The following is a 115343-nucleotide window of genomic DNA, read 5'->3' as shown; positions in this document are numbered from 1 at the left end:
GAAAGTTACCGCGATAGCCAGACGCAGCACGTCCGGTGGGACCCTGCGCCCGAACGCCTCTGTATCGCGATCGCCTCGCGCTTCGGCGATGATGGCCAGCACCAACACCGCCAACGTGGTGATCTTGATACCGCCGGCAGCAGATGCGGATCCACCGCCGATGAACATGAGGGCGTCCATGACGAACAACGAGGATTCGTCCATAGAACCGATGTTGATTGTGGCCAAACCAGAGGAGCGTGAACTGATCGATTGAGTAAGCGCGGCGTTGACCTTGTCAATCGTAGACAGCGATCCGAGAGTTGCGTTGTTCCCGAACTCAAAGACAAAGAGAACCACGGCGCCGACGACGAGGAGTACCAGATAGGTGACCAAGCTGATTTTCGTCGTGAGATTCCATTTGTCGGCGCGGTTCTTGTTGCGGGCGATGTCGAGGATCACGGGGAATCCGATGGCCCCCACAATGGTCCCCAGCATGATGGGCAGCGTCAGAGTCCAATCGCCCACATGGGGAGCAAGACCCTCAGGCATGATGACAAATCCGCCGTTGTTGAAGATGGAGGCAGACATGAAGAAGGAGTGCCACGCAGCCTTGAGGAGCGGTTCTCCCTCCTTCAAGAAGAAGGGAGTGAGCGCCACAAACAAGATGGATTGGACGGACAAGGAAACCACGAACACGGCGCGGACCAGAGAACCTACTTCTCCTAACCCTGAATGGGTTTCTCCCGCCGCAAGGAATCGGCGCGTCAGTCCGATATGCCGGGAGACTGCCATACCCAAGATCGATGCAAGAGTCATGACCCCGAGCCCGCCTACCATCATCGCGATAGCGATGAAGAATTGACCTATCGGTGACCAATACGTGGCGGTATCCACTGTTACGAGGCCAGTGACACATACGGCTGATGTGGCAGTGAAGAACGAATCGACTAGCGGTGCGCGGTCGCCGCTCGATGTTGCGATAGGCAATTGGAGGAGCGAGGTGAACACAATAATGATGATCGCGAACACCGCGAGGGCTAAGCGCGACGGCGAATCGCGGGCGATTCGATCGGTCCGATCGCGTGCTCGTTGCCAGAGGCCGATAGCCATCGGCGTGGTCGCCTCCACTTTGGCGATGGGATGTTCTTGCGCCACTCAACGCCTCCTGACATCTGGTGCTATGGGCACCACAATCCAGACTAGCGTGTTGCCACGGATAGTCTTGTGTCTAGCGAGGCAAAGTCATGTATCGTAACCTTGTTGCCATTCAATTGAATGGCTGTGGCTTTTTGGCTTAATCAGGACGGATAGATGGCACAGTCTCAGCGCTCAGCGCCGCAGTTCTACACCGTGGCCGAGGTAGCCGAGTTGACTCGCGTCTCCCGCATGACGGTATACCGCATGGTTCACTCTGGTGACCTGCCCGCTGTCCGCGTCGGAAACTCGTATCGTGTCCCGAAACCCGCTGTTGATGAGCTACTTGGATCCTTTGAGTATCCAGATGAGGCACAAGCTGCGGGCGAATAAGCCCACACATCGGCAGGTTCTCGCGGGACCCGCGAAGAATGTAGGATGTTCACTGTTCTATGCCAAGGTAACAAGACCTTGATTTTACGTCCGGAGGTTGCTCGTGGGTTCCGTTATTAAGAAGCGTCGCAAGCGCATGTCGAAGAAGAAGCATCGCAAGCTCCTTCGCAAGACTCGTCATCAGCGTCGCAACAAGAAGTGACGGCTAGGGCTCGGATTTCCGAGCCCTTCGTCATATTCAGCTGCGTCTGTTTGCGTGGCAGCGGGCCTCTAGTCCCGGGTAAGTTTGGGGCGCATAGTCTTGTATAGGATTGTGGGGGCTGAACTGTTCGGCTGGGTCTATTGGCGTGAATTTGACAATGACGTTACTCACATCGACCAGAGAGGTGAATGTTCGTGAGCACAGATACACCGTGGCTCGCTGCTGACGAGCAGATTGCTTGGCGCACGTATCTGCGCGGTGTCGCCGTGGTATTCGAGGCTCTGAACAAGGACATTCTGGATTCAGATAATCTTTCGCTTCACGAGTATGAGGTGTTGTCTAGGCTTTCTGAATCCCCTGAACGAAGCATGCGGATGTCCACTCTGGCGGACCATCTGGTTCATTCGCGCTCCCGATTAACACACACGGTGCGGCGCCTTGAGGAACGCGGCTTCGTCAGCCGTACAGTGTGTGAAAACGATAGACGCGGCGTCAACTGCAACCTCACGGAGACGGGCTGGCAGGCGCTAGTCAAGGCGGCTCCTTCGCACGTCCGGTCAGTGCGGGAACATCTGGTAGACAAGCTCGGGCACGATCAGATGATCGAACTTGGGTCATTGTGTGCGAAGCTCTTCGACGACGACGTCGCCCTCTAGTACGTTAGTTCTCTGGTTCCATACGATTCTCAAACCCAGCTGTTCCCTGATCACCCCACAACCGGAAGGCATTTCATGAGTGAGTTGACGACTATCCATATGTTGCGCCATGGAGAAGTGGACAATCCCAGCGGCGAACTCTATGGTCGTCAACGCGGGTTTCATCTGACTGAGCTGGGCCGCCTTATGGCTGAGAGCGTTTCTGATTCCCTTGAGGGACATGACATCCGTGCAATCATCGCTTCGCCTTTGGAACGGGCGCAGGAGACCGCTGCGCCAACCTCGCGAATGAGTGGAATGCCGATCATTACCGACTCTGGTCTCATCGAAGCAGGCAACAAGTTCGAGGGCATCAACGTCAACCGGAATCGCTTGATCCTAGCTAAGCCACAGTTCTGGCCGTGGTATATCAACCCGTTTGAGCCGTCGTGGGGCGAACCGTATACGCACATCGTTGAGCGGTTTTCAGGAGTTATCCGCAAGGCGCTGGACTTGGCGGAAGGTGGTGAGGCTGTCTTGGTCTCGCATCAGCTTCCCATCTGGACGATGAGGCGATTCCTCGAGCGTAAGCCCTTGGCACATAACCCGCTCAAACGTGAGTGCGCGCTGTGTTCGCTCACCTCATTGACGTTCGTTGGCCACCAACTCATCTCGGTAGGCTATTCGGAGCCCGCCCACCACCTGTTGGCTGCGGCAAAGGACGTTACGCCGGGTGTCTCTGCAGCGGCGGAAAACGAAGGAATCTGAACGGAACAGATGCACCGCTAAGACCAGTTGGTCTCATCGTTGCGCAGTCTCTCCGTCTTCTCCTTCACCGCGCTGCTGGCGTTCCCATTCCTCAAAGCGAAGCTGGGCTTCCAGCTTGGCGAGGAATTCGGGGTCATCATCTGGGGCAACTGGGCCAGACGACGGCTTGGGGGGATTGCCAGGGAACTTGATGAATGATTCACCAAGGCCTTCCGGGTGGCGATTCTGGAATGAGAAGTACAGCCAAACCAGTGAACCCACCACTGGGAACACGATAGTTAGGGCTAGCCAGACTGACTTGGCCAAGCGGCCGGGCATCATATCTTTGCTCGTCCGCGCGCAGTCAATGATCGCGTAGATCCAAAGGGCTACTGCGAGAACAATAATTGCGATTCTGGCCATGTCATTAGTCTAGTCGACTTCGCCCGCTACAGGGTTCCCGGTCAGCCCATCGCGTAGTACGCACTACCTCACGAAGGAATCGCGCTTCGCGATGGTGACGGAGCGAGCCTCAACTCACGAGGAAACTGAGAAGCAGTGCTGCACCAAAAGCAAGCTCCAAGAAGCCCGTATCGCGGAGCACGGGGATAAGTGCGCGCCCCTCGTGCCTGTCAAACGCCCCAAGGCCATGAATGCGCATAACGCACTGGATTGCGATACAGAATGCGGGCAAGAAGAACGCATATGACCAGGGCAGAAGAGTAGAGGCGTATGAGCCCAAGAGGGCGAACGGCACCAGAATCATGGCGTCGTACGTAGCTCGAGCAGCTTTGTCTCCCAACCGAACTGCAAGGGTGTGCTTTCCTGCGAGCACATCGGTGGGAATGTCGCGGATGTTGTTGACCATGAGCAGTGCGCACGCGATGAGCCCAATAGTTGTGGAAGCTACCCATGCCTGCCAAGGAACGGAAAGGCCTTGTGTGTAGGTTGTACCCGCTGTGGCCATGAGTCCAAAGAACACAAAGACGAACAGTTCGCCAAGACCCATGTAGCCATAAGGGTGTTTTCCGCCGGTGTAGTACCAAGCAGCAAGCACAGCTACGGCGCCAGCAATGATCAGCCACCAAGCACCGGACAAAGCAACTAGAACCAAGCCTGCCAAGCAACCGAGACCGAAACAGGCTAGTGCTGCGATCTTGACAGTGCGGGGTGCCGCTTTTCCACCTCCGGTTAGGCGTGGTGGTCCTGTCCGGACGTCGTCGGTACCCCGAATTCCGTCGGAGTAATCGTTGGAGAAGTTGACGCCGATCTGAAAAAGAAGTGCCACGCTGGCAGCCAGAAGTGTACGGGGGAGAGAACCGGTCCCCGCCCATGCAGCTATGCCAGCGCCCGCAAGTACGGGGGCCACGCTTGCCGGAAGGGTACGCATTCGCGCCCCTTCAATCCAGTCCTGTAGATGTGCCACGACTGCTGATCTTACGTTTCTTGGGACGTGGTCCCAAACCTGATGAGATGGCGGCGAAGTAGTGCGCGGTCGATCTTTCCCGTGACTCGCTGTGGGAACTCAGAAAAGCCCAGCGCAGGCAACGGCACGAACTTCCGAGGAACATATGAGCGGTCAAGCTTCGCAGAAAGGCTTGCTCGGATCTCGGATTCTCGGGTCGCGAGCCTGGCATCGCAGATAGCCACCACTGCTTCCCCCCACTCCGGATCGGGAATCCCCACCACCACGCACTGCCCGTAGCCAAGCCGCATGATCTCGGCTTCAATGATGGATGGCATGACCGTCATGCCACCGGTGGTGATCGCGTCGTCGGCCCGCCCGAGCACCACGAGGCGGCCATCTTCGATACGGCCGATGTCCTCTGTTGTGAATCGTCCCTCAAAAGGTTGGTCGCCTAGGTATCCCCAACTAACCACATCGCCTGCGATTGAGATGTTGCCGGAAGGCGAAAGGCTCACGTCGGTGTTTCCTATTGGTTTTCCGTTGTATACACAGCCGCCACACGTCTCCGTCATTCCATATGTGGTGAACACAGCGAGTCCGGCAGAACGGGCGCGTTCCAGGAGCTCGGGTGGTGTTGCTGCTCCTCCTACCAAGATGCCGTCGAAGCGGCGCGCCGCAGGCACATGCGGCGAGGAAAGGAGGCGGAAAAGTTGTGTGGGGACAAGCGAGAGATAGAGTCGTTCGCCATCATCAGCACAGAGCGCTGCGTGGGCGAGGTCCTCTGGCGAACCGTGGCCAGCCTCAATTGGCTCGAATCCGGCCACAACCGAGCGGAACACCGTATGGAAGCCCGCGATATGCGCGGGGGAGAGGCACGTGACCCAGCGGCCGGGGCCGCCGAGCGCTTGCTCGGTGGCCCCGGCCGAGGCCAACAGTGAGTTCAACGTGCACACCACAACTTTGCCCGTGCCAGAGGTGGTGCCAGATGTGCGCAGAAGCAGAGCAGCCTCCGCGGGAAGCAAACCGAGATCCTCAATCTCCTGCGCGATCCCCTCGCCGCCCGCACCTGCGTGCAGGAAGATGGGCGCGCCTCCCTTGAGAAGGTCACGGGTAGCCTGCGCCACCTCGGTCACACTCGCATCGCGCAGAATCCGAAGCCGCCGTGCGCCAACACCTCCACCAGCACCACTGGCTCTTCTTTCTGACCGGCCGCCGGAATCACTTCCGCGACGTTCGTCGTCGTGAACCGTCATCAGGCGTAGTACGGGAAGGCGGACCAGTCGGGACTGCGGTGTTCGAGGAAAGAGTCGCGGCCCTCGCGAGCCTCATCGGTCATGTAGGCGAGCCGAGTGGCTTCGCCGGCGAAAGCCTGCATTCCGCCAATGCCGTCATCTAGCGCATTGAAAGAGAACTTCAGCATTCGTATGGCCTGAGGGGACTTGGTAGCAATGGTCAGCGCGTATTCCAGCGCCTTCTCCTCCAACTCGTCGTGGGCGACGGCCTCGTTGATCGCACCCCACGCTTCCGCCTGTTCTGCTGAATACTCCCGGGCGAGCATGAAGATCTCACGGGCTCGGCGGTCTCCCACTTGGCGCGCCAAAAGCTGCGAACCGTAGCCAGCGTCGAAAGAGCCAACATTGGCGTCAACCTGCTTGAACCGAGCGTGTTCCCGCGAGGCCACTGCCAGATCGCACACTACTTCGAGTGAATGGCCACCGCCGGTAGCCCACCCTGGAATCGCAGCGATTACGATCTTTGGCATTGAGCGAATGAGCCGCTGAACTTCGAGAATGTGGAGCCGCCCGGCCCGCGCCGGATCCACATGCCCATCTTTGGAGTATTGGTAGCCGACTTTTCCACGAACTCGCTGGTCGCCGCCCGAACAGAAAGCCCATCCACCGTCCTTGGGTGACGGCCCGTTTCCGGTCAGGATCACACTTCCTACGCTGCCCGTCAGCCGGGCATGGTCCAACGCGCGGTACAGCTCATCAACTGTTTCGGGGCGGAAGGCGTTGCGCACTTCCGGCCGATCGAAGGCGATGCGCACAACGGGTAGATCCGTCAAGGTTTCTGTGCCTTGTGAATCCGTGGTGCGCTTGACGGCGCGGTGATAGGTGATGTCCGTAAAGTCGAATCCAGGGATCTCGCGCCAGCGCTGCGGATCGAACAGATCAGAGACCTTTTGTGGGAGGTTGGAAGTTGGGCTCGTCATGGAATCTACTCTAGGCGGTGATGCTGGCGTGTGGCTGGCCAGATGCGGCACACAGCGCAATGCGTGGTTGAATAGCCTCCATGAGTTCTCGTGCATCACTCTCCAAGAAGCCAGCTGAAGTCGCCACCATGTTTGACGAGGTCGCTGCCAAGTATGACCTCACCAATGACGTCACAACTCTCGGCCAGGTCCGGGTGTGGCGTGAAGCGGTGGCTGTTGCGATCGGCGCGCGGCCCGGCTTGAAGGTTCTTGACCTAGCTGCTGGCACCGGAACGTCTTCCGCCGCGTATGCGGCTCGCGGCGCCGAAGTGGTTGCCTGCGACTTCTCCGAGGGAATGATCGCGGAGGGCAAGAAGCGCTTCCCGGAACTCAACTTTGTTCAGGGAGATGCGATGGATCTCCCGTTTGAAGATGCGACCTTCGACGTTGCCACCATCTCCTACGGTTTGCGCAACGTCAACGATCCAGACTTGGCTCTTCGCGAGATGCTGCGCGTCACGAAACCCGGCGGGCGCCTCGTCGTCGCCGAATTCTCGCGTCCCACATGGAAGCCGTTTGGGAAGCTGTACAGCTTCTACTTGGATGTTGCGATGCCTGCATTCAGCCGTGTTTTTTCGTCCGACGACGCCGCCTACGGTTACCTCACTGAATCCATCCGTGCGTGGCCTGCACAGGAGGAACTTGCCGTCCGCATTCAGGAGGCGGGCTGGCGCGGTGTGGAGTACCGGAATCTTGACCTCGGAATTGTAGCTATTCATCGGGCGACTCGTCCCGAGTAGTGGACAAGATGGGCTGGCAGTGGCTCCTCAATCCGCGACCTTTCGACGAATCTAGTCCAAAAAGGATTTAGGTGAGAAAAGCGTTGCTTAAAGACGGCACCTTTTGGTTCATCTGGCGCAATTCCACCGAGTAAGATAGAGCGGGTGTGTGGGCTCGACGATGGTTCACAGGAAGCTGGATGGGAGGCCGCGTGGCGCAAACCGCAGACGTAATTGTTGTGGGTGGCGGACCCGCAGGTGCCTCCACTGCACACTATTTGGCTCAAGCCGGAGTTGACGTCCTTGTCCTTGAGAAGGCCGAATATCCTCGCGACAAGATTTGCGGCGACGGACTGACCCCGCGCGCAGTCGCTGAGGTCGTCAGGATGGGGATCAGTACGCAAGGTTGGGCCACAAACCACGGACTTCGAACCTACGGCGGTGGCCACTGCATCGAAGTCCCATGGCCCGAACTTGCATCTATGCCCAGCTACGGGCTGGCTTGCCCACGCACTCAGTTAGACGAAGTGTTGATACAGCGCGCTGTTGCGTCAGGCGCCCGCCTCGAACAGGGCATCACCGTTGCATCTGCCATTCGTGACGAACGGACAGGGCGCGTGGTGGGAGTTCTGGCTCATCCCACATCGGACAAGTCCACGGAACTCGAGTACTCGGCTCGTTTCGTGGTAGATGCTGGTGGCGTTTCAGCACGTTTAGCCACGTCAATCGGCAGGGAAAAGGACATGAAGCGGCCAATGGGGGTCGCTTACCGTACCTACTTCCGCTCTCCACGCGCGAATGACACGATGATGGAGTCCCACCTTGAACTGTGGGAAGGCGAACCAGGCAAGTCCGATCTCATGCCCGGTTACGGATGGATCTTCGACGTCGGCGGCGGGATCGTCAATGTTGGGCTGGGTTCGCTCTCATCAACGGCCAAACCCACAGGTCTGGACTATAGGAAGATGTTCAAGACTTGGATGAACAATGTTCCAGCCGAATGGGAGTTCACTCCCGAAAACCAAGTGGGCGCACTTCGCGGCGCAGCACTTCCGATGGCTTTCAACCGCAAACCACACTACAAGGATGGACTCCTTCTTGTTGGAGATGCGGGAGGCATGGTTTCCCCGTTCAACGGTGAGGGCATTGCGTACGCACTGCAATCCGGGCGTTTTGCTGCCGACGCTATGGGTCAGGCCTTGGCTCGCCCAACGGTTACCTCGCAAGAGGCTGCGTTGAAGCAATACCCGAAGGCCCTTAGCTCTGAGCTGGGCGGCTACTACTCGATGGGCAGGATCTTCGCGGCTCTCATCGAAAGGCCCGAAATCATGCACTTGTGTGTGAAGTACGGTCTGCCACGTCCAACACTCATGCGGCTCGTCATGAAGCTTTTATCTGATTGTTATGACCGCACGGATGGCGATTGGATGGACCGCCTGATCGCGGCTGTAGCCAGGGCGGTGCCCAAAGCATGAAGTGTGACAGTATGAGGAACGACGGCCCGGGCACCGCAGCCAAGGTGCCAAGCCGCCGAATGACTTTGACAATGAAGGTAAGTAAACAGGTGGAGATCCGATGAATGCATATGTTCCATTGCTGATCATGATCGTCGCCGCATTCTTTGTGGCGATCGCGGGTTTGGTGCTGAGTGCGATTCTGAGCCCGAATCGGTACAACCGGGTCAAGCTTCAGAACTACGAATGCGGCGTTGAGGCCACTCCAAATGCTGGCGGCGCTGGCCGCTTTCCGGTCAAGTATTACTTGACCGCCATGACCTTCATTATTTTCGATATCGAGGTGGTGTTCCTGTACCCCTGGGCGGTTACTTTCAAATCGCTGGGCATTGCAGGTCTGATCGCCATGCTCGTCTTCATTTTCCTCATCACGGTTCCATTCGTATATGAATGGCGTCGCGGTGGGCTCGAGTGGGACTGAGGAGGCTCCACATGGCACACGAAACGGATGGTTCGTCAGGAATCCTGATGACGACGATCGAAGACGTCGCCAATTGGTCAATGACGCGTTCGGAATGGCCTGTGACGATGGGTCTGGCATGCTGCGCTATCGAAATGATGGCCTTTGGAACGCCGCGCTTTGATTCTTCGCGCTTTGGTATGGAGGTCTTCCGCGCCTCGCCGCGCCAATCTGACCTCATGCTCATTTCTGGCCGCGTTAGCCAGAAGATGGCTCCAGTGGTTCGCGACATCTACGACCAGATGGCCGACCCCAAGTGGGTCATTTCGATGGGTGTGTGTGCATCATCAGGCGGTATGTTCAACAACTACGCCGTGGTGCAGGGTGCCGATCACATCGTGCCCGTAGACATCTATCTGCCTGGTTGCCCGCCGCGCCCGGAGATGCTCATCAACGCAGTTCTCGAACTGCGCAAGCAGGTCCAAAGCACGTACAAGATCACCAAGAAGCGCCGTGCTGCAGTTGCGCGCGCCGCCGAAGCCGCTGCCTTGGAAGCTACACCGATTCTCGAAATGAAGGGGTTGCTTGCGTGAGTGAGAACACCGAGGGCGCGTTGACGCCCAACACAGAAGGAGGCCTTCGCTCACCCGAATTCCTCCGCCACGTTCAAGGAATGTGGGGTGTGCGCGGATCGGGAGACACCACCGGTTTTTCCGGTCTGGAAGTCACGGAAGTCATGGCGCGTCCCGCAAACCGTCCATACGGAGGTTGGTTCGACGACGTCGTCGACGTTCTGAACGAACTCATCGAAGCCGATGGCCTTGCAGTTGATTCTGTGATCGAAAAAGTGGTTGTGGAGAACGGCCAGCTAGTCATCTTCATCGCTCGGGAACATCTGGTCCGCGTGGCAAAGTACTTGCGCGATGATCAGGACCTTCGATTCGAAATGTGCTTGGGCGTATCAGCTGTGAACTACCCCAACCACAAGGGACGCGAACTGCACGGGTACTTCCCGTTCTTCTCCATCACCCACAACCGAATGATCGCACTCGAGGTTACGTGCCCCGATTCGGATCCACACATCCCATCGATCGTTGGGGTTTATCCGGCTGACGATTGGCCGGAGCGTGAGGCGTGGGACCTCATGGGCATTGTGTTTGATGAGCATCCGGGTCTCACGCGCACAGCGATGCCAGACGATTGGGTAGGTCATCCACAGCGCAAGGACTACCCACTGGGTGGCATTCCGGTTGAATACAAGGGCGCCATCATTCCGCCGCCGGATACTCGGAGGGAGTACAACTGATGACTACTGCAGAGCACTTCCACGCCACAAACGGCGCGACTGAAGCAGACATGGAAGGCCTACCTTCGTTCACTGCTATGGGTGGCGACTGGTCCGATTTGGCATCCGAAGCTGAGAAGCTTGCCGAAGAACGCATTGTGGTCAACATTGGCCCGGTCCACCCGTCAACGCACGGCGTGTACCGCTTGCTCTTCGAACTCGACGGCGAATACGTCCGTGAAGTTCGGGGCGCCACAGGTTTCCTTCACACCGGTATCGAAAAGAACATGGAGTTCCGCACCTGGACTCAGGGCGTGGCTTTCGTGACTCGTATGGATTACGTGGCTCCGTTCTTCCAAGAAGTCGGATACTGCCTCGCGATTGAAAAGGCACTGGGCATCACGGATCAGATTCCGGCCCGAGCCAGCGAGATCCGTGTGCTCCTCATGGAGCTCAACCGGATCGCATCACACCTGGTAGCCGTTGGCTCTGCGCTCAACGAACTTGGTGCCACCACCATGATGACCTTGGCGTTCAAGGGCCGCGAGGATATTCTGCGTATCTTCGAGCGCATTACTGGCCTGCGCATGAACAACGAATTCGTGCGCCCGGGCGGCGTGGCCGAGGATCTGACCCCAGGAACCACTGACTATATTCGCGAACTCCTTCCAAATGTTCGTCAGGCGATCATCGACATGATTGATGTGGTGGGCGAAAATCCGATCTTCAAGGCTCGTTTTACTGACGTCGGCGTGCTGTCAATGACCTCTTTGATGGCTTTGGGCCAGACAGGGCCGGGTCTCAAGGCCGCAGGTCTGCCATGGGATTTGCGCAAGACCCAGCCGTACTGTGGATATGAGAACTACACGTTTGATGTTCCCGTGCGGGACAAGTCAGACGCCCTCAACCGCACAATGGTTCGCTTCGAAGAGTGCTTCCAGTCTCTACGTATCGTGTATCAGGTGCTCGATCGTTTGGATGTTTCCGAGGGTCAGCCGGTCATGGTTGCTGACAAGCGCATCGCATGGCCAGCAAGCCTTTCGATCTCTACGGATGGGCAGGGCACCAGCGCTGAACACGTGCAGGAGATCATGACGGAATCGATGGAGTCTCTGATTCATCACTTCAAGCTAGTGACAGAAGGCTTCCGTGTTCCGGCCGGTCAGGCGTACCAACTGGTCGAGCATGCCAAGGGTGTGCTTGGAGTCCACGTGGTTTCAGATGGAGGAACGCGGCCCTATCGTGTTCACGTCTCTGACCCAGGCTTCCGAAATCTTCAAGGTCTTTCAATGATGGCAGAAGGTGGCCTGCTCGCAGATGCCATCGTCTGCTTGGCATCTATCGATCCAGTCATGGGAGGTGTGGACCGCTGATGGCAGAGAAGTTTGCTCCTGAAGTCGAAGAAAGGCTTCGCGCGGATGCTGCGCAAATCATTACGCGTTATCCGAATTCTCGATCGGCAATCATGCCAATCTTGCACTTGGTTCAGTCTGAAGAGGCGTTCGTCTCTCCGCGCGGAATCGGGCTGGTGGCGGATATCTTGGGCTTGACCCGCGCTGAGGTATCGGCTGTTGCGACCTTCTATTCGCAGTATCGCCGCCATCCAAATGGTGAGTACAACGTGGGTGTGTGCACGAACGCTCTGTGCGCAGTTATGGGCGGTGACGTCATTTGGGAAACCTTGACCGAACACCTCGGAGTCGGCTCTGACGAAACCACCGCGGATGGCAAGGTCACCCTCGAAGCTGTTGAGTGTAATGCGGGTTGTGATTACGCGCCTGTGGTCATGGTGAACTGGGAGTTCTTTGACAACCAGACACCTGAGAGTGCCACGGCGTTGGTTGATGACCTGCGCGCCGGCAAGGATGTCCATCCCACGCGCGGTGCTCAGAAGGTGCACACCTTCAAGGAAACTGAGCGAGTTCTTGCTGGATTCGAAGACGGCCACGTTGATGAGGGCCCTAGCGCAGGAACCGCATCTCTGGCGGGTATCACGTTGGCCCGAGCTAACGAATGGACCGCTCCAGTGGCAAAGGGAGGGCAGTCTAAGTGACCGAGTTTTCAGCCCCCGGCGTTCTCGCGCCGGTCATCTCAGACATGTGGGACAAAGAGAAGTCCTGGACGCTTGAAACGTATCGCGCACATGGCGGGTACGAAGGTCTGGCCAAGGCGTGGACCTTTGGAGAAGGCGAGCTCACTCAGCTTGTCAAGGATTCCGGTTTGGTGGGGCGCGGCGGAGCTGGCTTCCCAACTGGTCTCAAGTGGTCATTCCTCCCTGCACCGGATGGTGGACCGCGCTACCTCGTAGTAAACGCCGATGAGTCCGAACCGGGTACCTGCAAGGACATCCCGGCGCTCATGGCCAACCCGCATGCGCTCATCGAGGGCATGGCAATCTGCTTGCTGGCCGTTGGCGGGCACCACGGTTTCGTTTACCTACGTGGTGAAGTTGTCCATGTATATCGCCGCTTGCTGGCCGCGGCCCGTGAGGCCCGCGAAGCAGGACTCATCGGAAAGGGCGTTGGCCCGAACGGTGATCAGGATATCGAGATCACCGTTCATGCTGGCGCTGGCGCATACATCTGCGGTGAAGAAACCGCGCTTCTTGACTCTCTCGAAGGTTGGCGAGGTCAGCCACGCTTGAAGCCGCCGTTCCCCGCGGCAGAGGGCTTGTACGCACGGCCAACCGTTATCAACAATGTTGAGACCATTTCTTCTGTGCCCGGCATTGTTCGCAATGGTGCTGATTGGTTCGGTGCCATGGGAACCCAATCAGCAAAGGGTCACGTCATCTACTCGATGTCAGGTCACGTGAAGCACCCGGGTCAGTACGAAGCTCCAATCGGAATCACGGGTGACCAGTTACTCAAGCTCGCTGGTGGAATTCGCACCGGTCACGAACTGAAGTTCTGGGCTGTGGGCGGCTCATCCGCACCGCTGTTCACGCCGGCTCACCTTGAAGTTCCGCTGGATTACAGTGGCGTCCGTGATGCAGGATCAATGCTCGCAACACGCGCACTCATGATGTTCGACGATACGGTTTCGGTTGTTCGGGTTATTTCCCGGTGGACCGATTTCTATCAGCACGAATCATGTGGCAAGTGCACACCGTGCCGTGAGGGTACTTTCTGGATGCGTCAGATCATGCATCGCCTTGAGGCAGGCAAAGGCAAGCCAGGCGACGTGGATCTACTGTACGAAATCGCTAACAACATCCAAGGGCGCTCATTCTGCGCTCTCGGAGACGCCGCCGCGACTCCGATCAAGTCCGGCATCGAACTGTTCCGTGAAGAGTTCGAAGCTGGCTACACGACTCCGGCTCGCGAGTTGTTCCCCTACGAAAAGACGACTGTATTTGGTGAGGTGGGTGTTCGATGAGTACAACCGAAACGGACGAGCTCGTTAACCTCAAGATCGATGGCAAGGATGTGGCAGTTCCCAAGGGAACGATGATCATCCGCGCTGCTGAACAAGTTGGCGTGCGCATTCCTCGCTTCTGTGATCACCCCCTGCTCAAGCCGGCCGGCGCTTGCCGCCAGTGCTTGGTAGAGGTGGCCCGTCCGGGCCGCGACGGCAACCTTGCGACGATGCCGAAGCCTGTGGCTTCGTGTGCAGAGGCTGTTTCTCCTGGCATGGAGGTCTACACGCAGCACACTTCCGAGGTTTCGAAGAAGGCTCAGCACGGAATCATGGAATTCCTGCTGATCAACCATCCGATGGACTGCCCGGTGTGCGATAAGGGCGGCGAATGCCCCTTGCAGAATCAGGCGATGACGGAAGGGCGCGCTACATCACGGTTCATCGACGTAAAGCGTACGTTCCCGAAGCCAATTCAGATTTCATCACAGATCCTTCTGGATCGCGACCGCTGCATCTTGTGCCAGCGTTGCACGCGTTTCCAGTCGCAGATCACCGGTGATCGCTTCATTCAGTTGCAGGGACGTGGCGGCGGCACCCCAGGTTACGCCGTCCATAGCCTGAACGGTTCGCAGGTCGGCAACTTCGATGCTCAGGTTCTGAACTTTTCCGACGACGAGGGCGCCACGCCTGAGTACGTTCCGGCTCAGTACGTTGGCCCATATGGCCAGAGCGGCCTAGCAGAGGGATTCTCCGCTGGTCCCATTGAAGCCTCCGAAGAGGATGCATCAGGGCGCCCCTTCGCTTCCTACTTCTCTGGCAACATTATTCAGATTTGCCCAGTTGGTGCGCTGACGAGTGCTTCGTACCGCTTCCGGGCCCGCCCATTTGATCTTGTTTCTGTTGCCGGTGTGGCCGAGCACGACGCCTCAGGTTCAGCTATTCGCATCGATCATCGCCGTGGCGAAATCGTTCGCAGGCTTTCCGGCGAGGATGCAGAGGTCAATGAAGAGTGGATCACCGACAAGGATCGATTCGCCTTCCGCTGGCAGAATGGCTCAGATCGGCTGACCACACCATTGGTCCGGGACGAATCAGGTGCGCTGGTACCGACCTCGTGGCCCGATGCACTCGATGTTGCCGCTCGTGGGCTTTCTGCTGCAGGTAAGAACGTTGGCGTCTTGACCGGTGGCCGCTTGGCAATGGAAGACGCATACGCCTATTCGAAGTTTGCTCGCACAGTTCTTGGTACGAACGACATCGATTTCCGCACTCGCGCAAGCTCTGAGGAGGAAGATTCCTTCCTGGCTTCAGTGGTTGCTGGCACGGGCGTGGGTGTAACCTACCAAGCGCTTGAGCATGCGGGGCACGTTCTCGCGGTCGGCTTTGAAGCCGAAGAAGAGTGCGGGACTGTCTTCTTGCGCCTACGCAAGGGCTTCTTGGCCGGAACGGTCACGGTTTCCGTCGTCGGCCCATACGCAACTGGCGGAACGGCAAAGATGGGCGCACGGCTCATCCCGGCAGCTCCGGGTAGCGAAGCAGTAGTGCTGAACAACCTTGCAGCAGGCGACCCAACCTACGATTCGCTCGCAGAAGCTGGCGTGATTCTGGTGGGTGAACGTGCCGCGTCGGTTCCAGGAGCGCTCAGTGCTGCTCTTGATCTCGCTCATCGTACTGGCGCTCAACTTGCGTGGATTCCACGGCGTGCGGGTGATCGCGGCGCATTGGAAGTTGGCGCTATTGGCACCTTGCTTCCCGGGGGCCGTCCAGTCGAGGATTCAGCAGCACGTATTGACGCTGCCGCTGTATGGGGAGTTGCTTCTCTACCAAGCACACCTGGGCGTCGCGCTCCGGAGATCCTCGAGGCTGCGGCTTCGGGCGAACTCGGCGCGTTGGTCTTGGGTGGCGTTGATGTGGCCGATCTTCCTGACGGTGCGCGCACGTCTATTGAGAGCACTGGATTCGTTGTACAACTTGAGGTTCGGGCATCTGCCACCTCGCAGTTGGCTGACGTGGTCCTCCCGGTGGCTCCGCCGAGCGAAAAGGGCGGATCGTTCGTCAATTGGGAAGGCCGCATCCGACCATTTGGTCAGGTACTGACTTCAGTTCAGCTTCCTGATCGCACAGTCCTCAACGATCTGGGCCGTGAAATGGGCGTGGATATGGGGTTGGCTCGGTTGGGCGACGTCGTCAACGAGATTTCTGAGTTCCATACATGGGACGGGGTGCGAGCAGCGCAACCGCAGTATCCGGCGCAACAGGTTGAAGTGCCCGAGGTCGGGGAAGCCATCTTGGCAAGCTGGAATCTCATGCTTGGTGCAGGCACTCTGCAAGACTTCGAACCTCACCTGGCGGGCACTGCTCGGAAGCCTGTGGCTGTCCTTTCGGCCAACACAGCTGCCGCGGCCGGAGTTGCCAACGGTTCTCTCATCAACGTTTCTGGCCCAGCCGGAACATTGAAGCTTGAAGCTGCGGTCACCTCAATGCCTGACGGTGTTGTGTGGGTGCCTCAGAACTCTGTGGGATGTCAGATCACAACGCTCGGCGTTCATGCCGGGCAGAAGGTTGCACTGGCTGCAGCCAATGCGGAGGTGACAAAGTGACGCCGACCATCTTGGCAAGTGTGCAGATCGCTGACTTCACTGAAGACACATGGTGGATTTGGGTCATCAAGGCCGTATTCATCATTCTTTATCTGATTCTTTCGGTCATTCTGGCCCTGTGGGTAGAACGCCGTGGTTTGGGCCGGATGCAGAGCCGACTTGGGCCGAACCGCGTTGGACCGTTAGGTTTCGGTCAGGCTTTCGCCGATGCTCTCAAGCTCATCATTAAGGAAGATATCTGGCTCGACGGCGCCGATAAAGTCATGTACTTCCTTGCACCTGTCGTTTCCGCAGCATGTGCATTCATGCTTATGGCTGTGCTGCCGATGGGACCGCAGGTCTCATTGTTCGGCCATAGCACTCCGTTGCAGCTGGCTGACTCTCCGGTGGCGATTCTCTTTGTGCTCGCCGTGGCGGCACTGGGCGAATACGGCCTAGTGTTCGGTGGTTGGTCCACCCGTTCCACTCTTCCGCTGTATGGTGCCGTTCGTTCTGCAACCCAGATGATTTCCTACGAACTTGCGATGGGTCTCTCGCTTGTGACGGTCTTCCTCACCGCGGGTTCTATGTCCACTTCGGCAATTGTTGATTCGCAAGCCGGTCTGTGGAACTGCATTACGCTCTTCCCGGCATTCTGCGTGTACATCATCTCGATGTTCGGCGAAACCAACCGCTTGCCCTTCGATCTTCCTGAGGCAGAAGGCGAACTAGTCGCCGGCCACACCACGGAATACTCTTCGATGAAGTTCGCGTGGTACTACCTGTCCGAGTACATCAACATGCTCAACGTCTCGATGATCGCCACCACGGTGTTCCTCGGCGGCTGGCGCGCAGGTCCGATCGTGACGTGGATCTACTCGCTGTGGGGCGGGGATCCGAACGTGGGCTGGGTCCCAATGCTTTGGTTCGTGCTGAAGACGTGGGTGTTCATGTTCTTCATGATCTGGACCCGTGCAACACTGCTGCGTATGCGCTACGACCACTTCATGAAGCTCGGGTGGAAGGTACTGATTCCTACCGCGCTTACATGGTTGGTCTGCGTGATGGTTATTCAGGGCGTTTCCGCCTTCACCGATCTATCGCGTCGGAGCTTGCTGCTCGCTATCGCCATCGTCTTCCTGATTGCACTTGTCGCGATCTGGTTCTTCGGCGGCAATGACGAAGAAGAGGACGATGCCTCCGGCCAGCCCGGGTTCGTCAGACCAGAAGAAGAATTCGATCCGATGGCTGGTGGCTTCCCAGTGCCGCCAATGCCGGGACAGTCGCTGCCCCCGTCGCCTCGCGCACAGCGCCGTGACGTATCCAGCTCTTCCCGCGCTGCTGTCAGCAACATCAAGGAGGCTGACCGTGACTGAGAACCAGTATGAAACAGGCCCGGCCGGGAATGACTTCCCGGATCCGGATCCGGCCCTGTGGGGCCCGGCCCAAAAGGGCCCGATTGGTGAGTTTTTTGCACCGGTGGCTGGCTATGGCGTAACTATTTCGGCCATGTTTAAGAAGTCAGTGACGGAACAATACCCCGAAGAGCGGGTACCTACTCAGCCGCGCTATCACGGCCGACACCAGCTCAACCGGTATGCCGATGGTTTGGAACGCTGCATCGGCTGCGAGCTTTGCGCATGGGCATGTCCCGCCGACGCGATTTTCGTTGAAGCTCACGCTAATAGCCCCGAGGCGCAGTTTTCGCCAGGGGAGCGTTTTGGTGCGGTTTACCAGATCAACTACTTGCGCTGTATCTTCTGTGGTTACTGCATTCAGGCATGTCCCACCAGAGCGCTGACTATGACGAACGAGTTCGAGTTGGCTGGCCCCACGCGCGAGTCACTCATCTACGAAAAGCAGGATCTGCTTGCTCCGATGGGAGCAAACATGCTGGCTGCACCTCATCCAATGGTGGAGGGAACGTCAGACGCCAACTACTACCGTGGTGAGATTTCAGGGCCAACGGAAGAACAGGTGGCGTGGGTGCGCGAGCATCGCCCGGATGATCCGACCTTGGCAACTGCCAAACCTGTAGATGGGAGCAAGTGATGTCAGCTACGACTACAGCGCTGACGATCTCAACCGGTGAAGCAATTCTCTTTTGGGTCATTGCTGTTGTGATGGTTGTTCTGGCCGTCTACGGCCTGTTGGTTACCCGCCGTGCGGTCTACTCCGCAGGTTGCATCATCGTCATCATGGTCTGCTTGGCTGTTCTGTACACGATGCTTGAAGCGCCGTTTATGGGTGTTGTGCAAGTGCTCGTCTACACAGGCGCGATTCTCATGATGTTCTTGTTTGTGCTCATGATGATTGGTGTTGATGCCGCCGATTCGACGCACGAAACGCTGCGGATGCAACGGCCAGTAGCGATCGTAGCGGGAATCGGATTCGTCGTGATCTTGGCAGGTGCTGTGCTAAGCGCGGTTACTCCAGATGCAGTAGGGATGGCGGATGCTAATTCGCCGACAAATCCGGAAGCTATCGCCCAATCGATCTTTGGCTCGCATGTTTTGACGATGGAGCTGACGGGCACGCTTCTCATCGTGGCGGCACTTGGTGCGATGACCTTGACTCATCGCGAATCCCCGCGCAAGAAGCTCTCGCAGGCGGAACTTGCTGATGCCAAGATGGAGGCGTTCGTGCAAACTGGGCGTCACATCGGTCAGAAGCCTCCTACGGGAGTCTTTGCTGAGTCCAACTCCGCAGCAAATCCAGCGCTCACCGTTGGTGGCGAAGAAGTGGCAGATTCGGTCCCTCGAGTGCTTCGCATTCGCGGCCAAGCTCGCTCCGTCGCAGAGATTTCGCCCGTCACCGCAGCTCGCGCGGCCAGCGGCGAACTTGACGGTTTCGCCGCTCGAGTACCTCAGACGGGACTGCCTGGTATGCCGGGTGAGGCTGCTCCGGCTTATCCCGCAGCACAGCAGGCAACGCGTATTAATCCGGGTAACGAGGCTTTGCCGGATGCGGCTGAATCCGAGCAGGAGGAATCAAAGTGAACCTCATGTACTACGTAGTGTTGGCGGTCATTCTGTTCGCCATTGGCGGTGCGGCCGTACTCACACGACGCAACGCAATCATCGCACTGCTCGGCGTGGAGTTGATGCTCAACTCATGCAATCTGGTTCTTGTGACGTTTTCCCGAATGTGGGGGAACATCGAAGGTCAGGTCTTCGCATTCTTTGTTATGGTCGTCGCCGCGGCCGAGGTCGTAGTTGGCCTCGCCATTGTGGTTGCGATCTTCCGTACCAATCGGTCCGCATCGCTTGACGGCGCGAACCAGCTGAAGCACTGACAGGAAGCAGGTGTGAATTGATTCTGGGAATCGTTCCAGCGAGCCTCAGCGTGTCATCCGCGGTGGAGGCCGTGCCCGCATCGGGTGCAGCCAGCATCGTGTGGCTATGCGTGGCAATACCGCTTCTTAGTGCGGGATTTCTTCTGGTTGCCGGGAAGGCGACAAACTCGTGGGGCCACTGGCTCTCGATCGCTGCATCAACAGCGTCTTTCGTGGTGGCGTTTGCTGCGTTCATACAGATGGTTGGCCTTCCCTCCGACCAGCGAGTAATGGACGCTGTGGTCTACCGTTGGATCCCTGCTGGGGATTTCTCGATTGATCTGGCAGTACGCTTGGATCCACTTTCAATGACGTTCTTGTTGCTCGTCACGTTTGTGGGAACACTCATCCATATCTACTCTGTGGGCTACATGAAGCACGACCCCGAACGGCGTCGCTTCTTCGCATACCTCAACTTCTTCGTTGCTTCGATGCTTTTGCTTGTACTGGGCAACTCCTACTTGGTTCTGTTTGTCGGTTGGGAAGGCGTCGGTCTGGCGTCGTATCTGCTGATTTCCTTCTGGAACCACATCCCGGAGAACGCCACCGCAGGCAAGAAGGCATTCATCATGAACCGCGTAGGCGACATGGGAATGCTCATCGCAATGATGATCATGTTCTCTGCTTTCGGCACTGTGACCTTCTCTGGGGTCAACGAAGGCATCGCGACGGCGTCGTCTGGTACCGCAACCGCAATTGGTATCTTCCTATTGCTGGCAGCGTGCGGTAAGTCTGCGCAGTTCCCCCTGCAAGCTTGGTTGGGTGACGCTATGGCTGGCCCCACACCAGTTTCCGCACTCATCCACGCAGCAACAATGGTTACTGCTGGTGTCTACCTTATGGTTCGATCTGGCGCGATCTACGCAGTCTCATCTTCGGCCCAATTGCTTGTGGCCATCATCGGCGCGATCACGTTGGTCTTCGGAGCAATTGTTGGTAGCGCGAAGGATGACATGAAGAAGGTCCTCGCGGCCTCCACAATGTCGCAGATCGGCTACATGATGCTTGCTGCTGGTCTTGGGCCGGTTGGCGCAGCGTTCGCAATCTTCCACCTTGTGACTCACGGTTTCTTCAAGGCCAACATGTTCCTTGGGGCCGGTTCGGTCATGCACGCGATGAACGACGAAGTCGATATGCGTGGCTTCGGCGGGTTGCGCAAGTACATGCCGATCACCTGGGCCACCTTCCTCTGTGGTTACTTGGCAATCATCGGTTTCCCGTTCCTATCTGGTTTCTATTCCAAGGACAAGATTATTGAGGCGGCATTCACCGGTGAAGGCTGGCAGCCGTGGGTGTTTGGCGGGCTCGCGATGCTCGTTGCGGGGCTGACTGCTTTCTACATGTCCCGTCTGTTCTTCATGATTTTCCACGGCAAGGAGCGTTTCGCCACCACCGGCCCGAATGCGCACCATCCTCATGAGGCTCCGGCTTCGATGTACGTGCCGCAAATTGTCCTTGCTATTGGTTCGCTGGGTCTTGGCTTTGCTCTCAACCAGATTGGCTTTGTATCGTGGCTGGAACCTGCCATCGGTGGAGTCGAGCACGGTGAGCCAGTGCTTCCCGTTCCCGTTATTACCGGGCTGACGCTTGTGCTCATCGCAGCGGGTGTGCTGCTGGCATGGAGGATGTACGTGGCTCAGGACGTCCCGCTGGCCGCTCCTGTTGGATCCGGTCTGACCCGTGCGGCACGCCGTGATCTTTACCAGGACGATTTCAACGAAGCCGTCTTTATGAAGCCGGGTATGGGCCTGGCCGCCTCGGTTGCTGTTGTCGATCACTACGGTGTGGATGGCGCAGTCGAAGGCGTTGGCAAGGGTTCGGTGGGTCTTGGCGGACTAGTCGGCCGCCTGCAGAACGGCTACGCGCGCTCCTACGCGGGGTATATGGCACTCGGTGTTGTTGTCGCTCTCATCGTCGCGTTGGCGTCGAGAATCTGACCGGGGAAGGAAAAGAAGTACATGCAATCCGCAAATGAGGCAGCCTTTCCCTGGCTGACAGTACTCATCCTTGTGGCAACTGTTGCGGCACTTGTGCTGTGGCTTGTCAAGCCACTGCACAAGGTAGCTCGCCCAGTGGGACTGGGAGTCTCCGTTCTCATCCTGCTTGGTTTCGTAGCAGCTGTTGTGTCAGGATTTGACGTTTCGCGCGCCGACGAGGTTCAGCTCACCGAGCTGTACAGCTGGATTCCACAGATCGGTGTTTCGATCGCGTGGGGTATCAACGGTATGGGTCTTGTCATGATCGCGCTATCGGTTGTACTCGTTCCTGTAGTACTCCTGGCAGCGTGGAACGAACTTGAGGAAGAAACCGATTCTCGCGCTGCAGGATACGTGGCATGGGTGCTCGCTCTCGAAGCGATCATCATCGGCATCTTCGCTGCGCGCGATGTCTTCGTGTTCTACATGCTCTTTGAGCTCATGCTCATACCAGTCTTCTTCATGATTGGGCGTTATGGCGGCGCTGGCCGCCGCCGCGCTGCCGTCAAGTTCTTGGTGTACTCGCTGGTCGGCGGCCTGATCATGCTGGTTGGCGTCATTGGAGTCTACGTTCAGGGCCCCGGGGGGCCTCAGGGCTTCCTCATCGACAACCTCGCGGGTGCAGTATCTGGCTCGTCCACAGTGACCATGCTGCTGTTCTTGTCGTTCTTCATTGGTTTCGCCATCAAGGCGCCGATGTTTCCCGTGCACACGTGGTTGCCGGATGCCACAGAACAGGCTCCAGCAGGAACCTCAACTCTGCTAGTGGGTATTCTGGACAAGATCGGCACCTTCGGAATGATCGCACTGTGCCTCCCGCTTTTCCCGGAGGCAGCAAGCGACGCCGCGATGGCAATCATGATTCTGGCTGTTGTCTCCATCTTGTGGGGTGGGTTCATGGCTATCACGTCAAAGAACCTGATGCGCTTGATCGCCTACACATCGGTTAGCCACTTTGGTTTCATGATTCTTGGCATCTTCTCCGGAAGCTCTGTGGCCATGACTGGAGCCATTCTCTACATGGTCGCCCACGGTGTAGCAACTGGCGCACTCTTCTTGGTGGTCGGCTTCCTTGGACGCCGCGGAGGGTCGTACGAGATCAGCGCTTACGGCGGGTGGCAGCGTGTAACGCCACTTATCGCAGGTACGTTCCTAGTGGCTGGTCTGGCATCAATCGCACTACCAGGGCTATCGGGCTTCATTCCCGAGTACCTCATCTTGGTGGGCACCTACCAGATCAATGCAAGCCTCGCGATCGTGGCCGTTTTCGGTGTTATTCTCGCAGCTCTTTACATCTTGGTTCCTTACCAGCGTGTATTTACGGGTCCGAAGCCGGATCTTTCTGTTCCAGACATGGACCTTCGCGAGAAGGTTGTTGCCGGTGTACTCATCGCCGGGATGCTCTTCCTCGGCTTTGCACCGGCTCCAGTCCTAGACGTTGTCCGGCCAGTGGCGGAGATTTCCGCACAAAACATCACCACGCAGTCCCAGGACGCGGCTGCATCAGCAGCTGACGCGACGGTTACCGCCGTAGAAGGGAGCACAAAGTGACTACGCCTGTCATCGATTGGGCAGCGCTGACACCCATCCTCATCATTATGGGGGCCGCGGTTATCGGTGTGCTTATTGAGTCCTTCGTGCCTCGCAGGGGCCGCCGAGCCACGCAGATCATCGTTTCGTTGGTCGCAGTCGCCTCGGCTCTGGTCGCTGTGATTTGGCGGTGGACTGTGGTCTCCTCCGACGGCGCAACTTCCATTGCACAGGGTGTTGACGGAACCTCCCTCACAGGTATTGGAACACTTACCGAGGATGGCCCGGGACTGACTTTCCAGCTCATCATCCTCGTGAGCGCCTTCTTTGCTTTCCTGGTGATCGCAGACCGTACAGAGACTGGCGAGGGTTCCTTTGCCGCTTCGGCGGCGAGCCAGCCGGGTTCGATGGACGAACGCGAAGTGACGGGCGCTGGCTACCAGCAGACTGAGATCTTCCCGCTGGCACTCTTTGCCACGGGTGGCATGCTCGCCTTCACCATGGCGGCGGATTTGCTAACTCTGTTCATCGCTCTTGAGGCACTTTCGCTTCCGTTGTACGTGCTCACTGCCACCGCGCGTCGTCGTCGGTCCCTTTCCCAAGAAGCCGCGATGAAGTACTTCCTGCTGGGGGCATTCTCATCAGCGTTCTTCCTCATGGGTGCTGCGTTCCTCTATGGCTTCTCAGGGGCATTGGATTACAAGAGCATCGCCGGCGCCATGATCACGACCAATGGCATGGACATGCTGCTCATCATCGGTGTGGCTCTGGTCCTGATCGGAATGCTGTTTAAGGTGGGTGCAGTTCCGTTCCATGCGTGGACGCCGGACGCCTACCAAGGCGCGCCAACTCCGATTACTGGTTTCATGGCTGCAGGTACCAAGATTGCGGCATTCGCTGCGATGCTCCGGTTCCTGTACACGGTTGGCCGCGGTGCACAGTGGGACATCACGCCCGTCATGTGGACCATCATCATCCTCACGATGCTTGTGGGCACCGTTGTTGGCTTGATTCAGACTGACATCAAGCGGCTGCTTGCCTACTCCTCGATCGCGCACGCAGGTTTCATTCTGATCGGTGTTAATGCGTTTTCGGCAGAAGGTATTTCTAGCGTCGCGTTCTACCTTGTGGCATATGCAATCGCGACCGTCGGCGCGTTCGGCATCGTGACGTTGGTTCACGAAACCGACGCCGAGGGCAACATCCTCGGAGAGGCGACCGCACTTTCCAAGTGGAAGGGTCTAGGCAAGACCAACCCCATGTTGGCCACGGCCATGACCATCTTCCTGCTGTCGTTTGCAGGAATCCCGCTGACTTCAGGGTTCATGGGCAAGTTTGCTGTGTTCAGCGCAGGCGTTGCCTCAGGCGAGACCGTGTTGGTTGTGATCGCAGTTCTAGCATCCGCGGCTACAGCATTCTTCTACTTCCGGCTCATCGTGTTGATGTTCTTCCGCGAGCCTGAAGGCGAGGGAACCGCAACTGTGGCTTCCGAAGGTATGTCCATCGTGGCGATCGTGGTATGCGCGATTCTCACTGTTCTCATCGGTGTGTTCCCTCAACCGCTCTTCGATTTCCTTGCGCAGGCCACGGTGTTCATGCTGTGAGTGCATTCTTCGGAGATAGCGCCCTCGGTGAGCGCATAAGCAGCCGTATGGAGAAGGTGGAAGCCTTGCTCCAGAAGGAAGTGACGGTTGGCGACACTCGCCTAGATCACGCGACATCTCATCTTGCTAAGGCGGGAGGCAAGCGGCTGCGCCCGGCGCTGGTGTTGTTGACGGCGGAGCTTGGCCCGCGCCCAGATTCTCAAGAAGTGTTTGATTCTGCCGTTTCGGTGGAGTTGACCCACTTGGCTTCGCTCTACCACGACGACGTCATGGATGAGGCTCCGATGCGCCGGGGCGTACCTTCGGCGCACCAAGCGTTTGGGAACTCGGTGGCGATTCTTTCTGGTGACGTGCTTTTCGCGCGGGCATCACGAATCGTGGCGGGGCTGGGGCCGAGGGCAGTGGCACTTCATGCCACTACCTTCGAACGGCTATGTACGGGGCAATTACACGAGACCATCGGCCGCTTGTCAGACCAGTCTCCAAAGGATCATTACATCTCTGTTCTGGCAGACAAGACGGGCTCTCTGATCGCAGCCTCAGCTCGCTACGGTGTCATTTCCTCGGGAGCGTCCGAGGATCTGGCAGAGCGGTTGGCGTTGTACGGCGAGAAGATCGGTGTTGGTTTCCAGTTAGCCGACGACGTCATCGACATCATGTCTGACGGCGAAACCACGGGAAAGACTCCTGGCACAGACATGCGCGAGGGCGTGGACACGATGCCTACGATCCTTCTGCGCGAGCAGAGAGCGGCGGGGACTCTTGATCCGCTTGGTCTGCATATCCTGGACATCTTGGAGAACTCGGATCTCGATTCGGACGAGGCACTCGCTGAACTCGTGGCTAATCTACGTCAGCATCCTGTAATGGATGAGACGCGCAGAATGGCTCAGGAGTGGGTGGCCGACGGCGTCGCGCTTTTGGATGTTGTGCCGTCTGGCGAGATTCGTGAAGGGCTCGAAGAGTTTGCGCGGCAGGCGGTCGATCGGACTGCCTGACGTATAGACGGGCACGTGGCGGGGAGCAGAGATCTGCTTCCCGCCATTGATGCATTAAGGAGATGCAAAGCGATGGCGCCATACCAAAGCTCTTGGCAGATTGTGTTTCCTCAGTGAGTTAAACCAGTAGATTGAAGCGATGGGCTCATCGGCGGATAGAATGATCCGTAGTTCGCCCGTGCACGAAAACTGTGCCGCACAAAAGGAGTACCAGTCCGTGGGAAAGATCCTCAACAAGATTCTCCGAGCAGGTGAGGGCCGCACCCTCAAGAAGCTGGAGGGCATCGCGAAGCAGGTCAATCTCCTAGAGGCCACGGTCTCGGACATGACCGATGAGGAACTGCGGGGCCAAACTTCGCTGTTCAAGGAGCGCCTTGCAGATGGCGAGACTCTGGATGATCTGCTTCCGGAAGCGTTTGCCACGGTACGTGAGGCTGCTCAACGCACCATCGGCCAGCGGCCGTACGATGTTCAGATCATGGGCGGTGCCGCGCTGCACCTAGGGAACATCGCTGAGATGAAGACCGGTGAAGGTAAGACTCTGGTCGCCACGCTACCGTCATATCTCAACGCATTGTCGGGTGAAGGCGTCCATGTTGTCACCGTCAACGACTACTTGGCCGAATACCAGTCTGAACTCATGGGCCGCGTTCATCGATTCTTGGGGCTGACCACTGGCTGTATTCTGACTGGCCAAACGCCTGAGCAGCGCCGCAAGGAGTACGCGGCTGACATCACCTACGGCACAAACAACGAATTTGGCTTCGATTACCTCCGCGACAATATGGCGTGGAAGGTTGAGGATCTGGTTCAGCGCGGCCACAACTTCGTCATTATCGACGAAGTTGATTCGATCCTTATCGACGAAGCGCGTACCCCACTCATTATCTCCGGCCCTGCTGAAGGTGACGCGAACAAGTGGTACAAGGAATTTGCCCGGGTTGCCCGCCAGATGCGTGTGGATACCGACTACGAAGTTGACGAAAAGAAGCGCACGGTTGGCATTCTCGAACCGGGTATCGACCGAGTTGAGGATCTTCTTGGGATCGACAACCTGTACGAGTCTCTTAACACTCCGTTGATCGGATACTTGAACAACGCGATCAAGGCTAAGGAGCTCTTCGAGCGGGACAAGGACTACATCGTTCAGAATGGCGAGGTGCTCATTGTTGATGAGCACACCGGCCGCGTGCTTGCTGGCCGGCGTTACAACGAAGGTATGCATCAGGCGATCGAAGCTAAAGAGGGTGTTGAGATCAAGGCAGAGAACCAAACTCTCGCCACGATCACTCTGCAGAACTACTTCCGCCTGTACAACAAGATGTCAGGTATGACCGGTACAGCTGAGACCGAAGCCGAGGAGTTCTCTGCAACCTACGGACTTGGCGTTGTACCTATTCCCACCAACAAGCCGATGATCCGCAACGATAATCTGGACATGGTGTACCCCACTGAGGCAGGCAAGCTTAATGCCATTGTGGAAGACATTCAGGAACGTTATGAGGCCGGGCAACCAGTACTTGTTGGTTCTACCAGCGTTGAGAAGTCAGAGGTTCTTTCCGATCTCCTTCGCAAGGCTGGTGTTCCTCATCAGGTCCTGAACGCTAAGCAGCATGCGCGCGAAGCGGCTGTAGTTGCTGAGGCGGGGCGTAAGGGTGCTGTCACTGTTGCCACCAACATGGCAGGCCGTGGTACAGACATCATGCTGGGCGGTAATCCGGAACATCGTGCTGTTGCGGCCCTCAGGGCTGCCGGCCTCGATCCAGTAGAGACGCCTGACGAGTATGAGAAGGCGTGGCCCGAAGCGCTGAAGCAGGCCAAAGACGACGTCGCCGCTGAACACGACGAAGTGGTTGAACTCGGCGGTTTGTACGTGCTTGGTTCGGAGCGCCATGAGTCCCGGCGTATTGACAATCAGCTGCGCGGACGTTCCGGACGTCAGGGAGACCCGGGTGAATCCCGCTTCTACTTGTCTCTGGAGGACGACCTCATGCGCCTCTTCGCGCATGGTGCTGCAGCTAGGGCACTTGATCCCTCGCGTTTCCCAGAGGATCAGGCCCTCGAGTTCAAAATGGTTGCAAAGTCCATCGAACGTGCGCAATCCTCGATCGAGTCCCGTAACGCGGAGATCCGAAAGAATGTGCTCAAGTACGACGACGTCATGAACGACCAACGAAACGTTGTATACAGCGAACGACGCAGCATTCTCGAAGGCCAAGATCTCGAGTCCATGATTAGTGGGTTCCTCGACTTCACGGTGAATGATGTGGTGGAAGCGCACACGCAGAACGATGCTCCAGATGATTGGGACCTTGAGGCTCTGTGGACTGATCTGAAGGGCTTCTACCGTCCAGGTTTTGAACCGGAAGAACTCATCGAAGAGGTGGGTGGGCTCGCTCGCCTCGACAAAGATGAGATCGTCTCTGAGGTGAAGACTGACATGGTCGCTCACTATGAGGAACGCGAGCAGGAGGTGGGCGAGGACAACATGCGTGAGCTTGAACGCCAGGTCCTGCTCAACGTGCTTGATCGCAAGTGGCGTGAGCACCTCTACGAGATGGACTATCTGAAGGAAGGCATCGGCTTGAGGGCCATGGCTCAGCGTGATCCGCTCGTTGAGTACAAGTCTGAAGGCTACGACATGTTCCAAGCCATGAACGATGGCATCAAAGAGGAAACCGTCCGTTACCTGTTCAACTTCGAGCTACCGAGCGAACGTTCGGCGCGCGAAGAAGCGCTTGTCAGTGAACAGCAAGAGGCGGCGGCCGCTGCTTCTTCGGCCGCAGTGGCTGCCGCTGAACGCCAGCAGAATGCTGCCAGACTTGCTGGTGCCGGATCTCGAGGGGCAAGCGCTTCACGAGTGGATGCAGAGAAGGTTCTTGGCATCAAGGCTCCTCAGCGCACTGCTCCTGTAGCCTACTCATCAGCGGCTAAGGACGGTACGGCCAGCGCTCAGACAACAAATGCTGCGGGCCGTGAGGTTCGGCAGGCGCCGAAGGCGGCACCTGCCGAAGACGGGCTCAATCGTGCACAGCGCCGCGCCGCCAAGAAGAAGGGGCGCTGAGCGGCGCGTTAAGCAATCTCGAGTGCCACCACGAGCCAGCGGTCGCGGTGGTACTCGAGCCGTACGGCTGCAGCGCGGGTGCGTTGCCCATCGTGTGCGATCACGATTGCCTCAGTTACCCGGTTGCGCGGGCGGGACGTGTGGATGCTCTTGACGCGTGGTGCTCGAGATCTGGGCGCTGGCCCCTCGATTCTCTGGGCGAGCCCCGCCCTTCGGCTCAAAACGCCATAGACTTCGGCGCTTAGCCAGTGGCGTAGCTGCGTGGTGGGACGGTGCCCCAGAAGTATCTCGATGGCTTGTAGTACCACTCGCCCCGCCATTCCTTCCGGATTGGTTACGTGTTCGGGCAGCGGACTGGCTAGATCTACGGAATCACTAGTAAACAGGGGAGCGGTTGGCTCGGTAGCTGTCAGCTTGAGCCGATCCCAGGGCCTAGTAGGACTGGTTACTGGTAGCGGATGGTTTGCCGCGCTTGGCATCTGGGTTGGCTCTTCTTGGACGGCAATGGTGCCGATAGGAAGGGCTGTGTTCGGACGCACCGTAATGGCACTCATGGTGGTTTCCTCCTTGCTGCGCTGTTACGAGCGAGAATTGGGCAAGGCAAAGCCCTGCATGCGTGAAATCTGGCGGGGTGAGACCGTCTGGAATGTGGCATCGTTGTCACAGCTCGGCGGTGCTGATGGACTGAGCCAAGCTTGTTGCTGTTGAACCTACCAAGGGGCAAGCGTGGCCTCTCTACCGGGTATACCCGGTCTCATTTTTTCTCAAACTGGCGTCATACCGCGTTTTTGAGTGTTTCACGCCCGCTGCCTGCCATGATCCAGATTTCTCGTGTTTGTGACTCCCTCAGGCAGTGTTTGGATACATCTGACTTTGCGTGGTCGGTTTTGGGATGCATTCAACATAGTGAGACGGCATAGGTTCCGCACGTCAGTTCTTGGTATGAGGAGCCCATTTCCGGATGCCTCACGCATCTTCTGTGGGCTGGGAGTATGCCTCACGTTATGCCGGTAGGATTGTTCCGTGAGGATCTACATACCAGCGGCGAATTCAGATCTTTCGGCGCCTTCTCTGACGCCGCGGATTGTGCACGGCGTGACCCGTGAGTTGGAACGTGAGTTCGGTGATGACGAACCGGAGGTGTTCGAAGCTGTTGCTATGAACGCGGCGGCGGATGATTCTGTGCGACTTCTTGCCGCAAAGATCAGTAAGGGCATCGCTTGTGCATCGCGCCGTTGCGTGGTGGTTGCCGTGGTACCAGATGCGGACCTAGCAGTGCCGTCCACTGATGAGCTTCCTACCGCTCGTTTGCTGAAGCAAGCCGTGGCGTGGGACCGGGTGGAGTCGATTCACGTAGATGACGAGGAACTTGAATCCGAGGTTCGGCGTGCCGCGATGGGCGACGACGAAGCCTTTGAGATCGTCGCTGATGAAGATCTCATGTGGTACGACGTCGCAGAACGCACTGCGTTGTCCGTTGCGCTCGCCGCTAGGGATATCTAGCTCCGGAGGAGGTATCCAAGGTCAGAAGAGACATCTAGTTCCAGAGAACATCTAGCTTCGAGCGCGCCATCCAACTTCGAGCGCGCTGTCCAACTTCAGAAGCGAGATCTAGCGACCAGCGCGCCATCTGGCCCGAAGTTGAAGGGCCCCTGAGCGTATGAAACAACGGATTTTACGCAATGACCCTCAACTGAGATGATCCATCTGGTTGGGGAATTACGCTGATCTGCTCGGCAATCATCTTCTTGAGTTCATCCACATGGCTTACGATCGCTACAGAGCGCCCACCATTCGCCAGCCCGGTCAGGACCGTCATGACTTGGTCGAGTGTGGCCGAGTCCAGCGAACCAAAGCCTTCGTCAATCATGAGGCTGTCAAGCTTGATTCCGCCGTTTTCGGACTGGACGACGTCGGCAAGTGCGAGCGCTAGTGACAAGGAGACGTAGAAGGTTTCTCCTCCTGACAGCGAACGGGTGGAGCGTGTGATATCTCCGGCGGCATCACCCAAGTGGTCAATGACCACCAATCCCAGGCCCGTCTTCTGCTGGTGGCTTCCCTTTTCTTTTTCGTCTGTTCTGGCAAGCTCATAGCGGCCGAGGGAGACATCGAGGAGATGCTCGTTTGCGCGGTCAACGACTTTCTCAAACCGCTGCTGGAGAACGTAAGTGCCCAGCGGAACTTTGGTGAGCGAGGGTCCTGTTCCTTGAGCTAGCTGTGCGAGCCGCACCACGGGCCCGGAGTCTTGGTAAGCCGCCTGCCACGCATGCCAAGCCACGCTAGCTTCTTCTTTGAGCATGTTGGCACGCGTGGAGGTGTTATTCAGCTCTGCGGCGAGTTCCACAGCCTTTTTGTGGGCTTGCGAGGCTTCCTGATAGGCGAGTTGAAGCTCCTGAACGTGTGGCTGCTCCCGTCCACTCAGGCCGGCAATATCTGGTTCGGCAAGTGACTGATCAACAGATCGCACGTGCTCGCGGTATTGTTCAGTGGTTAGCTTCAGTTGCGCAGCTTCATGATCTGGCAGGCTCGCACTGCGTACCTCGCTCTCATCCTCAAAGGGAGAGGAGGCCAGCGCCACGCTGAATGACTCAGCGGCCTCGGCTACTTGGCGGCGGTACGTGAGCACATCTCTGATGAGATCTGTGGCAGTACGCTGTGCAGCTACTGCCTCTTGGTGTGCCGTTAGGCGTTCAGAGATACTAGCGAATGGCCCCTGGCCTTCGATCAGTTTCAGTTGGCTAGAGGCTATTCGCGTGCTTCGCTCTGCCGTGGCAGCTTCGAGTGCAGCAATATCGCGCTCGGCTTTCTGAGCAATGGCTGTGCACTCTTCGAGTTCCTTGGTGTGCCTGTTGCTGGAGGCGGTGAGATCTTCGGCCGTAAGCCGGGCCTGTTCAGCTGCCTTGAGATCTGCTTGAGCTGCGCTGATCGCATCTTCGGATGCTTGTGGAGTCAGTGATCCCACCATCACCTCCAACTGCGCAACTTCGCGTTCCAACGTTTGAAGGACCGCATCTTGTTGGTCGAGGTTCTCCCTGGCTTGTTTGGACTGCGCATCTGCGGCTTCCACGGATGCCCGATCCGCGCGGATTCCTGAGCTCGGCGCGGGAGCAGGATGCTCTAAGGATCCACACACTGGGCACGGCCTGCCATCTTTCAAGTCTTGAGCGATGAGCGAGGACATGGACGCGATCCACGCCTCCGTCTCATCGTGAACCTTCTGGGCGCTCGCGAGGGCTTGGGCCGCTGCCTCCTTAGCTCGAACTTGCTGGTGGCGAAGGGACTCGCGCTGAGAGGTGAGTTCAGCGAGCTTGGCCGCACGTTCCTTTGCCTCGGTCAACTTAGTTCTACACATCGGCGCTGTTGCCGCGAGGAGGTTAGCCTGTTGAAGCTGCGTAGTGGCGGTGGCGATCAGTTGCGGCAGTTCACTCTGTGATAGCTTCGCAGCTTCGAGCTCAGCACGAATCGCTTTTATCTGGGCCTGGTCTTCGCGTTGACGCTCCTGGTCCATGACAACGGCATTCTGGACCTCTAAGAGCTGTGTGAGTGCCCCTGAGGCCGTGTTGAGATCTGCTAAGAGTGCTTCGGCTGTTCGTAGATCGGCTTCAGTTGCGCCGGCGGGATTCCGTGTAGCGGTTCGAGCCGCCATTTCTGCTGCGCGAAGGCGATTGCGGGACGTTTCAAGTCCTGCCACATAAGCCATGAGCGCCTGCGACTGGTTATGGCGGGCCAGACGACGTTCGCTTTCAACAATAGACGTTTCCTGAGAGGTCAGTTCTGCACGCTGAGCCGTAAGGGCCGTCCACCGGGTGAGGCGTGCTTCGAGTTCAACGGCCGCCTGTAGTTGATCGGAGGCAGCCAGTGCCTGGGATTGCTTCTGAGCGGATTCGGCATCAGCTAAGGCCGCGTGTGACGCTGCCTGGTCCACCATCTCCTCGAGCTTCAGGCGAAGGTGGGTGGCCTGGGAAGGAAGCTCCACAGTGCGCGCCTGTGCCACCATCTCATCACGTGTTGCAGCTTCCACGCCCAACGCGCTGGCCAGATTAGATATGCGATCACCGAAGTGATCTTGTGCCTCCCTCATGTGCTGGCCAGCTTCACCCGACCGCGCAACAAGCGTTTCCGTGAGTGTTCGGTAGAGCGAGGTATCGAAGATCTGCTCAAGTAGCGCAGTGCGGTCCTTACTGGAGAGCTTGAGGAACTCCGCGAACTTGCCTTGTGGCAAGACGATGGTTTGAACGAACTGTTCGCGGTTCAGGCCTATCAGTTCAGTAATCGCAACACCTACGCCTTGCGCTTTGTATTCGAGCACCTCGCCGAGTTCGAAATCACCACTTTCCAGTGCTCCCTCGCTGAGCTTCCACAGTTTTGCGGAGACTGCAGTGGGGTTCTTGTTGCCCTGCTTGGTCCATTCAGGCGTGCGCCGCACACGGTAGACTCCCGCGTCCACAGAAAACACCAAGTCAACGAATGACTCTAGGCTAGGATCTGCGTGGGTGGACCGCATTCGGGTGTCAGTTGAATCGCCACCGCCTGCTACTTTGCCGTAGAGCGCCCACGTAATCGAATCGATGATCGTAGACTTTCCGGACCCCGTTGGGCCGTCAAGGAGGTACAGGCCGTTCACAGATAGCTTGTCGAAATCAATCACCGAACGACCCGCAAATGGTCCAATACCGCGGATCTCCACATGGTGTAGGCGCATCACTTACCTCCCGCTTCATAATGTTGGGCCCGGGCGGATTCCCACGCATCCCGAAGCACGGCCTGCTCGATCGGTGTTATTTCCTTGTTTCCGGCAACTTCCATGAACTGGCCGACCACCTCAAAAGGGTCGCGTGAGGCAATAGGAATGCTCGAGGCGGGAGGTACCGATGCTTCGGGCCGATGCTGAATCTCCAGCGCATCGGGGAACACGCTGCGAATCTGCGCCGCCATATCGCGTGGACGTGCTGGATTTGTGACGATGCATCGTACAAAACTGGTGGCATACCGGCGATTAGGTTCTGACAGGATGAGTTCAAGAGGGCCTTCAAGCGTCACAACCTGCTTCCAGACAGGTGCAGGTATGAGTTCCGTTGTGACTGTGGAACCTTCGATGTGCAGAAGCACTGAGCTTTTTGGCCGGCTCTCCGAGAAAGAGAATGCCACTGGAGAGCCCGAATATCGCATGGGTGGGTCCCATTCGAGGCCAACAGACTGTGGTGAGTGAAGATGGCCCAGCGCAACGTATGTGAGGGGTCCGGTGGCATCTCCATCAGCACCCAATCTGAACAGACCCGAGGGCACGCTATCCACGCCACCTACATGAATGTCGCGTTCCGATTCGGAGGCTTCAGCGCCCGTGACAAACGCATGTGCCATGCAGATTCGCGCGATATCAGCGCCTGCGTGTTCACCGCCTTCCGCGTCAGCTTCAATCCTCTTGAGTGCCGCGCGCAAGACCGCTTCATGGCTCCGGTCTAGGTAGGTCCCTGAATCATCGGGATTGGACGCCAACCGGCGGCGCTCAACATCCGGATCGAGGTAGGGGATGGGATACACAAGGGCGCCCAGTGATCCATCTTTCGCACGGACTTCAACAGGATCTCCGCAGCAGCGCGAATCAGTGCGGATATGGATGCGATCCTGCATGAGTGCTGAGCCGAATCCGAGGCGCTGTGCGGAATCGTGATTGCCGGATGTCATGATGACCGTGGTGAGTTGGGAGAGCTCTGAGAGCGTGGCATCAAACAGGGTGACCGCGGTTGTGGAGGGGACGCCGCGATCGTACACATCGCCAGAAATAAGCACGGCATCAATGCCGCGTTCTTTGACTAGTTCGATGACGTGGTGGCACCACAGTTCGAATGCCGGCGTGAGATCGGCACGGTGAAGAGTGCGCCCCAAGTGCCAATCCGAGGTGTGGAGAATGAGCATGATTCAAGGATAGAGGGTGTACCAGACAGGTTTTGCTGCCCATCACTCCAGAGCGCGAACCAAACGAGGTTTAGGCCTCCGAGTTGCCTTCGCCGTTGACTGGGGGAAGAGATGACCACGGGAAGGAGATCCACTTGTCGGTGCGATGCCAGACGTAGTCGCACGAAAGGATTGAGCGTGGCTTTTCATAGAGCACAGCGGTGCGAATCTGATCGGTGTACTGGGCGCAAATGTCGTGGACGAACTGAAGCGTACGGCCCGAATCGGCGACGTCGTCGACAATAAGGACCTTCTTGCCGCTCATGCCATGGTTGTCTGGTACCGGGTCAACGAGGCGTGGATCGCGAAGTGTGGTTCCAATCCCTGTGTAGAACTCGACGTTCAGAACGAGCAGGCTCTTCTGATCTAGGGCGTATGCGATTGCACCAGCAGGAATGAGGCCACCGCGGGCGACGCACACGATTATGTCGGGATAATAATCAGATTCCCACACCGTTGTTGCCAGATTGCGTGAGGCGACGCCGAAATCGTTCCATGTCAGGACTTCCCGCTCTTCAGTCATGGGGTTATTCTTGCAGCTTCAGGCGTTGGTTACCATGTGAGAAGTACGAGTATTTGGCGATAACTCGCCACTTGTGAAGATTCTCTCTCACTGCGAATCGGAGATTGAGTTGAGCATCTCCAGCGCCTGAGCGTGGAGGAGACCATTGGTGGCGATCGCCGCGCCACCCCACGGGCCGGGCTCACCTTCGAGGGACGTGAATGTGCCGCCAGCTTCAGTGATGATGGGAACCAATGCTGCCATGTCATAGATTTCGAGTTCTGGCTCGGCTGCGATATCCACGGCGCCCTCTGCTACCAGCATGTAGCTCCAAAAATCGCCGAAGGCGCGCGTGCGCCAGCATGTTTCCGAAAGGCGCAGGAATGCCCGCAATTGCTGGCGTTCAGCCCAACCGCTAAGCGAGGAATAGGAGAATGAGGAATCCTCTAGCCGGGAAACACCTGAGACGTGAATCCTCTTCGCGTTGCCGAGGCTGGTTCCAGTAAATGCTCCCAGCCCTTTCCCCGCCCACCAGCGGCGCTTGAGGGCGGGAGCAGAAACGATCCCCAGCTGGATTTCGCCGTCCTCCTCAAGCGCTAGGAGCGTAGCCCATACCGGCACTCCGCGTACGTAGTTCTTCGTGCCGTCAATGGGATCAATGATCCAGCGGCGGCCGCCGTGATCCAGCGATCCGCCCTCCTCTTCACCGTAGACGGAATCGCGTGAACGGCTGCGGCCCAGCATGGATCGGATAAGGGATTCCGCAGACTTATCGGCGTCGGAGACGGGGGTTAGATCCGGCTTGGTCTCTATCTGAAGGTCGCTTGCTCCGAACCTGTCTTTGGTCAGCTGATCAACCCTGTCAATGATTGAGGATGCGAAAGCCAGATCGTCGGCAATCCGAGTGAGTGATTCCATGATGGGCCAATCTGCTGAGTGGATGGGAGTTACGGTCTTGTGAGCCTCTAGGGGAGGCTAGGTTGCGATCCGATGGGGATCCAAGCGATGGTGAGGTGAGGCATGGCGGGTTCGGTCAGCGTGTGCTGAGCAACCTTCGAAAGGATGCCACCCGCGCCACGAGCCTTTCGTCTGTGACTTCGGAGAGCGCGCAGTCGAGGGAATCGGCCTCGTGTGGGCAGCCGCGGGGGCAGCCTTCTGCTACTTCGGCCAAGTCACCGAATGCCCGCAAAATGTTGTCTGATGTGACGTGAGATAGCCCGAATGAGCGTACCCCGGGGGTGTCCACAACGGTGCCGCCTTCAGGCAAGGAGAATGCGACGGCTGAGGTTGAGGTGTGGCGCCCCTTTCCCGTCACTTCGTTGACGTGGCCTGTGGCGCGGTCAGCATCTGGGATGAGGACGTTCAGGAGAGTTGATTTTCCTACTCCGGAGTGCCCGACGAGCACAGTGTTATGCCCGGTCAGAGCCTCAAGTAGTTGATCTAGCCCACGCTCGCTGGCTTGGGCTTCAGTGACGAACCATGAGACGCCCAGCGGATCGTAGTATGAGACAAGATCAGTTGGAGCCGCCAGATCGGCTTTGGTGAGGACCAATAGCGGTTTCATCCCCGAATCGTAGGCAGCCACAAGGCAGCGATCGATCATACCCGTGCGGGGCTCCGGCTGTGCCAGAGCGGTCACGATCGCCATCTGGTCAACGTTTGATACGATGACGCGCTCGCGGCCGTCGCCTTCTTCAGTGGATCTGCGCAATTCTGTGGTTCGGTCCAGTACGCGCACCACGCGCGCAAGGGTGTCCTTCTGACCAGAGACGTCACCGGTAACTTTGACTCGATCGCCGACGACGACGGAGCCTCGCCCCAGTTCGCGAGCCTTGACGGCGGTAACCTGGGTACCGTCTTCCATTCTGAGGTGGTAGCGGCCGCGATCAACTCCAACTACGCGGGCTGGTACGGCCTCCTTGAAGCTGGGGCGAATCTTGGTGCGGGGGCGGGATGCCTTGCCCGGCCTCACCCTGACTCGTGGATCATCGGTACCGGTGTCGCGCTTCACATGCCTGCACTTTCAACGTTCGTGTGATGGAGATCGGGCATGGAATCGGCCGTGGGGGCCGGAGCTGTCAGATCCTGGTCATCAATGGTGGCACGAACGTTGCGTACTCCGCGAATGAGGTCGCTCCACATCTGCGGGAACTGGGGAAGTGTCTTGGATGTGGTTGCGATGTTCTCAACCTGAATGTCCTTGACCCGCAACCCAAGGATGGCGGCGAAGGTGGCCATGCGATGATCCTCGTAAGTCGCCAATGTGCCAGCGTGCAAAGGCGCGGGTTGAATTACCAAGTCGTCGCCTTGGACCGTCGCATTTCCACCGATTCGGTTCAGTTCGGTAGTGATGGCAGCTAGGCGGTCGGTCTCATGGCCACGCAGATGCCCGATATTGCGCAAGTATGACGTTCCGTCGGCAAATGCAGCCACCGCGGAAATAGTGGGGACCAGTTCTCCTACGTCGTGAAGGTCCATGTCCAGTGCCGTAATGTGTGCGGGCCCGTGCAATGTGAGTTTGCTATTGGCGACGACGACGTCCGCGCCCATTTTTGTGAAGATCTCACGTAGAGAGTTGCCAGGTTGCTGAGTTGCCAATGGCCACCCAGGAATATCGATGGTTCCACCCGTGACCATGCCGGCAGCCAAGAAGGCCCCGGCGTTGGAGAGATCTGGCTCCACTTCCACATTGCCAACGTCCGGGATTCCGGGAAGCACGAGCCAACGAACAGCGGGATGGCCAGGCCGCACTGGCCCGGCATCCTTGGGGAAGCTGTAGATCTCAATGCCAGCGTTGCGTAGAACTTCGACAGTCATTTCAAGGTGCGGGGTGGACGGCAGATCGGCACCCACATGCCGCAGCTCCAGGCCACCAACCAATCGAGGCGCTACCAAGAGCAATGCTGAGACGAACTGAGAAGATGCGGAAGCATCGATCTCTAGGCGCGCGCCCATGGCCTCGCCCGTTCCGTGCACGGTGACGGGCAGCACGGCCTCGCCGTCCGCATTGACCGCATGGTCAATGCGGACACCCAGTTCCTTGATTGCTGTTACAACGGGGTCAATAGGACGTACCCTCGCGCCGTCGTCGCCGTCGAACGAAACAGAGCCGTTTGCGATCATCGCAACCGCTGGGAGAAAACGCATGACCGTGCCAGCTAGCCCAACACGAACGTCCGCGCCATGGAGAGGCGCAGGGTAGATGAATAGCTCGTGTTCGTAGAACTCCATGCTTGTGCCCATGGCCTCAAGCGCACGGGCCATAAGTACTGTGTCACGTGCGATGAGCGGTTCGCGGATAACGGACGGTTGATCACCAAGCGCGGCGAGTACAAGATAGCGATTTGTCAGAGATTTGGAGCCGGGTACGCGAACTGAGGCGGTAAGAGGTTCAGGATGAAAGGGCGCTGGCCAAAGTTCAGGCATGCGAGGCCACCTTCGCAATTCGTGAGTCGTATGATGCCTTGATTTTGTTGATACGCGCATCTGCAGTCGCTTGAGCTTGGGCTTTGACCGCGCGAACTTCCGCGCGCTGGTCGCGATTGTTGGCGCGGCGCCACGCGTAGGATGGCTGCCCTGCAAGGTCAGATGCGGCAAGAAGTAGCCCTCCAAGTAGGCCGCCCTGCACGATCAGGCCTGCTATATCAGCGGAGCGTTCGGCGCCACGATGAGTCCAGAACGGATTGTTGGCAAGTGCAAGCGGGATCTGAACGCCTGAAAGAACTGTGGCGCTGAGACGTGGAGCCTTCCCTAACGCGAGGCACGTACCACACGCAATGTTGGTCAGGCCAAGGAGGCGGGTAGAAAGATCTAGCTGCCGGTCCGAAAGGTGAATATCGGCCTTGTCGAGGAGCGGCTGGTAGAGGGCTGCACGCTCCCGATGGCCGGCTGGACGCGCAAGAGCATCGACCCCGCTCAAAATGAACGGTGCGGCAAGCAATGGACGAGCAAGAGTGCGCAGAATGTTCATGACTCATTACTACCGCAAATCTGTGAGAAATGCCCGTACTGGACACAACTCGGATGTCACAGATGCTCACAACCGCGTTATACCAAGGGAATGAAAACGTGGCTTCCAGACGTTGTGCATCATGACGGGGAAACCCGACTAACCTAGGACATGATGAGTACAGACATTATTCGCACGGATCCTGGGGAGGGCGCCGACTCGCTCGTGGGGCGGTTTGAGAGTGAGGCCCTGCCTTTCCTTGACCAGCTGTACGGCGCAGCTATGCGCTTAACCCGGAACCCGCAAGATGCGGAGGATCTGGTACAGGAGACGTATGCCAAGGCATTCGCCGCCTTCCACCAGTATCGTCCGGGCACAAATCTCAAAGCATGGCTGTATCGGATTCTCAATAACACCTTCATTTCGAACTACCGCAAGGCACAGCGCCAGCCCAAACAGTCTGACGCTGCCGAGGTGGAGGATTGGCAGGAATTCGAAGCTGCTTCACACCAGTCAACTGGATTGGTCTCGGCTGAAGCAGAAGCCATTGAGAACCTCCCTGATTCGGAGATCAAAGAGGCTCTGGCAAAGCTTCCTGAAGATCGCCGACTCGCCGTGTACCTAGCAGACGTTGAGGGCTTCTCCTATCAGGAGATCGCAGAGATCATGGACACCCCGATCGGTACCGTGATGTCTCGCCTCCACCGTGGGCGCCGCCAGCTGCGTGACTTGCTGGCTGACTACGCACGCGATTTGGGCTATGGGAAGAAGGTAGAACAGTGAGTGACGCATTAGCTGAGGACTCGTTTGATGTGGGCTCGGATGCACGTCATTCTGATCTAAGGGATAGCAGGCCGGGCAAGGACGACGATTCAGTCTTGGTAGATGAAATCGAAAGTGCGGTCCGCGTGGCAAAGGGAAGCAACGAAAACTGTTCATGCAGTGAAGTGGCTGACCACATCTTCGAGATGATCGATTCGCAGATGCCTGAGGAGCAGGTGGCGCGTCTGCGTGCACACGCGAAGGGGTGCCCGACCTGCTCTAAGTTGGCAGAGGCAGAAGTCCATGTTCGTGAGATCGTCAAGCGGTCTTGCTGTGAATCTGCACCGTCCTCTTTGCGGGTTCGGATCACCTCTCAGCTTGAGGTCTACAGGTCCGCAACCCAATAGCCACACCATGTGGCTCCCTAGGTAGATGGGGACCACTGATGCGTTCGGTGGTGTTCGGGCAACTGGGAGATGAGGCGAACGCTCATGTGATCTTCGAATCCGTGAGTCGGCTGATGTCCCGTTCCGAACCATTTATTGCTAAAATGTTGCTTTGTCCTGCCGCATGTGCAGTGGCACTCAATCAAAGGAGAAGCATATGAGCAGGCGAGGTCGTAAGCGTCGCACTCGTGCGGGGAAAGCTGCTAACCACGGCAAGCGTCCAAACGCATGAGAGCAAACAGGCCCGGATCATTCGATCCGGGCCTGTTTTTGTCTGAGGTTGGGCGGGCTATTTAGTTGGCAGATGCTGGGCGAACTCCGAGCCATTGGTTCCACCCGTTATGGAGCACAAGCCACGCCATCAGGCCATACCCGGCCTGACGTGGCGTGTATCCGCCTGAGAGCACCATGTCAGTATTCCACTGCTCATGCGAGACAAGTGGAGTGAAGGTGTCAACGAAGGGAACCTCCCTGCGGGTGCAGACGTCACCATATGCACGGGTGAAGTCGCCTTGAATCTTGGGGGAGAGATCGCGCCGTGGCGGTGGACCCACAACAAAGGGCCTTAGGCGCATACGTTCTGCAGAGTCAAGAAGGTTTGCAAGATGGAGGCGCGCTCGGGCCAGCGTAAGGCCGGTGTCAAGATCGTGGGAGCCCATACCGATCACCAAGCGGCAATCCGCCTCATTGTTGACGCGAGAAGTTACTTCCGCTTCCCAGCGCCCAGCGAGCTCGGCTGTATTCTCTCCGGGAACGGCAAGCGTCAGGTGAAGAATTGGCGGATCGTTGAGGGTTCGGGCCATGACGCGGCCGGTCCAGCCCAGAGCGCGTGCATCGCCGAATCCGGCAACTAGTTCGTCGCCGACGAAAACGATTCGTATTGGAGCTTCGTTCACAGTCTCATTTTCCCTGAGGATGAAAGTAACCGGAGACGACCTGCCGCTCGTGACGAATCGTCTCCGGTACTCAGCATAGTGCCCACATGGAAACATATTCAGTTACGCCGCGGGTGTGCACCTGCCGGAGAATTCGTTCACCGTGTCTTTCTTGTTAACTGAGACTGTAAATGTGCCTTGACCATGGGAGATGATGGAGTGGCTGCGGTGGATGGTTATGGGAAAGGGGAAGGCGTGCTGGTCCGTAGAAATGTGATCCTCCCTGCATGTTCACCTTCCCAGGCTGCTGCTTTCATGGCCGGGTCCGTGGAATGGCCATCGGCCCGGTAACACCTAGGGGATTCGCGTGAAGGATGTCCGCTTGGCAAGAGTCACGGCTGAATCTGCTTGGGCGACGAGGTATTCGTCGTGTGTTGCGATGATGACACATGCGCCTTGGTGCGCTGCGTCCTTGAGAAGCCTAATGATGTGGTCGCGGTTGGCCGCATCAAGGGACGCCGTGGGTTCGTCAGCGAAAATGTAGGAAGCCTTTTTGTAGAGCGCGCGCGCAATTCCCACCCGCTGCTTTTCTCCTCCCGAAAGCACAGCGGACGAGTCTCCTTCACGCCCTGATAAGCCGACAGTCTCAAGGATGCTTGTTGTTGTGGGCGTGGGTCGTGGCCTGTGCCTGAATATTCCTGGGGGTGTGAGTGTCACGTTGTAGAGAACGGTTTCCTCCTCGATGATTCCATAGTCTTGGTAGATGAATGCGGCTTTCGAAGCCCAGAACCTGCGACGTTGCCGGTCTGACCATGCGGTGGCCTCTTTGTCATCAATAGAGATCGTTCCGGAGGTAGGTTTCGACAGAAGGCCGAGGCAGTTCAAGAGGGTCGTTTTGCCTGAACCAGAGGCGCCTGTTAGCGCGGTCACGGTTCCGGGATCACGATCCAAACTGACGTGGTCAAGGATCGTGTGAGCGCCAATGACGACGTTGAGGTCGTGTGCTGCCAGTGTCATAACGTGACCTTCCTTAGTTCTTCCGTCTAATTTGGTGGCTCGATTCGGTGCGTCCAGCGAAGGTGCGGAAAGCGATTTCGAGCGGGACACAGATGATCAGGAAGATACCTGAGCTTGCCACAGCAAGTGGTAGACCGACCTGAAGCACGACGACGGCGCTCGCCGCGGCCAGCACAGCGGACAGGAGGAGCAAACACACGGCTGGGGCAAGGCCCTCGAGTTGAATGCGGACAAATGATGAGCCATTGGTGTGGAGGATAAAGATTATGCGGCGCTTGCGCCGGGACCAAATGACAGCACTTTGCCCCAGGACGATCACGAGTGCTGCCAGACTCATTGCAATGGCGAAGCCGCCTAGTTGGGCCTGCTGACGGTAAAGGTGCGTGGTCTCAAGGATCTGATCGGCCACGTAGTCGATCGACACCAGGTATTCGGACAAGCCGTTGATATCGATGAGTTCACGTAGCCTACTTGCATCAGTGAAAACTATCTGCCCGTTGGAGACCAAGACATCGAGGAAACCGCTCGTGTGAAACGATGAGACGGAAGTGGTGGCCACCAAGACAAGTGGATGGTTTGCGGTGACCGCGTTGCCAGCATCGGCTTGTGTGCCAATCACAGGGAAAGGTCGGGTTTCTAACGTGGTGTACAGCGCGATGCCCTCCCATGGGTCATCGGGGTTCATAGACCACATAGCGAGGGTCTCGCCTAGTTCTTCACGCAGGTTGATAGGAATGTCGGAAGAGGAGAGAGGGGCGAGGTCAGATTGGGCGTCCATGAGCGTCATGAACGTAGGATTTGTGAGGACGATATGATCGAAACCTCCCATGTCCTGCTGAATCTCTATCATTTGGTCGAATGAAAACGACATTCCCAAAATGCCCTCATCGTCAGCCGTGTCGAGGAGTGGAGTGAGTCTGGATTCGAAATCACCACTACGCGATTCGGAGAGCGTCAACGAGGATGCGGTCACCCTCACAACGTCGGACGCAGCTTGCCATCTGGCTCCTTCTGATGCAGCTTGACGAGCCCAATTGGTGTAGTTCATAGAGAATGGGACACACATTAAGGCAAGAACCACTGCCAGGACTTCGATCCCCATACCTGTGCGAGTGATGCTCTTCCATGGGATCTCACGCTCAGCCGCCAGCCGCACAGTAGGTCGCGTCACCCATGAGATGACGGCGAATACCGCCAGCACAGATGCTGTGGCGCACGCCGTGGCTGCGGCTGCCAACGGTAGGAACCTTACAAGCCACGCGCCACCAAACACTGCCACGAAAAGGACAAGAAATCCGGCGAATCCCAACCCGATCGAGAGAAGAAGAGTACGGGCGAGGAGCCACATGGCCCACACGTGGATTTGCCACGTGCTCATGCCAGCTTGAAGGCGAATACTCCGGGAACGAGACATCGAAAAGAACCAAGCGTTCCCGAGTGCGATCAGTACAAGCACCACCCCAACAAAAGCGAAACCTGCCCCCGTTCCCATCAAAACAGTCATAGTGATGGCGCGCGTTGATCGCACGGAAGAGTCGAGAAGCCGCACATCGATAGACGTGGCCCAGGACGTCAGCGCTTGTTCGTCCCCGGCCTCAATTCGTGCAACATAACGTCCATCGAGAGGCCGATCCCCCAATTCGGAAGAGGGTATCAATCATCCGTTATCTTCTGTTGTGGAGAGTTGGCCAGAATATGAGCCTCGTGGACGTGATCCAAACCAGACCAGATCCACGCCAGCGTCATTCCTTCCAGCAGACTTCTTGGCGATGAATAGATTTCGTTGGTCAGCAAAATCATCGAGCTGTGAAACCAACTCAGTTTTCGAGAGTTGCGAGCCTTGAGTATCTAGGGTGAACGAAAAGTTAGTGTCAGCCACAAAAACTGAATCAGACTCCTGAAGAATGGCCACACCCAAGATGCACGAACACAGCGCCATAGTGACACCAAGAATCCGAATAGACCACTTTAACATGCATTCTCCCGTGGCTCCGTATTACTCGGGTGGTGGGTGTAGCAGGATTGGTTGCCGCACCCACCACCACTGCCCGCGGCAGTCTCAACGCCGCCAGAAGCCATCCGAACTACCGGAAGCCTTCCCACCTATCTATCAAACGCTTGGGCCAGTATCTCTGCGTTCTGTGCTGCATGCGACTTTGATAGGCCCGTGGATGGTGCAGCGCCAGCCGAACGTGACACCAAGGTAGGGCTGATCCCGAGTGAACGGAACAAATTGAGATAGAAGTGCCCCCACGGGCCCTGGTTCTCGGGCTCATCCTGGACCCAAAGCACGTCAGCCCCTGCGTAGTTAGCCAGATGAGCGCGAACTTCATCCACAGGGTCCGGGTACAACTGTTCAATCCGGATAATTGCAGTGCGAGTATCGCCGCGCTTGGTCCGTTCATCTAGAAGGTCATAGTAGAGCCGTCCAGAGCACAGCAGAACGCGGTCAACGTTTGCGATGTTTCCGTCAACTTCACCTATAACTGGCTTGAAGGTGCCACCTGTAAAGTCACTGACTTCGGAGACGGCTGCACGGCGGCGCAGTAGCTGCTTGGGTGTGAAAGCAATGAGCGGGCTGCGTGGCCGGCGATAGGCTTGGGTACGCAGCATGTGGAAGTGGTTTGCCGGCGTTGAAGGCTGGCACACCCACATGTTGTCCTGAGCACACAGCTGAAGATAGCGCTCAATTCGGGCGGAGGAGTGGTCCGGGCCCTGGCCTTCAAATCCGTGTGGCAGGAGCATCACCAGTGATGAACGCTGACCCCACTTCTGTTGCGCCGAGGCGATGAACTCATCGATCACTGTCTGGGCTCCGTTGGCGAAGTCGCCAAACTGAGCCTCCCACAGCACGAGGGCATCTGGGCGCTCAACCGAGTATCCGTACTCGAACGCGAGCACCGAGTACTCCGAAAGGGAGGAGTCGTAGAGCCAGATTTTGGCCTGATCCTCCGTGAGTCCGCGCAGCGGAGTCCATTCGGCACCTGTGTTGTGATCATGGGCCACGGCATGGCGCTGGACGAACGTTCCACGCCGGCAGTCCTGCCCCGAGAGGCGAACTGGTAGACCCTCAATGAGGAGCGATCCGAACGCCAAAAGCTCACCAAAGCCCCAGTCGATCCCGCCGTCGTGACTCATCTTGGCGCGCTTCTCGAATACCTTGGCCACTTTGGGATGCAAGGTGAAACCTTCGGGCACGAGGAGGTGCGCCTCGCCAACCCGAGCGATGATCTGCTCACTTGTAGCGGACGTCCAGCCGATCAGTGTGCCTGCGTCCTCTTGTTGGGCCACCGGAAGCTCCAGCCCAGCGATTGCATCACGCTGCCCGGCGTCCGCGGCAGCTTCCGCCTCCTTCACTTGAGTGAACGCGCGGTCCAGAGTCTCATGATAGGAGGCCTCCCACGCGGCGGCTTGTTCGGCCGTCAGCTCGCCGCGCCCGATCAACGATTCCTTGTACAACTGGCGGGTAGTGCGCTTGGAGTCAACGAGCGAGTACATGACCGGTTGCGTCATTGACGGATCGTCGCCCTCGTTGTGGCCGCGGCGGCGGTAGCAGATGAGGTCGATGATGACGTCCTTGTTGAACTCCATCCGGTACTCGTAGGCGAGCCGCGATACCCGCACAACCGCTTCCGGATCATCTCCATTAACATGGAAGATCGGGAGTTGAAGGCCCTTTGCGATGTCAGTGGCGTAGTTGGAGGAACGTCCCGACGACGGCGCCGTGGTGAAACCAATTTGGTTGTTCACGATGATGTGGATTGTTCCACCCGTGCGGTATCCGCGAAGCTGGGAGAGGTTAAGAACCTCGGTCACAACGCCTTGCCCTGCAAACGCAGCATCGCCGTGAATAAGGATAGGTAGCACTGTGAAACCATCGGGACCGAGATCTTGAAGGTCCTGCTTGGCACGCACAATCCCCTCAAGTACACCATCAGCTGCTTCGAGATGTGAGGGATTGGCGGCCAAGTACACGTCAATCGCATCGCCGTTCGATGCCGTAAACACGCCCTCAGTGCCTAGATGGTACTTGACGTCACCTGAACCTTGTACCGTGCGCGGATCTACGAAGCCGTCGAACTCGGTGAAGATCTGCTTGTAGGACTTGCCTGCAATGTTGGTCAGCACATTCAGGCGCCCACGGTGGGACATTCCTATGGCAACTTCGGATAATCCGTCATTGGCCGCGTCAGAGATGATTTCATCCAGGGCCGGGATGAGGGACTCTCCGCCTTCGAGCGAGAACCTCTTCTGGCCGATGTACTTGGTGTGAAGGAACTCCTCAAACGCTTCTGCCTCATTGAGCTTGGCTAGGATGTGGGACTGGGCGTCCTCGCCGAGCTTCTTGCGTGGGCGTTCAAGGCGATCCTCAAACCAGCGGCGCTGGGATGGATCCGAAATGTGCATGAACTCGTAGCCCACAGTGGAGCAGTAGGCTGTGCGCAGTTGGTCAAGGATTTCGCGAAGCGTGCAGCTATCTGTATCCCCGAAATCTCCCGTTGGGAAGCGCCGATCCAGATCCCAAGCCGTCAGGCCATAGGAAGATAACACGAGGTCTGGATGCCGTAACGGACGGAACGCGAGCGGGTCGACGTCGGCGATGAGATGGCCACGTGACCGGTAGGAGTGAATGAGGCGGGCGATTCGGGCCGGGCGGTCCATTTCGCGCGAGGAATCGTATTCAACATCCTGTTCCCACTGATAAGGCTCGGTAGGGACGTGGAGTGAGAGGAAGACGCGGTCGTAGAAGCCGTCCTTACCCAGCAGTTTTTGTTCCATCAACCGCAAGAACTCGCCCGAGGTTGCCCCCTGAATAATGCGGTGGTCGTACGTGGAGGAGAGGGTGACGATCTTAGAAACGCCCATACGCGCGAGCGCAGCGCTTGACGTACCTGCGAACTCAGCTGGATAGACCATTGAACCGACCCCGATGATGAGCCCCTGAGCATGCATGAGTCGCGGAACTGATTGAGTAGTTCCGATTCCGCCGGGATTGGTCAGCGAGACGGTGGTTCCTTGGTAGTCCTCAATAGTCAGCTTGTTGGTGCGGCCCCGGCGCACCAAACTCTCATAAGCAGAAAGGAACTGATCAAAGGTCATAAGCTCGGCGCCCTTGATCGAAGGCACCACGAGGGAACGGGAGCCATCTGGTTTCTGGACGTCGATTGCCACCCCAAAGTTGACGTGTTCAGGTTGATGTATGGCTGGCTTGCCGTCAGCTATCTCGTAAGAATTGTTCATCTCGGGCATTTGGACCAGAGATTCAATGGCGGCGTAAGCGATGAGATGAGTAAAGGAGACCTTGCCTCCGCGGGTGGACTTCAGGTGGGAGTTGATGAGCGCCCGATTGTCAAACATGATCTTCGCAGGAAGATTGCGGAATGAGGTAGCCGTGGGGATCTCTAGTGAGAGCTCCATGTTCTTGGCCACGGACTTTGCCATGCCCTTGAGCGGGGTGGTTACGTTCTCACCTACAGACGTGTCCGTTGGTGCCAGCCTATAGCTCTTCGCATACGGGGTCACGGGTGGCTGGGCCGCCGAACGCGGTGCAGGTGGGAGGTCGGCACGTACAGTGGAGATCTCCGCCGTGGTCTGGCGCGAGTCCGATCCCGAATGGACATCAATCCGTGCACGCTCAGTTTGCGCCGACGGCGGCGCCTTCTTCTGTTTTTTTGCCGCTTGGCTCACACGCCCTTCGTTTTCCCACCGCCTAAAGAGCTCCTGCCATTGCTGCTGAACCTGAGAGTGATCTGCGAGATATGCGGCGTAGAGATCCTCAATGAAACCCTGATTTGCGCCAAAATCCTCGGTCGGGTGAGATGCCACGAAATGCCTCATCTGGAGTAGTTGCCAACGTCTCTAGGTTACGTGACTAATGTCCTATTTACCTAAACTATCCATAAGGGGTTTTTGCTTGATATCTCAAAGTATTTGGAGGTTCGAGGCCGGTTAAAAGGAGCTTCAAGAATCTTGCCGAAATGGCCCATGAAAATGTCTACATATCCGGCACTCTTTCGCCTCCAGCATCATTTCACGCCCCTCGGTTCATGAATCGTCTGAGGATCGCTACACTTTCATCCATAATGCACGTAGATTGTTTTTCACAATGCTGAGCGACATATTGCTCCTTGTTCTGGGCCTCGTACTAACCATGGGGACGGCTGTCTTCGTTGCAGCCGAATTCTCGCTTGTGGCACTCGATCCGGCCGCTGTAGCAGCCTCCGCCGAATCAGACCCACGCGCAGCCTCCGTTAACCGGACCCTCCACCAGCTCTCGATCCAGCTTTCGGCATGCCAAGTTGGCATCACGCTCACCACCGTTCTTCTGGGCTATGTAGCTCAGGATCCTTTGGCTGACATGCTCCAAGGGCCATTGCATTCGGCGGGACTTGCTCAAGCCGCTGCCACCGCGATTGCGGTCGCGGCAGCCTTTGTTCTGGTCAACCTCTTCTCAATGCTCTTTGGTGAACTGGTTCCGAAGAACATGGCGCTCGCGAGTCCGTTGGGCACGGCGGCCTTCGTGGCGGCACCCTTGCGGATCTTCACAATAGTGTTCCGCCCGCTCATCGTTGCGCTCAATAGTATCGCCAATGCCTTATTGCGCCGCTGTGGAATCGAACCTGCCGAAGAGATGTCTGGAGCGCGCTCCGCAAGCGAACTAGGTGCACTCGTGCGCAGGTCCGCGGAGGCCGGCACGCTGGATGTTTCCACCGCGCGGCTTGTGACCCGCTCAATTGGTATAGGCCAGCTCACTGCGGTTGACGTCATGACCGATCGCGGGCGCCTTCACGTGCTTCCAGATTATTCCAATGCCGACGACGTCGTCGAACTAGCGCGACGAACCGGGCATTCCCGATTCCCTGTTGTTGGAGAGGGGATCGACGACGTCCGGGGGATCGTTCACCTGCGCCCAGCCGTGGCTGTCCCGTACGAACGTCGTCATGAAGTGCAGGTCACGAGCGGCTCACTCATGTCGCCAGCCCCCAGAGTTCCAGAAACTATGAAGCTTGCCGAACTGCTTCTCGAGCTTCGAATTGGGGGTCAGCAGATGGCCGTCGTCGTCGACGAATATGGTGGAACCGCGGGTGTTGTGACGCTGGAGGATACGATCGAGGAGATCGTTGGTGAAGTATCTGATGAACACGATCTTCGCCACAGCGGCGCCAGGCAGATATCTGAGAACCGGTGGTCCGTTTCTGGCAGCATGAGGCCCGACGAAATCGCCCGAACATGCCCCGTGGATATTCCGGATGACGGCCCGTGGGAAACCATTGGTGGTTTCATCATGACCCGGCTTGGACGCATTCCGGCCTCTGGGGACACCGTCTACGTGGGTTCTGTTCGGCTCACTGTCGAGACGATGGACGGGCGGCGCATTGAGACCGTACTCATCGAGAATGAGGTGGAGCAATGAGCACTGGTGTGGCGCTCGGAATCTCCATCGTGCTCCTCGTCCTCAATGCGTACTTCGTTGCCGCGGAGTTCGCGTTGACTGGCTCGCGCAGCTCTCGCATCGAACCGATGGTCGAAGAACACAACTCGGCCCGCAAGGTGTTATGGGCTATTGAACATCTTTCTCAGATGCTTGCTGCGGCCCAACTGGGCGTAACACTGTGTTCAGTGGGGCTGGGTGTACTGGCAGAGCCGGCCATTGCGCACTTGATAGAAGTCCCGCTTGAGCTTGTAGGTATTCCACAAGCGGGAGTTCACGCCATAGCCTTCCTGCTGGCGCTTCTCTTGGTGGTTGGGCTACACGTGGTGTTGGGAGAAATGGTTCCCAAGAATGTATCGGTGACTCATCCTGAACGGGCCGCGTTGGTGTTGGTTCCCTCGCTCATGGTTTTCGGCAAGGTGTTTCACCCGGTCATCGTGGTGCTCAACTGGTGTTCCCAATTGGTGTTAAGGATGTTCGGGATTGAGCCGCGAGATGAGGTGATCTCCGCATTCACGGCGGATGAGGTGGCATCCATTGTGCAGGCATCCGAGGCTGCCGGTGTGCTTCATGACGAACACGGCCTTATTTCGGGAGCGCTGGAGTTCTCAGATCACGTTGCACGGGATGTCATGGTTCCTGCTGGTGAAGTTGCGGGCGTGAGTGTTGACGTCACGCCGGCACAGGTGGAGCAGGCGGTTGCCGCGACTGGCTTTTCCCGTTTCCTCGTGCGTGACAAGGTGGGAACTACTCACGGATACGTCCATATGAAGGACATTCTGGGTGCATCCCAGATCCAGAGGGATCAGGTAATTCCAGCGTGGAAGATCCGACCCCTTGTTGTAGTAGAGCCCGACGACGAGGTGGAGTCAGTACTTCGAGAGATGCGCGCAGCCAAGGCTCATATGGCTGGGGTGGTTGTGGATTCACAGATCATGGGAATCGTGTTTCTTGAGGACATCCTCGAGGAACTCATAGGTGAGGTCCGCGATCGCATGCAGCGAGAGCAGCGCGACAGATGAATTTCAGACCACCCAGTTTGCACAGAGTTGCAAAATGTAACGTAGATCGCATTCGTGTGACGCAATCGTATGCCGCGGAGTTTAGCGGCATACGCGTCTCATCTGCCGCTTGATGAGCTAATTGGTGGTCCATTCGGTGGATCCCCTCGGATCGTTTCGTTATCATTTTGTGATAGTTGGTAATCGCAAGAGGATTACCGTGAACTCACCGAGGGGCTCTTTTTTGGGCAAGCACACCACACGACCCGTGGCGCCACGCCAAGGGGGCGAGCAGACTGCGGCCGTTCCACTTCGCCGCCGCGACCTGCGCCAGCAAGGCGTGTCCGGTGTGGCTTTGGACCAGGTGAGTCAGGTTCCCGCAGGCCAGCTCCAACTAGGACGTGACGGCCGAGCTCCGGTTCGGCGCCGCAAAGTCGCCGGAGCGCCCGCCGAATCGCACACTCGCGCCTCATCGGCCGAACAGAGCGGCACCGTCTCCGCCGGGCCTGCGGCTACAAACACAAGCCCTCCAGCTTCGCGCAGCACAACTTCGCGCACCACGACTTCGCGCACCACGACTTCGGGTCGCGGCGCTCACCGATCGGGAGTAGAGACTCGCGGTGAGGCTTCCCTCCCAGAATCCAAGCAGCCTTCCATCGCCGTGGCGCGGCAGCGCCACGTTTCTGCTCTAGCTGAGGCACAACCTGTTCGTCGTTCGCACCGTGCACCAGAAACAGAATCAACTGCGGTCCCTGTTGCGAAGGAACCAATTGAGACTCAGGTTCTCGACACTTCACAACTTGTTGAGGTTGTAGCTGATGGCGTAGCTAACGCGCGGTCGGATCGTCGTCGGGAAGAAACACCTGCCCGAGCAATCGAAGCTTCGGTACGAACTGAATCTGGCAGACGAGTTTCGACGAAGCCCGGCCACACTAAGCCTCGCCGCCCATTATTCAAACGCGAGTACCTCAACCGCGGGATTGTGTTCTCAACCATCGCACTTGCCGGAATGGCTATTCCGATCGTGGGATTCGGGGGATTGGGTGCTGAGGCTGCCCAGCCACTGACGGCGTCTTTGGTGGGCGGAGTTTCCACGAAGGCAGAGACTCCCACCGCGTTGACTGGCAGCTCAATGGCTGCGATCAAGTCCGCAACCACAGACATGAAGGCCGTCCAGGCTGCGTCAAGTACATCTTCCACATGCACCACAGACAGCGCCCAAGGTCTACGTGCCGCATTCACGGATTCCGATACCGCATTTGTCTATCCGGTTGCTGCCAGCGACTATCACATCAGTTCGTACTTCGGCTACCGTTCGGATCCAATCACCGGACTCACCTCTTTTCATGCTGGTGATGACTTCGCCGCCGCTCTCAACACGCCCATACATGCGATCGCAGATGGAACTGTTACGTATACGGGCCCGGGCATTGATGGTAGATCCAGCAACCTCATCATCGTGGAGCACAACATTGGTGGCCACGTTTACGAGTCTTGGTACATCCATATGTACGACGACGGCGTGTTGGTTAGTGTTGGCGACAAAGTCACAGCGGGTCAAGAGATCGGCTTGGTTGGATCCAATGGAAACTCCACGGGCCCGCACGTGCACCTTGAAGTTCATGACCCGTCACTTGCTGACGAATCCGATGAGTCTGCCGAACTGCTCGATCCGCTGGACTTCTTGTCCGATCACAACGCTGTGGACGTCACCGAGCTCTGCCAGTGAGGTAGTCCTCCCTCTACGGAGTAATGTGGTTCCGGAGGCGCCCGAGGGTGGTTCTCGAAGCAGGTGGTATCGGAAGGCAGGGCAGCGTGAGTCGGCTGTATGAATGTGGCGGTGAGCCGCTGGTTATTGCGCATCGTGGTGGAAATGAGCAACCAGAGAACTCGATAGCTGCTTTCAAGGCGATGCGCGATAGTGGGTTTAGCTACATTGAGACAGACGCCCGTGCCACGTCTGACGGCGTCGCTGTGATCTGTCACGATCCTTTCTTAGATCGAACCACCGACGGCACTGGTTCGATCTCCAGTTACACATGGCGTGAGTTGTCGAAGGTTCGTGACCTCTCGGGGAACCGAATTCTGAGAGTTGACGAGGTGCTCGACTCTTTCCCGGACCTACACTTCAACATCGATTCGAAGACCGACGCGGTGGTTGCGCCACTTATTGAGGCGGTTCGGGAGACCTTGTCTCAGAGTCGTGTGTGCCTCGCGAGCTTCAGTGAGAAGCGTCTGCGCAAGATCCGCAGGGCTCTTCCCGGCGTCGCCACCTCGCTCGGAGTGAGTGCTGTGGCGCGACTTGTGGCTGCAACTGCTACACCTACCGTGATTGCACGGAAGCTCGTTCGGAGTATTCCAGGGCCAGAGCAGGGAGTTCAGGTTGTACAGATCCCGCTCGTGAGTAGGGGAGTTCCCGTATTGACTCAGCCCTTGGTAGAGCACGCGCACTCACGTGGCATTGCTGTGCATGCATGGACGATCAACGATTTGGCTGAAGTGGACCGCCTCATCTCATGGGGTGTAGACGGCTTCATTACGGATGAACCGACGGCGGTGCGTGCCCACCTTCGCGAAATAGGTTCTGTTAGCTCCTAAGACGATCTACAAGCAAGGTGACAACGGGTTCTCGCGTGGCCTGAGGTTCGCGGCACCGTGCATGTGGACGGTGCCATCAGACAATTGACTCAACTACTATGTGGGCATGTCCAAACTGCCGAGGAATGTCGCGTTCTGTCCCTGTCAAAGTGGCCGCTCCTACGCGGCCTGTTGCCGGCCGTTCCACCTAGGCGAGGCCGTGCCTCAGACGGTGGAGGCGTTGATGCGTTCACGCTATAGCGCCTTCGCACTACACCTGACTGACTATATTTGGTCCACTTGGCACCCGGACTACCGGCCCACCCTTCACGACCTGCGTGCTGATCACGGCGTCCAATGGCGGCGATTGGAAGTGTTAGGAGCAGACGAGGGCCCCAGTCACGGTGTGGTCGAATTCCGCGCATACTGGCGCACAAGCACAGATCGTGGAGTCGTTCACGAGCGATCGAGCTTTGTGAAGGAAGGCGGGCTTTGGTACTACACGGTCGGAATGGAGCTGGCCTGACGCGGTTAACCTAAACGGAAGGGGCTTGGAATGACTCGAGAGTCATTCCAAGCCCCTTCCAATAGTGCCCCGAACAGGATTCGAACCTGCGGCCTTCTGCTCCGGAGGCAGACGCTCTATCCCCTGAGCTATCGGGGCGCACCGCTATACTCTACCAGCATCTGCTACCCCCAGTAGCCGCATGACCCGCTCGCTTGGGAGAGTGTGATGAGTCCAATCCTTCCCGTGAGTAGGAAGGGTGAATTGTGCCTTATTTGGCACGTAGAATCGGATTCGTGACTCCAGAAGAACTCAGCGAACTCATTGCCTCTCAGCTCACCGCCGCAGTCGCGGAGGGCGCCATCACCATTGAAGGTGACCTGCCGGTCATCAAGGTGGAACGTCCTCGCTCACGTGAACACGGCGATTGGGCTACCAACGTTGCGATGCAGCTTGCTAAGCGCGCCGGAGTGAAGCCACGCGATTTGGCTGAGCTTCTGGCATCTCGCTTGGAAGCCACCGAGGGCATTGTCAGCGCTGAAGTAGCCGGTCCTGGTTTTCTTAACATCCGTCTTTCGGCCGCTTCGGCCGGAGAATTGGCCCGCACCATTCTTACCAAGGGAGCCGATTACGGCCGTTCTGATGTGAACGCTGGTAAAACGGTCAACCTCGAATACGTTTCTGCGAATCCCACTGGGCCAATTCACATCGGCGGGGCCCGTTGGGCTGCAGTCGGGGATTCGCTCGCACGCGTGCTCTCCTTCACTGGTGCACACGTCGTTCGTGAGTATTACTTCAATGATCACGGTAATCAAATCGACCACTTTTCGTCGTCGTTGTTGGCACGTGCGAAGGGGCGTGAGGTCCCGGCCGATGGTTATGGTGGCCAATACATCGAAGATATTGCCAACCGCGTCATTGCCATCTGTGAGGAGTCTGGTGAACCGGACCCGCGCACACTTCCCGACGATGAGGCTCAGGAAGTCTTCCGTAAGCACGGCGTCGAGTTGATGTTCGGCGAAATCAAGGAATCACTTCACGGGTTCCGGTCAGATTTCGATGTTTACTTCCATGAGCAGGATCTGCACAACTCCGGCGCAGTCACCGCCGCAATTGAACGTCTGCGCGAGCAAGGCCAGCTGTTTGAAGATGGCGGCGCGCTGTGGCTGCGTTCAACCGATTTTGGTGATGACAAAGATCGCGTGATCATCAAGTCCGATGGCGAAACCGCTTACTTTGCTGGTGACATCGCCTACTACCTAGACAAGCGCGGGCGTGGAGCTGACCAATGCGTGTACATGCTGGGAGCTGATCACCATGGCTACATCGGGCGGATGTATGCGATGGCGCGAGCCTTCGGTGATACCGCTGGTGCTGGCGGCAATATGGAGATTCTGATCGGTCAACTCGTGAACTTGGTTCGCAACGGTGAGGCTGTTCGCATGTCCAAGCGTGCTGGCACCGTGGTGACAATGGAGGATCTAGTTGAGGCCGTGGGCGTGGACGCGGCACGCTATTCCTTGGTTCGCGCCTCAGTAGATACCACGTTGGAACTCGATCTGAATCTGGTTGAATCGCACACCAGCGAGAACCCGGTGTACTACGTGCAGTACGCACATGCTCGCACCTGCTCAGTGGCACAGAATGCGCTGCAGCATGGTGTGCGCCGCGAGGATGGCTTCACTCCAGAGGCACTCGAACTGCCTGATTCGGAGCTGCTCGGGGCCCTTGCGCGTTTCCCTGATATTGCGGCTCAGGCTGCGGCCCTTCGCGAACCACACCGTGTGGCCCGCTATCTCGAAGAACTCGCAGGAGCCTACCACACGTGGTATGGCAAGGCTCGCGTCACTCCGCGAGCAGATGAGGAAGTGACGAACTTGCATCGTACGCGCCTGTGGATCAATGACGCCGCGCGGCAAGTCCTAGCAAATGGGCTCGACTTGCTTGGAGTCGCTGCTCCCGAAAAGATGTAGGTGACAGACTTGTGTGTGCCCACCGGCGCTGAGCTGGTGGGCACACATTTTAGGACGCAGTGACGCGCCCCGCGCGGAGGCGAAAGGAACACTATGCCAATCTCTCTGGAAACGTTGACTGCCCCAGAACCCGACGGTTCCGCATCGGGCCTGTGGCCAACTAACGTCAAGCGCGTCGGTGGCGAGCTCACGATCGGAGGTGTTCCCGCCTCGGAGTTGGCTTCTGAGTTCGGAACTCCGCTGTTCGTCATTGACGAGCTGGACATGCGCCAGCGAGCCGCGGCGTGGAAGCTCGCTATGGATACCGCGTTCTCGGACCTCAATGGGGCGAAGGTATTCTACGCAGGCAAAGCATTCCTGAGCGTGGGCGTTGCCCGGTGGATGAAGGATGAATGCCTTGCCATCGATACCTGTTCTGAAGGTGAGCTGCGAACTGCGTTGGCGGCTGGCGTTCCCGGGGCGATGCTCGGATTGCACGGCAACAATAAATCGCGTGCAGAAATCGAACTAGCACTCGACTCCAACGTGGCGCATCTTGTGGCCGATTCTTTGGCTGAGTTGGCGCTCATCGAAACGGTGGCTGCGGAACGCGGCGCCTCCGCGTCCATCGTTCTACGTGTCACTACGGGCGTTCATGCTGGCGGTCACGAATACATTTCCACGGCCCACGAGGACCAGAAGTTCGGGCTTTCGATTGCTTCGGGTGCGGCTCTACGTGCAATTGAGGAAACCCTTGCAGCTCCTCACCTTGACTTGGCTGGCTTGCACTCACACATTGGTTCGCAGATTCTCTCCCTCGATGCTTTCAAGGCCGCGGCCGCCGCTATCCTGGAACTGCGCGCCACCGCTGCCGCAACGTTTGGTTACGTTATTCCAGAAATAGACTTCGGTGGGGGATACGCGGTTCGCTACACGGTGCTCGACGACGTCCCACCTGCCCCGAGTCACTACGCCGATGCGTTGGCTGCTTCCGTCCGCAGCCACATTGAAGCGACAAACTTGACGGCTCCCCGGGTTTCCATCGAACCTGGACGGGCCATCGCGGCCACCGCAGGCCTCACGTTGTACACGGTGGGCACTATCAAGCAGGTCCAGCTTGAAGAAGGTTCGCGCCGTTACGTTTCGGTGGACGGTGGCATGAGTGACAACATTCGCCCGGCACTTTACGGAGCTGATTACACGGTTGCTTTGGCTTCGCGTTGCGCAAGTGATGAGACCGTGGTGACGCGAGTGGTGGGCAAGCATTGCGAGAGCGGCGATATTGTGGTGAAGGATGCCGCTCTTTCCGCTGATCTTGCTCCTGGCGATGTGCTGGCTGTTCCGGCAACGGGTGCTTACGGGCGGTCAATGGCGTCGAACTACAACTTGCTTCCTCGCCCGGGCGTTGTGGCTGTTCGTGACGGTTCTGCGCGCGTTCTGGTGAGACCAGAGTCAGTCTCTGACCTTCTGGCGCTTGACGCGGACGCCTGATATGGGTTCGTCGGCGGCGCCTGGGTGCCGCCGGCGCTTCAGGCATGATGTGGATTGTGAGCTCATCTGCCTACGAGGCAGGTTTACTCCATGAGTCGATGGACCTGAGTACTGGAAGCAGATCATCCACGGGTATTTGACCAGGTGCGGAGGCCTGACCTACTGAGGCGAAGGTGGCCGCTGAGCCGAACACGGCTCCGGCGGCCCTGCTCACAACGCCGAGTGGCCCCATGGCCATTGTGATCACGGGGATCTCAAGTTCCTCATGTGCAATGGCGGTGGCTTCGAGCAGATGGGCCACATCGCGCGCGGAGCGGGGCATGTATGCCGCCTTAGCGACGTCGCAGCCAGCGTCTCTGGCGTGAATGAGTTGCGCGACGATAGCGCCCACATCAGGCGTGCCGGTGAAGTCATGGAAGGATCCCACAATTGGAACTCCGGCATCGCGAGCTGAGCGCACCACTCTTTCAGTAACCACGTGACCGCGAGAGATTTCCACATCCACCGCCGATACCGAGCCTGAGATGGCAAGTGTGGAAAGCAGTTCGGTGTACGCGTCGTCGTCGATATCTTTGTTTCCACCCTCACGAGAAGTGCGGAAGGTAGCGAGTATGGGGTGGCCGACCCGCGCGGTTAGGAGCGCTGCGAGGTGCAGGCACGGCTGGATTTCCGGTGCTGAGTCAAAGAAGTCCAGCCGCCATTCAACGATGTCAAATGTGTGACCGGCAAGCGCTTGGGCACCATCAATGGCTTCATCAAGCGTGGAAGAGGAAAGGGGGACTATCACCTTCGTAGCGCCCTCGCCGAGTGCGACGTTATTGAAGTATGCCGGTGTGGGAGTCGAAGAGGTGGGGGCGACCATAGCGCAACCTTTCTGTTATGGCGGTAGCCATGCCTTCACGGTATCGCACGGAGGTTTGCAAATCGGCGTTCACAAGGCGTTCTTTCGTGGGCGGTTGGTCACGTAAAGATCCGAATTCGGGACAATCCACAACTTTTGTTTCGGGACCGGTAGTCTTGTGCCAGTTTGTTGTCGGGGAGGGGATCCAAGCGTTGGAAGTAAAGATAGCCCTGTTGGGTTGCGGAACTGTTGGTACGCAGGTGGCACGGCTCATTGATGAGCAAGCTGAAGATCTCACCGCACGTGCTGGCGCCACCCTGAAGATCATCGGAATAGCTGTACGCGACGTGGCAGCACCTCGTGATCCTTCGATTGACAGGTCACTGTTGACCGACGATGCAGAGGCGATCATCGCGCAAGCAGATATCGTCATTGAGCTTATTGGTGGGATCGAACCGGCCCGCACCTATATCCTCAGCGCGTTTGCTCATGGTGTTTCTGTGGTCACTGGCAATAAGGCTCTCTTGGCGGCACACGGTCCTGAACTCTATGATGCAGCAGCAGGTGCCGACGTCGATTTGTACTATGAAGCCGCGGTTGCGGGAGCTGTTCCGGTGGTCTATGGATTACGCGAATCATTAGCTGGCGATCGCATTACGGCTGTTCTAGGAATCGTCAACGGAACTACCAATTACATCTTGGATGAGATGACAACTAAGGGCCTCGAGTTTGAGGATGTCCTAGCCGAAGCTCAGAGGTTGGGCTACGCAGAAGCGGACCCGACTGCCGACGTCAACGGCCATGACGCCGCAGCAAAATGCGCGATTCTGGCATCCCTTGCGTTCCATTCGCGTGTTTCGGCAGAAGATGTTCATGTTCATGGCATTCGGGACGTGACGGCTGATGATATTGCGGCGGCCACCCGGTCTGGCTATGTGGTCAAGCTGATCGCCACCGCGCGCCGGCGTCCGCAGGGCATCGAAGTTCACGTGGGTCCAACACTTGTGCCACTTTCGCATCCACTGGCAAGCGTGCATGGTCCATTCAACGCAGTAGTCATTGAAGCTGAGTCGGCCGATCGTCTCATGTTCTATGGGCGCGGTGCTGGCGGCGCTCCCACTGCCTCAGCCGTTCTTTCGGATGTCGTTGCTGCAGCATCACACATCGTTGGCGGAGGGCATGCACCTCGCGAGCTCATCTACGCAGATCTCCCCGTTTTGAGCCCGTCACAAGCTATTTCTCGCTTCCAAGTTGAAGTGGAAGTTGATGATCAAGTGGGAGTGTTAACTAAGGTGACCGGAGTCTTTGCGCGTCACGATGTTTCGATCAGCTCGGTGTTCCAAGATACCGGGCACACCCATTCGGCAGACCGCCCAGTCTGCCGCCTGACTGTCACTACACATGCAGCCAGTCAAGAAGACCTCGAAGCGACAATTGAGGAACTCAACGATTCCACGTTTGTCGCCGGAGTAAACCACGTCATTCGAGTTGAGGAGTCCTGATGGCCCATCAGTGGCAAGGCGTCATTCGTGAATACATCGATCGCCTTCCGTTTGCAGAATCTGATCCGATCGTTACCTTGGGTGAGGGTGGTACGCCTCTGGTCCATGCCACAGCGCTCGACGCGAGAACGGGCGGCGAAGTCTACGTCAAGGTCGAAGGAATGAACCCAACAGGTTCGTTCAAGGACCGCGGCATGACTACAGCGATCTCACATGTTCTGCGTTCGGATGCCAAGATTGTGGCTTGTGCATCAACTGGAAACACATCCGCCAGCGCGGCCGCATACGCTGTTGCTGCAGGGCTGAAATGTGCCGTGATTCTCCCGGCAGGCAAGATTGCTGCTGGAAAGCTAGCGCAGGCCATTGTGCATGGTGCAAATCTTGTGGCTGTAGATGGCAACTTTGACGATTGCTTGCGAATTGTTCGTGAACTGACTGAGCGGTTCCCGGTGGCTCTGGTCAATTCTGTGAATCCTTACCGCCTTCAAGGTCAGAAGACCGCTGCTTTCGAAGTAGTTGATGCGTTGGGAGATGCTCCCGATATTCACGTGCTTCCCGTTGGCAATGCGGGAAATATCTCCGCCTACTGGATGGGATACAGCGAATACGCAGGGCATACCACGCTCGCGTCGGTCGACGATTCAGCGCTTCATATCGAACCCGTAGCCACCAAGGTCCCTCAGATGTGGGGTGTGCAGGCGTGGGGAGCAGCTCCGCTGGTGCTTGGTCATCCTGTGGAGAAGCCAGAGACAGTCGCAACCGCGATTCGCATCGGTAATCCTGCCTCTTGGAAGTATGCGGAAGATGCTCGTGACCAGTCCCATGGTTGGATTGACCGAGTAACCGATGAACAGATTCTTGAAGCCCAGGCGATTCTCGCGGCCGAAGTGGGAGTCTTCATCGAACCCGGATCCGCAGCATCAATCGCTGGGCTCATCAAAGCTGCCGAGGAAGGCAAGGTTCCTGCCGGCGCCAAGATTGTGTGCACAGTCACAGGAAACGGACTCAAGGACACCGCTACTGCGTTGGCAGGGCGGAACCTTGAGATCAATCCGATCGAGCCCACCCTTCAAGCAACTGTTGAGGCGTTGGCACTCTGATGCGGATAGTTCGGTCAAACGCGCATGTGCGCGTTCCCGCCACCTCAGGAAACCTAGGTCCGGGATTTGATTGCATGGGTATGGCGCACGATCTATGGGATGACGTCTCTGTACGTCTGACCACAGGTGAGACTCGCGTCTTTGTGGAAGGGGAGGGGGCAGATTACCTCCCAACGAATGATTCACATCTCATTGTGAAGGTCATTCGCCGCACGCTTGAGATTGCTGGTTTGCCGCAGTCGGGCATCGAATTGAAGTGTCATAACCGGATTCCACAGGGCCGCGGGCTAGGTTCTTCAGCTGCCGCTGTAGTTGCAGGTCTTATGTTAGTTCGGGCGCTTACTGATTCACCTGACGAGCTCAATGACAATGTGTTGTTGGAGATCGCTACTGAGTTTGAAGGTCACCCTGACAACGCAGCGCCCGCCATCTTGGGTGGTGCTGTTGTGGCGTGGATGGAAGGGGAGAAACCACACGCTGCCTCACTAGACCTCTCGCCTGATCTGCACACCACACTGTTGATCCCCGAATCGGAACTGCTCACGGAGACGGCTCGTTCCGTTTTGCCGCAGACAGTTCCGCACAAGGATGCGGCATTCAATGCGTCACGTGCGGCTCTGTTGGTGCTTGCACTGAGCAAACGCCCCGATTTGCTCATGTCCGCTACACAAGACAGGCTCCATCAAGATTACCGGGCCGATGCCATGCAGGCCACAGCACAAGCAATCCGGGCACTGCGTGACGCCGGATGGCCTGCAGTGGTCTCAGGCGCTGGTCCTTCGATTCTGGTCCTTGATGCACTGGATCACGTAACGGCTGGTCTGCTGGCCGAACGTGGTTTCCGGTCAATCATTGGCCCGCGCGCGCCGGGCGCCCAGATCATCCCTGAGTGAAGCCGCGTACCAGTATCGGTGCAGAGTCGCTCCGATACTGGTACAGTGGTCCCGACCGGCGATACTGCGGCATTCCGCACCCGGCCCACCACCTGAACTGACGCGAAGTCAGTGGTCCAGACGTCAATGCAATCCATACGTCGTGGAATGGTGATCCCCATTGAAACAGTGTGACCACTGAATGACGTGCCAGAAAATGAATCTGGCAAATGGCAAAGTCAGCTCCCTGACTTTCCGAGGAAGGAACCTCGTGAGTGAATCCCGATCGACAGGTGCAATCTCAACGATGCGTCTACCTGAACTCAAGGCGCTGGCGCAGACCTTGGGCATTGAGGTCGATTCGAAGGCTCGCAAGGCAGATCTTGTTTCTGCCATCCGCTCCGTACAAGGACCGTCGTCGCGTGGACGCCGTCCTAAAGATCAAGAATCTCCCGCTGTAGTTGAGCACCCCGCGAGCTCACCTGAGCCGAAGGCCGCCGCGCCAGCACAGGCGGAGGAACCAGAACAACCACAGGCGCGGTCAGCCCGAACCAGCCGCATTCCGCGCACCACAGATGAGATCGTGTTGCCTGCCCGTGGCGAAGAAGAACCGGCAACTGACGGCCGTCGTCGGCGCAATCGCAACGAATCACGACCTACGCGCACAAATGATTCCCGGCCAGATCGTGATCAGAGCTCACGCACGGACCGCGACCAGAATTCACGCACGGACCGCGACCAGAATTCACGCACAGATCGTGATCAGAACTCACGCACGGACCGCGACCAGGAAGGCCGCCGCAGCCGCGATGGCCAGAACTCGGACGGGCGCGAGGAAAACTATGGCGAACGCCGCCGTCGTGATCGCGGCGACCGCAGGGAACCCCAGATTTCAGAGGATAAGCGGGCTGCGCTTGAAGCGATTGGTGATGCCGCCGAACAGCGAGTTAATGAGGACGATGAGTCCTCCAACCGCCGCAACCGCCGCAATCGCCGTGACCGTAACCGGAACCGCGACAACCGCGACAACCGGGACACCCGCGACAACCGTCAGGTAGATGAGCCGGCGCAGGTGGACGAGGAAGTCCTCATTCCGGTGGCAGGCATCTTGGATGTCGAAGGAAACCAGGCTTACCTGCGCACCGGCGGTTACCTGCCGGGATCAAACGATGCTGCTGTCTCACCTCAGATCGTCAAACAGTACGGTCTGCGCCGCGGCGATGCCGTGGTGGGTGCCGTGCGGGAGCGCGGCGAATCGGATAATCGCAGCAATCAGAACAACCGCGGACGCAACCAGCACCGCAAGTTCAACCACCAGAAGCTCAATCCGCTCGTTCAGGTGGATTCAATCAACTCGCTCACTCCGGAGCGTTCGTTGGAACGCCCAGAGTTTGGCAAGCTAACTCCGCTCTACCCGCAGGAGACGCTCCGTCTGGAGACCACCGCAAAGGCGCTGACACCTCGGGCAATCGACTTGGTGGCACCTATCGGCAAGGGCCAGCGTGGCTTGATCGTATCGCCGCCAAAGGCTGGCAAGACGATGGTGATGCAGCAGATTGCCATGGCAATTGCGCAGAACTATCCGGCCGTGCACCTCATGGTAGTTCTGGTAGATGAACGCCCAGAAGAAGTCACTGACATGAAGCGGCTAGTCAAGGGCGAGGTCATTGCCTCTACCTTCGACCGCCCGGCTTCAGATCACACCATCGTGGCTGAACTGGCTATCGAACGCGCAAAGCGCTTGGTGGAACTTGGCCAAGACGTGGTTGTGCTGCTCGACTCGCTCACGCGTTTGTCCCGTGCATACAACCTCGCCGCGCCGGCATCCGGCCGAATCCTCTCCGGAGGAGTCGACGCAGCGGCCCTGTACCCGCCCAAGAAGTTCTTTGGAGCTGCCCGTAACATCGAAGATGGTGGCTCACTGACTATCATTGCGTCGGCCTTGGTTGAGACCGGATCCAAGATGGACGAGGTTATCTTCGAAGAGTTCAAGGGAACCGGAAACATGGAGCTGCGCCTCTCGCGTCAGCTCGCCGATCGCCGAATCTTCCCGGCAATCGACGTCAACGCGTCGGGTACCCGCCGTGAGGAACTCCTCTTCAGCCAAGAGGAACTCAAGGTTATTTGGCAGCTGAGGCGGGCGCTGGGCACACTGGATGTGTCCGAGGCGTCGGACTTCCTGTTGGGGCGTATGCGCAAGACGGAATCGAACGGCGAGTTCCTCGTCTCTATCCTGCGGTCGATGCAGTCTTCAGGCCAATAGAACTGGAGAGTCCCTGAAGTTTGGGGATGTTCCCGAAATTCTTGCGGTACAAGGCGGCCGTTCAGACCCACCCGTCACGCGAGGCGACGGTATAGGTTACAATGCCGGTCCACGTGTGAGATGCGTCCTGATCTGGTGGAAGTGGGCGACCGCGTGCAATAATGTCTCGTCGGCTTTCGGTTCACCGATTGGTTGTCTTCATGACAAGGCGCGCCACGTCCATACGTGGTGGCCCGCCAATTGGACCCGGGGCACAAACGATCCTAGGAGTAAAAATGAAGCAGGGTATCCATCCGGATTACCACACCATCAAGGTCACTTGCACCTGTGGCAACGAGTTCGAAACCCGCTCCACCATTCAGGGTGACGAGCTTCGCGTTGATGTTTGCAGTGCGTGCCATCCGTTCTACACGGGTAAGCAGAAGATCCTCGATACCGGCGGCCGTGTCGCTCGCTTCGAGGCTCGCTACGGCAAGCGCAAGAAGTAATTTCATATAGCTTCAGGACGCCGGCACAGATTTGTCTGTGTCGGCGTTCTCCATGATTTGTGCCATTGTTGAACTTGGGAGTGCGGCATGTGCCGCTATCGAATCGAGAGGATATCGTGAGCAACCAAGCTGAGGTCGCAGCGCAGATGCTGGCGGAATATGAGCGAGTCGAAGCGGAGATGGCATCCCCTGAGGTGCTCGCTTCTCCGGACAAGCTCCGCTCGCTTGGTCGCAGATATGCAGAACTAGCCAGAGTGGTGAGGGTCTACCGCAGCTACATCGGTGCGCAGGCAGATTTGCTCGAGGCGCAAGAAATCGTGGCTGCAGGCGGCGACGATGCCGAACTGTTCAAGCCAGAGCTTGCGGGACTTCAGCAAGCCTTTGACACCGTTTCTGAAGAGCTTAAGCAAGTCCTGATTCCACGGGATCCCGACGACGCCCGCGATGCCATCGTTGAAGTGAAGGCTGGAGAGGGTGGTGAAGAGTCCGCTCTGTTCGCTGCCGATCTGGAACGGATGTACGAACGTTATGCGGAGAGCAAGGGATGGTCGGTCCAGCTGCTCACCTCAACTGAGACTGAACTTGGCGGCTTCAAGGACGTCCAATTGGCCATCAAAGCACGGCGCACGCCAGAAGACCCCGCCGAGGGAGTCTGGGCACACCTGAAGTATGAAGCAGGTGTTCACCGAGTCCAGCGCGTTCCTGTCACGGAATCACAGGGGCGCATTCATACATCTGCGGCGGGGGTGCTGGTCTTTGCCGAAGTGGATGACCCAGGCGAAGTGGAGATCAATGACAATGACATCCGGGTGGATGTGTACCGATCATCGGGACCCGGCGGCCAGTCGGTGAACACCACGGATTCGGCCGTGCGCATCACACATCTTCCCACGGGTCTGGTTGTATCAATCCAAGATGAGAAGTCCCAGATCAAGAATCGTGAAGCCGCAATGCGCGTGCTGCGTTCGCGGTTGCGGCAAATGCAGCTGGATCAGCAGGCGGAGGAAAACGCTGCATTGCGTCGCTCGCAAGTTCGCACTGTGGATCGTTCGGAGCGAATCCGCACATACAACTTCCCGGAGAACCGAATCTCGGATCACCGCACCGGCTATAAGGCGTACAACCTCGATCAGGTGCTTGCAGGTGCGCTAGAACCGCTTATCGACTCTGCGCGCCAGATGGATGAAGCTGAGCGGCTCGAGGCTGCAGAGCGGTGACCACGTGGGCCGCGCTCATTGCGCAAGCCTCAGGCACGCTCGCGCAGGCGGGCGTGCCTTCGCCTGAGGTGGACGCACGCGAACTCGCAGAGTTCGCGTGCGGAGCTCGTCCCGCCGCAGCACCAGCACCATCCCACGCCCAGATTCAGGCTTTCGAGGCAGCTGTTGCCGAGCGCGCCAAGCGGATTCCCCTGCAGCACATCACTGGCGTTATGTACTTCCGCTATCTCACGCTTGAATCGCGCCCTGGGTGCTTCATCGTCAGGCCAGAGACAGAGCTAGTTGCTGGCGAGGCAATTGACGCTGCCAAACGCAGCATAGAGAAGGACGGCCGCGCCACCGTCGTCGACCTCTGTACCGGGAGCGGCGCGATCGCGATTTCCGTGGCAACAGAGGTCCCCGATGCGCAGGTATATGCCGTCGAGATTTCGCCTGAAGCATGCGATCTTGCCCGAGCGAACAACATCGCTCATGGCAACCTTGTCCAGGTAGTCCAAGGTGACGCACTCACCGCGTGTGAGGAGTTGCGTGGCTTGGTGGACGTCGTCGTCTCCAACCCTCCCTACGTTCCAGCCGGGGTAGTACACAGCCCGGAGGTGCAGCAAGATCCCGATCTTGCCCTATGGGGTGGGGGAGAAGACGGCCTTGAGATTCCCTCGGCGCTCATTCTCAGATCCACGGAACTCCTAGCCGCGGGCGGTATCCTCGTCATGGAACATGCGGAGGAGCAAGCCGAGCGGTTGTGCCACGCAGCACTGAATGCCGGGTTTGCCACAGCTCGGACCGGCCATGATTACACTGGGCGGCCGCGGTGGCTGTGGGCGAAGCTGAAAGGCTGATGGAGAAGGACGATGGACGTTATTGATTACCGGGTAGGCAGGGAAGTCGCGATAGCGAAAGCTAAAGAGGTAATTGCGCGTGGTGACCTCGTGGTCTTGCCCACTGACACTGTGTACGGTCTAGGCGCCGATCCGTTTTCGCCGGGCGCCGTTGATCGCCTTCTCACTGCTAAGGGCCGCGGGCGTGACAAACCGTCTCCAGTATTGGTTGGGAGCGTCGCGGATGCCGCCAAACTTGCTGAAGTTATCCCAGATGCCGCGCGGGCGCTCATGGAAGAGTTCTGGCCAGGAGCCCTCACAATCGTCCTGCCCGCCAAGCCGACCATCGGTTGGGACTTGGGTGAAACGAACGGCACAGTTGCTCTTCGTATGCCCGACGACGAATTCACGCTGTCATTACTTGGTTCCGCGGGTCCGTTGGCAGTTTCGAGCGCTAATCTCACGGCCGCGCACCCCGCAGCGAACGTCGATCAAGCCAAGGAACAATTGGGCGAAAAGGTTGCTCTCTACGTGGATGGCGGTCAATGTGGTGGAGGCGAACCCTCGACCATCGTCATCGTTGGGGAGAAATTGAAGATCGTTCGGCACGGCGCCATTCCCGATTCTGAGATTGCACGATTCGGTGAACTGGAGGACTGACTGAGTGCGCGTCTACCTTCTCATCATGCTCTTGGCGGCCGTGGTCACCTATGTTCTGGTGCCTGTGGTTCTGAGAATTGCGATTGCCGTAGGCGCAATTACGCAGGTACGTGCCCGTGACGTCCACACTGTGCCGATTCCGCGGCTTGGTGGATTAGCCATGTATTGCGGGTTGGTGGTCTCCTTCATCGTGGCTTCGCAGATTCCCTATCTCTCACGCGTATTTGCACCGGGCTCGGGTGCTTGGGGCGTGGTGATGGGCGCTGGCGTCATGTGCCTCGTGGGAGTCATTGACGATATCTGGGAGCTGGACTGGTATGCCAAACTGGCTGGGGAAATCCTCGCAGCGGGCATCATGGCATGGCAAGGCGTGCAGGTTGTCAGCGTTCCCGTTATGGGATTGACCGTGGGATCAAGCCGGCTGACGCTATTTGTGACCATCATCGTGGTGGTAGTGGTGGCCAACGCTGTCAACTTTGTTGACGGACTTGACGGCTTGGCCGCCGGAATCGTTGCAATTGCAGCCTTTTCGTTCTTCATCTATTCCTACTACTTGGCGCGCAATGCCTCTCCTGGCGACTACTCGTCAGTAGCGTGCGCGGTGGTGGCTGGACTCGTGGGGATTTGCGTGGGCTTCCTCCCGCACAACTTCCATCCCGCAAGAATCTTCATGGGTGACTCGGGAGCATTGATGATAGGCGTAGTCATCGCGGGGGCTGGTGTGCTGGTCACCGGGCAGATCGACCCCGCCAACACCTCGGTGGGGTACTCCCTGCCAGCTGCTATGCCGATCCTCGTGCCCGTTGCCGTGATTCTGCTTCCGCTCATCGACTTCGTATGGGCTGTTGTACGCCGTATGGCCAAGGGGCAGTCGCCGTTCCATGCTGATGCAGGCCATCTGCACCATCGATTGCTTCGCCGCGGGCATTCACACGCGGGTGCCGTACTTATTCTCTATATGTGGGCTGCCGTTGCTTCACTTTCATGCGTGGCGCTTGTAATCTTCCCTCCCTTGGCTGTGACGCCGCTCGCCGTGGTGAGTATTGCTGGTGCTGTTGTGATCACACGGCGTGAAATGAGTGCGCCAGCACGGGCACGCGCACAGAAGAACGCAGTTGCCTCTGTGGTGGCTGACGATTCGAGGCCGGATGCCACATCCTCGAGGCCGGATGCCACATCCGCCGAAGCTCAAGCTTCGGCGCCACACCCGAATGGGGCGTAACTCGCGATGCCCTTGGAATCTAACGTCCCTACAGCAGGTGAGCTGCTCCGAAGGATAGCGGCTTGGGATCTGGCGATCCTAGGCGGTCTAGGGTGCGCAGTATCCGCAGCCTTCGCCGCCGCTGGCAGAAACGACATGGCCAGCGGGGTTCTGGTGGGGTTCCTCATTGTGGCGTTCTCAAGTGCCGCCCTAGCCTGGGTGGCAGGTGCCACCCACGCAATGGGTAGCCGAGCGGGCGCCATCCTCTTTGGTGGGGGCTACGCATTCAAGATGCTGCTTATCATCGTGGTTTTGTCATTGCTTCACGAATGGACGGTCATTGATCTGCGCGCGCTACTCGTTTCAACTGCGGCTGCTGTGGTGGGATCGCTCGTCACTGCATCGTGGATGGTGGTCCGATCGGATGGGCCTTCCCTCGATGTGCCCTCCCGCGAGGAACTCGAGAGGGCCGAATCGATCAAGGCGCAAGAGCCAGACGAATGGGATGTTGGTACGTGGTCACCAGACGATGATGAGCGCAGGGACGATCCTCCGCGGTGTGTCTAGAAACAGACAGTTTCGACGGGTAGGGGCGATATGATACGGATCACAATAGGCCACTTCCATAAGGAAAAGTCTAAAATTTTGTTACGGCGGCGGGACTTTTGCCCTAGGCTCATGATGGCATAAAGACGAACTTGGGCCGTTGCATAACCTGCCCATTTTCTCTGTATGATCTAACTCGTGCCTCGCCAGCGATGGATGCTGCGAGGTTTATGGCGTCAACACGTTCGGAGGACATGGCTTGTCGGTGAATCTTCTCGCTGCAATTGCCACGGGGTCGCTCCAGGCTTCGGGTGACAATGAGTTCCATGCGCCCACGATCGAGGAATTCTTCCCTGATCCGATTCTTTTTGGGGGCACGCCCTTTGAGATTAATCGCGTCATCATGGTCCGGCTCATCTCGGTTGCGGTTCTGTGCACGATCTTGGTTCTGTATTCGCGGCGCGCGAAGCTAATACCTGGTCGTGCCCAAGGTAGCGTTGAGATGCTCTTGGACTTTTCGCGCAAATCGATTGGTGAAGAGCTCCTTGGAAAGAATGCGGGCCCGTATCAGCCGCTTCTTGCATCGATGTTCTTGGGGATTCTGTTCATGAACCTCACGGGCATCATTCCTGGGCTGCAGATTGCCAGCACGTCCATAATCGGCATGCCGATTATCTATGCTGTGTTGGCCTATGTTGCGTTCATCTACGCAGGAATCAAGAGCCACGGGACGTTCAACTTCTTCAAGTCTCAACTGTTCCCGCCGGGAGTTCCCAAGCCCATCTACATTTTGATGACGCCAATTGAGCTCCTCTCAACATTTGTTCTTCGTCCACTGACGTTGACTATCCGACTTCTCGCCAACATGGTTTCAGGGCATTTGCTGCTCGTACTGTGCTTTGTGGGAACCAATGCTCTCTACCTTTCGATGGGTGGCGTGGGCGGGCTTGCCCTTGGCACCCTCACACTCGTAGGTGGCATTGCGTTCACCGCATTCGAGGCGTTCGTTGCCTGCTTGCAGGCATATATCTTCGCTCTTCTGACGGCCGCGTACATTTCGCTGTCGATTGAAGAACACTGACACCGCAACCAAACTGAAAAGGACACAGTCATGATCGGTAACATCGCAACCATCGGCTACGGTCTTGCGGCCATCGGCCCGGGCATCGGCATCGGCCTCATTGGCGCAAAGAACCAGGAAGCTACGGCACGCCAGCCTGAACTCAAGGGCTTCCTGCGCGTCAACATGTTCCTGTCAATCGCCTTCACCGAAGCCCTTGGTCTGATTGGCTTCGTTGCTGGCTTCGTATTTGGAGCCTGACAGTGATTCTCGCTTCAGATTCGCTGATTATTCCAGCGCCAGCGGATCTCATCTGGGGAACGGTCTCGTTCATCATCATCGCTGTGGCGATGTACAAGCTGGCGTGGCCCACATTCATGCGAGTGTTGGACGAACGCACGGCCAAGATTGATGAAGGCCTGAACTCAGCGGCACGTGCACAGGAAGAAGTTGCCAAGGAACGCGAGGCTCTCGCGTCTGAAGTAGACGATGCCCGTCGCGAAGCCGCACAGATCCGTGAGAAGGCTCAAGCGAACGCAACTGACATTGTCTCAGCTGCCCAGAAGCAGGCCACCCTAGAAGCACATCGCATAGCGGAGGCTTCAGCTCGTCAGATTCAGGCCGATGCACAATCCGCCCAGCAAGTGCTGCGCTCGGACGTGGGTTCATTGGCCTCAGATTTGGCAGCCAAGATCGTCGGCGGCCAGGCACTCGATCCCACGATTTCTCAAGGCGTCATTGATCGTTTTCTCGATGAGCTTGAGACGGTCGATTCCGAATCTGGCAAAGGCTCGAAGGAGGGCTGATGCGTTCCAGCAGTGAAGCGGCTCTTGAAGCGGCACGTACGGACTGGGAAAGGGTGCTTTCTCTGCAACAAGGTTCACTCGTGCTCTTTGGCCGTGAGATCTTCTCTGTCGCTGACACGATCGGTGAGCTGGTGGCATTCCGCCGCGGGCTCACGGATTCCTCTCGTAACGAGGCCGACCGGGAGAAGCTTGCTCGTGATGTGTTTGCGACTCGAGTCTCTGAACCCGTCATGTACTTGCTGTCGCAGCTGGTGCGGGAACGCTGGTCCAAGGATTCCGATCTCATGACGGCCCTTGAGGAACTCGGTGTTCAAACACTTCTGGCAAATGCTGAAAAGGCTGATCGCCTAGGCGGCGTTGAAGAGGAGCTCTATCGCTGCCTACGCATCCTTGGTGAAGAGCGCAGCTTGCGCGTAGTCCTTGGCGATAGGGGATACCAAAGAGGCAAGCGTGAGGAGCTGGCTCGTGAGGTTTTCTCCGAGACCATCCCTGAGACTCTGGAGCTCGTGGCACGCGCAGTGTATCGTGCCCCGGAGCCTACGATTGCCCAGTCACTCAATCACTACATCGCCGAAGCGGCACAACGCGGTCACCATCTGGTTGCCTCTGTGACGGTTGCTTCTCCACTTTCTCCAGAGCAGAAGGAACGGCTGAGCCGGATTCTCACCTCCCGGTATGGAGAAGACGTCGTAGTTCACGTTTCCGTCAATCCACGAGTCGTTGGCGGCATGAGGATTCATGTTGGTGAAGATGTCATTGACGGCACGCTAGAAACACGGATTTCGAACGTCCGCGACGCAATCACTCGATAAGACCACGCGGGCACGCCCGCACCGAGAACGGCTTTCGGCCGTCAAAACGTAAGGAATGAGGAATGGCTGATCTGACAATCCAGCCGGATGAGATCCGGGCTGCGCTCGACAGCTTCGTGAGTTCCTATGAGCCTGCCAAGACCGTGAGCGAGGAAGTCGGCCACGTCACCTTGACCGCGGACGGAATCGCCCGTGTTGAAGGGCTTGCTGGGACCATGGCGAACGAGCTTCTGAAGTTTGAAGACGGGACCCTTGGCCTCGCGATGAACTTGGAGGAACGCGAGATCGGCGTCGTCGTTCTTGGTGATTTCTCCGCAATTGAAGAAGGGCAAGAGGTCCGCCGCACTGGTGAGGTCCTCTCTGTTCCTGTTGGTGATGGCTACTTGGGCCGCACGGTGGATCCCTTGGGCAACCCGATTGACGGACTGGGCGACATTACCGACGTCGACGGCCGCAGGCCGCTGGAACTGCAGGCTCCAGGCGTCATGATGCGTAAGAGTGTTAATGAACCTCTGCAGACTGGCATCAAGGCCATCGACGCGATGATCCCGATTGGGCGCGGCCAGCGTCAGCTCATCATTGGTGATCGTCAAACGGGCAAGACTGCTCTGGCAATTGACACCATTCTTAATCAGAAGTCGAACTGGGAGTCTGGGGACCCGGCACAGCAGGTGCGCTGCATCTACGTTGCCATCGGACAAAAGGGCTCCACAATCGCCTCGGTGCGTTCAACCCTGCAAAAGGGCGGCGCCATGGAGTACACCACCATTGTGGCCTCGCCTGCATCCGATCCGGCTGGCTTCAAGTACCTCGCTCCTTACACTGGCTCGGCCATCGGGCAGCACTGGATGTACTCCGGCAAGCACGTTCTGATCGTCTTTGATGACCTGTCAAAGCAAGCCGAAGCCTACCGAGCAGTTTCCCTGTTGCTTCGCCGCCCACCGGGGCGCGAAGCATACCCAGGCGATGTGTTCTACTTGCACTCTCGCTTGCTTGAGCGCTGCGCGAAGCTCTCCGATGAGCTGGGCGGCGGTTCGATGACGGGCCTTCCGCTCATTGAGACCAAGGCGAATGACGTTTCTGCCTACATTCCTACCAACGTCATTTCGATTACTGACGGCCAGATCTTCCTTCAGTCAGATCTCTTCAACGCGAATCAGCGTCCAGCTGTGGACGTGGGTATCTCCGTTTCCCGCGTGGGCGGTGACGCTCAGGTTAAGGCGATGAAGAAGGTGGCTGGCACACTGAAGATCACGCTGGCGCAGTATCGGGCGCAGGCGGCATTCGCGATGTTCGCATCTGATTTGGATGCCACCACGCGTCAGCAGCTGACTAGAGGCGAGCGCCTGATGGAGCTTCTCAAGCAGCCGCAGTACACGCCATTCAAGGTGGAGGATCAGATCGTCTCGATGTGGGCGGGTACCTCTGGCTATCTCGACGATGTTCCGGTCAATAAGGTGCATGCTTTTGAATCGGGCATGCTTGATTTCGTGCGGCACAACTCGCCGGTTCTGGAGACTCTTGCTAGCACGGGAGTGCTCGATTCTGACACCGAATCGGCACTGCGCAGCGCTGTGGATGAGTTCCAGCACGGCTTCCTGGTTTCCGAAGGCATCATCACTGACGGTGCCGGTGAGTCTGAGACCGAAGTCGTTCGGGAGACGCTCGTCCGGGCGAAGCGGAGCTAACAGTGGCTGGTGCACAGAGGGTCTTCAAGGAGAAGATCCGGGCAACGAGTACCTTGGAGAAGGTGTTTCGGGCGATGGAGCTCATCGCCGCGTCACGCATCTCCAAGGCGCGCGAAGCGGCCATGGGGCTCGATCCCTACGCTCAGGTTCTGACTCGGTCCATCGCGGCCGTGGCGGCGCACGACTTCAACCACAAGCATCCGTTCCTCGTTCGCCGCACAGATACGAACAGGGTCGCCGTTCTTGTGGTGACGTCCGATCGTGGTATGGCGGGCGCCTATTCGGCGTCGGTGCTACGCGAAGCGGACCGATTCATGGACGAACTGCGCGAGCAGGGAATGGAACCGGTTCTCTACATTTCTGGCCGCCGTGGGGAGAGCTACTATCACTTCCGCAACGTCGATGTGGAGAAGGTGTGGAGCGGAGATTCCGATCGCCCCAATGACGCAACCACTGACGACATCGCCACCACTCTTCTCAACGCCTATTTGGCTCCGGTAGAAGAAGGTGGCATAGCTGAAGTCCACGTGGTTTTCACTCGTTTTGAGTCGATGGTTCGGCAAGTGGTCCAGAAGCGTCACATGCTTCCGATGGAGATCGCGGATACCGACGACGACGTGTTGGCCGATGCTGAACGCGACGAGTTGGGCGACTATCAACCCGGAGCTGCTCCGCTGTACGAGTTCGAACCATCAGCGCAGGAGGTGTTTGATTCGTTGCTGCCCATGTATGTGCGTCAACGAATCAAGTCTGTGCTGTTGACCGCTGCCGCCTCTGAGTTGGCTTCGCGCCAGCAGGCTATGCATTCGGCCACGGAGAACGCCGGCCAGCTCATCCAGGAGTACACCCGTAAGGCGAACAATGCTCGCCAAGCGGAGATCACCACTGAGATCACCGAGATCGTCTCGGGTGCTGACGCGCTCAAGCAAGAAGCCTAAGCCCCGAATTCCAAGGAAGAGAAAAACATGACTGCCTCAGTTGACACGACAGTTGCTACCAACCAAGGTCGCGTTGTTCAGGTCATCGGCGCCATCGTCGACGTCGAGTTTCCCTCCGACGCATTACCTGAGATCAACAATGCGCTGGTCACCCGCGTGGATCTGTCCACTCAGGGTGAGGGCGAAGGTGCATTCGACATGACGTTGGAAGTTGCCCAGCACTTGGGTGACAACATCGTTCGATGCATCGCAATGAAGCCCACGGATGGTCTTGTCCGTGGCGCGGTGGTTCGCGACTCTGGAAGTGCCATCACCGTTCCAGTGGGTGAGGTCACCAAAGGCCACGTGTTTAACGTGCTCGGCGAGTGCCTGAACCTAGCCGAAGGTGAGCACCTCGAGGTTACGGAGCGCTGGCCGATCCACCGCAAGCCACCGGCCTTTGATGAGCTTGAGCCCGAAACCCGCATGTTCCAGACAGGTATCAAGGTCATTGACCTTCTCACCCCTTATGTTCAGGGCGGCAAGATCGGCCTCTTCGGCGGCGCAGGTGTGGGAAAGACCGTTCTGATTCAGGAAATGATTCAGCGTGTTGCGCAGGACCATGACGGCGTCTCTGTGTTCGCCGGAGTGGGCGAGCGCACCCGCGAGGGCAACGACCTCATCCGCGAGATGGGCGAGGCCGGCGTTCTGGACAAGACCGCACTTGTCTTCGGCCAGATGGACGAGCCGCCGGGGGTCCGCCTACGTATCGCCCTATCCGGGCTGACCATGGCGGAGTACTTCAGGGATGTTGAGAATCAGGATGTGCTGTTGTTCATCGACAACATTTTCCGGTTCACGCAGGCCGGATCCGAGGTTTCAACTCTGCTAGGCCGTATGCCATCTGCTGTGGGCTACCAGCCGACGCTGGCAGATGAGATGGGTGCTCTTCAGGAGCGCATTACCTCAACTCGTGGCCATTCGATTACCTCGCTGCAGGCCATCTACGTGCCCGCCGACGATTACACCGATCCGGCGCCTGCCACCACATTCGCTCACTTGGATGCCACCACGGAGCTTTCCCGTGAGATCGCTTCGCGTGGCATCTACCCAGCAGTGGATCCACTCAGCTCAACCTCGCGCATCCTAGACCCACAGATTGTGGGCAAGCAGCACTATGAAGTTGCCACTCGCGTGAAGGCCATTCTTCAGAAGAACAAGGAGCTTCAGGACATCATTTCGATCCTGGGCGTGGACGAGCTTTCTGAGGAGGATAAGGTCACGGTAGCTCGCGCACGCCGTATCCAGCAGTACCTTTCACAGAACACCTACACAGCCGTCAAGTTCACGGGTGTGGAAGGTTCCACTGTCCCGGTTGATGAAACAGTGGAAGCATTCCGCAGGCTCTGTGATGGCGAATACGACCACATTCCGGAACAGGCGTTCTTCAACATCGGCGGAATCGACGATATTGAGAAGGCTTGGGCAAGGATTCAATCGGAAGGCCGCTAATGCATGTCGAAGTGGTAGCTCCGGCGGGCCCGATCTGGCAGGGTGAAGCCGGTCAAGTGCGGGTTCCCGCCAGCGATGGCGAACTGGGCATTTTGGCTGGACACACCCCTGTCATGGCATTATTGTCCACAGGTCAGGTACACGTCTCGGGCGAAGGTATTCCTGATACTGCAATTGATGTGGTCGGCGGCTTTGTAACTGTAGATGCGGACCGGGTCTACATCTTGGTTGATTCGGGCCAGGTTGCAGATCTTTAGAACTGAAGGCGAGGAGCAAGCTTGAGCTCACAAGATGTTGATACGCGAATCATCTTGGTGCTGTTGCTCGTGCTGCTCCTCGCTCTGTGCGCTGTGGGCTGGTGTGCACTGCGCTTAACCATTCTGTTGCGCCGTCCAGGTTCCTTACAGTGTTCTGTGCGCGCCAAGAATGCTCGTGGATGGCGCACAGGAGTGCTCATTCTTGGCCCCCGTGCGCTCGAGTGGTTCAGCACTCGTTCATTTCTTCCCGTTCCCCAGCGCGTCTTCCAACGCGCTGGTTTTCATATAGTCGGCCATAAGCTAGCCCGCAACGACCTCACGGTTGCGCATGTTGAGTATCTCGGCGAGGCACTAGACATCGCTATGAGTCCACAGTCCTTTGCTGGCTTGGTCTCCTGGATTGACTCCGCTCCACCGGCTGAGGAACCGACGTACATTTAGATCTCCTGCGGGATTCTCACTGCCCGTTCCGGTAGTCTTTCGAGCGCCTGCGCGCTCAGCCCGTGGTGCGGTTCTGCAGCCTCACTTTGCGAAAGGACATTCTTGATGCGAGTTGTGTTCGCAAATTGTTCAGTTGAATACTCTGGGCGCCTTGACGCACACCTAGATCGAGGTGCCCGGCTGCTCATGGTGAAAGCTGATGGATCCGTTCTTGTGCATTCAGATGGAGGATCCTACAAACCACTCAATTGGATGATTCCGCCCTGCACTCTGCGTGTACGCGAACCGAACGAGGATGAGTTAGCGATTGGCGCGCAAGAGGTGTGGGAGGTCTCGCAGAAGAAGACCGACGACGAACTCGTGATTCGGATTTTTGAGATCATCGGTGATTACACACACCAGTTGGGCATGGAACCGGGCTTGGTCAAAGATGGTGTAGAAGCGCATCTTCAGAAACTCTTGGCCGAGCAAGTGGATCGCCTAGGGGAGGGTGTTTCCCTTGTGCGCCGCGAGTTTCCCACGCCAATTGGTCCCGTTGATTTGATGGTTCGTGACGGCGAAGGCGGTCACATTGCGGTGGAGATTAAACGCCGAGGCGATATCGATGGCGTCGAACAGTTGACTCGATATCTTGACCTTCTGGGCCGCGACCCCCTCCTTACGCCATTGAGAGGTGTCTTCGCAGCGCAAGAAATCAAGCCACAAGCTCGCACGCTTGCTGAGGATCGAGGCATTGAGTGCGTTATTCTCGACTATGACGAAATGCGTGGCCTGGATCACCCGGAGGATCGCTTGTTCTGACGTCCAGGCTGCCAATGCACTCAAGGGGGAGTCATGGGAGCTATCCGTGGATCGATCGTGTTACCCGACGGCATTCTTCAGGACGGCACGGTGGAGTGGGAAGGCAATCGCTTCACGCGCGTGGCGCGCAGTTCGGGCCCTGGGGAACGGTTGGAAGGTTACATCCTTCCGGGTCTGGTGGATATCCATTGCCATGGCGGCGGTGGAGTATCCTTCCCTGATGCAACACGTGAAGATGAAGTTCGCACCGCAGTCATGGAACACCGGAGGGCGGGCACCACTGGACTTGGCGCGGCGTCGTCGACAATGGATTTGGAACGAATGGAGTTCGTACTAGAGCTTCTTTCTCTCGCATGCGACGACGACCTCGTGGAAGCAATAGAAATAGAGGGTCCGTTCCTCTCCCGCGAACGCTGCGGCTCGCAGAATCCCCTGTACCTTTTGGCGCCCGATGTGGAGGTGGCCGATCGACTCATCGAGGCGGCTGGCGGACATGCGTGGGGGATGACCATCGCTCCGGAACTCGAGGGTGCGGAGGAGTTGGTCCGTCACCTAGCTGCCCGCGGTGTGGTACCCACATGGGGTCACACCAACTCAGACGATGAAACAGCGCGCAGACTAAACGAAGTTGCGGTGGAGGCGCTGCGAGCGTCGGGCGCAAGCCCCACCTCGTACCGTCCGGTTGCGAACCACCTGTTCAACGCTATGAGAGAGCTGGCACATCGCGCACCTGGGCCCGCTGCGGAGTACTTGGCAGCGGCGCATCGGGGCGACGCCATCGTGGAGCTTATTGGCGACGGAATCCACGTTGCGATCAACCTGGTTCGGACTACAGCCGAGCTCATCGGGCCAGACGCGATGGTATTGGTGACCGACTCGATGGCCGCGGCAGGGATGCCAGATGGCACGTATGAACTCAGCGGACTTCTTGTGCATGTCACAAATGGTGTAGCGCGACTGCGAGGAGGGAATCTAGCTGGCGGGACGTCGCACTTGATCGACGTGGTTCGCACCACGGTGCGCGCAGGAGTTCCCCTTCACGAGGCCGTCAGGATGGCAAGCATGACTCCGGCGAACGTCATAGGTCGCACAGATCTGGGACGCATTGAGGTGGGTTGCCGAGCAGATCTTGTTTGGGTGGATGAAGATCTGAATGTGCGCGAGGTGATCCGAGCTGGAGAGCCCGTGCAGCTCACCACGGATTGAGGATAGGCGGGTCGCTAGAATACTGGTGTGCGCCGTTCCAAGAAGTACTCCCGTCCAGTTCGCCCTCTCAACACTGAGGCCGCTATGGGTGGTGTGCACACTGAACAGGGGCGCGACGGCTACACGTACAAGGTCCACCACATTGCCAAGGGTTCCAAACAGTATGTGTGTCCAGGCTGTGGAGGCGTGATTGTGGTGGGCGAGCCCCATGAAGTCGTGTGGACCGAGGAGTCCATCCTTGGATCCCAGTTTGGTCAGGATGCGCGGCGCCATTGGCACACCTCGTGTTGGGTGCACCGCGGAAGGCAGTGAATCAGCTGGCCCGCGCGGTATTCTGAGGGCATGATGGCACTTCATTGGCGTCGTACTGGCCCAACATCAGATCTTCCCCTTGTATTGCTTCACGCGCTTCCACTCGATAGCTCGATGTGGGATGAAGTGCGCGGCGAACTCTCCGATGTAGACGTGCTTACGGTAGATGCACCCGGGTTTGGAGGTTCGCCTAGTGGTAGCGATCTGCAGCGGGACTATGAGTATCCGGAACCTTCACTCAGCGTGTATGTGGATGCGTTGCGTTCCTGCCTACGGGCTCGAGGTGTAGACAGGGTAGTCCTAGGTGGGCTTTCGATGGGCGGAGCCGTTGCAGCTGCGTTCACGTTGCGCCATCCGGATATGGTGGCTGGACTCGTTCTTATGGACACGAATATCGCCGCTGATCCACAAGGCGAAGATAATCCACGCAACAGAGCAATTGCGCTCTGTGATGAAGGACGAGGCAACGAGGCGGTGGCTGCATGGTCAACAACCATGGTTTCTCCGCTTGCTTCACAGGGAGTGAGAGATGCGTTGGCCGCTCAACTCTCACGTGTGGACTCTGTGGCGCTCGGATGGATTCAGAGGGCCATGCGTGATCGAGAGGACGCCACCGGGGCAGTGTCTGCTGTGGAAGGTCCGGTGCTTCTTGTGCGTGGAAGTGACGATCCCACGTGCAAGCCGCAAACTCTTTCTGCTCTACAAGAAAAGCGGCCCACCGCCAGAATCGTAGAGATCCCGGCTGCGGGCCACTTTGTTGCCAATGAGCGCCCCCGCGAACTGGCGGCGCTACTAGGCGATTTCTATGCTCAGGTAGAAAGCGCCTAAGAGGTCTGCCTTACTTAGTCATCTATCCGCCGTGAACAGGGCTGCGTGCCCCGCCAACAGGCTGTGTGCCCAGCCAACAGGCTGTGTGCCCAGCGAAGTTGCGCAGTGCACGGATCTACTCGGCTTGATCGGAATCGTCTGTATCGGATGCTGTTGACTCCTCGGCCTGTGCGCTGGTCTCCTCTACGAATTCCTCGCTTGAGGTGGCATCGGAAGGCTCGCCAGTGCTTTCGCCACGAACCGATTCGCCTTCTGCCGCAGCTGCGGGGGGTTCTGGTGCGGCGGCTTCAACGATAGAGCTCAGGGTGAGCCCAGAATCGGCGGTGGCAAGGGCCGAGCGCATGTCCTCAATGTATGAGGAAAGGTTCTTGCGCTGAGCCTCAAGAGCGGCAACGTGCTCATCGGCGGCGCGCTGGCGATCGCTGGCGTCAGCGATAGCTTCTTCTCGAACTAGCCGTGCCTCCTCGCGCGCTTCCTGAAGAATCTTGTCCGCTTGCTCGTTCGCGTTGGAAAGGCGCGCGGCTGCCTCTGCCGTGCTCTGCTCCGTGAGCTGGTTGGCGTGGGTTGTGGCCTCTGCAAGGCGGCGCTCAGCGTGCTCTGCTTGAGCTTCGGCGTCCTTAACCATCGAAGTGGACTTCTCGCGTGCGTCCGCTTCTACTGCTGCGCGTTCTGAAGCTTCTTGGCTGCGCAGAGCGGTGACTTCGCGGTTGACGCTGGCGCGTAGAGCGGCAGCTTCTTCGTTTGCTTCGGTGCGGATGCGGTTCACTTCGCGCTCAGTCTCCGCGCGCAGGGAGGCAACTTCCTGCTCAGCTTCAGCACGTAAAGCGGCTACTTCGGCAATAGTCTTCATGCGTAGCTCCTCTGCTTCGTGAGTTGCTTGGGACAACTGTGCGGATGCTTCGGTTTTGGCCTGGGAACGGACGCGATCTGCTTCCCGTTCTGCGGAGGATACGAGTTCCTCGGCAGTGCGGTGTGCGTTTGTTGTCAGCGTCTCTGCTTCGGAACGTGAGGTGATACGGAGCTGGTCGGCCTTCGTCTGAGCATGGGTCACCACATCTTGGGCTTCAGCTTCCGCTGCAGCTGTGAGGTGGTCAGCTTTGCGCTGCGCGCGGCTGACGATGCTTTGTGCGTCGGCGTTTGCACGGGTCATGACGTCAAGCGCCTGTTGTTCAGTGGCGCGCAGAAGGCGCTCCACTCGCGATCCGAGCCCGGAGTAAGTGGGGCGATCATTTTCACGGACTTGCTTTTGCGCTTTGGCCAGTTCGCCGGAGAGTCGGAGGATACGAGCATCTAAGCCCGCAGCCTGTGAACGTGTTTCGGATAGAGACTGTTCAAGTCCATGGATCCGTTCGTCCACTTGCGCGCGGTCGTATCCGCGCCGGACCACCGGAAAAAGGGGACTATCGTCAACCATGGATGACCTTTCAGTATCAAGAGTGCTGCTCAGTTCCATCTGGTGATGGCTGTTCACATCTTTCTTCAGGATAATAGTTGGAAGATAGAGTTGGGATTATCGGTCTGTGTTCGAGCGTGACTGAGCTAACCGTCAAAAGGCTAACGCACACGCTATTGTTATAAAAACGTTATTTTGACGCTGGGGTTGTGCCCGTTGTGCAGGTGGCGTACTCAAGACGCTACGGCCAAATGGTCAATGAGAGGAAATAATGCGAAAGCTTGCAGGGATTGTGCTGGCCGTCATGGGCCTCGTGATCGCCGCTATCGGGGTCGGCTCCGCCACCATTTGGAGCCCGGATCCTACGGTTACAGCTTCCACAGAGTCCTCTGATGCTGCATTCCTGTGGACTGATCCAGGCGTCCTCGACTTGGTGAACACAAAGGTGACGGTATCCGCGAAGGCTGCTGATCCTGAAGCGGACGTCACCATCGCTATTGGTTATTCTGACGACGTCGAAGCGTGGGCCTCAGGTCTTTCCGCGGGTCAGGTGACGGGGTTGTCCGATTGGGAGACCTTGGCTGTCACGGATGTTGCGGCCGAGGTTGACGATCAGCCCTCGCTTGCAAGCTCAGACAACTGGCTAGATACCGCAACTGCCGCGGGCTCAACATCGCTGGCCTACACGGTGACTGACCCAGGTCAGATCTCTGCAATCGTCAGCACATCGGATGGTTCCACTCCCACTGTGACTCTCACATGGGAACGTCATCAGGCCAACTCCGCTGTACTTCCTCTCATAGTCATCGGCATTCTGGTGACGGCCATCGGCTGCTTGCTGCTGGCCGTAAGTCACCTAGATCAGAAGCGCGAAGAGCAACGGCACCAAGCGCGCGTGCACTCCGCGGCTCGAAGGGCTTCGCGGGCAGCCGCGGAAACTGCCGTCATCGCTCGTTTCGAAGGTGACATCTCGACGAGTTCCCGTGAAGTGCAGACTGCTGCAACAGGCCACGCCTTCGGTGCAGGAATCCTCGGAGCGAGCCCGCGCACGGCGGAGCTGCGGACGCGTGAACTTCCAGAAGAAGCCCGGCTCATCATTACCCAACCGGAAGAACCTGCAGAACCCGATCTGAGCGAATCGTCTGATGACGGTGTTCCCGTCAAGCCCAGTGAAGATCCGGAAAAGACCGGTCTGCTAGGTAACGGTCTGCCTCAAGATGTTATTTCGCCATACTCCGCGGATGGGGCAAGTGCGCCGAGCGGAGAAGTTGAGCAAACACTCAACCACACCGAAACCGGCGAGCAACCTCAAGTAGCTCCCGCAACGGACTGGCGGCACAGGTGGGGACTCGGTGGATCGCAACCCACGCAGAAGGGTAACAAGGACCAAGACAATTCCGACGAGGGGAACGAGAATGCGTAAGTTTGGCGTTGTAATAGCCGCGCTGGCTGCCACATTGGCACTCTCCGCATGCAGTGGCGAAGAGGCTGTGCCCGCGCCCTCTGCGGCTACTGAGACCGCGCGTCCGGCGCTTTCGACCGAACGATTCAGTGACCTTCAGTCTGAGATCTTTGAGTCCGTCAGTTCGGCTGATTCAGAGCTGGATAAGGACGCACTGAGCAAACGGGCAATGGGACCATTCCTCAAGCAGCGCACTGCCGAATACAAGCTGAAGAGCATATTGGCAGATAGCTACGGGATGGACAACCTGTCCACTTCCGCTTCGCAAACCGCGATCTCGACGTCGTCGGTCTTCCCGCGTATTGCCGTGAGCATCATGGACGCGCCGCAAGGCTCGAACCTCCAAACAATCGACGTGTTTGCGCAGAGTACTGCCCGTAATAACTGGGGGCTGTGGGGCGTCATGAGCATTCTGCCTGGGGCCACAGTCCCGGGACTTGCGGTGGGTAATGCAGGTGCAGCAACAGTTGCAGCCGATGATAGCGATTCGCTTGTTGCGAGCCCAGGAGATGTCTTGGCTGCCTACGTAGCGCTCAACCAGACGCGTTCCGATTCGAAGGGACTGACATTTGCGGACGATTCGCTGCGCCAGACTCTTGCAGATGGTCAGGATGCCAATGCCAAGGCTGTAGAAGGTGCTGCAGATGTCACCATGCAGTTTGCCGCTGGCAGCGATGGCCCGCTCTCAGTGGTAACTGAAGACGGTGGCGCGCTTGTTATGGCGCAGATGAACTTCGTAACCACCATCAAGGTCACCGAAGACGGTGCCACTGTGAAACTTCAATCCACGATCGGCGCCTTGGGTACAGGGAAAGCTGATGGCGAAATCGAAGTGTCCGGCACAATGACGGCGTCCTACACTGTTTTGGTGGCATTCCACGTTCCGGCCGCAGACGCCGATGACTCAACAATTTCAGTTGTCGGTGCCAGCGATCCGGTGCTCCTCAGTGTGAAGAACGGATAGCAGATGACCCCGGCATTCGACGCCTCCATGTATGGCGCAGTAGATCTCTCTGGTCTGGCAGCTCGCGCTGCAGCTCCATCGTCGCCCACACCTCCGAGCGAAGGTGGAGCCACGATTGAAGGTTCGTTTGTCATAGATGTCACCGCATTGAATCTCCGGGACGCTCTGGAGACCTCCGCCAGTGTTCCAGTTGTGTTGTACTTCTACACGCCGCGGGCTGAACAGACTGTTGTTCTTGACGGCAAGCTCCAACAGCTGGCTCAAGATCGTGCCGGGCGATTCCAGCTTGGACGAGTGAATGCAGATACCAGCGCGGACGTGGCTCAGGCCGTTGGTATTGAAGGGTTGCCAGCCGCGGTGCTGTTGCTGCAAGGCCAGCCAATTCCACTGTTCCAAGGAATCCCAGCTGATGATCAGTTGCCTTCAGCAATCGATCAGGTTCTTCAAGTGGGTGCTCAATATGGGATTACCGGCGTGCTCGCTGGCGGGGAGCCACGTGAGCCAGCGGAACCGGCGCTTCCGCCGCATATGGCAGAAGCTTATGCTGCGCTTGAGCAAGGGAACACCGAACTCGCGCGGACGGAGTTCGAAGCGGCACTCAAGGTCAATCCAAGTCTTCGAGAGGCCCACATAGGAATTGACCACATTGATCTGGCCATGCGCGTGCAACAGGTGGACCGCGACGCCGCCCTCGAGGAAGCGCAGCGTGCACCGCTGACTGATATTGCGGCGCACATGACCGCGGCCGATATTGAGGTGTTTCACGGGTATCCAGATGCCGCATTCGCCCGTCTCATTGACGTCATTAAGGTGACAAGTGGAGATGAACGCAACGCTGTGCGCGAGCGCCTCCTTGAGCTCTTTGAGGTTGTGGGTGCGGACCAACCTGTGGTTTCCCAAGCGCGCCGCGCGTTAGCTTCTGCGCTGTTCTAAGGGCACGCGCTGAACGCGGTGGCACCGCACCATCGGGTTGCGTGTGTCGAGCTATCCGGCCGCCTTTGTGGCCGTTTGCCTTTGTGGCCTCTTGCCTTCGTGCCTCACCGATTCTCGGGATCTACCGCTTCTCTGGTGGGCGCGAGGTGGTCTTTCGAACTATCAGCTCAGATCTGAATATGAGCGAACGAGGCGATGACATTCCGCCATCGATCATGGCCAGCAGGGTGGTGACGGCGGCTTCACACATGGACTTGACTGGTTGACGGAACGTGGTCATTGGCGGGTTCGTGAAAGCCATGAGCGGCGAGTCATCGAACCCGGTCACCGAGACGTCTTCTGGCACGCGCTTGCCGATCGATTCGCAATGACGGATCGCACCGAGCGCCATGATGTCGCTACCACAAATGATTGCGGTGCAACCCATTTCGAGAAGCTGGGCTGCAGCCGACTGACCGCCTTCAACTGTGTACAACGTTTGTACGATGGGTGTTGGAGCGCCCGGGAATCGCTGATTCATGGCGTGAACGAAGCCAGTGGCCTTCTCTTGCGAGGGAATGAATCTGCCGGGACCGAGTGCTAAGCCGATCCGAGAGTGGCCGAGCGACGTAAGATGACGAACCGCTTGAGTGACGGCTCCGACGTCGTCAGATGAAAAGTCCGGTGCATCGATGGAAGGATGAGCGCCATTGATTGTCACGAAGGGCACGTGCATTTCGATCAACTTGCGATAGCGATCGATGTTGGCTGTTGTATCTGCGTGGAGACCGGAAACGAAGATGATGCCGGAAGCATGCTGATCTAGGAGCATCTGGACGTAGGAATCCTCTGTGATTCCGCCGGCGGCCTGAGTGCACAGTAGTGGAGTGTAACCCGAGATCGCCATGACGTTCTCAAGGTCCTGAGCGAAGATCGGAAAGATCGGATTGGAGAGTTCGGGCACTATGAGCCCGATGAGACCACCTGGGTGTTGGCGCAGGCGTTCGGGGCGTTCGTATCCCAACAGATCTAGCGCTGTAAGGACGGCCTTTCGCGTGCTGGGAGCCACGGTGTCTTTTCCGTTGAGAACTCGAGAGACCGTAGCCGTTGATACGCCAGCCTGTTTTGCGAGGTCCGCCAAGCGAATCCGATCAGACATGTGAACTCCAGAATCTATGCCCCATCATTGGGGACTCAGCTGTCTATGGGTGGATGGGCCGCCATAAGAGCCCAACTGCGTGCCAATAGCTCCTGTGGAATTGGCAAGTGTAACGCCGGACACCATCCGCCTCTTGCAAGATGTTACACGAAAGGAACTGGACTTGCCACGATTATCGGGGAATCAGGCGCAGAAACTGGCGCAGATAGTGCTCTTTACAGTATGAAACAGTTGAAAGTGTTTTCAGCGGCCAATTCTGTGATAGGGGGTTGGGCATTCGAAAACTCAATCCTGCTGAGAGCTGCGATATTCGGCTCATACGGCAACATGTTGGTGCACATGCGGATCAGCGGACTCCGCGTAGTTCGCAGAATCCGCTGATCCTAATATCGCAATACGCCTCGTGGAGGCTCTAACTTAGTCCTCGGGTTGTTCCGCCGCTTCGGACGAACTCGGGATCTCCGTCTGATTAGCACCTACAGCGTCTGCGTAACCCAGAAGCGGGGGCTGCTTCCTCTGTGATTGAGAGAGCAGGTGGCGTTCTGCTGCAGTATCGATGCGACGTGGTGATTCCTCATCAGGGCGGAAGTACACAACTCCGAACGGCGGGAGTTGTACGAGTGCAGAGTATGGGCGGTCGTTCCACGATACGTTCTCAGCTTGCACCGCGCCGAGGTTCCCGACTCCCGAGCCGCCATATTCAAGCGCATCGGAATTGAAGATCTCATTCCAGCGGCCGCCTTCAGGAAGGCCAACTCGGAAGTCGTTGTGAGGTACGCCAGAGAAGTTGCAGACCACGACCACCTTCTCCTTGTCGTCTGCACTCTTTCTGATGAACGAGATGACATTGGCATCGCCAGCCGAAGCATCGATCCACTCAAAACCGTGACCCGTAAAATCGTCGCTCCACAGCGCTGACGAGGCCGCGTAGATCTGATTGAGGGCCTTCACCATGGAAAGAACTCCGTCATGGGAAGGAACATCAGTGAGCCACCAATCTAGCCCCCTCGATTCGTTCCATTCCTGAATTTGAGCAAACTCTTGGCCCATGAACAGGAGCTTCTTACCTGGATGAGCCCACTGGTACCCCAAGAAGCCTCGTACGCCTGCAAGCTTCTGCCAATCATCGCCAGGCATCTTGGTGTAGAGCGAGCCCTTGCCGTGCACCACTTCATCGTGGGAGATGGGAAGCAGGAAGTGCTCAGAGAAGGCATAGACCAGTGAGAACGTTATTTCGCCGTGGTGCCAGCGCCGGTTGATCGGCTTCTCCTCAAGGTAACGAAGGGTGTCGTTCATCCACCCCATGTTCCACTTGAGACCGAATCCCAACCCGCCAGAATCCGTCATTCCTGTGACTCCTGGCCACGACGTGGATTCCTCCGCAATCATCACGATTCCGGGGTGTTCACGATAGGCCGTAGCGTTGACCTCTTGGAGGAAGGAGATTGCTTCGAGGTTCTCACGGCCACCATAGACGTTCGGCTGCCACTGGCCAGATTCGCGTGAGTAGTCGAGGTAAAGCATGGAGGCAACGGCATCCACACGAATCCCATCAACATGAAACTCTTCGAGCCAGTACAGTGCGTTGGCTACGAGGAAGTTGCGGACCTCGCGGCGGCCATAATCAAAGACTAAGGTTCCCCAATCGGGATGTTCGGCACGCAGAGGGTTTGGGTCCTCATACAGAGGGCCGCCATCAAAGTTGGCCAATGCCCATTCGTCCTTCGGGAAATGAGCAGGGACCCAATCCATAATCACGCCGATTCCGGCCTTGTGGAGTTCGGAGATGAGGAAGCGCAGGTCGTCGGGCGTACCGAACCTCGCCGTCGGCGAATAATAGCCAGTGACTTGGTATCCCCAAGACGGCGTGTAGGGGTGTTCGGCCAGAGGCATGAACTCGACGTGGGTGAATCCCGCATACTTCAGATGGCCGATGAGCTGGGGGGCAATTGACCGGTAGTCTAGTCCGGGGCGCCAAGAACCCAGATGGATCTCGTAGACGGACATAGGGCCAGCAGTAGCTTCGTGAGCCTCACGGTGTTCAATCCAACCTTCGTCCTCCCATTCGAAGTGGGACTCCGAGACTATTGACGCTGTGGAGGGAGGCTCTTCCGAACGGCGAGCCATGGGGTCTGCCTTTTGATGCCAAGAAAGATCGGAGTACTGGATTTCGTACTTATAGCGCGCTCCCTCCGATGCACCAGGGATGAACAACTCCCAGATGCCGGATCCGCCGAGCGTACGCATGGCGTGAACTGAACCATCCCACCCATTGAACTCGCCTGTCACGCGCACAGCCTTGGCGTGGGGTGCCCATACCGCAAAGCTTGTGCCGTGCACGGTACCCAGTTTGCTGGGGAAAGATCGCACGTGGGAACCGAGCGCCTTCCACAGTTTCTCGTGGCGCCCCTCGTTGAACAGGTAAATGTCCATTTCTCCCACTGTGGGAAGGAATCGATATGGATCGTCGGATCGATGTTCAACGCCGCCGTACACCGAGACAACTCGGTAGTCGAAGGTGTCTGTTCCTGGTAGAACAGCACGCCAGATTCCACGGTGCTCATGCACAGCTTCTGTGCGCCCCTCGGACGTCTCAATGAAGACCTTGTCGGCCAGACGCCGCAGGGTGCGCACCGTTATGGACTCATCACCTAGGTGTGGGCCCAGAATGTCATGCGGCGAGTGATACCAGCCATCAGCGACGGCGTCCAGGACGTGGGTGGGTACGGTGACAAAGTCCAGTGCGTTCATGTCTTGAGTCTCCCATAATCGAGCCCAACTCGTTGGGCAAATGCCGTAGCTTGGCTGCTCCCTCCCTAATTGGAGTGGAGAATCCTTTTGACCCCAGCAACTGGAATTGGCAACCATGTTGGGCGTTGCGCAACTTCGTAGGAAACCTCGTAGAGCGCCTTGTCCAGCATCAATGCGTCGAGCAGTACCTGCTCTTCCTCATCCAGAGTGCCATATCCGAAAAGGAAAGCTTCGCGAGCTGCCTCGCCCCACGATGCGAGTGCCTCCCGGTCTCCGCCATCCAGTTCTGCCGAGCCCACAGCATAGTCGAAGGAACGCAGCATTCCCGCGACGTCGCGCAGAGCAAGATCTGGCTGCGTCCGCTCCGCGAGTGGCCGCAATGGTTCTCCTTCAAAGTCGAGGGCAAACCAACCGCGCCCGGCGGCGTTGAGTACTTGACCCAAGTGATAGTCACCGTGGATTCGCTGGAGATCAGGCCAGTTGACGTGGGCCGTTGCCGTATAGACCATCTCAATTTGGCCTTCGAATTCCCCAAGTTCCGGCACTGCGGCAATGGCCGCTGCCGCCCGTTGTGCCCACGAATCACGGATGGCGGTGATGTGTTGCGCATCGGCATGGACAGTTGGGAACGCCTCCGCAAGTGCGGTGTGGAAACGCCGGGTGAGCCTGCCAAGATCAGTAATCTGCGGCCCTAGGGCGCCCAGAGTTCCGTCACAATCCTTGAGATCTTGCGTGATGACCTGCCACGCGTCAGTGGTTCCGGTCAAGAATTCCTGTACGACGACGACGTCGGCCACCCCACCTTCTATCTCCAGTTGGGCGGATCCATACTGGCGTGGAACGGTGCCCGTGGAACCGAGAGCCTGCTGAAGCTCCACATCGGGGTTGTGCCCGGGCGTGAATACCCGGAACACCTTGATGATGATGCGGCTTCCGTCCTCCAGATCGTAGATGATCGAGGTATTGGATTGCTCAGATGTGAGGCGCCGTGCGGCAACAACCGAACCAACTGTATTGATCGAATGGGCAATCAGCGGGTTGTGCGGTGATGGAGCGATTGATCGCTCGAGGATAAGCCGCTGCCCTTCCGGATCATCAGTGGCATCGAAGATGTCCCATTCCTGGAATGTCCCCACAGGTGAAGGAGCGGCGGCCTCAGCACGGTACGAGCCACGGATACGTAGAACCAACGGAATGTTGTAGCGCAGGCCGTCGTCGGCAACAAACCAGATGGCGAATGCGTTGGGTGCTGAGTCGAGAATGGCAACGTGGTATGGCTTCACGTGTGCGGTATCGCCAAAGTGCCAGCGGGCCGATGCAACCCACGGTTGGATCGCTGTGGCTAGGTCAGAAGGTGCAGGTAGGCTCGGACTGTCGGGCTCCATTGCGGTTGTGTTCCTCCTACGCCAGCGGGTGGCTGGCACGGTTCAGATGCCGGACCATTCTCAGTCACGGCGCTGGGTTTGGGGTGATCCCCTCAATCGGAGCCGGAACAGAATGTGCCGGTCCAGTGAGACTTAGCCACAGGAACTGTCTGGCCCCGAGAGTGACAGTATAGTCGCTGGAAACGGTTGGAAACCCGGCGCCACCGAATACGTCTGCCGCATGCCATCCTACAAACTTCTGAAGCTTGATTCTGCCCGCGCGCGCGGTGTTTGCGAGGTTGAATATGCAGAGCATTGTGGAGTTCGCGTTTCGCCTGATGAACGCAAGTACGGCCTCGTTGTCCACTTCTAGCATTGTGAAGGTCCCGTCTCCAAGCACCGGGAGCCTTCGCCGTACGTCAAGTATTCCGTGAAGCCAGTGGAGGAGGGAAGCAGGCTGGCTGATCTGGGACTCCACGTTCACAGCCACGTGGTTGTATACGAGCGATCCGATGACTGGCAAATACAGCTTGCCAGGATCGGAAACTGAGAAGCCGGCATTTCTATCTGGGTTCCATTGCATTGGCGTGCGGACGCCGTCGCGATCCGAAAGCCAGATGTTGTCGCCCATTCCGATCTCGTCGCCGTAGTACAGACATGGCGAACCGGGTAGAGAAAACAAGAGGGCGTGGGCTAGTTCGATCTCTGCGCGCGAGTTTCCGAGGAGGGGAGCCAAGCGACGCCGAATCCCAACATTCGCACGCATCCGCGGATCCTCCGCATACCAGGAGTACATACGAGCGCGATCCTCGGTTGAGACCATTTCGAGGGTGAGCTCGTCATGGTTGCGCAGAAAGGTTCCCCATTGGCCGCCAGCTGGCACGGGCGGGGTGTCATGAAGGATCGTGCGCAGCGCGGTGGCGCGTTGGTCCCGCAGCGCATAGAAGATCCGTGGCATCACGGGAAAGTGGAAACACATGTGACACTCGGGTTCCTCATCCGTCCCGAAGTAAGGAACCACGTCATTGGGCCATTGGTTGGCTTCAGCCAGCAGAATGGTGCCCGGAAACTCCCGATCTATGACACTGCGTAACTCTGCGAGAAACTCATGGGTGCGTGGCAGGTTTTCGCAGTTAGTTCCCTCCTCCTCGAAGAGGTAGGGAACGGCGTCGAGCCGAAAACCGTCTATACCCAGCTTGCCCCAATCGCGCGCCACATTGATGATTGCCTCGCGAACCTTGGGATTCTCAAAGTTGAGGTCTGGCTGGTGAGAAAAGAACCTGTGCCAGAAGTACTGGCGGCGCACGGGATCGAACGTCCAGTTCGATTCCTCGGTGTCAATAAAGATAATGCGGGCATCCTGGTACCCGGTGTTCTCGTCGCGCCACACATAGAAATCGCCGTATGGTCCGTCAGGATTCGATCGGGATGAATGAAACCATGGGTGCTCGTCAGATGTGTGGTTGATGACGAGGTCGATGATGATTCGGATTCCACGTTCATGGGCCTTGCTCACCAGATCTTTGAAGTCGTCCATCGATCCGTACTGGGGATGAACCGAGCTGAAATCTGAGATGTCGTAGCCGCCATCGCGCATAGGCGAAGGGTAGAAAGGCGGAAGCCAAAGGCAGTCAATTCCGAGCCATTCGAGGTAATCGAGATGCTTGATCAGGCCTTGAATATCGCCGGACCCACTGCCATCGGAGTCTCCAAAGGCACGGAGCAACACTTCATAGAAGACGGCGTGGCGGAACCATTCGGGATCTGGTGAGAGGGATGTGGGCACTACAGGTTCCTAATGCTGAGTACGTGAGCAAACTGCCAGCTCGGATCAAGAATTACAAACGGGTGGTCGTTCCACTGGAACACGTTTCCGGAAAGCTCATCCGTCACTTCGATGATGGGGGCTTCACTCCCATCTGCTGTGAGACCAAAGGGGCCTAGATCCAGCTCAATCTGAGCAGCGTGCGGGGATTCAGGATCCAGATTGACGGCCGTGATGATGGCGTCGAATTGCCCGTCAGGGCACTCTTCTGGGCGCGCGAAACGCGTGTAGCAGATGATGTTCGGATCAGAGGTCTTGTTGATGACGATTCCCCGCAGCCGTGAAAGCGCCGTGTGGCGATGCCGGATGCTGTTGAGCGTACCCAGAAGATGAGAAATACCCAGACTCTCCGCGGCTGCCCAATCGCGCGGCTTGAACTCATACTTCTCGTTGTCGATCTGTTCTTCGAATCCCGGGCGAGGCACGTCCTCAGCAAACTCGTATCCAGAGTAGATGCCATAGGTTGGAGATCCTGTGGCGGCGAGTACTGCGCGAATTGCGAACGGCCGAGGGCCTCGCTGCATGTAAGGCGTGAGAATGTCATGAGTCGTGGGCCAGAATGCAGGGCGAACGAGGTGATCTGATTCGTGACCGAGTTCGAGGAGGTAATCCTCAAGTTCTTCCTTCTCATTTCGCCATGGGAAGTAGCAGTAGGACTGATGGAATCCGGCAGCGCCCAAGCCGTGCAGCATCGGGGGAGCGGTGAACGCTTCAGCGAGAAACAGAATCTCAGGATGCTCTATCCGGAACTGGGCGAGGATGCGTTCCCAGAAAGCCACCGGCTTCGTATGAGGATTATCCACCCTGAAGATTGTGACGCCATGTGATACCCACAGCTCGAGGATTCGATAGATCTCCCGGTAGATCCCTTCGGGATCGTTATCGAAATTGAGTGGATAAATATCTTGGTACTTTTTGGGTGGATTCTCAGCGAATGCGATCGTACCGTCAGCCCGGGTGGTGAACCATTCCGGATGTTCCTTCAGCCAGGGGTGGTCCGGCGAGCATTGCAAGGCAAAATCAAGAGCCACCTCCATGCCCAACTCGTGTGCGTGATCCACGAGGGCATCGAAATCCTCAAAGGTTCCGAGTGTGGGTTCGATGGCATCATGACCACCGGCTGCAGAACCAATGGCGTAGGGCGAACCTGGATCACCCTGCGCCGCGATGAGCGTGTTGTTGCGTCCCTTGCGGTTGGTGGTACCAATGGGATGGATCGGTGTCAGGTATGCGACATCGAATCCCATACGTGCGATGCGGTCAAGTTCCTGTGTTGCTGTGCGCAATGTGCCAGAGACCCACGTGCCGTCGTCGTTCCTATACGCACCAGCCGAACGCGGGAAGAACTCGTACCAAGCCCCTGCTAAGGCGCGCTCGCGATCCACGTTAATCGGAAGAACATGAGATGTGGTAACGAAGTCGCGTACTGGATGCGCCGCCATCGCCTCTTCAACTTGAGGCGAACAAGCCGCTGCAAGCCGAACAGGAGCGGGCTGGCGTGAGTTTGCCACCTCGGAGAGCACTGAGATTAGGGTGACTGCGTGGGGCGTCCCTTCGGGAATCGCCTCGAGGGCGCGGCGGAAGAGCACTTCAGCTTCGAGGAACACCAGATCGATGTCGGATGCTGCAGCCACCTTGATCCGTGCATTGTGCTCCCATGTGGCATACGGATCTGACCACGCCCTGACGAAGAAACCCCATGCGCCAGGATAACTGGGCGTCAACCAGCCTTCATATCTATTCAAACCAGGCTTCGTGTTGACCATCGGTGAACGCTGAACCTCAACTCCTGAGGGGTCAACAAGCACGGCTTCCGCGCCGAATAGGTCGTGGCCCTCGCGGAACACCGTTGCCCGCACGGGAAACGACTCGTGTTCGCTACCCTTGGCTGCCAGCCGACCGTTCTCGATACACGGCGTTACGTCCATGATCGGAATGCGCCCGATGGCGGGCACAAACGTGCGGTCAAATAGCGCAGGTTCTGACGCTGTTTGCGCACGTGTTGCCGACGCCCCATCCGTCTGACTGGAGTCCGAGGGGTCCTTGCGGAGAGATTCGTATGTGCTCACACTCTCAGCCTAAGTGGTTTTGGCCCGTGATGCAGCGCTCAAGTTCGCGCGTCCATCGGGTTACGGAACTGAGAGTGCCGAGGTTTGGAGAGGGGGTTCAGCTGGCCGGTGGTGTGGCGGTGCATTCTGCTTAGGGCATCGGAACTCATTATCGGCTTTCGACGCGGCGTGAAGAGAAGTGGTGCACGTGCTTTGCCATGCCTGCCTGCCTGTGTGGGTCTCTGCGTGGGTTCCCGGGTGAAACATCTGTAATGGCACTGTATCGGCGTCGTAACCGACCGGAAATGCGAACTCCTTATCGTTCTTCATAGCGCAACACTGTTGCGCATCATGCAACATAATGACGATGGTGAAGGAACGCTGAAATGACCGATACCATGACCAGACCACAAGACAGTGCGGTCGATCCCGACCGCCGCGCAGGAATGATCAAGCTTGCTTCCTCTTCCTTTCTCGGAAACTTCATTGAATGGTTCGACTACGCAACCTACGCGTACTTCGCAACTGTCATAGCGGGAGTCTTCTTCCCAAGCGGTGACGATACCGTGTCCCTCATCCGTACCTATGCCGTGTTTGCGATCTCCTTCATCATGCGCCCCATAGGTGCGTTCTACTGGGGTCACTTCGGAGACAAGAATGGACGAAAGGAAACGCTGCTGCACTCAATCCTCCTCATGTCCGGTGCGTCCTTCCTCATCGGTGTGTTGCCGGGATTCGACTCGATCGGCCTCTTGGCTCCTGGCCTTCTTCTTGTCCTGCGTATGGTCCAAGGTTTTTCGGCCGCAGGTGAGTACGCCGGAGCAGCAACATTCCTGAGTGAGTCGGTTGGGCCAAAGCGTCGCGGACTCGCAGTGGCACTTGTTCCGGCCTCCACGGCTCTCGGACTCATGGCTGGATCCGCATTCTGGCTCTTTGAATCTTCGCTTCTCTCGAGTAGCGCGATGGACAGCTGGGGATGGCGCGTGCCCTTCCTCCTAGCTGGACCACTCGGTTTGGCCGCCTTCGTGCTTCGCAAGCATCTGACTGAGTCGCCCATCTTTGTGGATCTGCAGCACAGCCAAGATAGCAATGAGGAAACGCCGCTGAAGACACTGGTCACGAAGTACCCACGTCCCCTGATCAATGCCCTTGGCGTGTGCGTACTCAACGCTGTGGGTTACTACATCGTCCTGACATATCTTCCCACTTACCTCACGGATGAACTCAACGTCGACAGCACTATTTCGGGGGCTGCGACCACAACAACCCTCATCGCCTATGTGGCATTCGTGCTTTTGGCTGGCGCATACTCCGATCGGTTTGGACGTAAGCGCGTGATGCTGCTTGGTTGTGGCCTGTTCGTCCTTCTCTCGGTCCCCGCATTTGTTCTACTGGGGACGGGCGCAGTGGTGGCGATCTTCGTTGCGGAACTTGGAATGGCCGCACTGCTTGCACTCAATGACGGCAATTTGGTCAGCTATGTGCCTGAAACCTTCCCAACGGAAGTTCGCCTGTCTGGCTTTGCGGTGAGTTTCAACTTCGCCAATGCGATCTTTGGTGGCACAGCTCCTCTGGTTGCTACGGTGCTCATCAAGGCACTCGGTACACCAATGGCTCCGGCATGGTATGTGACCGCCATTGCGGCAATCGCCTTCTTTGCAGTTCGGAGTACGCACGTTCGCACGGACCTCTCCTCCAATGCCTGATGCCAGCAGCACTGAAGCGAGCAGATTCGCTTTGCCACCACACGACGAAAGAGAAAGCTTTTGATGACTGTGAACCCGATCCCGACTCGTTTATCCTCTCTTACTCTAGAGGACCTCTCTCAGACTGAGGGGATGCCAGCGATCCTGCCCATAGGATCCACCGAACAGCACGGGCCGTGCCTCCCTTACTGCACGGATGCAACGATTGCCGAGGGGCTCGCACTGCGATTGGCCGCGGTACTGCCCGCCGTTGTGTACCCAACCATTCAGTACGGTTACCGTTCGAACCCGAAGTCTGGAGGAGGTGCGCTCTTCCCAGGAACTATTGACCTCTCCGGCAGCACCGTCATTGCACTTGTGCGCGATGTCTTGCTCGAACTCATCGCCGATGGAAGGAGGAACATCCTCATAGTCAACGCACATTTCGAGAACGATCCATTCATCACCGAAGGTATGTGTTTGGCAATGGAAGCGGCCGGTTCGGGCGCGAACGTGCAGTGTATCCAAACCAACTGGTGGGATGGGCTGACGCCCGAAACCATCAACGCTTGCTTCGATGCCAGCGACTTTCCCGGATGGGCCCTTGAGCATGGCGGAGTCACAGAGACCTCCCTCATGTTGGCTCTGGCCCCTGAACTTGTGCGGACAGAACGAATCCCTTCTAGTGGTCTCGAGTTTGTGCCGCCCGCCTACCTGAGGTTCCCTCTCAAGAAGGGTGATGTTCCCATCGAAGGCAATCTCTCCCCTGCAGTTGGTTCAACGGCAGAAAAGGGAGAACTCATCCTCAAGGATGCTGTGGAGAGTATTTACAGAGCGTGCGAAAAGGAGTTTGACGCAGCATGGCCATTTGCTATCGCAATGCACAACTGATTGGAAAACAAGGTCTCTTTGACTTTGACGTTGAAGATGGTCGATTTGGTCAAATCCGGTCCGCTGATGCCAATGCAGTAATCGCACCGGGTTCCAACAGTATCGATCTCGAGGGAAGGTTGGTCAGTTCGCCCTTCTGCGACACCCACTTACACCTTGACTACGTGTACACCTCACACTTCGAGGCCGCTGAGAACTCCACAGGCACGCTCTTTGAAGGAATAAGCCGGTGGCACGATGTGAAGCAGACAGCCACAGTCGAATCAGTCAAGGAACGCGCCTCGCGTGCTATTCGCGAAGAGGTACTTGGAGGAACCCAACATATTCGTTCGCATGTTGACGTCACAGATCCAAGCCTGACAGCGCTCAGCGCAATGCTTGAGCTGCGCGAGGAGATGCGCGATCTGGTGGATATCCAGATCGTAGCCTTCCCTCAGGAGGGGCTGCTGGGATTCCCTCGCGGTGCGGAACTGGTTGAAGAAGCTCTCAAGATGGGCGCCGATGCGGTGGGGGCGATCCCGCACTACGAGCTGACCGATGCTGATGGTGCCCAGTCTTTGCGCCACATCGTGGATCTCGCTGTCCGCTATGGGAAGCGCATTGATGTGCACTGTGATGAGACCGACGATCCGATGTCGCGCCACCTTCAGACGTTGGCTGCTCTGGTCCATGCTGAGGACATGGGCACCAGGACGACGGCGAGCCACACCTGTTCGTTGGGTAGCGCGGACAACGCCTACTTCTTCAAGTTGCTCCGGCTCCTCAAGATGTCTCAGATCAACTTTGCGGTGGCCCCTGCCGAAAATCTCTACCTTCAGGGACGCCAAGATACATATCCGAAGCGGCGCGGGGTTACCCGAGTTAAGGAACTGCTCGATGAGGGAGTAAACGTCTCTCTCGGTCAAGACTCCATCTGCGACCCGTGGTATCCACTGGGTGACGGAAGCATGCTCAATGTTTTGGACTTTGCCGTGCATGTCAGCCAGCTCATGTCACTTGACGCATTGGACACGGCATTTGACCTCATCACGACTAATGGAGCCATCACGCTGGGGCTAGAGGAATACGGAATCGGGAGGGGCAAGCCTGCCAACTTCGTGGTGCTGGATGCTCCCTCAGCCTTCGACGCCTTGCGGCGTCGAAGTGACGTCATTCGTTCGGTGCGCCATGGCCGCACGTTGTTCTCGCGGGAGCCAGCGCGGATAACATCCGATTTCAGCCTAATGGCTGGCGGTGCATGGTAATCGCCGGTCACGAGTAGTGAGGGTACTTTGTGGGGCAAACGTTGGTTGGGGGTGGCGACCGGTGATCGCCACCCCCAACCCCGCGCTAGTCAAGCATTGGGAGATGGCCGCCCGCTCAGACGGCGCGAAATCCCCTGAGCACTCGATACCGTGGTCTCGATAATCTGTGTGCGGAGCTCCTCAGTGACTCGAACACGCGGCGCAGATACCACGACAGTCCCGGCCAAATTGGCCTCAAGATCAAACACCGGCGCAGAAACTGCGAACTCGAGGGGGTCGGAGTCGCCGTCGTTAATCGCGTAACCCGTTGCCTTGACGTCGCTGAGCTCCTGGAGGAGCCTCTTCACACCGGTCTTGGAGATGCGGTGGGGGACTCCATCCACAGCGCCAGACGATAGCAATGCCTGTGCCTGATCGCTCTCCATGTATGCGAGGGCTACGCGCACCGAGGCCGATCCCCAGTCGTGGTATTGCGTTCCCAAGCTTTGGGTATGACGAATGAGCTTTGGGCTCGGCACTTGATCGACGACGACGAGTGTTTCGTGCTCCACTACGGCCAGAGCACTTGTCTCGCCAGTCGCCTCTGTCGCTTTGAGCAAATGAGGGTGGGCGGCAACCCGGATGTCGAGAGAATCCAGCAGGGGAGCGGCGAGCATGAGGAGCGAAACGCCAAGGCGGTACTTGTCCGCATTGGAGTCCTTGGCGAGGTAACCCATGCGGGCTAGGGTCGCCATGATGCGAGAAACTGTGCTCTTGCTGAGGTTCACCCTGCGGGCGACTTCACTGACACCGAGCAAGGGTTCACCACCCGCAAAGCTCTCGAGAACTCGGAACCCATTAACCATGGACGAGGCGGGCACATCTTGCGAGCCAAAACGCAGCAGTGCAGAGTTCTCATATTCCTCGAAGGGCGCTGCTTCACCGCCCTTATCGTGCAACACAGATTCCTCCCGCACGTGCGTCAGTACACCATGTTCATGGCTTCACGCACTTCGGCCTGGGTGGCCTCCGCTTGTTCGTTTGCGCGTTCGATTCCGCGTTGAAGAACCTCGCGGAGATAATCCTCGTTCGCAGCCAGTTCGGCCCGGCGCTCGCGAATGGGTGCCAGAAGTTCATTGAGTGACTCAGTGACGACCTTCTTGAGGGTTCCGGCGCCACCATTTCCGATTTCGTCGGCAATAGTGCTGGGATCGCGATCTTGGCATAGTGCTGCCAGAAGCAGGAGGTTTGCCACTTCAGGGCGCCCGGCAGGATCGTACGTTATCGTGCGTTCCGAATCGGTCACAGCTTTCTTGACAAGCTTGGCTGTTTGATCTGCAGTCATGCCCAACTCGATGGTGTTGCCCTTGGACTTGCTCATCTTGGTGCCATCCAATCCGAGCACGGTTTCCGCTTCGGAGAGGAGAGCCTGCGGGCGGGGGAAAATTGGCTTCTCGGCGCCTGCTGGGCGCCCGTAGCGTGAGTCGAAGCGGTCAGCAATCACACGTGCTTGTTCGAGGTGAGGAAGCTGATCCTTGCCCACGGGTACTAGATTCGCCTTGCAGAAGAGGATGTCTGCTGCCTGATGAACAGGATAGGTGAGCAGGAGTCCGGACATCGGACGGTTTCCGGTGGCATCAAGTTCAGCCTTGACGGTGGGGTTGCGGCGTAGTTCGGCGTCTGTGACCAAGGAAAGGAATGGAAGCAGAAGTTGATTGAGGCCCTCGACCTGCGAGTGCGGAAAGATAACTGCTTTCTCAGGGTCGATGCCCACAGCCAAGTAGTCGGCCAGAAGTGAGTAGACACGCTCGCGGATTGGGCCGACGCCGTCGCGATCCGTGATCACTTGGAAGTCGGCAATGACCAGCCACGTCTCTACACCGGCACGTTGGAGACGCACGCGATTCCGCAGTGAACCGAAGTAGTGACCAATGTGAAGGTTGCCAGTGGGGCGATCGCCCGTCAGAACGCGGAACTCGCTTGGGTCCTTGGCGATACCTGCCTCGATCTTCTCGCTCAATGCCCGGCTGTGTGAGAGCGAGGCATCACTCGTGGAGTTTTCGAGATCTGATTCGAAGCTGTTGGTCATGATGTCCTTTTCTGCTTGCGCGTACTGGTAGATCGTATCTCAGAGTGCCACAGGACTCGGTCGGCCCCGGTTCACTTTGTCAGGTACAGCTGCATGGAGAACGGCGCAATTGCCGTCACAGCGTGAGGGATGAACACGTCGAGGTGGCTGTGCGGGCGTTCCCATGTGGACTCCCATACCAGAGTGAACGGGAGATCGCGTCCACGAGGCAGCACCACCGGTACGCGGTTGGCTGCACCATTGAGAACCATGAGTGCGTCCGGACTGGTTTTCCTGCCTGAACGGAACATCTGCAAAGTTCGGTTGTGAATGTCGAACCACTTGTGTTCCGGCATGGGATTTCCCGAGGCGTCGAGCCACTGGAGGTCGTGGATGAAGTCCTGATCCACTGCGCCTTCAGAGTAGAAGGTTTCTGGCCGCAGCACTTTGTTACCTTGACGCAGAGCAATGAGATAGGCCACCGTGGCGCGCAGGTCTTCTTGCCACGGCTCGAGGTGCCAATCAATCCAGGAGATTTCATTGTCTTGACAGTAGGAGTTATTGTTTCCGCCTTGAGTACGGGCGTGCTCATCGCCTGCAGTGAGCATGGGGGTTCCGCTGGAGAGGATGAGAGTTCCTAAGAGGTTACGCATGCTGCGCCGGCGAGCATTCATTACCGTTTCAGGTAATTCCCGCCCGTCCTGATCAGGTTCGCTTCCCTCCCAGCCGTGATTCCACGACTTGTTGTCATTTGAGCCATCGCGATTGTTCTCGAGGTTCGCTTCATTGTGCTTGTGGTCGTAGGAGACCAGATCACGCAGTGTGAACCCATCGTGAGCGGTAACGAAGTTGATGGAGGCAAATGTGCCCCGTCCGCCCGGAATCCGGCCGTGCCCAAAGAGATCAGCCGAACCGGAGAGGCGAGTGGCTAAGTCTCGCAAGTCCTCGCCTGTCCCACCCGTGGCCATAGATCGAGGTTCGGCCACCCAGAAGCTGCGAACAGTATCGCGGAAATGATCGTTCCAATCGGCGGTGGGAGTAATGAAACGGCCGGTTTGCCAACCATTTGGCCCCAAATCCCACGGTTCGTTGATGATCTTTACGGCCGAGAGAACGGGGTCGGTAGTCAGCCCCATGTGAAATGGATGGTGGTTATCGAACTGCTCACCATTGCGCCCAAGCGTTACGGCCAAATCGAAGCGGAATCCGTCCACGCCAATGTTGGTGACCCAGTACCTCATTGAGTCCAGAGCAAGCTTGACAACTTTCTGGCGGCGGAAATCGAGTGAGTTGCCGCAGCCCGTGGTGTCCATGATCTGGGACCGGTCAGTAGGCTCTTGGAGGTAGTAGGAGGTCTGGTCCAAACCCCGCCACGAGACAGTGGGGCCATCAATCCCCGCTTCGCACGTGTGGTTGTAGACGACGTCGAGAATGACTTCGATTCCCGCTTCGTGCAAGGACCGAACCATGTTCTTCACTTCGGCGACGACGGCGACCGGCCCGGCCTCGCGAGCCGCTTGAGTTGCGTAGGAGGGTTCGGGAGCGAAGAAATTCAGGGTGTTGTATCCCCAGTAGTTCGTGAGTCCCTTCTGCGTCAAGAAGGATTCGGCCATGTTGGCATGGATGGGAAGGAGTTCGAGTGCGGTGATTCCCAACTCCTGAAGCCGCTTGATTGTGGCGGGGTGGCCAGCACCGGCATAGGTTCCACGGAGTTCCTCGGGGACCAAAGGGTCAAGCATCGTCAGACCTTTGACGTGCGCCTCGTAGATGATGGTGGAGTTCCAGTCCGTGCTGGGGTGAGAAATAGGGAAATCTGCTGTGCCGCTCAGACAGTCTTCTGAAATGAAGGGCCCATTTCCTTCGACGACGACCCCGTAAGCCATGCTGGCTGCTGAGTCGCGATCATCTGGAACGGTCGTGGAACCAACAGGTCTGAGTTGCAGGTCAACGCGATGTCCGAAGAGCGAAGGGTCAAGTATAGGGGTTCCAGTTATTGCTTTTGCGTACGGATCCAGAAGCAGCTTGGCCGGATTTTGACGAAGTCCGATCTCTGGCTCCCAGCGCCCGTGGACTCTGAAACCGTACCTTTGGCCGGCGCAAACATCGGCAACGTGACCGGACCATACGCCAAGAGCACCGCGCAGTGAGTAACGTCGTTCCGTGAGATTCCCAGCATCGCCGTCGATAAGGCACAACTCCACTGCCGAAGCCTGTGGCGCTCTCACTGCGAAATCTGCACCATCAGACACAAGATACGCGCCCAGCCTGATCGGCCTGTTCACAGCGGGGGTACTCGGTTCGGGCTCTCTGAAATGATACTGAGAGCCCGCAATAATCTTGGTTGCCGGATAAGTCACCCTGTAAGTATTCCAAAGAATCCCGGCAACTGTTCATTTCGCCACCGTTCGTAGAACTGATCTCACACTTTGGTGTCATAGAGTTGGACCGGAGGCGGGGTAACTAATGAGAGATGTGGCGAAGCTGAGCTTAGCGCGAGGCTATATTGACCGCGATGAGCTCACGCGGATGGATTCGCGTGCGCTTGCCAGTGCGCGGGCGTCGAGTCAGGCGCGTTTTATCTTGGTTTCGGGTTCAGAAGTGGCGGTGGATCCTCAAGATCCACAAAGTCTTCTCAAACTCAGCCGAGATGATGCGGCCATGTGGGGGACGTCGTCGTCGGCTTATCTGGGCCGGGATGCGCAATGGCGTTACTTTGCCTGCGATGTCACGGGCCAGATCCCTGAAGGGGACGTGCAGCCACCACGCGTGCCGCTCATGCGGCCCGTGAGGTTCTGGGCGCACGAGTGGAACGATGTGGATACTGCGCTCGCGGTCTCTGGTGTGGCTGTGCTTCAGTGGCGCCGCGATGCACGCTTCTGCCCACAATGCGGGGAACCGGTTGAAGTGCGCTTTTCCGGGTGGGAGGAGGAGTGCGCAAATCACCACATTCTGTACCCACGGATGGATCCGGCAGTCATCATGGCAATTCACGATCAGAATGATCGGCTGTTGCTCGGCAGAAATGCTGCGTGGGGCCCGGGGCGTTATTCCGTGCTTGCCGGATTCGTGGAGGCGGGTGAGACGCTTGAGAGCGCAGTGCGCCGCGAGGTCTTTGAAGAGACTCGGATTCCCGTGGCAAGGGTCGAATACTTCGGCTCGCAGCCGTGGCCATTCCCACGCTCCCTTATGCTGGCTTTCAACGGTTGGACAGAGGCGGGCGAGTCAGACTTGGCTGTGGACGGTAAAGAGATGGCGCACGCCCATTTCTTTTCCCGGGATGAGTTCACGGAGGAGCTAAGGGCGGGCACCATTTCGATGCCAACTCCCACCTCAGTGGCTGCAAGCCTCGTGCAGGATTGGTTGGGTACCACCTTCGCTGAGGTCATGGCACGCTAGTGATGTGCGCCCGTGGCCGGTAACGTTGTGCCACGCTAATCGCGAACCCCGCCCTGTTGATTGCATAGGAGAAGTGTCCCTAGACCGTGTCACACTTGGATGTTATGGAGAACGACGAGCTTCTCAGCCATCTTGACCCCGAGCAGCGCGAAGTCGCCACAACTCTGCGTGGACCGCTGTGTGTGCGGGCAGGTGCGGGCACCGGTAAAACCCGTGCTATCACCTATCGCATTGCCTATGGCGTGCGCACTGGAGTTTTCCAACCTAATCACGTTCTGGCTGTCACCTTTACGTCACGAGCAGCAGGGGAGATGCGTTCGCGCCTTCGTGACCTCGGGGTTTCGGGGGTCTCCGCTCAGACTTTCCATGCCGCTGCGTTGCGCCAGCTCTCATACTTCTGGTCCACGGCCGTAGGCGGACGCGTTCCACCGATTGCTGAGCACAAGTTGTCATTGGTTTCCCAAGCGGCAGGCCAGCTTGGCATGAGCACTGACAGGGTCTCGGTGAGGGACCTCGCGAGTGAGGTCGAGTGGTCCAAGGTCTCCCTTGTTACCCCGGAAAACTATGCGGAACGTGCTGCCCAATCGGGCCGCGCTGCTGTGGCAGGCTATTCGGCACCTGAGATATCTCAGCTCCTGCGCACCTATGAGGATGTCAAAACCAATCGCAATGTCATAGATTTTGAGGATGTCTTGCTGATCTTGGTGGGGATTCTGTTGGATCGCCCAGACATCACGCGTGCAGTGCGCGATCAGTACCGTCACTTCGTAGTTGATGAGTATCAGGACGTTTCGCCGCTCCAGCATCGCCTGCTCCAGTTGTGGTTAGGAGATCGTAAAGAGCTGTGTGTGGTGGGTGACGTCTCGCAAACTATCTACTCATTTACTGGCGCATCTTCGCACTATTTGGCGCATTTCGTACAGGAGTATCCGCAGGCCAAGGTAGTGGAACTGGTGCGGGACTACCGTTCCACTCCACAGATCGTGACTACCGCGAACCAAGTCATCGCCCCGGATTCGTCAGAGGGTGCGGTGCGCCTCGTGTCCCAGCTCCCTTCTTCGGTTCCTGTCCAGTGGAATGAATACGCCGACGACGTCGCTGAAGCCGAAGGAATCGCATCCCACATTGCTAACCTGCGTGAACGCGGCGTTCCCTTACATGAGATTGCGATTCTGTACCGGACCAATGCGCAGTCTGCGGAGTTTGAAAGTGCGCTTTCTAAGGCTGGAATTGGCTATTCGATTCGTGGCTCGGAACGCTTCTTTTCGCGGCGTGAGGTGCGCGAGGCCATGGTAGCGATGCGAGCTGCTGCGCGTTCCGGGGTGGAAGGCAAGCTTTCTACCAATGTCCGCACAGTCTTGCGCCAGACAGGGTGGCGCGATGAGGCGCCAGAGCAAACGGGAGCGGCACGGGACCGTTGGGAGGCGCTCAACGCACTCAATACCCTTGCCTTCGAACTTGAGGAGTCCCGGGGAGCATCCATGCTCGAGTTTGTTCAGGAGCTTGAGGAACGCGCCCAACTCCAAAACGCCCCCGAAGTGGACGGTGTAACCCTTTCCTCACTCCACGCTGCGAAAGGACTCGAATGGGACTCTGTGTTCCTCGCCGGTATGAGCGAAGGGCTCATGCCGATCTCCTTGGCAAAAGGTGAAGCTGGCGTCGCAGAAGAGCGCCGCCTCGCCTATGTGGGGATTACTCGTGCCAAGCAACACCTCCTGATCTCCTATGCCAAGGGTAACGCCGGGCGAGGTAACCGAAAGATGTCGCGTTTCCTTGAATCGGTGTGGCCACAACCTGCCAAGCCGGTCTCCCGCACTACCTCATACCGCCAGCGCAGGGCTGCTCAGGTGGAAGAGTTTGCGGCCCAGCACCCAGAGGATCTGGATCTGCTCGAACAACTCATGGAGTGGCGCACTGGCGTTGCCGCAGAACTAGATCGGCCAGCTTACACCGTGTTACATGACACGACTCTACGTGCCATTGCCATAGCGAAGCCGGCCGAGCTGGCTCAGCTCGGCCGCATCAAGGGCATTGGGTCTACCAAGCTTGCCGCGTGGGGAGAAACCATCTTGAGCATTGTGGCAGCCAGTACCAGCCGTAGGTAGCTTGGACTTTCCGTCGGTAGGTTGGACTTTCCGTAGGTAGCCAGTACCTCCCGTAGGTAGCTTGGACTTTCCGTAGGTAGCTTGTGCCTCCTTCGGGGTGTAGTCCGCGCGGCGCAGGACCTTACGGCAGTTCGGGAAGCTCCGCGGTGCAGCCACATCCTTGGTGTGGCGGTATCTGGACCTCCACCATGCTTCCTGGCAGTGGTGCGATGCGATACTGCCGGTTCTCCATACGGTTGGCGCCATGGTCAAGTTGCGTGAGGATCGCGCGGACAGATAGAGCGGTCGCTGCGGCAAGTGAGGATTGCTCCGGGATCAGCGAAGATGCGCTGAGGGCCTGGGGAAGAAGAAGCCGCCAAGCTGGATCTGATTCGAGAAGATGTTGGTACACACATCCTGCGCATGCCGAACGGCGCGGTTGGACCAGTGGACCCACACATACGTCCACATCTTCAGTCCACACGAGAAGATGCGGCAGGCCCGCGAACATGTGCGGCATAGCCTCATTCGGATTGATGATGCGAGACCCGGACAGAACGGCCATGTCTGGTTCCCCTGTCACTCGAATGCCCGGCGCGACCTGGCGCACAGCGAAGAGGAAGCCGTGATAGCGCGAGGACCCTTCCCACCTTGGATATAGGGCAGGGTGGTCGCTGGAGCTAATCGGGGTGCGATCGTGAAACACGATCGCACCCACGCCCGCGCGTGCAAGCGCTAGGCCGATCGATACGCCCATTACATCCAGCCTCTCAATCAACACGGAGTGGTGATCCCGCTGCGGGGAGGAACCGGATAGCTTCAACGCTTTGTCGCAGTGATCGGTCCCGTAGGACAGAAGCACACCCGCACGCGAGAGCATCATGAGAATCTCGCTCACTCGGCCAGCTTCGATGCCTTTGCGGGAAGCAAGACCATCGATCTCTGGTTCGGTCCGCGGCGTGCTGAGGAAGGAGACGAGCTCCTGCTCTGTTACCGATAGACCTTCGACCACCACGGCTGCGCGCGGATCGAGCCCAATCTGGAGGTCAGTCCGGCTGCGCCAAAAGATACCGAGTTCAGGTGGAATATGCATGCCCCGAGGCTAGTTGCGCGCCACGGGGCATGCGTCAGAGATTCACAGGATGTGGATGGCGATCTGCTCGCCTACTTCTCCCCATATCCTGGTTCGTGTGGTGCATCGCCGTCCATGCCGCCCTCACCTAAGAGTTCATTGAGGAATGCATCCAGTTCTTCTTCCACATTCGAGGATGCCCCGCTGAAGAATGAACTGGGATCCTCCAACACTTCAGCAGAGGGAAGGAGGTCCGGGTGAGCCCACAGCGCATCGCGGCCCGCTTGGCCGAGCTTCTCGAAGGCCATCTGCCAGAATCGGGTGGCCTCACGAATCTTGCGAGGTTTGATCTGCAAGCCAACCAACGTTCCGAAGACTTGGTTAATGGGGGAATCGGTGGCGCTGCGCCGCTGGAACATCTCGCTGAGCGGAACGGCGTGGGGGAGTTGGGCAGCAACCGCGCGCATTGAAACAGCGCTCACCCAGCCTTCGACAAGTGAGATGAGGTGCTCAAGGCGCAGAAGAGTTAACTTCTGCGATTCGGTGGGTTCTGGGGAAAACACGTTCGTCAGATCAAGTTCTTGGAGATTCTGGGGGTTGAACCCCATGTTTCGAACCTGTTCCTCGATCGAATCGGTATCGATCTCTATGTCATTGGCGTAAGCCGCCACGGTATCGAGGATTTGGGGTCGGAGCCAGCTGATACGCGAATACAAGCGGGAGGCGGCCTGTTCACGAACCGCCACGAACAACATGACCTCTTCTTCTTGAACTTCGAGCCCCTCAGCGAAGTCAGCAATGTTTGATGGGACCAGAGCGGCCGTTTGCCCTTCGACCAGCGGAATGCCGCTGTCTGATGTGCCAAATGAGATCGCTGCAAGCTGCGCCAGCCCCATTCCGAACTGCATACCCAAAAGCGATGCAATGATCCCCTGCATCATGCCGGCGGGGTCTCCGCCAAACATCGCGGTGACTTCATCGGGGGCTTCCGAGAGTTGTTCTCCCATCGCCTCGCTGAAAGCGCGAGAAACATTTGCTCCCACGGGTTCGGTCATGTGTTTGAAGGTTGGCAGCGAATGAGCGAGCCAGTCTAGGCGGCTCCAGGCCTGATTCGGCCCAGCGCACGGATCAATTTCAGTTGCGGGATCCAACCAAAGGTTGCCTGTCTGCAGTGCGGTACGTGCACGGTTTCCGGTGGCCGCATCAAGAGTGTCAAAGTGCTGCTTCTGAATGGTTTCGCGAGCAACTTGCTCGCCCACCTTCCAATTCACGGGACCATCACCGGCCGAACCGAGCATGGCCTTAACCTGAGCCACTACAGCATTAAAGTTGGCGGGATTCATCATCTCGTTTATTTGGGTGCTTGGGTCAATGCCCTGCTCACGCATCTGTGCCAGGACCTGCTCGGCCGCCTCGTCACCAAGAACAGCGCGTAGCATTTGCTCCCACTGGTCGGGACTCTGTTCGTCGCTCGGCTCGCTCATGGTGGCTCCTTTGTGTCTACTCAAGTACCAGCCTAGAGCGTCAGACCCTCTCAGCACACGGGGGTACGCCGCAGGCGTGAAAAGTTCGGGGCGTTGGGCATTAATGGAGATTTCCTAGCTACCTGCGGCATGATGGGGGACGTGTCAGATCGTCGTCGTGTTCAAATTGCCGGTGCTGCTTTCGGAGTTCTTGTAGCTGTGGGGCTCGTGATGCCCGGAGCATACATAGTGGAGTCAGCGGGTCCCGCGCTGGACGTCTCAGGCGAGTTCAACGGAGTCAATCTACTTTCCATCAAGGGCACTGAGACTTACGATTCGGACACCTCGTTCTACATGACCACAGTGAGCGCCGCAGGGACCTCGGATTTCGGAGTCACTGGCGCACAGGCTCTATTCTCGATTCTCTCTACCGAACAGCAGCTCATTCCGGTTCGCGCGATGTATTCGAAGTCTGAATCTGCCGCAGACGTTGACGAGCGCAATGCTGCCCAGATGAGCAGCTCTCAAGATTCAGGAACAGTGGCGGGCCTAGAAGCTGCTGGCTACACGGTGCCCATGACCCTCACGGTTACGGGAGCGGCAGAGGATACTTCGGCGGCTGACGTGTTCAAAGCAGGCGATGTGGTGAGGTCAATTACGGTTGGTTCGACGACGACGGACGTCACCACCTTCTCCGACCTTTCCGGAGTGCTCGGCACAATTGATCCGGGTACCACGGTCACTATTGGCGTGGATCGGGATGGCACGGAAGAGTCCCTACCAGTCACCACCATTGCCTACGAACCGGATTCGACCGGGTGGACGCATGCCGGTTCCCAACTGGGAATCTACCTAGAGACGAGCGACATTGAGTTTCCTGTCGACGTCACCTACGGAATCGAGAACATTGGCGGACCCTCTGCCGGCAGCATGTTTGCGCTCGCGATTTACGACAAGTTGACCGACGGCTCCTTGGGTGGAGATAACAAAATCGCCGGTACAGGAACTATGTCCTTCAGCGGAGAGATCGGCGCCATTGGCGGAATTCAGCACAAGATGCGTGGTGCGGCAAGCCAAGGTGCCGAGTACTTCCTTGCGCCGGCCGTTAATTGTGGCGAAGTAGTTGGCCATGAGCCATCGGGAATGCAGGTGTTCGCAGTTCGCACGTTGGATGAGTCGATTTCAACGGTCAAGGCAATTGCTGCTGGTGATACATCCCAGCTCACAACCTGCGAGATGGTTATGGAGGATTCGGGAACGAGCAGCGCCAGCTAGGCTGGGTTGAGTTCTTTTATTCGAACGTGGTTCGCAGTGCCTCGACGAGTTCTGGCACCAAATCCTTCGATTGCAGCACCTCGTCGTCGTGATCGTGCGAACGCAAACGCAGAGCACACCACGACTCCCCGGTCCGAGCAATACCAACCACCATACGCACGTCTTCGCGGCGCGGATCGCTGGCAAGGAACTTCTCCGCCTCGGCTTCGTCGTCGGGAATATCGTTCTCAGCTTCTGGCGGTAGCGTAATTCGCTCACAGCTGATGGCTGCTCCAGCAACCGATTCTGGCCAAGCAATCTGTGAAAGCAGGTGGTCAATGGAATCGGCAGGTGGCAACTCCTCTTGCTCTACCGAAAAGAAGGCCTCAGGGCTCGATGCTGCTTCGAGAGACACATCTGCTGGGAGCTCATTCGCGAGTTCTGGATGGTCAGCAAGCGCATCAGCAGAACGAATGAGCGCGAAGATGCGCACAGGACCGTCCCACCCGAAAGTGGAGACGTAGCTTTCGATCTCGCGGACCGCTTCCTTTATGGATTGTTGCCTTGACGTCACGGCACGATTCTGATGCACAAGGGGTACCAATGGCAAAACAATGAGCGAATCCGCAAGTCTGAATGTATTCGGTAAGCGTAGGCTCCTGTGATTACCCTGACGATTCGGCTAGATTTATGGGGAAACCCTATCGGGCCCCCAAACTGGGGTTTTCCTAAGATTCTCGAGGTATTAGTTTGTCCACGTCCCACGCGCCCCGTCCGCCTCAACCGAACTCAACTCGGCGATCAACTGGAGTTTTCATCCCCACATTGGTGGTGTTGGCCGCATTACTCATTGGTTTGACCATCCTTTCCTCTGTGTGGACCGATGCTCGGTGGTACTCACAACTGGATGCTGCACAGGTCTTCTGGAAGCAATGGGGCTGGAGTCTCTTGCTTGGAGTAGTGGGAACGCTCCTTGTTGGAATAGTTACCTATGTCAGTTTCCGCGTCGCCAAGCCACGTGAGTCGATCGAAGATCTGGCGACGCCGCGCGGTGGTTCCTCTCAGTACCGCCGTCAAGTTGAGAACCACCCGTGGATCTCGCGCCTCCTGGTGCCGCTCTTCATCGGCTTCATCTTCGGTGCACCGATGGCCGGCGAATGGCGCACGTACCTGACCTGGTTGAATCGCACAGCCTTCGGTACAACCGATGCAGAGTTTGGTAAGGATGTGGGCTTCTATGTGTTCACGCTTCCCGTACTGCATTCGGTATTGTCGTTCATCCTGACGCTACTGGTGCTCGGCGCGATTGCTGCAGTCGTGGGCCACTACGTGTATGGCGGGATTGATTCCGAAAACGGGAAGATCAGGCTCACCAAGCGCGCTCAGGTCCACTTTGGTGTGCTGGGAGCGGTCGCTTCCATCGTCGTCGCCGGCTATTTCTGGTTGGGGCGCTACGACATGCTGCTGGCAGATAACTCGAAGTTCGCCGGAGCGTCGTTCACCGATATCAATGCATCTCTTCCTGGCCGCACTGTGCTCGCAATTGCGGCATTGCTCGTTGCGGTCCTGTTCGTGGTTGCTGCGATTAAGGGCCTGTGGAAGCTCGCCGTGACAGGCATCTCGGTTGGTTTGGTGGCCAGCCTTGTGGTGCTGTGGGCGTACCCGGCCTTGGTTCAAAACTTCCGGGTGACTCCCAACGCTGTGGAAATGGAATCTCCGTATATTCAGCGAAACATCGATGCCACACTTACGGCATATGGCCTAGACGATGTGGAGACCAAGAACTATACCGCTGACGCCTCTGCAGAGGCTGGTTTGTTGCGCGAAGATGCGGATACCACCACGCAGATTCGCTTGCTCGATCCAACCATCGTCTCGCCCACGTTCAACCAGCTGCAACAGAACCGTCAGTATTACGCCTTCTCCGATGATCTTTCGGTTGACCGCTACACCATTGATGACTCGCAGCGCGATACCGTTTTGGCAGTGCGCGAGCTGAACCTCGATGGTTTGGATTCTGCTCAGCGCACCTGGGTTAATGACCACACCGTGTATACCCACGGATATGGAATCGCTGCCGCATACGGCAACACCACCACCGCTAACGGCGCACCTTCGTTCTTCCAGCGCGACATTCCTTCTGTGGGATCTTTGGGAGATTACGAACCGCGCGTCTACTTTGGCGAGAACTCGCCTGACTATTCGATCGTGGGTGCCGCGGCCGGAACAGATCCATGGGAGATTGACTTCCCAGATGATTCGGCGGATAACGGCCAAGTACTCACCACGTATTCGGGAGATGGTGGACCTCAGCTCTCGAATTGGTGGGAGAAGCTGATGTTTGCGATCAAGTTCAGGTCCACGGACATGTTCTTCTCAGATCGCGTCACCTCCAATTCTCAGATTCTCTATGATCGTGATCCGTCCGAGCGAGTGGCCAAGGTTGCCCCTTACCTCACTCTGGATTCCAAGGCGTATCCCGCTGTTGTGGACATGGATGGTGATAGCTCCACTCCGAAGCGTTTGGTATGGATCATTGACGCATACACAACGTCCAACAGCTATCCCTACTCCGCCCGCACTTCGCTTTCCAGTGCTACGGAAGATGCCCAGTCAACTGGCGTTTCAATCTATGGAGGCGAGGACGAAGTCAACTACGTGCGCAACTCTGTCAAGGCAGTTGTGGATGCGTATGACGGTTCTGTGACTCTTTACGAGTGGGACGATTCTGACCCGGTTCTTCAGGCTTGGGAGAACATCTTCCCGGGAATGATTACCCCAGTCTCAGAGATGTCTGGCGACCTGCTTTCACATGTGCGCTATCCGGAGGATCTCTTCAAGGTGCAGCGCACGCTGCTCACGAAGTATCACGTGACGGACGCTGCTTCGTTCTACTCCGGTGGAGACTTCTGGAACGTTCCGAATGAGCCCACGGAAACTTCGACCACTACAGCGACTTCCAGTACCACCACGGAGCTTCAGCCGCCGTATTACCTCACGATCCAGATGCCCACACAGGATTCGGCACAGTTCTCACTGACTACGAGCTTTGTGCCCGGTGGTACTACCAAGCGAAATGTGATGACGGGATTCTTGGCAGTTGATTCGAATGCTGGTGACACAGCGGGCGAAGTCCGGGACGGCTATGGGAAGCTGCGATTGCTCGAGTTGCCGCGCGATTCAACGGTTCCTGGCCCTGGCCAGGCGCAGAACAACTTCCTGACCGACTCCTCCGTCTCACAGACTCTCAACCTGTTGCGCCAAGGCGGTACCACCGTGGAAATGGGCAACCTGCTGAGCCTTCCTGTGGGCGGTGGCCTGCTCTATGTCCAGCCGGTGTATGTGAGTGCATCATCTGGTACTACGTATCCGTTGGTTCAGTATGTACTGACCGCTTTTGGTGATGGCAACATCGGATTTGCTCCCACTCTGGACGAAGCTCTTGATCAGACCTTCGGCGGCGATTCAGGTGCTTCAGCGGGTGACGCCAGCGTGGATAAGGGTGATTCCACGCCAACGGCCGAGCCGACCGATGATGCGACCGCTACCGCTACGCCTTCTCCAAGCGAGTCCGCTACATCGGACTCCACGGCAAGTGCGCAGGTGCGCCTTGACCAAGCATTGTCCGATGCACAGGATGCCTTGAACGCGGCCAACGATGCCATGGCAAACAGTGACTGGACGGCCTACGGCCAAGCGCAGGATGCTCTTCAGGCAGCTATCGCGGACGCGGTAGCCGCCCAGCAGGAGATCGACGGCAACTGACGAGGATCTGGTGACTGCTGCAGGCTAGTTGCTACTGGTGACTGTTGCCGGCTGATTGCCAGCCGTGCGGCGGATATGGTGAGCCCGGTGGCGGCGGAAGAGATTCCGCCGCCACCGGGCTTCGTCGTGTCAAGGGCCGTCGCTCGGGGTGTGTGCGTGGGTTGGGCATGCGGAAAAGAGGCAAAGGCTGGATGCGGCGCATTCCTGCGGTGGCACAGGACGGGGGTTAAGCCTGCTCATCGTGATTCAGATGGTCTCACTCAACCCATGATTCAATGGTGTGAGTAGGCCCACGCCCGAGGGGGTAAACCTTCAAAGAAGGGGCGTGCTAGACTTTATAAGCCGACGCGGGGTGGAGCAGTTCGGTAGCTCGCCGGGCTCATAACCCGGAGGTCGTTGGTTCAAATCCAGCCCCCGCCACTAAGAACAGCCCTTGATCTAGGATTTCCTAGATCAAGGGCTGTTAGCTTTTCTACTGAAGATACAGAAGTACCCGCATCGTGTTCTGGTGGTGGCTTCAGCAAGACGTTGCTCCAGTCGATCCCATCCGATGCTTGCGCTTCTTCTGTGAGCAACGATAGATACCAGTGCGAAGTGATCGACACTCTGAATGGTTGCCAGCAGAACTAGTTTAGATATCCAGAAAGCTCAATTCTCAAGCCATCTCTCTTGGTACTCATAAAACGAGAGTTAATGTATCGACAGAGACAAGTCCGTCTCATAGACACCGTGCTCGAGAGAGGAAAAGACATGCAGGATCTCACATCCACCGTCTCGTATCCAAGGGCTCCTCATAAAGCATGGGCCAGTTTCGCATGGGGTCTATTGAGTGTCCCCTACTCTTACATTCCCTTTCCGGCATTACTATCTCTTTGGTTCGCCAAGAAAGAGCTCCGCGACAGTTCCAACACAAAGGGACTAACGTACATTGGAATCATCCTCTCAGTGCTTTCACTTCTCGGTTTCGCAGTGATCATGATCCGTGTCCTTTCGCCCGTTGTAATTCCATAAACTGGTCACGGAGAATAGACACAATACCGAGGGCATTCGCGAACACGAAGAAGACCGATTGGGCCGCAACAACTGGAGTCAAAGTTGTCTCATATAACGGGTGCATATACACAACGGCCGCCACTGCGCTCAGCGATCCCAACAATCTTCCAGCATGTGGGACGTGAGCTATGAGTGGAAAGAATGACGAGCTGCTCAACAGTATCGTCGGGCAGTGGGTGTGCCTCAACGTGATGCAACCCGCTGGGATCCATCCGATGGCCGATGCACGCTTTGTCACCGCACATGCTCGTCCGATTGACGCTGAGGGGCTGGCGCACCTACAAGCGTTGCTGGAGTCCGATGCTTCTGACCTGTATCTCATGTTCAGGGAGAGCCTCGGTTCCATTCAGACGGCGATCGATTCGGTTGTGGGATGTGAGAGCTTCGATCAGGAATGGCTACGTGACTTGATCCAGCCAGTAGCGCATACGATACAGGTGGGGAAGCCCAATTGGTGGTCGCAGTCGAGTCCCAGTTTCGCATATCCGTATATGGCATCGGCACAGCCGCCGTCGCTATCACGATGCGCCTCCACCTATCCAGAGCCTCGTGCCGTTCGTGACCCAACCGGCGGCGACGCGCAGCGATTTCCGTATGTCCGTACGATGCCGATGAACCAGAATTTCCCCGAAATTGATCTGAGGAATCTCTTCTTAACGGCTCCACGCGACTGGTGCGCCTATCTTGAGCCCTCAGATGATAATACGGAACCCTCTGTTGCACGCTGCCTTGCTGATGTCGCGGTTGATGACTTCTGGTCTGTTCCATCAGTGCGGGAGCTCGACCGAACGCCAGTCGATATGCCCACCGAAGGTATCGCCGAAATTAACGGGCCCGCTGATTGGGCTCGGTTGGTCGAGAGATTCCCGCACCGCCGTCCCGGAGCAATCCTCCCCTGGAACCATCGTCCTGCCACGTGGGTAGACCTTGACATTGCGGGAGTCTCCCAGAAATATCGGGGCATCCACTTATCGTTCTGGGGATACTTGACGACGTCGTGCACCCCGTGGATCACCAGCCACGGCCCAACAGCCCTCGTGGGTTGGCCGCCCGCATCAATCATGCTCTTTCCCAAATAGAGTTGGTGGTTTCCCGGTCAGGGGTCAGGTTGAGCTCCAGATGGGCGACGTCGTACCACGCGCCATATTCCCAGCAGGCCTTGCGGATGACGCCGCCAGCGGCACCGGGTTATGTCTGGCTGAAGTCAAGAAGTACCATCACGTGAGTGGGGCGCGGACGGACTACCTCGTGGAATCCTGCAGCTATGAACGTTGCGAGCGTGCCATGAAATAGTTCATTGGAACGCCACTTTCCGCCGGAGACGTCAACCGGATACGCCTCAATGGCACGGGCGCCGTGGCTTCGTGAGTACTCAATCGCCTCGTCAAGTAGCAGAGCTGTGAGGCCCAATGAGCGGAACTCCCTGCGAACTACAAAGCAGCTCACAGTCCAGACATCTGGATCCTCCCACGGTTGCGTGGATAGTGGCGCGATCTTTCGGGAATGAGCGAGCCTAACGTGCGTAGCGCGAGGCCCAACGCGTACGAAACCAGCTGCGACGTCGTCGACGTAGAGGACCAAACCGGGGGCGAGGTCCGCGTGCATCTCTGAACGTAGCCGTTCCTGACGCTCGGCCTTAGTGGTACTGTCCCATTCCGAGCTTCTCATCATCCACCATTGGCACTGACAGCTGCGGCCGTCGCCGCCACCCGACAGAGCGTACTGGACGTCATCGAAATGGGACGCCGATGCTGGTTCTATCCTGACCGCAGACATGGCGCAGA

At 57.6% G+C, this 115343-nt stretch carries 99 protein-coding genes and 2 tRNA genes (1 of these 101 cut by a window edge); 68 read left to right on the top strand and 33 right to left on the bottom strand.

Annotated features, from left to right (window positions below):
* Nucleotides 1-1137, bottom strand: partial view of a TrkH family potassium uptake protein gene (locus H2O17_RS09800; protein WP_246311229.1) — the 5' portion only. Its footprint begins 273 nt before the window's first position; the window shows 1137 of its 1410 coding nt (coding positions 1-1137); its start codon is at nucleotides 1135-1137; the stop codon falls past the left edge of the window.
* A gap of 156 nt (nucleotides 1138-1293) precedes the next feature.
* On the opposite strand from H2O17_RS09800, the gene H2O17_RS09795 reads away from it, so the two are divergent.
* The 4 genes from H2O17_RS09795 (at nucleotide 1294) to H2O17_RS09780 (ending at nucleotide 3114) form a co-directional block, all read left to right on the top strand.
* Nucleotides 1294-1509 carry a helix-turn-helix domain-containing protein gene (locus H2O17_RS09795; RefSeq protein WP_182049503.1) on the top strand — a complete coding sequence of 72 codons (216 nt, stop codon included), beginning with the start codon at nucleotides 1294-1296 and terminating at the stop codon, nucleotides 1507-1509.
* A 103-nt stretch (nucleotides 1510-1612) separates the two neighbouring features.
* The gene (locus tag H2O17_RS09790; RefSeq protein WP_005504750.1) at nucleotides 1613-1711 is read left to right on the top strand and encodes a 30S ribosomal protein bS22; all 99 of its coding nucleotides are present in this window, start codon (nucleotides 1613-1615) and stop codon (nucleotides 1709-1711) included.
* Nucleotides 1712-1905: 194 nt separating this feature from the next.
* Nucleotides 1906-2367, top strand: a complete 462-nt coding sequence (locus H2O17_RS09785; protein WP_246311228.1) for a MarR family winged helix-turn-helix transcriptional regulator — start codon at nucleotides 1906-1908, stop codon at nucleotides 2365-2367.
* Between the two features lie 75 nt (nucleotides 2368-2442).
* Complete coding sequence (locus H2O17_RS09780; RefSeq protein ID WP_182049501.1) at nucleotides 2443-3114, top strand: histidine phosphatase family protein; 672 nt, start codon at nucleotides 2443-2445, stop codon at nucleotides 3112-3114.
* Nucleotides 3115-3147: 33 nt separating this feature from the next.
* Here the strand turns inward: H2O17_RS09780 and H2O17_RS09775 are convergent, their stop codons facing one another.
* The 4 genes from H2O17_RS09775 to H2O17_RS09760 all read right to left on the bottom strand — a co-directional run bounded on the left by H2O17_RS09775 (nucleotide 3148) and on the right by H2O17_RS09760 (nucleotide 6713).
* Nucleotides 3148-3516: a PLD nuclease N-terminal domain-containing protein gene (locus H2O17_RS09775; protein WP_182049500.1), complete on the bottom strand. Its 369-nt coding sequence runs from the start codon at nucleotides 3514-3516 to the stop codon at nucleotides 3148-3150.
* Nucleotides 3517-3625: 109 nt separating this feature from the next.
* On the bottom strand, nucleotides 3626-4519 hold the full coding sequence (locus H2O17_RS09770; protein ID WP_182049499.1) for a 1,4-dihydroxy-2-naphthoate polyprenyltransferase: 894 nt from the start codon (nucleotides 4517-4519) through the stop codon (nucleotides 3626-3628).
* Between the two features lie 11 nt (nucleotides 4520-4530).
* The gene (locus H2O17_RS09765; RefSeq protein WP_182049498.1) at nucleotides 4531-5754 is read right to left on the bottom strand and encodes an AMP-binding protein; all 1224 of its coding nucleotides are present in this window, start codon (nucleotides 5752-5754) and stop codon (nucleotides 4531-4533) included.
* Complete coding sequence (locus tag H2O17_RS09760) at nucleotides 5754-6713, bottom strand: 1,4-dihydroxy-2-naphthoyl-CoA synthase (protein WP_182049497.1); 960 nt, start codon at nucleotides 6711-6713, stop codon at nucleotides 5754-5756. Before H2O17_RS09760 ends, H2O17_RS09765 begins: the two co-directional genes overlap by 1 nt.
* A gap of 80 nt (nucleotides 6714-6793) precedes the next feature.
* Here H2O17_RS09760 and H2O17_RS09755 point away from each other — a divergent pair, with 80 nt between their 5' ends.
* The 18 genes from H2O17_RS09755 (at nucleotide 6794) to secA (ending at nucleotide 29115) form a co-directional block, all read left to right on the top strand.
* Complete coding sequence (locus H2O17_RS09755) at nucleotides 6794-7492, top strand: demethylmenaquinone methyltransferase (RefSeq protein WP_182049496.1); 699 nt, start codon at nucleotides 6794-6796, stop codon at nucleotides 7490-7492.
* Nucleotides 7493-7671: 179 nt separating this feature from the next.
* The gene (locus tag H2O17_RS09750) at nucleotides 7672-8946 is read left to right on the top strand and encodes a geranylgeranyl reductase family protein (RefSeq protein WP_182049495.1); all 1275 of its coding nucleotides are present in this window, start codon (nucleotides 7672-7674) and stop codon (nucleotides 8944-8946) included.
* 100 nt (nucleotides 8947-9046) lie between these two features.
* Entirely contained in the window at nucleotides 9047-9406 is a 360-nt protein-coding gene (locus H2O17_RS09745) for an NADH-quinone oxidoreductase subunit A (protein WP_182049494.1), read from the top strand.
* Between the two features lie 11 nt (nucleotides 9407-9417).
* Nucleotides 9418-9978: an NADH-quinone oxidoreductase subunit B gene (locus H2O17_RS09740; RefSeq protein WP_182049493.1), complete on the top strand. Its 561-nt coding sequence runs from the start codon at nucleotides 9418-9420 to the stop codon at nucleotides 9976-9978.
* Nucleotides 9975-10691, top strand: a complete 717-nt coding sequence (locus H2O17_RS09735) for an NADH-quinone oxidoreductase subunit C (protein WP_182049492.1) — start codon at nucleotides 9975-9977, stop codon at nucleotides 10689-10691. Before H2O17_RS09740 ends, H2O17_RS09735 begins: the two co-directional genes overlap by 4 nt.
* Entirely contained in the window at nucleotides 10691-12043 is a 1353-nt protein-coding gene (locus H2O17_RS09730) for an NADH-quinone oxidoreductase subunit D (protein ID WP_182049491.1), read from the top strand. The genes H2O17_RS09735 and H2O17_RS09730 overlap by 1 nt, the downstream gene beginning before the upstream one ends.
* A complete protein-coding gene (gene nuoE / locus H2O17_RS09725) occupies nucleotides 12043-12723 on the top strand; it encodes an NADH-quinone oxidoreductase subunit NuoE (RefSeq protein WP_182049490.1) in 681 nt (226 codons plus the stop codon). The genes H2O17_RS09730 and nuoE overlap by 1 nt, the downstream gene beginning before the upstream one ends.
* 44 nt (nucleotides 12724-12767) lie before the next feature.
* Nucleotides 12768-14048 (top strand): NADH-quinone oxidoreductase subunit NuoF, encoded by a 1281-nt coding sequence (nuoF, locus tag H2O17_RS09720; RefSeq protein WP_182051031.1) that lies wholly within the window; start codon nucleotides 12768-12770, stop codon nucleotides 14046-14048.
* On the top strand, nucleotides 14045-16630 hold the full coding sequence (locus H2O17_RS09715; protein ID WP_182049489.1) for an NADH-quinone oxidoreductase subunit G: 2586 nt from the start codon (nucleotides 14045-14047) through the stop codon (nucleotides 16628-16630). Before nuoF ends, H2O17_RS09715 begins: the two co-directional genes overlap by 4 nt.
* Entirely contained in the window at nucleotides 16627-17985 is a 1359-nt protein-coding gene (nuoH, locus tag H2O17_RS09710; RefSeq protein WP_246311225.1) for an NADH-quinone oxidoreductase subunit NuoH, read from the top strand. Before H2O17_RS09715 ends, nuoH begins: the two co-directional genes overlap by 4 nt.
* A 55-nt stretch (nucleotides 17986-18040) precedes the next feature.
* Nucleotides 18041-18661, top strand: coding sequence for an NADH-quinone oxidoreductase subunit NuoI (gene nuoI, locus H2O17_RS09705; RefSeq protein WP_246311369.1), 621 nt, complete (start codon nucleotides 18041-18043; stop codon nucleotides 18659-18661).
* Nucleotides 18661-19608 (top strand): NADH-quinone oxidoreductase subunit J, encoded by a 948-nt coding sequence (locus H2O17_RS09700; RefSeq protein WP_182049486.1) that lies wholly within the window; start codon nucleotides 18661-18663, stop codon nucleotides 19606-19608. The genes nuoI and H2O17_RS09700 overlap by 1 nt, the downstream gene beginning before the upstream one ends.
* Nucleotides 19609-19613: 5 nt before the next feature.
* Nucleotides 19614-19904, top strand: coding sequence for an NADH-quinone oxidoreductase subunit NuoK (gene nuoK, locus H2O17_RS09695; RefSeq protein WP_223149159.1), 291 nt, complete (start codon nucleotides 19614-19616; stop codon nucleotides 19902-19904).
* Nucleotides 19905-19954: 50 nt separating this feature from the next.
* Entirely contained in the window at nucleotides 19955-21880 is a 1926-nt protein-coding gene (nuoL, locus tag H2O17_RS09690) for an NADH-quinone oxidoreductase subunit L (protein ID WP_246311224.1), read from the top strand.
* A gap of 21 nt (nucleotides 21881-21901) precedes the next feature.
* Nucleotides 21902-23470 carry an NADH-quinone oxidoreductase subunit M gene (locus H2O17_RS09685; RefSeq protein ID WP_182049484.1) on the top strand — a complete coding sequence of 523 codons (1569 nt, stop codon included), beginning with the start codon at nucleotides 21902-21904 and terminating at the stop codon, nucleotides 23468-23470.
* Between the two features lie 47 nt (nucleotides 23471-23517).
* Nucleotides 23518-25053, top strand: coding sequence for an NADH-quinone oxidoreductase subunit NuoN (gene nuoN / locus H2O17_RS09680; RefSeq protein ID WP_246311368.1), 1536 nt, complete (start codon nucleotides 23518-23520; stop codon nucleotides 25051-25053).
* 47 nt (nucleotides 25054-25100) lie between these two features.
* Nucleotides 25101-26051, top strand: a complete 951-nt coding sequence (locus H2O17_RS09675; RefSeq protein WP_182051029.1) for a polyprenyl synthetase family protein — start codon at nucleotides 25101-25103, stop codon at nucleotides 26049-26051.
* Nucleotides 26052-26268: 217 nt separating this feature from the next.
* Nucleotides 26269-29115 carry a preprotein translocase subunit SecA gene (secA, locus tag H2O17_RS09670; RefSeq protein ID WP_182049482.1) on the top strand — a complete coding sequence of 949 codons (2847 nt, stop codon included), beginning with the start codon at nucleotides 26269-26271 and terminating at the stop codon, nucleotides 29113-29115.
* Nucleotides 29116-29123: 8 nt separating this feature from the next.
* Here the strand turns inward: secA and H2O17_RS09665 are convergent, their stop codons facing one another.
* Complete coding sequence (locus H2O17_RS09665; protein WP_182049481.1) at nucleotides 29124-29669, bottom strand: Rv3235 family protein; 546 nt, start codon at nucleotides 29667-29669, stop codon at nucleotides 29124-29126.
* A 469-nt stretch (nucleotides 29670-30138) separates the two neighbouring features.
* On the opposite strand from H2O17_RS09665, the gene H2O17_RS09660 reads away from it, so the two are divergent.
* Nucleotides 30139-30618 (top strand): DUF6912 family protein, encoded by a 480-nt coding sequence (locus H2O17_RS09660; RefSeq protein WP_182049480.1) that lies wholly within the window; start codon nucleotides 30139-30141, stop codon nucleotides 30616-30618.
* A 172-nt stretch (nucleotides 30619-30790) separates the two neighbouring features.
* Here H2O17_RS09660 and H2O17_RS09655 read toward each other — a convergent pair whose 3' ends face one another.
* The 7 genes from H2O17_RS09655 to H2O17_RS09625 form a co-directional block, all read right to left on the bottom strand.
* Nucleotides 30791-33817 carry an AAA family ATPase gene (locus tag H2O17_RS09655; protein WP_246311367.1) on the bottom strand — a complete coding sequence of 1009 codons (3027 nt, stop codon included), beginning with the start codon at nucleotides 33815-33817 and terminating at the stop codon, nucleotides 30791-30793.
* Nucleotides 33817-35031, bottom strand: a complete 1215-nt coding sequence (locus H2O17_RS09650; protein ID WP_182049478.1) for a metallophosphoesterase family protein — start codon at nucleotides 35029-35031, stop codon at nucleotides 33817-33819. The genes H2O17_RS09655 and H2O17_RS09650 overlap by 1 nt, the downstream gene beginning before the upstream one ends.
* A 70-nt stretch (nucleotides 35032-35101) precedes the next feature.
* On the bottom strand, nucleotides 35102-35593 hold the full coding sequence (locus tag H2O17_RS09645; RefSeq protein ID WP_182049477.1) for a phosphoribosyltransferase: 492 nt from the start codon (nucleotides 35591-35593) through the stop codon (nucleotides 35102-35104).
* A gap of 87 nt (nucleotides 35594-35680) precedes the next feature.
* Entirely contained in the window at nucleotides 35681-36490 is an 810-nt protein-coding gene (hisN, locus tag H2O17_RS09640) for a histidinol-phosphatase (protein WP_182049476.1), read from the bottom strand.
* 115 nt (nucleotides 36491-36605) lie between these two features.
* Nucleotides 36606-37583 carry a ribosome small subunit-dependent GTPase A gene (gene rsgA, locus H2O17_RS09635; protein ID WP_182049475.1) on the bottom strand — a complete coding sequence of 326 codons (978 nt, stop codon included), beginning with the start codon at nucleotides 37581-37583 and terminating at the stop codon, nucleotides 36606-36608.
* Nucleotides 37580-38998: a 3-phosphoshikimate 1-carboxyvinyltransferase gene (gene aroA, locus H2O17_RS09630; protein WP_182049474.1), complete on the bottom strand. Its 1419-nt coding sequence runs from the start codon at nucleotides 38996-38998 to the stop codon at nucleotides 37580-37582. Before aroA ends, rsgA begins: the two co-directional genes overlap by 4 nt.
* On the bottom strand, nucleotides 38991-39542 hold the full coding sequence (locus H2O17_RS09625; RefSeq protein ID WP_182049473.1) for a DoxX family protein: 552 nt from the start codon (nucleotides 39540-39542) through the stop codon (nucleotides 38991-38993). Before H2O17_RS09625 ends, aroA begins: the two co-directional genes overlap by 8 nt.
* Nucleotides 39543-39692: 150 nt before the next feature.
* On the opposite strand from H2O17_RS09625, the gene H2O17_RS09620 reads away from it, so the two are divergent.
* The 3 genes from H2O17_RS09620 to H2O17_RS11840 all read left to right on the top strand — a co-directional run bounded on the left by H2O17_RS09620 (nucleotide 39693) and on the right by H2O17_RS11840 (nucleotide 40961).
* The gene (locus H2O17_RS09620; RefSeq protein WP_182049472.1) at nucleotides 39693-40304 is read left to right on the top strand and encodes a sigma-70 family RNA polymerase sigma factor; all 612 of its coding nucleotides are present in this window, start codon (nucleotides 39693-39695) and stop codon (nucleotides 40302-40304) included.
* Nucleotides 40301-40690 carry a mycothiol system anti-sigma-R factor gene (gene rsrA, locus H2O17_RS09615; RefSeq protein ID WP_182049471.1) on the top strand — a complete coding sequence of 130 codons (390 nt, stop codon included), beginning with the start codon at nucleotides 40301-40303 and terminating at the stop codon, nucleotides 40688-40690. Before H2O17_RS09620 ends, rsrA begins: the two co-directional genes overlap by 4 nt.
* Nucleotides 40691-40853: 163 nt before the next feature.
* A complete protein-coding gene (locus H2O17_RS11840; protein WP_394367342.1) occupies nucleotides 40854-40961 on the top strand; it encodes a 50S ribosomal protein bL37 in 108 nt (35 codons plus the stop codon).
* Nucleotides 40962-41022: 61 nt separating this feature from the next.
* On the opposite strand, the gene H2O17_RS09610 is transcribed toward H2O17_RS11840, so the two are convergent.
* The 5 genes from H2O17_RS09610 to H2O17_RS09590 all read right to left on the bottom strand — a co-directional run bounded on the left by H2O17_RS09610 (nucleotide 41023) and on the right by H2O17_RS09590 (nucleotide 48459).
* Nucleotides 41023-41625, bottom strand: a complete 603-nt coding sequence (locus H2O17_RS09610) for a GDSL-type esterase/lipase family protein (protein ID WP_246311223.1) — start codon at nucleotides 41623-41625, stop codon at nucleotides 41023-41025.
* A 333-nt stretch (nucleotides 41626-41958) separates the two neighbouring features.
* The gene (locus tag H2O17_RS09605; RefSeq protein WP_182049469.1) at nucleotides 41959-42621 is read right to left on the bottom strand and encodes an ABC transporter ATP-binding protein; all 663 of its coding nucleotides are present in this window, start codon (nucleotides 42619-42621) and stop codon (nucleotides 41959-41961) included.
* Between the two features lie 13 nt (nucleotides 42622-42634).
* Entirely contained in the window at nucleotides 42635-44260 is a 1626-nt protein-coding gene (locus tag H2O17_RS09600) for a hypothetical protein (protein ID WP_182049468.1), read from the bottom strand.
* 18 nt (nucleotides 44261-44278) lie between these two features.
* The gene (locus H2O17_RS09595) at nucleotides 44279-44596 is read right to left on the bottom strand and encodes a hypothetical protein (protein WP_182049467.1); all 318 of its coding nucleotides are present in this window, start codon (nucleotides 44594-44596) and stop codon (nucleotides 44279-44281) included.
* A gap of 128 nt (nucleotides 44597-44724) precedes the next feature.
* A complete protein-coding gene (locus H2O17_RS09590) occupies nucleotides 44725-48459 on the bottom strand; it encodes a multifunctional oxoglutarate decarboxylase/oxoglutarate dehydrogenase thiamine pyrophosphate-binding subunit/dihydrolipoyllysine-residue succinyltransferase subunit (RefSeq protein WP_182049466.1) in 3735 nt (1244 codons plus the stop codon).
* A 271-nt stretch (nucleotides 48460-48730) separates the two neighbouring features.
* On the opposite strand from H2O17_RS09590, the gene H2O17_RS09585 reads away from it, so the two are divergent.
* The 5 genes from H2O17_RS09585 (at nucleotide 48731) to H2O17_RS09565 (ending at nucleotide 54157) form a co-directional block, all read left to right on the top strand.
* Nucleotides 48731-50035, top strand: coding sequence for a hemolysin family protein (locus H2O17_RS09585; RefSeq protein ID WP_182051028.1), 1305 nt, complete (start codon nucleotides 48731-48733; stop codon nucleotides 50033-50035).
* Nucleotides 50032-51075 (top strand): hemolysin family protein, encoded by a 1044-nt coding sequence (locus H2O17_RS09580; RefSeq protein ID WP_182049465.1) that lies wholly within the window; start codon nucleotides 50032-50034, stop codon nucleotides 51073-51075. Before H2O17_RS09585 ends, H2O17_RS09580 begins: the two co-directional genes overlap by 4 nt.
* Nucleotides 51076-51322: 247 nt before the next feature.
* The gene (locus H2O17_RS09575) at nucleotides 51323-52783 is read left to right on the top strand and encodes a M23 family metallopeptidase (RefSeq protein WP_182049464.1); all 1461 of its coding nucleotides are present in this window, start codon (nucleotides 51323-51325) and stop codon (nucleotides 52781-52783) included.
* An 86-nt stretch (nucleotides 52784-52869) separates the two neighbouring features.
* The gene (locus H2O17_RS09570) at nucleotides 52870-53652 is read left to right on the top strand and encodes a glycerophosphodiester phosphodiesterase family protein (RefSeq protein WP_246311222.1); all 783 of its coding nucleotides are present in this window, start codon (nucleotides 52870-52872) and stop codon (nucleotides 53650-53652) included.
* Nucleotides 53653-53758: 106 nt separating this feature from the next.
* Complete coding sequence (locus H2O17_RS09565) at nucleotides 53759-54157, top strand: YchJ family protein (RefSeq protein WP_182049462.1); 399 nt, start codon at nucleotides 53759-53761, stop codon at nucleotides 54155-54157.
* Between the two features lie 65 nt (nucleotides 54158-54222).
* Here H2O17_RS09565 and H2O17_RS09560 read toward each other — a convergent pair.
* A tRNA-Arg gene (locus H2O17_RS09560) sits at nucleotides 54223-54295 on the bottom strand.
* A gap of 137 nt (nucleotides 54296-54432) precedes the next feature.
* Here H2O17_RS09560 and argS point away from each other — a divergent pair.
* Entirely contained in the window at nucleotides 54433-56109 is a 1677-nt protein-coding gene (argS, locus tag H2O17_RS09555) for an arginine--tRNA ligase (RefSeq protein WP_182049461.1), read from the top strand.
* 93 nt (nucleotides 56110-56202) lie between these two features.
* Entirely contained in the window at nucleotides 56203-57579 is a 1377-nt protein-coding gene (gene lysA, locus H2O17_RS09550) for a diaminopimelate decarboxylase (RefSeq protein ID WP_182049460.1), read from the top strand.
* A 70-nt stretch (nucleotides 57580-57649) separates the two neighbouring features.
* Here the strand turns inward: lysA and aroD are convergent, their stop codons facing one another.
* A complete protein-coding gene (gene aroD / locus H2O17_RS09545; protein WP_182049459.1) occupies nucleotides 57650-58441 on the bottom strand; it encodes a type I 3-dehydroquinate dehydratase in 792 nt (263 codons plus the stop codon).
* Between the two features lie 191 nt (nucleotides 58442-58632).
* On the opposite strand from aroD, the gene H2O17_RS09540 reads away from it, so the two are divergent.
* The 23 genes from H2O17_RS09540 (at nucleotide 58633) to H2O17_RS09430 (ending at nucleotide 79727) form a co-directional block, all read left to right on the top strand.
* A complete protein-coding gene (locus H2O17_RS09540) occupies nucleotides 58633-59922 on the top strand; it encodes a homoserine dehydrogenase (protein WP_246311221.1) in 1290 nt (429 codons plus the stop codon).
* A complete protein-coding gene (gene thrC / locus H2O17_RS09535; RefSeq protein ID WP_182049457.1) occupies nucleotides 59922-61022 on the top strand; it encodes a threonine synthase in 1101 nt (366 codons plus the stop codon). The genes H2O17_RS09540 and thrC overlap by 1 nt, the downstream gene beginning before the upstream one ends.
* Nucleotides 61022-61915: a homoserine kinase gene (gene thrB / locus H2O17_RS09530; protein ID WP_182049456.1), complete on the top strand. Its 894-nt coding sequence runs from the start codon at nucleotides 61022-61024 to the stop codon at nucleotides 61913-61915. Before thrC ends, thrB begins: the two co-directional genes overlap by 1 nt.
* A 250-nt stretch (nucleotides 61916-62165) precedes the next feature.
* Nucleotides 62166-64157, top strand: a complete 1992-nt coding sequence (gene rho / locus H2O17_RS09525) for a transcription termination factor Rho (RefSeq protein ID WP_425486303.1) — start codon at nucleotides 62166-62168, stop codon at nucleotides 64155-64157.
* Between the two features lie 275 nt (nucleotides 64158-64432).
* Complete coding sequence (rpmE, locus tag H2O17_RS09520; RefSeq protein WP_182049454.1) at nucleotides 64433-64645, top strand: 50S ribosomal protein L31; 213 nt, start codon at nucleotides 64433-64435, stop codon at nucleotides 64643-64645.
* A 116-nt stretch (nucleotides 64646-64761) separates the two neighbouring features.
* On the top strand, nucleotides 64762-65862 hold the full coding sequence (prfA, locus tag H2O17_RS09515) for a peptide chain release factor 1 (RefSeq protein WP_394367341.1): 1101 nt from the start codon (nucleotides 64762-64764) through the stop codon (nucleotides 65860-65862).
* Nucleotides 65859-66701 carry a peptide chain release factor N(5)-glutamine methyltransferase gene (gene prmC, locus H2O17_RS09510; protein WP_182049453.1) on the top strand — a complete coding sequence of 281 codons (843 nt, stop codon included), beginning with the start codon at nucleotides 65859-65861 and terminating at the stop codon, nucleotides 66699-66701. Before prfA ends, prmC begins: the two co-directional genes overlap by 4 nt.
* A 12-nt stretch (nucleotides 66702-66713) precedes the next feature.
* Complete coding sequence (locus tag H2O17_RS09505; RefSeq protein ID WP_182049452.1) at nucleotides 66714-67340, top strand: L-threonylcarbamoyladenylate synthase; 627 nt, start codon at nucleotides 66714-66716, stop codon at nucleotides 67338-67340.
* Between the two features lie 4 nt (nucleotides 67341-67344).
* Complete coding sequence (locus H2O17_RS09500) at nucleotides 67345-68562, top strand: MraY family glycosyltransferase (RefSeq protein WP_182049451.1); 1218 nt, start codon at nucleotides 67345-67347, stop codon at nucleotides 68560-68562.
* A gap of 135 nt (nucleotides 68563-68697) precedes the next feature.
* Nucleotides 68698-69108 carry a hypothetical protein gene (locus H2O17_RS09495; RefSeq protein WP_182049450.1) on the top strand — a complete coding sequence of 137 codons (411 nt, stop codon included), beginning with the start codon at nucleotides 68698-68700 and terminating at the stop codon, nucleotides 69106-69108.
* Nucleotides 69109-69352: 244 nt separating this feature from the next.
* On the top strand, nucleotides 69353-70168 hold the full coding sequence (atpB, locus tag H2O17_RS09490; RefSeq protein ID WP_182051026.1) for a F0F1 ATP synthase subunit A: 816 nt from the start codon (nucleotides 69353-69355) through the stop codon (nucleotides 70166-70168).
* 30 nt (nucleotides 70169-70198) lie between these two features.
* Nucleotides 70199-70408: an ATP synthase F0 subunit C gene (atpE, locus tag H2O17_RS09485; protein ID WP_182049449.1), complete on the top strand. Its 210-nt coding sequence runs from the start codon at nucleotides 70199-70201 to the stop codon at nucleotides 70406-70408.
* Nucleotides 70409-70410: 2 nt separating this feature from the next.
* Nucleotides 70411-70953 carry a F0F1 ATP synthase subunit B gene (atpF, locus tag H2O17_RS09480; RefSeq protein WP_182049448.1) on the top strand — a complete coding sequence of 181 codons (543 nt, stop codon included), beginning with the start codon at nucleotides 70411-70413 and terminating at the stop codon, nucleotides 70951-70953.
* Entirely contained in the window at nucleotides 70953-71765 is an 813-nt protein-coding gene (locus H2O17_RS09475) for a F0F1 ATP synthase subunit delta (protein WP_182049447.1), read from the top strand. The genes atpF and H2O17_RS09475 overlap by 1 nt, the downstream gene beginning before the upstream one ends.
* Nucleotides 71766-71827: 62 nt before the next feature.
* Nucleotides 71828-73453 carry a F0F1 ATP synthase subunit alpha gene (gene atpA / locus H2O17_RS09470; protein ID WP_182049446.1) on the top strand — a complete coding sequence of 542 codons (1626 nt, stop codon included), beginning with the start codon at nucleotides 71828-71830 and terminating at the stop codon, nucleotides 73451-73453.
* Between the two features lie 2 nt (nucleotides 73454-73455).
* Nucleotides 73456-74391 carry a F0F1 ATP synthase subunit gamma gene (locus tag H2O17_RS09465; protein WP_182049445.1) on the top strand — a complete coding sequence of 312 codons (936 nt, stop codon included), beginning with the start codon at nucleotides 73456-73458 and terminating at the stop codon, nucleotides 74389-74391.
* Between the two features lie 27 nt (nucleotides 74392-74418).
* On the top strand, nucleotides 74419-75882 hold the full coding sequence (gene atpD, locus H2O17_RS09460) for a F0F1 ATP synthase subunit beta (RefSeq protein WP_182049444.1): 1464 nt from the start codon (nucleotides 74419-74421) through the stop codon (nucleotides 75880-75882).
* Nucleotides 75882-76139, top strand: coding sequence for an ATP synthase F1 subunit epsilon (atpC, locus tag H2O17_RS09455; protein WP_182049443.1), 258 nt, complete (start codon nucleotides 75882-75884; stop codon nucleotides 76137-76139). The genes atpD and atpC overlap by 1 nt, the downstream gene beginning before the upstream one ends.
* Before the next feature lie 21 nt (nucleotides 76140-76160).
* Nucleotides 76161-76580 (top strand): DUF2550 family protein, encoded by a 420-nt coding sequence (locus H2O17_RS09450; RefSeq protein ID WP_182049442.1) that lies wholly within the window; start codon nucleotides 76161-76163, stop codon nucleotides 76578-76580.
* A gap of 105 nt (nucleotides 76581-76685) precedes the next feature.
* Complete coding sequence (nucS, locus tag H2O17_RS09445; protein ID WP_182049441.1) at nucleotides 76686-77381, top strand: endonuclease NucS; 696 nt, start codon at nucleotides 76686-76688, stop codon at nucleotides 77379-77381.
* Between the two features lie 33 nt (nucleotides 77382-77414).
* Nucleotides 77415-78587: an N-acetylglucosamine-6-phosphate deacetylase gene (locus H2O17_RS09440; RefSeq protein WP_182049440.1), complete on the top strand. Its 1173-nt coding sequence runs from the start codon at nucleotides 77415-77417 to the stop codon at nucleotides 78585-78587.
* A gap of 27 nt (nucleotides 78588-78614) precedes the next feature.
* The gene (locus H2O17_RS09435) at nucleotides 78615-78899 is read left to right on the top strand and encodes an ATP/GTP-binding protein (RefSeq protein WP_182049439.1); all 285 of its coding nucleotides are present in this window, start codon (nucleotides 78615-78617) and stop codon (nucleotides 78897-78899) included.
* A gap of 30 nt (nucleotides 78900-78929) precedes the next feature.
* A complete protein-coding gene (locus H2O17_RS09430) occupies nucleotides 78930-79727 on the top strand; it encodes an alpha/beta fold hydrolase (protein ID WP_182049438.1) in 798 nt (265 codons plus the stop codon).
* A gap of 115 nt (nucleotides 79728-79842) precedes the next feature.
* Here H2O17_RS09430 and H2O17_RS09425 read toward each other — a convergent pair whose 3' ends face one another.
* On the bottom strand, nucleotides 79843-81141 hold the full coding sequence (locus tag H2O17_RS09425; RefSeq protein WP_182049437.1) for a cell division protein DivIVA: 1299 nt from the start codon (nucleotides 81139-81141) through the stop codon (nucleotides 79843-79845).
* 250 nt (nucleotides 81142-81391) lie between these two features.
* On the opposite strand from H2O17_RS09425, the gene H2O17_RS09420 reads away from it, so the two are divergent.
* Genes H2O17_RS09420 through H2O17_RS09410 form a run of 3 tightly spaced genes read left to right on the top strand, consistent with a single transcriptional unit; the run spans nucleotide 81392 to nucleotide 84479 of the window.
* A complete protein-coding gene (locus H2O17_RS09420; RefSeq protein ID WP_182049436.1) occupies nucleotides 81392-82543 on the top strand; it encodes a hypothetical protein in 1152 nt (383 codons plus the stop codon).
* Nucleotides 82536-83546, top strand: coding sequence for a DUF8094 domain-containing protein (locus tag H2O17_RS09415; RefSeq protein WP_182049435.1), 1011 nt, complete (start codon nucleotides 82536-82538; stop codon nucleotides 83544-83546). Before H2O17_RS09420 ends, H2O17_RS09415 begins: the two co-directional genes overlap by 8 nt.
* A gap of 3 nt (nucleotides 83547-83549) precedes the next feature.
* Nucleotides 83550-84479: a co-chaperone YbbN gene (locus tag H2O17_RS09410; protein ID WP_182049434.1), complete on the top strand. Its 930-nt coding sequence runs from the start codon at nucleotides 83550-83552 to the stop codon at nucleotides 84477-84479.
* A gap of 121 nt (nucleotides 84480-84600) precedes the next feature.
* Here H2O17_RS09410 and H2O17_RS09405 read toward each other — a convergent pair whose 3' ends face one another.
* The 5 genes from H2O17_RS09405 to H2O17_RS09385 form a co-directional block, all read right to left on the bottom strand.
* Nucleotides 84601-85617 (bottom strand): LacI family DNA-binding transcriptional regulator, encoded by a 1017-nt coding sequence (locus H2O17_RS09405; RefSeq protein ID WP_182049433.1) that lies wholly within the window; start codon nucleotides 85615-85617, stop codon nucleotides 84601-84603.
* 417 nt (nucleotides 85618-86034) lie between these two features.
* On the bottom strand, nucleotides 86035-88368 hold the full coding sequence (gene glgB, locus H2O17_RS09400; protein ID WP_182049432.1) for a 1,4-alpha-glucan branching protein GlgB: 2334 nt from the start codon (nucleotides 88366-88368) through the stop codon (nucleotides 86035-86037).
* A 65-nt stretch (nucleotides 88369-88433) separates the two neighbouring features.
* Entirely contained in the window at nucleotides 88434-89753 is a 1320-nt protein-coding gene (locus H2O17_RS09395) for a phosphotransferase (RefSeq protein ID WP_182049431.1), read from the bottom strand.
* 64 nt (nucleotides 89754-89817) lie between these two features.
* Nucleotides 89818-91518, bottom strand: a complete 1701-nt coding sequence (gene treS, locus H2O17_RS09390) for a maltose alpha-D-glucosyltransferase (RefSeq protein ID WP_182049430.1) — start codon at nucleotides 91516-91518, stop codon at nucleotides 89818-89820.
* Nucleotides 91518-93626: a maltotransferase domain-containing protein gene (locus H2O17_RS09385; RefSeq protein WP_316932612.1), complete on the bottom strand. Its 2109-nt coding sequence runs from the start codon at nucleotides 93624-93626 to the stop codon at nucleotides 91518-91520. Before H2O17_RS09385 ends, treS begins: the two co-directional genes overlap by 1 nt.
* 365 nt (nucleotides 93627-93991) lie before the next feature.
* On the opposite strand from H2O17_RS09385, the gene H2O17_RS09380 reads away from it, so the two are divergent.
* The 3 genes from H2O17_RS09380 to codA all read left to right on the top strand — a co-directional run bounded on the left by H2O17_RS09380 (nucleotide 93992) and on the right by codA (nucleotide 97425).
* Nucleotides 93992-95311 (top strand): MFS transporter, encoded by a 1320-nt coding sequence (locus tag H2O17_RS09380; protein WP_246311220.1) that lies wholly within the window; start codon nucleotides 93992-93994, stop codon nucleotides 95309-95311.
* 63 nt (nucleotides 95312-95374) lie between these two features.
* Nucleotides 95375-96181, top strand: a complete 807-nt coding sequence (locus H2O17_RS09375) for a creatininase (RefSeq protein ID WP_262486065.1) — start codon at nucleotides 95375-95377, stop codon at nucleotides 96179-96181.
* Nucleotides 96151-97425: a cytosine deaminase gene (gene codA, locus H2O17_RS09370; RefSeq protein WP_182049428.1), complete on the top strand. Its 1275-nt coding sequence runs from the start codon at nucleotides 96151-96153 to the stop codon at nucleotides 97423-97425. Before H2O17_RS09375 ends, codA begins: the two co-directional genes overlap by 31 nt.
* Before the next feature lie 89 nt (nucleotides 97426-97514).
* On the opposite strand, the gene H2O17_RS09365 is transcribed toward codA, so the two are convergent.
* From H2O17_RS09365 to glgX, 3 genes are all read right to left on the bottom strand, one after another.
* Nucleotides 97515-98366, bottom strand: coding sequence for an IclR family transcriptional regulator (locus H2O17_RS09365; protein ID WP_182049427.1), 852 nt, complete (start codon nucleotides 98364-98366; stop codon nucleotides 97515-97517).
* Nucleotides 98367-98386: 20 nt separating this feature from the next.
* Nucleotides 98387-99493 (bottom strand): tryptophan--tRNA ligase, encoded by a 1107-nt coding sequence (gene trpS / locus H2O17_RS09360; protein ID WP_182049426.1) that lies wholly within the window; start codon nucleotides 99491-99493, stop codon nucleotides 98387-98389.
* A gap of 71 nt (nucleotides 99494-99564) precedes the next feature.
* Entirely contained in the window at nucleotides 99565-101754 is a 2190-nt protein-coding gene (gene glgX, locus H2O17_RS09355) for a glycogen debranching protein GlgX (RefSeq protein WP_281363085.1), read from the bottom strand.
* A gap of 190 nt (nucleotides 101755-101944) precedes the next feature.
* Here glgX and nudC point away from each other — a divergent pair, with 190 nt between their 5' ends.
* Nucleotides 101945-102868: an NAD(+) diphosphatase gene (nudC, locus tag H2O17_RS09350; RefSeq protein ID WP_182049425.1), complete on the top strand. Its 924-nt coding sequence runs from the start codon at nucleotides 101945-101947 to the stop codon at nucleotides 102866-102868.
* Between the two features lie 104 nt (nucleotides 102869-102972).
* Nucleotides 102973-104973 carry an ATP-dependent DNA helicase UvrD2 gene (locus tag H2O17_RS09345; protein WP_182049424.1) on the top strand — a complete coding sequence of 667 codons (2001 nt, stop codon included), beginning with the start codon at nucleotides 102973-102975 and terminating at the stop codon, nucleotides 104971-104973.
* 121 nt (nucleotides 104974-105094) lie between these two features.
* On the opposite strand, the gene H2O17_RS09340 is transcribed toward H2O17_RS09345, so the two are convergent.
* Nucleotides 105095-106045 (bottom strand): hypothetical protein, encoded by a 951-nt coding sequence (locus H2O17_RS09340; RefSeq protein WP_182049423.1) that lies wholly within the window; start codon nucleotides 106043-106045, stop codon nucleotides 105095-105097.
* 71 nt (nucleotides 106046-106116) lie between these two features.
* Nucleotides 106117-107508, bottom strand: coding sequence for a zinc-dependent metalloprotease (locus H2O17_RS09335; RefSeq protein ID WP_182049422.1), 1392 nt, complete (start codon nucleotides 107506-107508; stop codon nucleotides 106117-106119).
* A 141-nt stretch (nucleotides 107509-107649) separates the two neighbouring features.
* Between H2O17_RS09335 and H2O17_RS09330 the strand changes: the two genes are divergently transcribed.
* Nucleotides 107650-108762 (top strand): YlbL family protein, encoded by a 1113-nt coding sequence (locus H2O17_RS09330; RefSeq protein WP_246311218.1) that lies wholly within the window; start codon nucleotides 107650-107652, stop codon nucleotides 108760-108762.
* A 16-nt stretch (nucleotides 108763-108778) separates the two neighbouring features.
* Here H2O17_RS09330 and H2O17_RS09325 read toward each other — a convergent pair whose 3' ends face one another.
* Nucleotides 108779-109315, bottom strand: coding sequence for a PPA1309 family protein (locus H2O17_RS09325; RefSeq protein ID WP_246311216.1), 537 nt, complete (start codon nucleotides 109313-109315; stop codon nucleotides 108779-108781).
* 254 nt (nucleotides 109316-109569) lie between these two features.
* On the opposite strand from H2O17_RS09325, the gene H2O17_RS09320 reads away from it, so the two are divergent.
* The 3 genes from H2O17_RS09320 (at nucleotide 109570) to H2O17_RS09310 (ending at nucleotide 114638) form a co-directional block, all read left to right on the top strand.
* Complete coding sequence (locus tag H2O17_RS09320; RefSeq protein ID WP_281363084.1) at nucleotides 109570-112506, top strand: UPF0182 family membrane protein; 2937 nt, start codon at nucleotides 109570-109572, stop codon at nucleotides 112504-112506.
* Between the two features lie 346 nt (nucleotides 112507-112852).
* Nucleotides 112853-112926, top strand: a tRNA-Met gene (locus tag H2O17_RS09315).
* A gap of 761 nt (nucleotides 112927-113687) precedes the next feature.
* Complete coding sequence (locus tag H2O17_RS09310; RefSeq protein ID WP_182049420.1) at nucleotides 113688-114638, top strand: hypothetical protein; 951 nt, start codon at nucleotides 113688-113690, stop codon at nucleotides 114636-114638.
* Between the two features lie 109 nt (nucleotides 114639-114747).
* Here the strand turns inward: H2O17_RS09310 and H2O17_RS09305 are convergent, their stop codons facing one another.
* The gene (locus H2O17_RS09305) at nucleotides 114748-115335 is read right to left on the bottom strand and encodes a GNAT family N-acetyltransferase (RefSeq protein ID WP_182049419.1); all 588 of its coding nucleotides are present in this window, start codon (nucleotides 115333-115335) and stop codon (nucleotides 114748-114750) included.
* Between the last annotated feature and the right edge of the window lie 8 nt (nucleotides 115336-115343).

The sequence above is a fragment of the Changpingibacter yushuensis genome (genome assembly GCF_014041995.1).
Taxonomy (GTDB): domain Bacteria; phylum Actinomycetota; class Actinomycetes; order Actinomycetales; family Actinomycetaceae; genus Changpingibacter; species Changpingibacter yushuensis.
The sequence above is the reverse complement of the archived record's forward strand: the minus strand, read 5'-3'. Positions and strand labels throughout refer to the sequence as shown.

Coding starts and splice junctions, on each gene's coding strand:
- H2O17_RS09795 (WP_182049503.1), top strand. CDS start 1,294: ATGGCACAGTCTCAGCGCTCAGCGCCGCAGTTCTACACCGTGGCCGAG.
- H2O17_RS09780 (WP_182049501.1), top strand. CDS start 2,443: ATGAGTGAGTTGACGACTATCCATATGTTGCGCCATGGAGAAGTGGAC.
- H2O17_RS09775 (WP_182049500.1), bottom strand. CDS start 3,516: ATGGCCAGAATCGCAATTATTGTTCTCGCAGTAGCCCTTTGGATCTAC.
- H2O17_RS09765 (WP_182049498.1), bottom strand. CDS start 5,754: ATGACGGTTCACGACGACGAACGTCGCGGAAGTGATTCCGGCGGCCGG.
- H2O17_RS09760 (WP_182049497.1), bottom strand. CDS start 6,713: ATGACGAGCCCAACTTCCAACCTCCCACAAAAGGTCTCTGATCTGTTC.
- H2O17_RS09755 (WP_182049496.1), top strand. CDS start 6,794: ATGAGTTCTCGTGCATCACTCTCCAAGAAGCCAGCTGAAGTCGCCACC.
- H2O17_RS09750 (WP_182049495.1), top strand. CDS start 7,672: ATGGGAGGCCGCGTGGCGCAAACCGCAGACGTAATTGTTGTGGGTGGC.
- H2O17_RS09745 (WP_182049494.1), top strand. CDS start 9,047: ATGAATGCATATGTTCCATTGCTGATCATGATCGTCGCCGCATTCTTT.
- H2O17_RS09740 (WP_182049493.1), top strand. CDS start 9,418: ATGGCACACGAAACGGATGGTTCGTCAGGAATCCTGATGACGACGATC.
- H2O17_RS09730 (WP_182049491.1), top strand. CDS start 10,691: ATGACTACTGCAGAGCACTTCCACGCCACAAACGGCGCGACTGAAGCA.
- nuoE (WP_182049490.1), top strand. CDS start 12,043: ATGGCAGAGAAGTTTGCTCCTGAAGTCGAAGAAAGGCTTCGCGCGGAT.
- nuoF (WP_182051031.1), top strand. CDS start 12,768: ATGTGGGACAAAGAGAAGTCCTGGACGCTTGAAACGTATCGCGCACAT.
- H2O17_RS09715 (WP_182049489.1), top strand. CDS start 14,045: ATGAGTACAACCGAAACGGACGAGCTCGTTAACCTCAAGATCGATGGC.
- H2O17_RS09700 (WP_182049486.1), top strand. CDS start 18,661: ATGTCAGCTACGACTACAGCGCTGACGATCTCAACCGGTGAAGCAATT.
- nuoK (WP_223149159.1), top strand. CDS start 19,614: ATGTACTACGTAGTGTTGGCGGTCATTCTGTTCGCCATTGGCGGTGCG.
- H2O17_RS09685 (WP_182049484.1), top strand. CDS start 21,902: ATGCAATCCGCAAATGAGGCAGCCTTTCCCTGGCTGACAGTACTCATC.
- nuoN (WP_246311368.1), top strand. CDS start 23,518: ATGGGGGCCGCGGTTATCGGTGTGCTTATTGAGTCCTTCGTGCCTCGC.
- H2O17_RS09675 (WP_182051029.1), top strand. CDS start 25,101: ATGGAGAAGGTGGAAGCCTTGCTCCAGAAGGAAGTGACGGTTGGCGAC.
- H2O17_RS09665 (WP_182049481.1), bottom strand. CDS start 29,669: ATGAGTGCCATTACGGTGCGTCCGAACACAGCCCTTCCTATCGGCACC.
- H2O17_RS09655 (WP_246311367.1), bottom strand. CDS start 33,817: ATGCGCCTACACCATGTGGAGATCCGCGGTATTGGACCATTTGCGGGT.
- H2O17_RS09650 (WP_182049478.1), bottom strand. CDS start 35,031: ATGCTCATTCTCCACACCTCGGATTGGCACTTGGGGCGCACTCTTCAC.
- H2O17_RS09645 (WP_182049477.1), bottom strand. CDS start 35,593: ATGACTGAAGAGCGGGAAGTCCTGACATGGAACGATTTCGGCGTCGCC.
- hisN (WP_182049476.1), bottom strand. CDS start 36,490: ATGGAATCACTCACTCGGATTGCCGACGATCTGGCTTTCGCATCCTCA.
- aroA (WP_182049474.1), bottom strand. CDS start 38,998: ATGCCTGAACTTTGGCCAGCGCCCTTTCATCCTGAACCTCTTACCGCC.
- H2O17_RS09625 (WP_182049473.1), bottom strand. CDS start 39,542: ATGAACATTCTGCGCACTCTTGCTCGTCCATTGCTTGCCGCACCGTTC.
- H2O17_RS09620 (WP_182049472.1), top strand. CDS start 39,693: ATGATGAGTACAGACATTATTCGCACGGATCCTGGGGAGGGCGCCGAC.
- H2O17_RS11840 (WP_394367342.1), top strand. CDS start 40,854: ATGTGCAGTGGCACTCAATCAAAGGAGAAGCATATGAGCAGGCGAGGT.
- H2O17_RS09605 (WP_182049469.1), bottom strand. CDS start 42,621: ATGACACTGGCAGCACACGACCTCAACGTCGTCATTGGCGCTCACACG.
- H2O17_RS09595 (WP_182049467.1), bottom strand. CDS start 44,596: ATGTTAAAGTGGTCTATTCGGATTCTTGGTGTCACTATGGCGCTGTGT.
- H2O17_RS09590 (WP_182049466.1), bottom strand. CDS start 48,459: ATGAGGCATTTCGTGGCATCTCACCCGACCGAGGATTTTGGCGCAAAT.
- H2O17_RS09580 (WP_182049465.1), top strand. CDS start 50,032: ATGAGCACTGGTGTGGCGCTCGGAATCTCCATCGTGCTCCTCGTCCTC.
- H2O17_RS09565 (WP_182049462.1), top strand. CDS start 53,759: ATGTCCAAACTGCCGAGGAATGTCGCGTTCTGTCCCTGTCAAAGTGGC.
- lysA (WP_182049460.1), top strand. CDS start 56,203: ATGCCAATCTCTCTGGAAACGTTGACTGCCCCAGAACCCGACGGTTCC.
- aroD (WP_182049459.1), bottom strand. CDS start 58,441: ATGGTCGCCCCCACCTCTTCGACTCCCACACCGGCATACTTCAATAAC.
- thrC (WP_182049457.1), top strand. CDS start 59,922: ATGGCCCATCAGTGGCAAGGCGTCATTCGTGAATACATCGATCGCCTT.
- thrB (WP_182049456.1), top strand. CDS start 61,022: ATGCGGATAGTTCGGTCAAACGCGCATGTGCGCGTTCCCGCCACCTCA.
- rpmE (WP_182049454.1), top strand. CDS start 64,433: ATGAAGCAGGGTATCCATCCGGATTACCACACCATCAAGGTCACTTGC.
- H2O17_RS09505 (WP_182049452.1), top strand. CDS start 66,714: ATGGACGTTATTGATTACCGGGTAGGCAGGGAAGTCGCGATAGCGAAA.
- H2O17_RS09495 (WP_182049450.1), top strand. CDS start 68,698: ATGGCCAGCGGGGTTCTGGTGGGGTTCCTCATTGTGGCGTTCTCAAGT.
- atpE (WP_182049449.1), top strand. CDS start 70,199: ATGATCGGTAACATCGCAACCATCGGCTACGGTCTTGCGGCCATCGGC.
- H2O17_RS09475 (WP_182049447.1), top strand. CDS start 70,953: ATGCGTTCCAGCAGTGAAGCGGCTCTTGAAGCGGCACGTACGGACTGG.
- atpA (WP_182049446.1), top strand. CDS start 71,828: ATGGCTGATCTGACAATCCAGCCGGATGAGATCCGGGCTGCGCTCGAC.
- atpD (WP_182049444.1), top strand. CDS start 74,419: ATGACTGCCTCAGTTGACACGACAGTTGCTACCAACCAAGGTCGCGTT.
- atpC (WP_182049443.1), top strand. CDS start 75,882: ATGCATGTCGAAGTGGTAGCTCCGGCGGGCCCGATCTGGCAGGGTGAA.
- nucS (WP_182049441.1), top strand. CDS start 76,686: ATGCGAGTTGTGTTCGCAAATTGTTCAGTTGAATACTCTGGGCGCCTT.
- H2O17_RS09440 (WP_182049440.1), top strand. CDS start 77,415: ATGGGAGCTATCCGTGGATCGATCGTGTTACCCGACGGCATTCTTCAG.
- H2O17_RS09430 (WP_182049438.1), top strand. CDS start 78,930: ATGATGGCACTTCATTGGCGTCGTACTGGCCCAACATCAGATCTTCCC.
- H2O17_RS09425 (WP_182049437.1), bottom strand. CDS start 81,141: ATGGTTGACGATAGTCCCCTTTTTCCGGTGGTCCGGCGCGGATACGAC.
- H2O17_RS09420 (WP_182049436.1), top strand. CDS start 81,392: ATGCGAAAGCTTGCAGGGATTGTGCTGGCCGTCATGGGCCTCGTGATC.
- H2O17_RS09415 (WP_182049435.1), top strand. CDS start 82,536: ATGCGTAAGTTTGGCGTTGTAATAGCCGCGCTGGCTGCCACATTGGCA.
- H2O17_RS09410 (WP_182049434.1), top strand. CDS start 83,550: ATGACCCCGGCATTCGACGCCTCCATGTATGGCGCAGTAGATCTCTCT.
- H2O17_RS09405 (WP_182049433.1), bottom strand. CDS start 85,617: ATGTCTGATCGGATTCGCTTGGCGGACCTCGCAAAACAGGCTGGCGTA.
- glgB (WP_182049432.1), bottom strand. CDS start 88,368: ATGAACGCACTGGACTTTGTCACCGTACCCACCCACGTCCTGGACGCC.
- H2O17_RS09395 (WP_182049431.1), bottom strand. CDS start 89,753: ATGGAGCCCGACAGTCCGAGCCTACCTGCACCTTCTGACCTAGCCACA.
- H2O17_RS09380 (WP_246311220.1), top strand. CDS start 93,992: ATGACCGATACCATGACCAGACCACAAGACAGTGCGGTCGATCCCGAC.
- H2O17_RS09375 (WP_262486065.1), top strand. CDS start 95,375: ATGACTGTGAACCCGATCCCGACTCGTTTATCCTCTCTTACTCTAGAG.
- codA (WP_182049428.1), top strand. CDS start 96,151: ATGGCCATTTGCTATCGCAATGCACAACTGATTGGAAAACAAGGTCTC.
- trpS (WP_182049426.1), bottom strand. CDS start 99,493: ATGACCAACAGCTTCGAATCAGATCTCGAAAACTCCACGAGTGATGCC.
- H2O17_RS09345 (WP_182049424.1), top strand. CDS start 102,973: ATGGAGAACGACGAGCTTCTCAGCCATCTTGACCCCGAGCAGCGCGAA.
- H2O17_RS09340 (WP_182049423.1), bottom strand. CDS start 106,045: ATGCATATTCCACCTGAACTCGGTATCTTTTGGCGCAGCCGGACTGAC.
- H2O17_RS09335 (WP_182049422.1), bottom strand. CDS start 107,508: ATGAGCGAGCCGAGCGACGAACAGAGTCCCGACCAGTGGGAGCAAATG.
- H2O17_RS09310 (WP_182049420.1), top strand. CDS start 113,688: ATGAGTGGAAAGAATGACGAGCTGCTCAACAGTATCGTCGGGCAGTGG.
- H2O17_RS09305 (WP_182049419.1), bottom strand. CDS start 115,335: ATGTCTGCGGTCAGGATAGAACCAGCATCGGCGTCCCATTTCGATGAC.